The sequence below is a fragment of the Paenibacillus sp. FSL H3-0321 genome (genome assembly GCF_038002865.1).
Lineage (GTDB): Bacteria > Bacillota > Bacilli > Paenibacillales > Paenibacillaceae > Paenibacillus_AQ.
The window spans coordinates 6,861,534-6,976,876 of record NZ_JBBODH010000001.1 but is presented as its reverse complement, the minus strand read 5'-3'; the positions used below and the strand labels follow the sequence as shown (position 1 = coordinate 6,976,876).

Genomic DNA, 115,343 nt, shown 5'->3' with positions numbered 1-115,343 from the left:
CATCATCAAGCCTGCCCATAGGAACAGGTAGATGACTGCTAAAGAAACGTAGGCATGCACCAGCAGCATGGGCAACAGCATCAGCAGGGTGAGTGCACCGTACCTTTTGTACATTGTCCTGCACAAATTCTGCAGCCTCTGCAGTTCCTCGTTGTGCAACGCATGAGCAGGCAGGCTGACTCCAAACCACAGGATTCCATTCGGCTTGCTTGAGCTCCAGTACATCGCAAAGGTGACAACGAAGATGAACAAAGCGATTCCCATCAGAAATACAGTAATCATTGGATACCTCCCCTATTCCGTAAGCATGCCTGGTTTAAACGCCACCGTAGAGAAAATCCCTGCGCATAGCTGCATGAACTCCTCCCGCCCGACTCCCTTCAGACTTGCTTCAGAGATGACCAGACGAAGCTCATTTTCCAGTTTGGCTTTGAATTCAGGCTGTCCGTTTCCGCTTGGCGAGACGGTCGCCCCATGCCTGCGGTCTATGGAAATGAAGCCTTCATTCTTCAGAATGGCGTAAGCCTTGTTTACGGTCATGGCATTTACACCAAGGTCTGCGGCCATCTGCCTGACCGTCGGCAATTTCTCGCCGCATTCCAGCCCGCCGCTGCCAATACCGATCACTATCTCATTGCGCAGCTGGACATAGATCGGAAGTTCGCTTTTGAAATCTAGAGTTATAATCATATAAGCTCTCCGTTTCGGATTATTTGTATTACATATAGTAATACAAATAATACTTAGTGTCAAAGCAGACATCCTCTGTCTCCCCCTCGAAGAGTCCCTGGTTAATCCTCTCTTCATATCTACTAAAAAAGGAGCCTCCCTCAGCCGCTAGCGCGGTTTTCGGAAGACTCCCTTATATGATTGCCCCGCCATTGATTCACTCACCACAGGATTAGACTCTGCTGCCCCCGGCATGCTCTGCTCCAAACAGCCAATGCAGGGCTTGCGGAAGCTGCTGGCTGAAAAATACACTGTCATGTGTTCCTATGGGGTTGGTCTCAAAGCGCAATGTCTCCTCGCTAAAGCCCTGCTCCAGCAGCAGCTCATGCGCGAGGCGCGACTGTGGGACCATTTGCTTTTGCAAGTTTGTCTTGTACAGTCCCTCCAGCTCTCCGACATACATGTAGATCCGCTGTTCCGGCATCATCCTGCTCTGTCCCCGTATGTAATTCACGATTCCTTCATACCAGAACGATGCGGAGATCAGCCCGACCCTGCCAAACACATCGGGATAAAGGAAAGACCCGTAAAGTGAGATCAATCCGCCGAAGGAGCAGCCAAGCAGCCCCGTATGCTCTGGTCCTGGCAAAGTATGATACCTGCTGTCGACATACGGCTTGATCCTCCCGACAAGTTCCTTCAAATATTCTCCGCCGCCACCGCCAAAATCCGGTCTGTCCGGCATCAGGGCCGGCGACGGCCATGGTGTGTATTCATGATTCCGGTCATGCGGGGTAATGCCGACAAAAATCAGTTCCGGCAGAGCTTTGGTTATAAATAAATGCTCCAGGTAATTCAGCGAATGCTCCATCACTTCGCCATCATCCTGCAGATAGACAACCGGAAACCGTCTGCCCTCTTCCCCATAGGACATCGGAGTATAGAGGGTCAGGCTGCGGCCGCCAATCTCTTCCTGTCTATAGGTTCCTTCCATGATGCCAGCCTCCTTCAAGCGCATCTATTTCGTGCGTGTCTTGAACAAAAGTAAAATGAAATACGGCACACCGATGATAGAGATGACAATGCCCACCGGCAGCTGAGCCGGAGCGAACACCGTTTTGCCGATAAAATCGCCGATAACCACCATCAGCATCCCAATCATGCCGCATAAGGGGACGATGTATTTATAGCTGTTGCCGATCAGTCTTCTGGCGATATGCGGTGCGATCAGGCCAACAAACCCGATGCTGCCGGACACGGAGACACAGGCGCTGACCAGACCGACACAGCAGAGCAGCAGGATCTGCCGTTCTCTGCCTACAGCGACACCTAATCCCTTTACACTCACTTCATGCAGCTGCATTAAATCAAGAACAGCTGCACGTCTCCAGATCACTGGAATTAATATCACCAGCCAGGGCAGGGTCGAAAGCACCTGTCTCCAGTTCGCGCTGTACACGCTGCCGGCCAGCCAGACAGCGGCCATCTCAAAGTTTTGCGGGTCCATTTTGAGTGAGACAAACAGGGTAATTGCCCCAAAGCCGGATGCAAGCGCGATGCCCACAAGAATCAGCTGCTGCGGATTAAACTCACCGTTCTGCCTGGCGAAGATATAGAGCAGAACGACGGCAACCAGCCCGCCCACAAATCCGAACATCGGCATGGACAGGACCGCAAACCAGTCCGGGGTCTTCATCGTCCCTGCTGCAAAGAACATGTACAATACGACAAAAGCTCCTGCGGCAGCATGAATGCCGAGAATTCCGGGATCCGCAAGAGAGTTGCGGGTGATGCCCTGCAGTACAGCTCCGGCGATTCCCAGCCCGAACCCGACAAGGGCGCCAAGTACAATGCGCGGCAGACGAAAATCAAAGATAACGAGGTCATGATCTTTGGCGGGATTAATCCGCAGTAAAGTACGGAGCACATCCTTCGCTGAAAGGTCGAAGGTCCCGTTGGTCAGGCTGATGTACATGAAACACAGCGTGAGTGCACACATGATCAGAAACAAGGACCAGAAAGCAAACCGCTTTGGTTTCGGTGATAGTGAGGACTTGCTCAAGTCTGGCCGCCCCCTCTTGTCTTAATTAAATAGAGGAAAAAGGGAACCCCAAACAGAGCGGTGACTACACCGATCGGCGTTTCAAACGGAAAATTCACGAACCTGCTGATGAGATCGCATGCAGCCAGGAACAGCGCGCCTAAAAAAGCGGAAAAAGGAATGATCTTGCGGTAGTCCTGACCGATCAGATAACGCGTAATATGCGGGATTATGAGGCCGACAAAGGCTATTTTCCCGGCAATGGCCACTGAGATCCCCGTCAGAATGACGACACTCAGCATCGTCAAGCCTTTTACCACTGTGACCTTAAGGCCGAGGCCTGCAGCGGTCTCGTCACCAAGCGAGAGCATCGTCACGGAACGGGCCATCATCAGGCCCAGAGCCAAGCCGACCACGGCAAACGGAATTGCCAGCTTGATTAACGCCGGGTCCATCATATGCAGCCGGGCGTTGTACCAAAAGCTGATATTTTGCGAAATTTGAAAATAGGTAGCAAGCGCCTGCGACACCCCTCCAAGAAATGTGCCGATAATAGTACCCAGGACGGCCAGTGACAAAGGCGAGGCACCGCCGGGCAGCAGCTTGGCCGTACCGAAGACCAAAGCTGCCCCCAGCATCGAGCCTGCCAGTGAATAGAGAATCATAGTCATGGATGAAGCGCCGGGCAGGAACACCATACATAGCGTAATGGCAAATACAGATCCGTCGCTAATCCCCATAATTGAAGGAGAGGCCAGATAATTCCGGGTCATCCCCTGCATTAAGGCCCCGGATACGGCCAGGAACGCGCCGATCAGCAGCGCCCCGGCCACCCGCGGAATCCGCGAGGTCCGGATAATCAGATGATCAATATTGTCCCCGTCCAGATGAAACAGCGCATTCCATACCGTGCTATAGCTGATGGATTTAGTGCCATAGAGAACCGACAAGACACCGACGAGTATAATGAGGACGACCCCCAGCACCAGCAGGGAGGTCGTCTTTAGTCCGGCAGATAATTTCATATCATCCCACTCTTTTGTACAATCTCAGATTACTTGTTCAGCTGCTCCAATGCAGCCTGCAGGAAGTGTATGCGGCTCCATGCCGGTCCGCCTTCGGACAACGGATCAATTACATTGACGAAAGACTTGTTATTTTTCATCGCATTAATTTTTTGGATAATCGGATTGCTTTGCAGGTCTTCCAGCGCTGTTGCAGTCTCGGCATTCTCATCAGCAGCAAATTGGATAAACAGGATATCCGGATTCATTGACGCCAGCTGCTCGACCGAAATACCTTCCTGTGCTTTCGCCGCTTCTACCTCTGCCGGAACACTCAGGCCGAGATCGTTATACAAGATAGGGTTAACAAACACCGCCGCAGGGAAAATAAACATTTGTCCCGCACGGATACGTACTGCCACTACCTTCTGATCCTCCAGCTTCGAACCAAGCTCTGCCTTTGCACTTTCCAGCGCTGTCTGATATTTTGCGATTTCCGCCGCAGCCTGCTCCTGCTTGCCAGTCAGCTCTGCCATCAGATTCAGGTTCGCTTCCCAGTTGCTGGCGATATGCGAGACTTGAATGAGCGGAGCGATTTTCTTCAGTTGCTCTACTACTTCAGGCTTGAACTTCGTAGTCCCGAGGATCACATCCGGCTTCAGCTTCAGGATGGTCTCGAAGTTCGGCTCGGTTTTCTCCCCGATCGATTCAGCCTTGTCCGTAATGGCCGCGAAGCGTTCCGGAAATTCACCGCTGAACGTAATTGCGCCGACTGGATGCACATCCAGCACCAGCGCATCCTCCATGGCTTCCATTGCTCCGGTAATAACAATCCGTTCTGCTGATGCAGGTACCGTATATTGCTCCCCTAAATATTCAATCGTGCGCGTGCCTGCTTCAGCTGCTGCCGGTGAGGCTTCTGCCGTTGCCTCTGCCGTTGCCGCCGGAGCTGCTGTTGCGGTTTCCGCAGCATTTGCGGCCCCATTTGCCGGCGTATTGTTGCCGTTGCCTCCGCACGCTGTAAGTACCAGTACAAATAATGCTATCAGTCCTGCTATCCCAAATGATCTTTTCATCTTTCTATAAATCCCCTTCCACTCTGTAAAATGTCCAATCTATATCACAACAAGTGATAATGATTATCATTTTCGATTATAACGAAGGGTCTGCTGCCGTACCATGGACAAAAGGCGGAACATTTATGGACGATTGGCTGCAAGCAGCTGCAGCGTCTGCCGGAGCATCCGCAGCTGCGCATAAGCGGAATGCTCACGCCAGGGATCGGAGCTCATATGATGCACCCGGTGTCTCTGAACCGCAGAAAGCTTCAGCCATAACGGATGATTCTGCAACTTCTGCCACTCGCCCAGCGTATCGTTCTCTCTGCGGATCAGCATGAACAAATGATCTGCCGGCAGATCCGCAAGCTCTTCTAGTGTTAGCGGCACATTATAAATATCTTCACCGGACTTAAAGGCCGGCTTTAATTCCAGCTCCCGGTAGAGCATGTCCAGCATGCCGTAATTGCAGTACAAATACAGCTTGCTGCCAAGCATCCGGATCACAGCAACAGATTCATCGCCCATCGCTTTGTGCAGAAGCTCTTTGGCGCTGCGCACCTCACGGTCATACGCTGACAGCCACTGCTCCCCTTGCCAGCTCTCGCCCAGAACCTGCGCCAGTTCCTGAAACTGCCCACGCCAATCACAGCTGCCGCCATGACTATAATAGACTGGAGCTATCTTCTCCAGCGCGGTTTTCTCCTGCTCCTTCAGCTCATCCCGGGCGATGATCAGGTCAGCCGGATGCTGGCTAAGCAGATCAATGTTAGCCTGCCATTCCTGGTTGTTGCGGTACGCGCTGATATGCACGGGAATATCTCCGCGGTAGTTCAGATAATAATATTCCGTCCATTTCGGATGCAGCGCCGCCGCGTAGGGTGTCAGGTTCAGCGGCAGCAATTGTCCCAGCACCGCCGGGGTATAAGCAACCAGCTTCCGGTGACGGCTTTTCATATAGACTGCAGGCGGCACACCGATCATCTTTTTGAATTTCCGGCTGAAATAGAACTCATCGGCATACCCCACCCGGTGAGCGATATCCCGCAGCTTCAGTCCACTCTCCGCCATCAGTCGTTTCGCCTGCTGCAGCCGCAGTTCGGCGGCGTATTCCACTGCACTTTTGCCGTATTTCCGCTTAAACAGGTCCACAAAATACTTGGGGCTGAGCTCGGCGGCTTGCGCCAGCTCCTGGGTCGTCAGCGGCTCCGTGAAGTGATCCTCTATGTACTGCTTGGCCTGCTCCAGTGCCCTTCCCGTATCTCTCGGTTTCTGCCGGCAGCTCATACGAATCACATACAGCAGCTCCTGAAAATCTATTTGCGCGCGAAAGCTGATGTTCTGTTGTCCGGCCCCGGATATCCGAAAAACTTCACTACAGACGGAAGAGATTTGCTTAGCTGGAAAGTGTGGCAGTATGATATCCGGCGGAAACAGAAGTGCGTCATGGATTGCATGGTCATGAACGTTCTCCGGCTTGCCGTAATGATAGACTTCAAAATAAAAAATATGCATATCCAGGCTGGCGGCCGGTTTGGCCGTTCCGATCGTTTGCTCCGGCAGGCATAAACAGACTGAACCTGCGGACAGCTCCACCAGGCGGTGATCCACATGAATCCGGACTGCTCCGCCTGCCACCAGAATCAGCGCATAGCAGAAATTCAGCTGCTGGGGCAGCCGGACCTCCCCGTCTCCCCTCAGTGCCTGAACCGACAACAGTCTGAAGGACAACTGATCCCAGTCCGGCAGAGTCTCAGCATCCTTTTCAGCGGGAGAAGTTATTTCTGGTTCCATTACTTTTAGGTCCATTGTTATATAACACCACCATTACAGAACTTTTATATTACTTTATTACAAACAAGTATAATTGATAATCGTTCTCAATGGCAATGACGAGAATACTTCATGAGATGCAAAAAATCCCCGAACCCCTTGTTAGGGGCTTCGGGGATCATCCGGTTACAGCGGTACATTACGGTCTTACTGCCCGAATCCGACGCGGGGACGCTCCCGCTCCTTCGTTTCCACGGCTACGGCACGGATAGAGCTGATCGGAATGTACAGTACCTGATATTCCGTACGGTATTTCACGAACCGCTCGTCGATCTCCTCCAGAACACCGCCTCTGACACTGGAACCATCCAGAAAATTAACAGTGACCTCTTGCCCTTGCAATGCTGCCAGCATACCCATCCGCTCCATTCGCTTAAAGTTTGGTAATGATTTTGTCAATAATCCCGTATTCCAGCGCCTCTTCGGACGACAGGAAATAATCCCGGTCCATATCCTTTTCGACCTTCTCCACCGGTTGTCCGGTGCGCTCTGCAGTGATCCGCACAATCTTCTCCCGGATCTGCAGAATACGCTTGGCACTGATTGCGATATCACTAGCCTGGCCTTGTGCGCCGCCATGCGGCTGGTGGATCATAATCTCACTGTTCGGCAGGGCAAACCGTTTGCCTGTAGCCCCGGAGAGCAGCAGCAGCGAAGCGAAAGAAGCCGCAAAACCGGTGCAGATCGTATTTATCTGCGGTTTGATTACCTGCATCGTATCATAAATTCCGAACCCTGCGGTAGTTGAGCCGCCCGGGCTGTTAATGAACATCTGAATATCCTTATCCGGCTCATCCGCCGCCAGAAACAACAGCTGGGCAATGATGCTGTTAGCCAGCTGATCGTCAATGGCCGCACCCACGAATACAATCCGGTCTTTCAGCAGCCGGGAATAAATGTCGTAAGAGCGCTCGCCCCTGCTCGTTTGTTCAATCACATAGGGAATAATACTCATTCTTATAAACCTCCTGTAATGTGCCTTAACTTTATACCCTGTAAACGGATCATGGCGGGCAAAGGATACGGGACATACAGAATTTTTAAATTTACGGATGATGCGTATCTTTTATGATGAGCTATTCGTTTATATAATAGAGGGAACAAATTAAATGGGATAGCCAGAAGGAGATGCGTAAGCGTGATGACCCTTGAAGAGTGCAATACCGTTAACCATACCGGTGAGAAAAGTCTGCAGTCGCTTGGAGCAGTCCTGAACCGCTATTGCCTGACACTTACCCGGTCCAGCATTGAAGCCGAGGATTTGGCTCAGGAGACCTGGGCCAAGGCGCTGGGATACGGCAAATTTCCGGCCAATCCGAATCCCGAAGCCCTGCTGCTGCGGATCGCCAAAAATACATGGATTGATGCTGCACGGCGACGGGCTTCCCTGAGCCGCGCTCTGGAGCGCGGGCATTCACAGGCAGAGCCGTTAACGGGCGGAACGATTTCCGAAATTGAAATGGCCTTTCAGGCCCTAATGAAACACCTGTCTCCGCTGCAGCGGACGGCCTTTCTGATGCGGGATGTGCTGGGCTATTCTGCGGGTGAAACGGCGGAACAACTGGAAACAACCGAAGGTGCGGTGAAGTCGGCGCTGCACCGGGCACGGCTGGCACTCGCAGCCGTTAGAGAGGATCTGTCGGCGGACGGCGGGCCTGCGGTTCCGCTGGATACCGATTACCGGCAACTCTTGTCGGCGCTGGCCGATGCTTATGAGCAGGGTCAAATCCCTGTCATGCTGGAGCTTCTCCGCCAGGAACATTCAGCAGAACTTACGATGGCTGTAAGCACAGGTACCGTGCAGGCGCTGCACTTTGCCGGCAGCAGCCGTTCAACCGCTAGCCGCAGCAGCAGCACTCATGCCGGGCTGCGGATGGCCGCCTAACCCAAGGCTTCAGGCGGGTCAGCTATTTCAATTTATAAAGGAGTGTATTGAATGAGGAACATACTTGTGCTTGGGGGAACCCGATTTTTTGGCAAACGGCTGGTGGAACGGCTGCTCAGGGAGGGAGACAGCAAGGTAACGATTCTGACCAGAGGCCGGGCGGAAGACGACTTCGGGGAACAGGTCTCCAGGCTGAATGTGGACCGTACGGACGCCAAAGCGCTTGCCGAAGCCGTCGGGGATACCCCTTGGGATGTGGTCTATGACAATATCTGCTTTTCACCAGATGAGGCTGATGCTGCAGGCCGTATTTTTGCCGGCACCGTTAAACGGTACATCCTCACCTCAAGCTTGTCGGTTTATGATCCAAGGCCGGAAGCTTTGACTGAAGCTGACTTCGACCCTGAAGTATACCCCTTGCGATTAGGTGCGAAGGAGGACTTCAACTATCAGGAGGGCAAAAGACTGGCCGAAACGGTTTTGCTGAAGCAGGACGCATTCCCCGTGGCTACCGTGCGCATTCCCATGGTGCTGGGCATGGATGATTATACGCGGAGGCTGCATTTTCACATCGAGCATGTCCGCGAAGGCCGGCCGCTCGGCATCCCGAATACCCAGGCGGCCATCTCCTTCATCCGTTCGGATGAGGCAGCGGACTTCTTGTATTGGCTTGGCTTCTCCCAACTGACCGGACCGGTAAATGCATGCTCGGACGGGACTCTTACCATTGGGGAGATCCTCACCATCATTGAAGCAGCCACGGGTAAGCAGGCGGTGATTGAAGCCGAAACTGCAGATGAGGATATGTCTCCCTTCGGCATTACCGAGTCCTGGCATATGGATACAACAAAAGCCCGCTCGGCGGGCTTTCCATTCCTTGCACTCAGTGACTGGTTTCCGGAGCTGGTGACCCAGCTCAATGCTTCACTCGGCAATCGCGAGTAATTTTTCCGTTGGTTCGTTGAGTTCATTCCAGTGTTCTTCCAATACCAGCAGCTGACCGGATGGCGGGGCGTCCCCGGTCTCCTCTTCAATTTTGAAAATATTAATTTCCGTAAACAGCCGCTGCGAAATTTCGTTAATTTCCACTGCCTGCCGGGCAATATCGCGGATCGCCTTGTCCTGCTGCGTGCTGGAAGCATTGACCTCCTGAACGCCCGCGGCTGTCTGCTCAGCTACGGATGCTACAGAGTGAATGGATACGGCAAGCCGGGAATTAATCTTCCGGGTCAGCTCCACCTTATGATGAATTTGTCCAATTTGTCTGCTGATTCCGGTAATCGATCCGTCAATCGCCTCGAAAGATGCAAGGGTTTCCGCTACCTGGTGATCCTGCTGCTCGAGGCTTTTTTTCGTCTCCAGCATGTAGCCCTGAAAGTCGGTCATACTGTTCTGAAGCTCATGAATGATCTCGCTGATATGTATGGAGGAATCTTTGGTCTGGACCGATAAATGCCGGACTTCGTCAGCAATAACGGCAAACCCCTTGCCGGAAGCTCCGGCCCGCGCAGCCTCAATCGCAGCATTCAGCGAGAGGATATTTGTCTGCTTGGAAATTTCGGTAATGGAATTCGTGATCCGGGTAATATCCTGGGATTGCTCCACCAGCTTCTCCAATGCTTGATACACCCTGCCGATGGAATCACGGGAATGCCGGGAAATCTGCTGCAGTGCGGTAACTGTCTCAGACCCTCTGCGGGTATTGTGATTGGCCGTTTCGCTTGTCGTGAGCATGGCACCGGTATGATCTGTAATCTCATCCACTTCCCGCTCCAGCTCTTGCAGCAGGACTGCACTTTGCTCGGACTGAACGGCTTGCTGATCCGCACCCACGGAGATTTCCTGTATCGTTCTGACAATATCCTGATTGGTATCCGCGGTAATGGATGAGGATTGCTGGAAGGAATGCGAATAATCCGCCAGGGAAGAAGCAACGGACAGGGTCTGCCGCAGCATCTCCCGGACCCGGGTAACCATATGGTCAAAATGATAGCTCAAACGTCCCAGTTCATCATTATAAGGAGAGTTGATCTGCTGCCGTAAATCGCCATCGGCAATTTGCCGCAACGCATCCTGGAGCCTGCGCACCGGTCTCAAGAATGAGCGGATCAGCAGCCAGGCCAGCACCAGTGTGAACAGGAAAACTCCACCTGCGGCATAAAGCACAATGGATACCGTTTGATCCAGCAGTGCAAAAGAATGATCCTGTGCCCTCTCGGCGTTCCCCGCGGCAGCGTCATACAGCTTCCCGTTGGTCTCCAGCATCGATTGATTTACAGCCGTTGCCTTCATATGCAGGGCGTCGATTTGTTCCAGCACCGTCAGTGGATCAAGGCTCTCATCCTCCATCGTCTTGACCAGTTCCCCGAATAATCCGGCATATTCTCCAGCCTGGGTCCGGAGCAGTTGCAGTTCTGCGTATGCAGGTGTCTCCTGTTCAAAATCCATACTGGCAATCTCATCGGTGAGCCGCTGCTGCTTGTCCTTAAAAGGTGCGGCAAGCTCCACATCACTGGACCCGGCCAGCGAACTTTCCAGACCGTCCAATTCCTGCAATAGCTGCGTGATCGTTTGAACGGTGATTCTTTTTTCCATCTCCGTCTTCTGCCGTTCCATAGAGAGCTCCACCTGATTAATCTTGTGTCCCTGGTACAGAGCCACCCCCAGGAAGATGAAAGTTATCGCAGAGAATACCAGAATCAGCTTCCATTTCATAGATAGGTGCAGCAAGCTTCTTTTCAAGCGTATCATCCCTTCGTATCACGCCTACTATAGGTATATTTTACTAATAAGGTCATTATAGGAGCTGGATATTAAATACTCTCCAAGGTTTTGTATGCGGATCGTAAAGAATCTGTTGCGAAAATGTTAACAAAACCTGCACTGTGTACTCAAAATCCCCCCATGTCCCCATATCCGCTGAACGTCCGGTCGCTATGCTCCCAGCTATTTCAACCTGCTTACGGACCTCATGGACGTTATTCCCTCCCAAAGAGCCGCCAAAGTTTCCATCCGGACCGGAATGACGCTATTTCACTAAATCATCGTAGTTGGAGCGTTTTTAGGGCAAATAAGTTCTCTGGAGTCCGCAACGTCAGCGATAAAGCTTTTTTTGACAAAATAAGGGCGCTGGGGTCCGAGTCCTGCTGCTCAAACACGCAAGTGGAAACGGCTTTACCGTCCTCAAAAGGACGCTATCCGTTTCAGCGAGAAATAGAAGGATAATTTATAGCGTGAAGCATGTAAATTCTTATTTTTTAAAAGCAAAACAAGCCCCCGGAATTCTCCGGAAGCTTGTTCTTGACCCATTACATATTCTGATTCGTCCGCTTATTGAGCACTTTCTTCCATATACATGACTTCCCACAGATGCCCGTCAATATCCTGGAAGCTCCAGTTGTACATAAAGCCGTGATCTACCGGATTGTTAAAAGGCTTCCCTCCTGCGGCCAGCGCCTTCTGCACCAGCTCGTCCACCTCGGTTTTGCTGGAGGCAGAGATGGCCAGAATTACTTCTGTCTGACCGGATGTGTCGATGATCTTTTTGGAGGTGAAGGTGTTGAAAAACTCCTTGACCAGCAGCATCGCAAAGGTGTTGCCGTTGATGATCATACAGGTTGCGTTCTCATCAGTATACTGCGGGTTGAACTCAAAACCTAAAGCGGTAAAAAAGTTAATCGAATTCTGCAGATTGTCTACCGGCAAATTAACAAAAAGCTGGCCTGCCTGAAATCCCATTCTTCTCATCACCTCGGTAATTATTTGAGTGTAGTCCGCTCGATTATAACATGAATTACCGGAGGATGCCTCTAGTTGCGGGAACCCCGGACACCAGCGCGTTTGCACAATTGCCACACTTTACAGAGTTGATATTGGAGCTATACAAGAGTACCTTAGAATTAAGCGCAAGTTCAAACACATCTGCCAAGGATACCCCAAGGATTACAATCCAAAGAAGCAGAATGCAATCTCTGTTAACATGAAGAGTTTAAGATGGAGCTATCTAAGCGTAAAAGGGGTGGAGCGATGCCTAATATTTGGATGCATTTAGAGTATGGGCAGGTGCTGGCGGAACAATTTGCGGATCAGTTTCCTTTTCTGGGCGGGCTGAAGGAGCGGCCTGAATTGTACCAGCTTGGCTGCCAAGGACCTGATTTACTTCTATACCACAGCTTTCTGCCGTGGAAAAAAGATACCGGTGCCCTCCGGCTGGGCGACCTTATGCACTCTGTACACTGCGGTCCGGTGCTGCTGGAGCTCTGGCAAAAAATCCGCAGCCTCCCTCCTCCTGACCTTGCAGAAACACAGCAATACTTCCTTGGATTTCTGACACATCATCTGCTGGACCGCAATCTTCATCCCTACATTAACTGGAAAGCGGGCTACAAGCACCGCAACCATCAGCGGTTTGAGATCGTCCTCGATACCGTGTTTATGCAACGGCTGAAGCAAATCGATACCTGGCGGATTGAAGCTTGGAAAAAAATTCACGTCGGCTCGCGGCTCCCCCATACCGTTCACACTCTCCTTCATGAAACCGCAGCGGCCTGGTATCCCGAAACAAAGGGCCTCCCGGATGAGATCTGGCAGGAGGCGTACCTGGATATGGTTCTGGCCCATAAATGCTTATATGATCCCAAAGGCTGGAAGAAGTCGCTGCTAAGGGGAAAAGCGCGCCACCATTTCTACCAGCCGCTTTCCCCAAGAGACGAGCAGTTGGATTATTTAAACGAAAAGCATGCCGAATGGCGGCATTCCGCGCTGTACTCCGAAGTCCGGACGGAAAGTGTCTGGGAGCTCTGGGAACAGGCGCTGGCGGAAGGGCGGAGTGTGCTGCAGGCCTTGGCCGATTGGCTGAACAGCAAGGTGCCCGCAGAAGCAGCCCGCGCGCTGGAACAGTTCAAGCGGGTGCTCGGCAACCGGTCTTATGATACCGGCAAGGATTGCAGCAGCAATCTCAAGAATCAGTTCGCCGAACCGATCTGGGATTCCGGTATTAGCTCGTAAGGAGATTTATTATTAGGTCAGCCAGAAACCTCTGGTTGGCCTATTTTTCTTGCCCTGCTCACGAAAAACCCCTGACGCTCAGGAAGCGCCAGGGGTAGTCAAAGAAATCCGTTGCCGATTTCAGTCGGCAAGCTTGAGCAGTGCAGCCAGCATCTGCGCGGTTTCCTCACGCGTAGCTGCAGCCTGCGGCGCAAAGTTAACACCGCCATCCGGGGCGGTTTTGCCCGAAATGATCCCCGCCTGCTGGACAGCTGCAGCAGCTTCCAGCGCAAAAGAACTAATGGACTGCCGATCTGCGAATACGGCAGTGCCGCCGCTCACGGGCAGAGTCCAGTTCCGCTCATCCGCCAGACGGATAATCATAACTGCGAGCTGTTCGCGTGTAACCTTCGCCTTGGGTGCAAACTTCCCGTCTCCGGTGCCGTTTACGATTCCGCTAACGTTCGCCCAAGCGATTGCCGCTGCATAATAGTCATCTGCCTTCACATCTGTGAAGCTGCCGGACACTGCCGTGTTCAGCTCCGCTCCGGCCAGACGGGCCAATAGCAGGGCTGCGTCTCCACGGCTCAGGTTGCTCTTCAACCCAAACTGGCTTTCGTTGATTCCGGAAATAATGCCGCGTGCCGCCAGATACGTGATAGAGTCTTTGGCAAAGCTGGCAGCAGTATCGGTAAAGCCCGGGTTGCTGTAACCAACTGCATAAGCAGAGAAATGAGCGGAACGGAAGGTCAACTGGCCGGTCACCGCATTATAGCGGCTGCCAGGAAGCACAATCAGCTCGCCTGCCGCCGTAACATTGTAGGCCACTACCGCATTGGTATCCTCCGCAGATGACAGTGAATACGGGATACTCACCAACGCTTTCCCTTCCCCAAAGCTGGAAAGGGTACGGCTACCGGTTCGCACTGTAAGGTTGATAACCGGACGGCTGCCGACTGTACTCCGCGCGGCTTCGCTTATACCTCCAGCGGGATTGCCCATAACACTGCCAAGATCGGTTCCACTAATAGATAGTTTTACCGGTTCACCGTTTGCCGCAGTGTTCACTGCAATTACCGAAGTGCGGTCAAGCGAGACGGTTCCTTGACCGGCTGCGAATGTCACACTCTGCACAGCGCTGCCGGAAATCGCAGCCCAGACTGCGGCGGGAACCTCCAAGGTTACGGCTTTGGCCGCACTGCTTGTTGCAGCAACGCGGAAGACCAGCTCTTTGCCGGCAGAAGTTTTCAAGGATTCCAGCGCTGCTGCCACGGCTTCGGCAGTAGCGGACAAAGTTGCCGCTCCATCCGTACCTGCTGCGGCCTTGAGTTCAAGAACAACCTTGGAGCCTTCAACAGTTACCGCCGGGGGTTGAGCTGCAACTGCCGGGGTCTGCCCCAGGGAGCCACCTGAACCCGGATTCGTAATGACCGGATCAGCCGCCGCTACTGTCACCAGCGATTCGGCTACGCCATACCCATCCGCACTATATACGGAAACGGTCACTGTTCCCGCTGCCAGCGGAGTTACCGTCCCCTTCTGATCTACTGCAGCCACTGCAGGATTAGAGGAGCTCCAGCTAAGCGGTGATTTCTCCGGCGTTCCAGCCGCAGGAGTAACCTCAGCTTTGAGCGTTGCCGCTGTTCCTCCGGCTTTTAGAGAGAGTGACTTCTGGTCCAGCGTAACCTTTGTAACGTTTAATTGATATACCGCTACAGTGCCCCCTACCTCATTGGCTACCAGCACCAGCGGAAGTCCGGTCGGACTGTCCGTTGCCGGAATGAACTCGATGCCCTCCGGCCCGGTGTCCGTAGCGATATTATTTTTCGGTGTGAATTCACGGGAATTAATATAGTTGAGAAACTGCGGCTGCTCAGGATTACTGACATCGTAAGTCATCAGGCCGCCAATGCGCTCCAGGCCGATGAAGGCCAGCGCTTTTTGCCCCACCTTGCCTACTTTAACATATTCAGGCTCCGGTCCTTTTTTGGTGCTGCGGCTGTCCAGCGTTGTATTGCTGTTGCTTGCATTGAAGTAATCAGGCAGCCGCTCCGCTGTAATCCGTTCAAAATCACTGCCGCTGTCATACACCTGCTTCAGCGTATTAGCCTCCCATACTGAGAAGGAACGGCCCCCGTACAGGTACATCCCGTCATGACCCATATCCGACATGACCTCTACACCGTCATATTTCGTATTTCCGTTCAGGAACAGTGCAGCCGCAGAGTCAGGTTCAAGCGAACCCTTCATTTTGCCGATCGTGCTGACATTTTCCTTGCTGTCCCATTCCGTGGCATCGCCCTCATTGGCCGTGAACAAGTAGGTCTTGCCGTTAACGGTGTACTGGCTGATCCCATCCGGCATATAAACGCCGTAGAACGGGACATTTTCCAGCCTGCTCTTGCTGTCCTTCACGAGGTCAAGTCCATTTAGCGGATCGCTCAAATCCTTAAATCCAAGCCCCTTGACCCACAGCAGCTTGCGGGAAGCAATATCGACTGCAGCTACTGCATTGTTCTCCTGAAGGGTGATATAAGCGGTCTTCTGATCTTCGGACAGCTCGATAAATTCCGGCTCCAGATCACGGACTGCCGCTTCCTTTGTCCCCTTCCCTGTAATTAGCTTCGTTGCCGGATCAACCGCCCCGCGGATATGCACGAGATCGTCGATCCGCTCAGGGTTGTCGAACTTGACGTAATCTGCTGATTTCGCAGTCGTGTCAATGATCGTCACACTGCCTTCGGGATCACCCTCCAGTGTGCGGGGCTCGGCCTCGTCAGCCGTAAGAATAAAGCGGCCATCCCCGGTGAATTTGATCATATCGGGCTGGACTCCAGCCGCATAGGTATCCAGCAGCTTACCGTCATAATCCAGCACAAGAATTTTGCCGTTCTTCATGGCATCCGCTTCCTGTACGGCTACAGCAATCCGCTTCGTTGCCGGGTTGATGTCCACACTGGTCAGATCGCCATAGCTGAAGCCTCCGGTTTCCGCCAGCTGCTCCACGTTGATGCTCTTTTCCTTTTCCGGATGGATGCCATCCTTCAGATTTACGATATCTACTGTCGCAGGATGCGTCGAACCGTTGACCAGATAGAACTTTCCGTTATCACGGTTATACTTGACAATCTCCGCCACACCGCCGTCTTCATTGGTAACCCCGACGGAATATCCGCCAAGCTTTGTAATGCTGATAACATCCGCCGTTGGCTCTCCCGCCGGTTTATCCACCGTCAGCGGGAGGCTCCCCTCCACCTTCATAGCAGGAACACTGCTGTCGTACACCGAGACGCTGACCGTTGCCGGACCTGACGTCACCGGAGTTCCGCTGATTTTGCCGGATGCAACGTCCAGGCTCAGACCTTCAGGCAGCCCCGCCGCCTCAAAGGTATAAGGCAACGTCCCGCCATATACGGACAGTGTCACCGAATACGGGGACCCGGACGTGGCCGCAGGCAGAGACTGGTCCGCCAGGCCAAGAGGCTGAACAGCCACGCCCCATGCTCCGTCGGCACCGCTATGGGGCTTCATCCGATTCAGCGTTCCCGCATCCAGTGAATCGAAGCTGATTTGCTTAAGATCCGTTTTATTGTTGTCTGTATCGGCAAAATCGCTACGGCGCACCGACTTCTGCTTCGAGGTGCCGCCGGATTTGCCGGTAGGATAGTCGCTTTCATAGCCGTCGATGGTTGAGCCGTTGTCATTGCCGGCCGTGCCGATCATATCCACGTAGGAATCCGGTTTATTCAGGAACGGATTTACCGTTTCCAGCAGCGTGGTACTGTTCAGCAGCACCACTTTCATTCCTTTATTGTAAAAGAGGATATCACTCCATACCTGGTCGCTTTTGCCGCTGATATCGCTTTTATAGTCGGGGTTCACTTTGCCGTCTGTAATCAGATAAGAAGAATGCGCGTTGATCGTGCCGGTCAGCTCCAGCTTGCTCCAGGCACCGTTCATGGTTGGATCTGAGTATTGCACGGACCAGCCGCTCAAATCCACAGCAGAATCCGTAGGATTATAAAGTTCGATATAGCCCTTGGAGAAGTAGCCTCCCGTTGTTTCGACATCCCCGCCGCCATATATCTGGTTCACAACAATATGGGGAACGGTTACATCATAAACGCCGCCAGCGGAATACGGAGTGCCGGACCCGGGTGCTGCTGCAGCTGTTGCCGGACCTGCGTTCCACGCCGGGCCCACTGCCAGTTCTGCGGCAATCAGCAGAGAAAGGATTGTTTTGCCTGTTGAATTCAAGTGATTGTCACTCCAATACTCTATAGATTTTTTTCTACTATAGAGGACGAGTATGTTCTGATTTGCCGATTTGCATAAACGGAGTGTAAACCCCAGAATAAATCGCCACATGATGACGGAAATGAGTTGATTCCCCGATAACCTCACTGAAATATTCGCCTGTTATGATCAAGACAACAAGAGTACCGGGAGGGATTATCCATGCGTATTGCCTTGTTTACGGACACCTATCTTCCTCAAACCAACGGAGTCGCCCGCACGCTTCACCGGCTTGCCGGCCATTTACACCGCCGCGGCATCGAGCATCTGCTCTTCACCCCGAAATCCGCCCCTGAAGAACATTTCGCCGATCCCGTCCGTCCGATTGCCAGCATCCCCTTTTTTCTGTATCCTGAGTGCCGGCTGGCGCTGCCCGGTATGTCCTCCATCCAGCAAGAGCTGCGGTCCTTCCGGCCTGATCTGCTGCATATGGCCACCCCGTTCAACATTGGTCTGTACGGTCTCCGCTATGCCCAGAAGCAGAACCTCCCTCATGTTGCCTCCTATCACACCCACTTCGACCGTTATCTCCAATACTACCGGATGAGAAGAATCATTCCGCTCTACTGGAAATACATGAAATGGTTCCACCGTTCCTGCGATGCCATCCTGGCCCCTTCGCGGGAGACAGAAGCTACGCTGCGTTCCCATGGCTTCACCCGGCTGCGGTTATGGTCGAGGGGAATTGACTGCGGTCTGTTCACACCGGAGAAACGCAGCGGACAGGTACGGGAGCGTTACGGAATTACGGCACCGGTAGTATTGCTTTATGTAGGACGGATTGCTCCGGAAAAAGATATCCCCACTCTCTTAACCGCCATGCGGCAGCTGCCGGAATCCACGGCTGCGGCGGTTCATCTGCTGGTGGTGGGAGACGGCCCGCTGCTGCCGGAGCTGCGGGCGCAGGCGCCGCGCAATGTCACCTTCACCGGGGGCAAGCACGGGGAGGAGCTGGCAGAGCTGTATGCCTCGGCAGATGTATTCGTGTTTCCCTCCAGCACGGAAACCTTCGGGAACGTTGTTCTGGAAGCGATGGCCTCGGGCCTGCCTGTGATCGCTGCCGGGGCAGGCGGCACAACGGATCTGGTCTTGTCCGGTGTGACCGGGTCATTGTTTGAACCGCATCATCCGGGAGAACTGGTGAAGGAAATATGCACTATGGCGGATCAGCCGGAGCAACGGATGGCTATGGGCCGGGAGGGACGGCGGCTCGCGCTCGGCCGCTCCTGGGAGCATATTTTTGACGGCCTGATCCGGGATTACGAAGAGGTGATTGAGAACCGGCGCTTGAAGAACCGAACGGGGATATTTACAGCCTAGCGTTAAGAGGTTGACGGATTTCCCCCGCTGGTGCGGGGAAGGATCACATAATTCTGCCCGCAAAAAACAGCGCGTTTCTTCCCCCTCCGGAAGGGGTGGAGAAACGCGCTGCATTCCTACACTGTACAATCAATAATTACAACATTCTGCTAAACTCTTTTATGTAATAGTAATCGTACGAAAAAACAGCTTTGTTCTTCACTTTTCGGTATCCAGACCTTTGCAGAGCGCCAATTCTTTGGTCTTACCTTCGGCATATTTATTCAGCAGATTACTGGCATGGTCCGCCATTCGCTGGCGCAGTGACAGAGGTTCAAGCACTGTAAGCTGATGGCCGTACAGCAGCAATGTTCCGAACCAGCCGTTCTCCTCTTCCGGGACGGTGAAGCCCATGACCAGTTCCTGATCCCGGACTTCTAACAGCACCGCATTGGGGAGCAGCTCCTCCATCAGCACCCTGAGACCTGCCGGACATGCAAGCTTAACGGTTATGTACGGCCGGTGATCCTGCGCCTCCGCCAGCAGACTTTCCGCATCTCGATGCATTGTTGAAAAGGTCCCGTCCGTGGCCCGAAGCTCCCGGATTCGGGAAAGACGGAACAGCCGGTATCCGCAATGGTCACAGCAATAAGCGAATAAATACCATGCATGCCACTTATAGGTTAAGAGCAATGGCTCGACAATTCTGTCTGCCACCTCATTCCTTGCATTGGTGTATTGAAAGTGAAGCACCTTTTTCTGGCGGATGGCATGCTCTATAACTTGAATCGCCTCTCCCGTGCCCGCACCCTCCCTTAGAACCCCCAAATCAAGCTGAATGGGCTGCGGCACTGCCTCCTTCTCCGGTGTTAAGGACATGATCTTCTCCATGGTATCTTCTGCGCGTCTGCTGCTGTAGCCCGATACCAGCCCCTTCAGGGCGGCCAGAATATAACCGTAATCCTCGGACTGAAGCAGCTGTCTGTTCATTTTGAAGCTGTCGAGTATGTAATAACCTCCGTTAGTGCCTTGCAGCGATCCCACCGGAATCCCGGCGAGCCCAATAGATTCGATGTCACGTTGAATCGTACGCGGTGATACCTCGAATTTCCCGGCCAGTGCACGGGCACTGACCACCTCCCGATTGAGCAGATAGACTACGATTCCCAGCAAACGGTTAATTTTCATCTGATTCACCTGTTTCTTCTCGTCCCGCCTTGAATGCCTGAAAGATGGACATTAGTCCAATACGCTGTTAAAAGATAACAAAGTCATAGTCTGACGAAACTTCTGAAGAGAAGAACTATTAAAATAGACTCCTCGAAAAAGGAGTCTTGTCTAATCATAGTATGTGTCCGAAACTTCATGAACAGTTCGAAAATAAAATGATTTGTACTTGATTATTAGTTTATTTGATAGAAAACTATAAGTCTATATTTTATTTGAAAATACGGTTAGTCTGAGGTTATACCCGGCCGGGAATTGCTGAAGAGATGAGGTTCATTATGGTAAGTAAAGAACTGTTAGGCAGAGCTGCAGAATCCTTTGGGTTTGAAGTTGATACATTGGTTTTCCTTAGCAATTCTTGTAATGAGGTGTACCGGTTTTCCAAAAACAATCAACTCTGCATCTTACGATTATCTGAGAAACCTCCTGCATATGTGGAAAAAATAAAAGCCGAAGTGGATTGGGTATATTATTTGGCGCAGAGCGGCGTGCATGCCTCATTGCCAATCCAAACCTCGGATCAACAATTCGTTGCTGTTTACAGAGAGCAGAATCAATGTTATATTGCTACAGCTTTCCATATGGCATCTGGACGTTTTTTTGATAAAAACAATCTGTGGGGCCCCCCGATATTCAATAAATGGGGAGAAACCATGGGAAGAATGCATCTGCTCACAAAATCCTATAAGGCTGCAGATGATGCTGTACAAAGAGATGACTGGGGAACATGGAATATGGATAACCCTTATTTACAACAAGGCCGATATCATATCCTGCTTAAAAAGTTGAAATCTCTGGAGAATACGATCGCTTCCCTGCCTAAAGATGCTCAATCGTATGGATTGATCCACAACGATTTTCATCCCTATAATTTTCATATCAACAATGATGACATTACGGTTTTTGATTTTGATGACAGTATATACGGCTGGTTTGCGCTGGATATTGCAATTGCGGCAACTCATGCCGTGTGGTGGGGGTCTCCGGCCGAGGACCGAAAATCTAAAAATGAATTTGCAAAACGATTCTTGGATGAATTTTTAACAGGCTACTTCAAGCATAATGACTTAGATACCTATTGGGTTAAGCAGATTCCTATGTTCATGGACTATAGGAATATATGCTCATACTTCTGGTGGCTAAATAGCTGGGACGGAGATGAGAGTCGCCTGTCTGAATTTCAGCAAACTGCAATTACCCAAGCCATAAATCTTATTCAATCTGGTCAGAGATTTGATGGTTGCGATATACAATTATAGGCCACCCTTTGTTCATCCATAGCCTCCGCTATTACTATTGTTGGGTCGTTTAATCCTTTATTTAAGGATCATTTAATGTGGAACATCTAATTCCTTATATAACAAGTGGAAACGGCTTCGCCGTCCTCAAAAGGACGGTATCCGTTTCAGCGAGAAATAGAAGGATAATTTATAGCGTGAAGCATAAAAATTCTTATATTTCAAAAAAGAGGCCGGGCATCTGCCCGGCTTCCACTTCAGCTGTCTATTGCAGCCCCATTCATTGACTTCGGATTTCTACTTCACCGTAGCATTGTACTGGCCGATTTTCTCGGTAATCTGTTTGCCGGCATCCTCCAGCGCCTGTTTAGGCTCTTTTTGTCCGTTCAGCGCTTCTTCAATCGCACCTTCAACAATCTGGCGTGCTTCGGGGAATACGCCCATTACCGCACCCGAGGTCGCCGCTGAAGCACTCGAAGCATGAAGCTGGTCAACAGCAGTCTGGAACTGCGGATATTTCACCATATTATCCTTGAGCACCTGCTGCTCATAAGCAGCCTTGTTAATCGGGAAGTACCCGGTGCTTACACTCCATTTTGCCTGAACCTCCGGCGAGGCCACATATTTGATAAATTCCCATGCCGCCTTCTGCTGCGCTTCCGGTTTGTTGTTCATAATATACAGGCTGGCTCCTCCGACAATCACTCCGCCGTCCTTCGCCGAGGCAGGTTTCGGCAGGAAACCTGTGCCGACTTCGAATTTGCCGCCAGCCGCCTCTACCATATTGCGCAGCGAAGCCGTAGAGTTCAGTGTCATCGCTACCTGACCTGCGGCGAACGCGCTGTCCGTATCATCTGTGTCCCGTCCCAGATTGGCGACTACTTTATCGTCGACCATCTTTTTCCACCATTCCAGTGTGCTTACACCGGCATCCGAAGCCAGCAGCGATTCTGTGGCAGCGGCGTCGCGCCCATTGCCGTTATTAACATAATCAGCGTTCTGATTGGCAAACAGCTGCTCCATGAACCAGCCGTAGATGGCAATTGTCGCTCCGGCTTTACCGTCTTTGCTTAATGCTTTGGCAGCGGCTTCGAATTCCTCAAATGTCTTAGGCGGGTTCTCTGGATCAAGTCCTGCTGCTTTGAAAGCATCTTTATTATAATAAAGAATCGGATTGGACGTATTGAACGGCATCGCATTTAACTTATCGTCAATCGTATAGTATCGGATAATGTTGGGTTCCAGACCTGACAGATCAAAACCGTCCTGGTCGATAAACTGCTGCACCGGTGTGATCATCTTCGAATCAATCATAAACTTGCTGCCGATTTCATAGACCTGGATCAGATCCGGTCCGCTGTTCGAGCCGATGGAGGCTTTCAGCTTGTTCAAGCTTTCATCATATTTACCCTGGTACACCGCTTCCACCTCGATGCCGGTCTGGCTGGCATTGAAGTCGGAGACAATCTGATTAATCGCTTTTTCACCCGCACCGGACATAGAATGCCACCAGCTGAGTTTTACCGGAGCGGCAGCGGCACTGACTTCCCCATCGCTGCCTGAGGAGGTGCTGCCGGCTGCATTATTGTTCTCATCTGCATTTGAATTGTTGCCGCAGGCAGCAAGAACCAGCATCAGGCTCGCAAGCAATGGAACCATACCTTGTTTGAATCGTTTCATTCTAAGTATCTCTCCCTTTTCCCCTATAATTTGGATTGAAGAAGCTATATACGTATTCATCATCTGCAATAAGCAGCTGACTAGCTTTTAGCTCTGCGCATCCTATCACTTATCCCTTCAGTGCACCGGCCGCCATGCCCCGGACAAGCTGCTTCAGCCCGAATACCAGCAGCAGCAGCGAAGGCAGAATGGCCAGTGTGATTCCGGCAAATACCAGATTCCACGAGGTCGATTCCTGAAATTCAAGCATGGAGATTCCGATCTGCACCGTCCGCATCGGTTTGCTGTTCGTAACAAGCAGCGGCCAGAGATAGGAATTGTACATGTTCAGAAAAGAGTAGACAGCCAAGGTGCCCAGTGCCGGTCTGGAGAGCGGCAGCATATGAAACAGAAAGTAGCGAATATGTCCGCAGCCGTCGATTTTGGCTGCCTCAAACAGCTCTTTGGGCAGCTGCATAAAGAACTGCCGCAGCAGGAAGGTGCCAAAGGCCGTCGCCAGAAAAGGTATGGTCAGGCCCTGGTAGGTATCCAGCCAATTCAGGCTGCGTACAGTCAAATAATTGGGAATCATCGTCACTTCCCAAGGAACCATCATCGTGGCCACGAACAGGCTGAACATCAGTGATTTCCCTTTGAAATTCATTTGAGCGAAGGCATATGCTGCGAGACTAGCGGTGATCAATTGGCCGATCATGACAATGCCGGATACCAGAAAGGTATTGCCAATAAAGGTGGCGATCGGAATAATATCGAACACTTCGCTAAAGTTCTCCGGATGAAAGGAATGCGGAACGATGGACGGCGGATAAGCGCTGGCCTCTTCCGGGGCCATAACGGCCATGAAGAAGCTGTAGAATACGGGATACAATACCAGTGCCGCCACCACAGTGAGCACACAGTAGGTAAGTACTTGTCCTGCTTTTGGCTTTTTCATTGATAGTGCACTTTCCTTTCCACCCATTTGAACTGGATCAGCGTCAGCAGCATAATAACCAAAAACAGCATCAGTGCTTGGGCGCTGCCCGTTCCGAAGCGGAAGTTGACAAAGGCCTCACGGTAGATGGAGTATACAAACACGTTGGTACTGTTCATCGGTCCGCCGGCGGTTAAAATATTGATCTGGCCAAACGCCTGGAAGGCACTAATGATCGAAACCACGAGTACGAAAAACAAGGTCGGGGATAGCAGAGGCAGGGTGATCTTGCGAAATACCGTGACTGCTCCCGCTCCGTCAATTCTGGCACTCTCATAGATTTCGTCCGAAATGCCCTGCATTCCGCTCGACAGGATGATGTAATTGAACCCGAGATTCATCCATACCGTCATTAATGAGATAGACAGCAGCGCGGTATCCGGATTCACCAGCCACGCCACCGGCGTCATTCCGGCAAGCTCCAGCAAATAATTCAGCATACCCAGCGTGGGATGAAACAGAAATTTCCAGATCACTGCCGCCGATCCAACAGACAGCACCATGGGCAAAGAGAAGGCGAACTGGAACAGCCGTTTGCCGCGCAGCTGATTGTGGGTAAGCGCCGCGAGCACAAGTGCAAGCAGCAGGCCGGTCGGGACCGTCAGGAGGGCAAACAGCGCCGTCACCCGGATACCGTCCAGAAATAGTCCTGAAGTGAAAAGGGCATTGAAATTATCAAAGCCGACATACGCTGCGATTCGTCCCGCCGGGTCCGTACTATGCAGACTTAAATATACGGATTTCAGCAACGGATAGAATAAAAACACACCGAACAGCAGCAACGAAGGAGCCAGGAACAGGTAGGCAAGCATATTCTCCTGAACCTTCAGCTTGCTTAAATATGCCGGCCGTAAGGGAATTCCAGCCGATGCCGCTTTTTCTCTTGCAGGCAGGGTTAATGAATTCTCTAGTTCACTCAAAATGGAAGCCTCCTAATGACCTAACAGTCCGCTTTTATCTTCTTACTACCTCTGCAAGTGTAAAGCTTGGATGTCAACGCAGCATCAGGAGGATGGCAAGCCAGCGTTAAAATTATATAAATTTTGTAAACGGAGAGATAAATTATCTCAACTATTTATACAAAAAAAGACCTCCTCGATTTCTCAAGAAGGTCTTTGCTTACACTTGTTGTTCCGCCGCTTTCTCCTGATTCAGATTCAGCCATTCCTTACCTAGCACACCATAGGCAAAAGTATCATGCCATTTCGGCATACCTTGTTCATCGGTTTTAAAATAGCCCGTCTGGAGAAAGTGCCCCTCCCGCCGCAGCTTCAGCCGTTCGAGCAGCCGCCAGGATGGTGTATTCCGCGGATCGCAATGGGCGGTTACCCGTCTAATTCCTAGAGTATTGAAGCCGTACTCCAGCAATGTGCGGCAGGCTTCAGCCGCATAGCCGCAGCCCTGATACTCACGGTTGAACACGTAGCCGATCTCCCAAGTCTGAAACTCCTGCGGTTGCTGCTCCTGAAAGTATAAGTTGCCAATTACTTTGCCTGAATCCTTGAGGCACACAGCCCAAAATGCCTGATCCGTGGAACGTCTCACCGCCTCAGCATGGCTGTCTTCTTCATTGTAAACACCATAAGGCTCATATTCTACAACCTCTTCACAGGAAAGATATTCATGCAGGTCCTGCCCATCTTCCGCTCTGAATCTCCTAAGCACTAAACGCAACGTTTCCAAAACTTCCATTAACCCTCACCCTTTGCTGCTTTGATTATGAAGAGACCTTCATCTGCAATTGCTGCTCGATAATACCTCTGATGTTATCGACTACATTTGTGATACTAAATTTATTAACCGATTCTTTGACGAATTGCGGATCGGGCAGGTGTTCCGGCTGATCTACGATAAGCTGCATAATCCCGGCCATCCCTTCCACATCCCCGACAGAAACCAGCCAGCCGTTGCCCTCAGGAATAACAATTTCCGCAGGTCCATGCTGGCAATCCGTACTCAGACATGGAATGCCCCGGGCCATAGCCTCCAGCAGCACCAGCGGGAACCCTTCGAAGTTGGAGGTCAGAACCAGCGCTGAAGCTCGGGGAATTTCCGCCCAAGGATTCTTCTTCCAGCCGAGCCATTCCAGACGATCGTTGATACCATATGATTGCGCCAGGTTGTATACTTCATCCCGGTCCGGTCCATCTCCAACAATGATCGCCTTCCATTCTCCCTCCAGTTTGGCAAGGGAATCAATTAAATCTCTCACACGTTTTTGCCTATTCTCCAGCCTGCCGATGTACAGAAAGGTTGGAACCTCCGGCCGTGCGACCTCCAGCACTTCTACATCAACCGGGTTGTGGGTGACGAAGATCTTACCCTGGGCTTCACTGCCAACCACCGCTTGAATCTGCTCGGCAATCCCATTGCTGATCGACAGATGGAAATCGGCGTATTTCAGCAGCTGCACCTTCCAGATCGTAGACAGTTCATTATGCACCCAACTGCCAACAGGAATCTTCCGGTTCAATATTCTCGTCATCCATTTGCAATAGCAGACCACATTGGGATCACATCCGATAATCACATCCGGCTGATACTGACTAATTTCCCAGAATAGCGGAAGTGTGAAGCTATACCGCCGTCTTAAGGCATTGTCCGTACGCTGATCTCCGATCTCCACACAATCCAAATCACGCAGCCAATTCTTGTCCAGCGATCCGCCCATAAGAAACATCTTGACCTCATCCTGATTTCGGACAAGCTCCTGCATCACGGTTCTAAATACCGCCTCCATTCCGCCTAATCCGGAACGTTTATTGCTGACAATAGCGATTCTCATTTGGCAACCTCCTAGTGGTTGGGTTAATGTGACTTCATGAAACAGAAGCTTACAAAACCGGCATCAAAGCAAGGAGAAACATGGAGAACCACTTACAAGCCATGACCAAGCTGCACCATTATCAAACCAATCCAAAATCTTCCTTCATAATATATCAAAAATTATACAGTATTATCAATATATTCTGATTACATCTGTAAATCAAAAAACTGCCCTCCCTGCAAGGGAAGGACAGTTCTCGAACAATCTGCCGGATACTCAGAGGTTATGTAGGCTCAAAAAATAGAAGAGATATTAAAGACGGGTACTCGAATTCAACAGTTCCAAGGGAAGTGACAGCCTGATTATGCTCCTCCAACTTGATCATTAAGGATTACAAAATGAGACGGATTTGAAGGCAACACCGGCAAAATTGAATCTCCACCACTTAGCTGACGCTTGAAGGGGTGGATTCTTGCGAACAGAGGAGCAACCTCCTCTTTTGGGCAAGCGATCCCTGCTTTCTCGCAGTTCTACGTTTTATTTTTATAGGTAATTGCTATACCGCTACCTGTTTGATATTATGAGCCGCATTTTCATCCCGATCATGGTGTGTTCCGCAAGCTACACATGTCCATTCTCGAATCGAGAGGTTCTTCACTTCGGGATGGATTGTGCCGCATACGTGGCACTGCTGACTGGTCGGCTCGAAGGTGTCAGCAACCCGGAGGGTTCGTCCATACCAGGATGCTTTATACGTCAGTTGTCGCACCCATTCGCCCCAGGACGCATCAGCGATGGACTTGGAAAGTTTGGGATTTTGAATCATATTCGCCACATGCAGATGTTCGATACTGATCGTTTGGCACTCACGGATCAGCTTCGTTGTCATCTTGTGGAGAAAATCGTTCCGGGAATTTGCAATGTGTTCGTGAATACGAGCAATGTGTTGCTTGGCTTTCTTCCAGTTGGAGCCCCCTGGTGTGCGTCTTGCCAAACGCCGCTGCCACAGCGCAAGCTTTTTCTCGTATTGACGGTAAAACCTGGGGTTGGCAAAATGCTCGCCGCTTGAGCACACAGCATATTCCTTAAGCCCCAAGTCAATGCCGATATGTGCATCTGCTTGTGGGAGTGGGGTCTTTTCGACCTCGCAAACCAGGGAGACAAAATACTTATCGCTGGCGTTTTGCCGTACCGTAGCGGACAGTATACGACCCTCCAGCTTCCGGGAGTTGGCGAAACGCATCCAGCCGAGCTTGGGAAGCTTCAATCGGTTGCCTTCAATGGCGATATTTCCGTTCGTGAATTTCGTGGTGTAGCTTTGTACTGGATGCTTCCGGCTTTTGAAGCGAGGCGCTTGATTTTGCTTTTTGAAAAAGCGGTCAAAGCTATCTGCCACATGCCGAACGGCGGACTGTAAAGCAATACTATCGACTTCTTTGAGCCAGTCATATTGGGTTTTTAGGACAGGGAGCTGTGTCGCACAGGTCTGATATGACAACCCTTTGCCTGTCTCGGCATAGGTTTGGTTCCACTCTTCCAGGAAATGATTGAACACAAAGCGGCAGCAGCCAAACATTCGACGAATGAGTTGCTGTTGCCCGGTATTCGGGTAGATGCGGTATTTATACGCTTGATGAACGATCATGTTCGACACCCCCTTTTATAGTATTTTCTTACAGTATAGCACATACGTTCGTTGAATAGTTGAAAACCGCCGATTCATCTCCGCCTATAGAGGTCGGAGTCTTTTCGGCTTTTGAAGATAAATTTATGATACTGTGTCAGTGATTCAGGCAACGCAGAATCCTTAAAACTCCTTAATAAGCCTGCTCGATTAGTTAATCATAAATTTTTATTTATAGTATATTTTTACAAATAAAAACCGTCCAACCCTGATATGGGAAGAACGGCTTTCAATTTCATCCGGTGATGGCTAAGACGAATATGTAGACTGAAATATGAAAGAGAACTTTAAAGATACGTGCTTGAAAGAATCAATAGCTGCAAGGGAAGTGCAATGAAAATGACGACTATTGGATCGAATCAAATTGCTCAAAACTGTGATATAGCAGCTTGATTAACATCCGCCAATCTGTTCACCAAGCACTACAATCCGTGAATGGTTAGAGGACACAATCGGTAAGAACAAAATTGCTAAAAAGCTAGTAGCTACCAATATAGAGATCAGCTTCTTTTTCATTTTTTTCCCACACCCTTTGAATAAATTTTTGATACTGAGTCAATGTTTCAGGCAGCGCATATTCTTTAAAACTCTCAAATAAGCCTACACAATTTATTATAGCATTATTATTGTTTTTTGTAGTATATTTTTCCAAAGATTCAAAAAGATAATCAAATCCTTGTGAATACATTCCTTTATTAAAATAGTATTTTGACATCTGATAGTACAACCTGGCAATTTGTTCAGGAATGACTTGTTGCGTGTACAAATCAGAATTCAGGTCATATTCATAGAAGAGAATCTGGGACTCAAATTTCTCCAAAATATAATCAACATTAATATCGTAGCAGTTAGCCGCTTCCATGATATTCAGAAGTTCTGCGAAAATTTCTTTTTTTCCTTCAATGAGTGCAACATAATCGGGAAGCACACTCTGGTCCCCAGCCATCAGCTTGTTAACATAAGAATTTGCCTGTGCCCAATGCTGGAATAATTCAATCCAATGTAACGTCTCAGGGTCCGTCTCTTTGACCCAACTAAGATCGGCATAAGCATAGGTGCATTCCAAGGCTTGCTGAAAATCCCCTCTGGCGTCCCATACACTTGCAAGAAGCAGGTTCGAATAGGCTATGTATACAAAGAGCGGTAGGCTGGTTGCCAAGTCCTCTTGCATTCTTTCTTCTTTGCGGTGTTTGCTAAAATACTGTATCCGGGCCTTCCGGCCCATCTCCTGGGCAAGCTCCTCAACCTTGTCCCACCGCCGTAAAGAACGGTAGATATTCGCTAAATCTTTAAGTGCATCCAGCTGATCCTTCTCATCCAAACGTTCGACAAAAGGTTCAAACTGACAGGCCGCCTTAAAGTTCTGAATTTGGTCATCTCCAATGCTAAGCGTGAAGAGACGGTATTGACAGAAGGCCAAACGTTCGGAATGCTGGCGGATTTCACATCTGGCTACATTATCATACAGAATCGCGGCAGAGTCATTCCAGTTTCTCTTGAAAAAATCATTGGCAACATCAAAGAGTAAGGGTGCGTAGGTTAATTCCTCCAGAAGAATAGTAACCGTCTTCAGAACACAATCCAGTTTATTTAGTTCTGCGCAGCGGTAAAGAAACGGGCCAATTCTTCGCCAATTAGGCGTCGCTTCTATCATGCTTTCCTGAATATAGTTTTCGTAAAAATAACCCGCAGGCAACGAAAGCACCGCGGTCACCCTGTCAACCTGATCCACGCTCATTACCTTATTGCCCTTTAATATGGAGCTTATAGATCCTACATTTATACCGATGGTTCTACCCAGATTACTCATATTCCAGCCTTTTTGTTTCATGAGGTTATCCAACTCGCTGCGGATCGTGGTTGTAGCTATCAAGTAAACCACTCCTTAAGAATCAACTCGTAGCAACATATGAGAGAAATTTTATTATATTACAAATATAACCATAGTTTTACCGTTGGTCAATTGAAATATATATTTCATAGTTTTGGCATCATCGTGTATAATGGTAATCTGTTTTTTTTGGCAATTCGGTTTCCATTGTATTGCAATAAAGCAAGACGGGGGATCTCTCCCCCGCATCCATTCCTTCTTATGCAGATATGTCAGCAACCAAATTTTTCATCCATTTTCTGGAGTATATTCGTATCAGTCCAATGCTAAGTCTAACCACTTCTTCCATGGACAATATCATGTACACCAGAAATACAGGTTGTTTCCAGACAAATGACATTAATAATCCGGAAGGGACACCGATCAGCCATGTCGCAGTGGATTCCATCGCGAATACAAACTTGCTGTCACCGCCGCTGTTGAGAATGCCGCCCGCCAATATCATGTTGGCAACCTTTACCCACAGGAATGCAGCGAATACCCAAACCAGGCGGGTTCCCATGAGATGCGCTTCCTCTGACACCTGAAAGATAGATACATACAAAGGCGCAAATACGGCAATCAACACGCCGATTCCAAGGGAAACCAGGATACCCAGCTTAATGAACCGCTTGGAAAAATCCAGTGCCGCATCTTGCTCGTCGGCCCCCAGCTTATTCCCAATCATGATGCCGGCCGCGCTAGAGAGCCCGGATAATAAACCGATACTTAAGCTCTGAAGCGGATAGGTTATCGTCATCGCGGTTATTTCAGAAGTTCCCATCCGGCTGTAAATAATGGCGTACACAGTTTCACCCAGCACCCAAATCAGCTCGGTCAATACGATCGGATACGTAGTGCGAAGGAACTTCCCAAGAAGCGTCCCGGATGCCCCGAACCAGTCACGGATATGGGTTGCTCCGGGAAGACGAAGCTTATAGGCAGCTGCGATGATAAAGCAGCATTCAAACAAGCGGGCGATAAGTGTAGCAATGGCTGCTCCTTTTAACCCCCATTCCGGAAAGCCGAATTTCCCGAAAATTAGCAGATAGTTAAGTATAATATTAATACACACTGCAGCTATGCTGGTTATCATAGGGAGCTTCACATGTCCTGTAGCACGCAATATAGCGGAATAGATCATCGTCAGCATGACCGGAATATAACTCAGAGAGATCACTTTCAGAAAACCGGACCCCTCTGTGATCAGCCGCTGGTCCTTAGTAAATAAGCTGAGACTGAATTGCGGGAAGAAATGAATGGGCAACGTGAAAATAATCGAGATGCCCATCCCTAGAAGCAGTCCTAATCCCAGCAGCTGCGCTGTGCTTCTCTCATCCTTCTTCCCCCAGAACTGTGCGGCATAAATGGATACTCCTGTCGCCAGTCCGGCCAATACTACAGTTATAATCCCGTATATTTTTATGGAGATGCCTACAGAAGCAACGGCCACATCGCCGAGTTGTCCGACCATCAGCTGATCGGTTAAGGTTAGCAGTGCCATAATCAGGCTTTGCAGAGTTACAGGAATTGCTATTTTATAGATATTGCTATAAAAATCCGCCTTTGAATCTTTTAACATTACCGGGCCCTCCCATCGTCGTCATACAGCCTTCTGATAACGAAGCAGTGTATAGTTTTTTTGCGGGAGAACTTCGACAACCTTGAACTTCTTTGCAAAGCTCAGGTCATTATATCCCTTGCCGTCAACAAGCGTTATATTGGTCTCGCCTCCGATAATAATCGGCAGCTGCATTAAGATGATTTCATCTACTAAACCCTGGTCAAATACATTCCAGTTTAGAAAACCGCCGCCCTCTATCATAATGCTGTGCACGTTGTAGCTCTCCTCCAATTCACGGAACAAATTCACAAAATCTACTTTGTCCTCTCCGCAGATTAACACCTCTTTGTTCCTGTCCTTCAAAATACTTATCTTCTCAGGATCCTGGCCATTTTCAGTGGTAACGATCAGCGTTCTGCCGTTGTCGGCAAAAACATGGCTGTCCAGCGAAATATCCATATGTGAGGTGGGGATAATCCTCAGCGGGTTATTATTCTCCTCATACCGGTTTGTCAGCATCGGATCATCATTTTGTATGGTATTTTTCCCTACCATGATAGCGTCAACTAAACCCCTGAATTTATGAATGTATTGAATATCAGGTTCCTCGAACATACTGAACAACTGTTTGCTGGACTGCCCCGCACCTAAAGTAAGCTTTCCGTCGATTGACACTTGGCTAAAAATAGTTGTTTTCATGGTTTTCCCTCTTCTCAATAGAGTTTATTGATTGCTGCTGCTGCTCACATGCTCTTCCATTAACACCAATAATCTCGCGGCGTCTTCTTGTGATAAATGTTTTAAACCTGCGGAGATGGCATCCCAGACATCCCTCATAACCGGCTCAATCGGCATGTTACGCGCACTTTCAAGGCAGGAAATTAATTTAGCCCTGACCGGCGAGGCGGTAACCCTGATGTCCTCCAACACCCCGGTATGCACTGGAATCCGCTGTACCCGCTCCGCCCATTCCCGTTGACTGCTTTCACTCAGCAGATAAGCGGCAAATGATAGAAGCTCGTCCGCTTGCTCCGATTCCAACGAATTCTGCGGAAATACCAGACCGATGGACGAAGCCATCGAGACTGCCGGGTTGCCAATAATAGTCGGCAGCGCACCTACAAGCAATCTGTCTCTCATATGAAGGTCTAAATAATTGTAAATCCATTCCCCGCAAATGATGGCACCAATCTCTCCGGCGATAAAACGGTCCAGAAGTTCAGTTGAACCGTGAAAACTGCCAAGCACCCCTTGGGCCGTTTGCCGCTGAACAAACCGCAGGGCCGCTTCCATTTCCGGAGTTGACAAATCGGGTTTCCCATCCTTCAGCGGCCAGCCTCCAAATGCAGTCAGGAATGGGATAAAGCAATACGGGTCCGCCAGATCAGAAGCGACCGGAACAATTCCTTTAGCCATGAGCTCCTCCGCCTGTTGTTCAATCGCTTCCCACGAAGCTGGAGCCTCCGGATAGATTTCCGAGTTGCAATAAAGCACCAGATGATTGCCTTTCAGAATAGGAATACCATACTGTCTGTCGCTCGACCGCATGGAGTAACGGATATCCTTATCAGTGGAACCGGACATGGACCAGAATTTCTCTGGAATCTCCGAGTACATGGCTGCTTCCCCATAGCCGGCCATATCTGCTGGAACCAGCGCCATTTGCGGACCAGCCCCGGCAGTTTTTACCTGCTGCAAGCCAGCGGTCAGTATGGAGATATTCATGACTTTCGGAATAACGGGAACGCCGAATTCAGAGCTATACTGACGGCAGAGCTGCTCCAACACCTCTATGGAGGTATCTCCCTTCCCATCGAATTCATGCCAGATATTCAGTTGCTGTTGCTGCACGGTTTGTTTGTCCATAGCAGTCCTTCCTCCTTGGTCATTTGATCAGTTCCATTAAAAGTACGAGCGCCTGATAAGGCCGCATCTCATAGGTTTCTTCACTGCCAGGCTTGTTCCATCCGCCCTGTTCGCTTTCTATCAGCAGATTTGTCTTTTTAGCCCCCGGATAGATAAGTTCAGTCTTTAATGTCTGCTCTTTTTCCGGGTTCAAATTAAAACAAACACTGAACAGCTCATCTTTCAAATAGTAAGAGTAGATCATGATATCGCCTTGTGAATCGGAAAGATAAAAGTTCGTTGGCTTCAGCAGATTAGAGTATTGTCTCTTTATCTGCTTTAATTGCTCCAGGAGCGGCAGCAATGTGGATTCATTAGTCCAATTGATCGTCATGGTATTGAAAAAAGCTTTTGGAATATCTGCACCGCCGGTATTGTCCCCGAGACCGCAATTGAGCGGCTGCTCCTCATATACTTCCATTCCTGTAGTCAGATAGGGGATTCCGTTCGGAAGGAAATAATTGAACACCGTCATGAGACGGGCCAGCTCCACCCCGCCCCGGCTTGTAATTCTTGGAGTATCCGCCGTTTCCGAGCAGGCAAATACGTGGATCTGCAACTCCGGAAGTTCCCGCAGGTACTCCTCCAAACGTTCGACACGGATATCGGTCATGATGTTCCACCCGCTGCCTAACATCACATTGTATCCGGTTCTTGCCGCTTCACGGTGGTTTCGATTGAATAAATCCTCACTGATCAGAATCGCTGTTGGCTTAATATCTTTAATCACCTTGAACATAGATTCCTGTAAGGGAACCGGGAGCGTGTGTCCAATATCCATCCGGAAACCATCAATGTTATAAGTGTTCAGTTGGAAAGAAGCAGCCTCTATCAGCGTGTTCCACAATTCCCGGTTCGGCTCCTCTCCCGGGTATACATTACACTTGATCGTATCAAAGAGTACGTATGGCGGCTGTCCTTCAGGTAAATAAGAGCGGACCAATGGAGAGGCATCATTGTACAGGCGAAAGAAGGCAACATCTGTCCAGATTGGCTGAACATCATTAATCCAATCCGAATGTGCGGGGGCCGGGGTAATCCCCATCTCACGTTCGATCATCGGCAATATGGATTCTCCTGACTCAAGCGCGCGCCGTTTGAGGTCACTCCAAAGGGCTGCATCCAGTTCATTCGGCGGCAGACGGAATTGATTCAGAAAAACCAAGGTTTCTTCGCTGCGGTAAATGGTTTCCAGCTTATCAGGTGTGCATTCGGCGAAGAACTCCAATTCGGCGATTTTCGGCGGCTGGAATCCCGGCAGCACATTAAGATCAATCCAGTAAAACCATTCCGGGTGTTCTGCCAAAAAAACATTATCTCTTGCACTCACCCGCGGAATTAAATCAAGGACTACTTTGATATCCAGCAAATGGCAGGCCTCAACCAAGGTCGCCAGCTCATCATGGATGGTCAGGTTCTCCATACCGTCCAGCAACGAATCATGTAAATTCTCATCTAAATCAAACAGGCTGTACACGGCATACGGCGAACCAATATCTCCCTTGAGATTCAAATGGCTGTACTGGGTTACAGGCAGCAAGTACAGGATATTGACATTCATTTTTTTTAGCATTGGCAACAGAATCATAAATTTCAGAAACGTTCCGGATTGGATATTTCCGGTATGGTTATAATCCCAGGCTGAGGTATAACGGAGCAAGGAGCAATAGATGACACTATTATCTAAATCTGTCTGGTCGATATTGACATAACCCGAAGACAACTCAAGCAAGTACTGCAGATGCTTAACCATAAACCCTGCCGGATCAACGAGAATTTCGCCATCCTTGTTATCCAAGGCTGACAAATAGCCGCACTCGTTCCACAAAGCGGGTATCCAGATGGGTTCCACTTTTTTAAATTGGCAGCCAGCAAAATATTCAAGCATCCGGTTTATTCTTTCGTCCTGTCTGATCATTGAGCGCATCTCCCTATGAAAGTTCATTTCAGAAAACGAACACCGTTTTTAGAACCGGCTTGTCCGAAGAAGCTGCATGATCCGGCATATGCCCCAGCAACTCCTGAATGGCGGTCCCGGATTGATTCAAACTGTACTTGCGTGTAATCAGGGAGGATACTTCCGGTACATCCTTCACAAACTGAAATGCATCTCCAAAGGTGTTCAGATATTCACCGGCTCCCAGGAGCCGTACTGCATTCTGGGTATAAAAAGTTGGTGAGATTGTATACTGATATTTTCCATTGATGCCGAAGGGGATTATCGTACCGCCGCGCTCCACCCACTGCTCCGCCATCTCCATCTGTGTGCCCACCGTATCCATTACGATGTTAAATTTCTTCTCTCCCAGTAGGCTGGACACCAGCTCCGGGGTCAGCTCCTCCGGCGGGCAGGCATAGTCAGAGATTTGCTTCGCCTTTGCAAGCCGGCCTGCATTGATTTCCGTGGAAATAGTGGTGCATCCCATACGTTTAGCAACTATTTGACATAAAAGTCCCATCGGACCGGAACCAAGAATTAACACCGAGTCAACTGCGCGGATCCCGCTCTCACGGAAGTTATGCAGAACACAGGCGAGTGGTTCAACGGCCACTGCCGCTTCCCAACTCATTTGTTCAGGTAATTTATACAAATACTTTTCTTCAGTAACGAACCAGGGAGCAAAAGTGCCATTTTTGTTCAATCCGGCAATTGGCATACCCCGTCCATCCGTTCCTATACAGAGATGTTCCTTGCCTTGACGGCAAAATCTGCACTCGCCGCAGCTTTGATTGGGATCAATGACTACTCTGTCGCCTATTTTCAGGCCTGTCACATTCGCCCCGGTTTCAACGACAGTCCCTACAGCTTCATGACCGCGTATCACTCCAGAAATACCAGGTTCTTTTCCTGTGATGACAGCCAGATCGGTTCCGCAGATCCCCGTCATATGAATTTTTACTTTGACATCAGTTAATAGCGTGATCGCCGGGATGTCCAGTTCAGACAGATTCAGTCCCTCGGAACACCATACCAGTGCCGGCATCTTCTCCGATACTGCATATTCTGCTTGTTCTGATTTCATTGCCTAATCCCCTTTCCTCTCCCTTACATTCACTTTCTTTTCTTTTCACATAATTTCAAATATTTTCACACCAACTCAGTACGCCCCCTTTATCTCTCGAAAAAGCATAAATCAGAAGTTGTGCAAACGTTTGTACTATTGCATTTTTTATCCTAACATATTTTATTTGAAATGTAAGGAATTTTTTGTCGAATATTACATCATTATTATTTTTTTCTATTTCATATCATTAATAATCACCAAAATATGACTGCATTCGTTTATGGGGTCCATCCATCTCAGCCCGGGAATCCGGAATAAATTTCGGTTCAACTGGCTCGCTCAGCGATAGAAAGCCAGGCTAGGCCTGGCCTTCTTGGTCTAATTCACTTATAAGTTGTCTCTCGCCGATCTATTATTTTCACTCTTAGCGTTTCTTCTATCCGTATCATTTGGCAATCTGTCCTGCCTGTATATTGCATTAAAATTTTTTCTGCAGACCACTCCCTGCCGCGCAGGTTACGGCTTTGATCCAGCAATGTTACCTATTTGCGCACGGAATTCGCGAAAATATGACAAAAACTGATTTCCGAAAAAGCGCGACTTTGAGCCGACATAAAAAACCGCAGCGACATTTGCTGCGGTTTTCCGTTCCAATATACTATTTTCTCCAAACTCCCCGCCAAGGGAATAACCTGCAGTTTTATTTACGCAGGCCTCCCAGGATGGCTCCCTTTGCAAAAAGCCGCTCAATATGACGCTCCACCTCAGGATCCGGGATTAACGGCGGGGCCTGATGCGGTTTCGTACGGGCGTCTATAATGACATTGTCGCAGGACCAGTGCTTATTCTCCACTACACTGTTCACGCCATATATATCATGCGAAGGGTTGCTGCGGGTGAAGGTCGCCCATAGGAAATTGTTCAGGGTCCCGCTCATAAACCCGCTGTCATCACACAGAATAATCATCGGCAAGGAAGGGAGCGGACCTTGTTCCTCAATGGCAGTGCACAAAGACCTTAGCTGCTGCTGCGCTTCCTTGTAATTAATGAATGCCGGACCTTGCAGGGCAACAACGCCCGGCATCACCATTCTGGCCTCACCGAAGCCCTGCAGCCGGGACAGAACCTCCGGCACTTCTGTGCACAAGTTTCGCTTCTGCTCTCCCACTGCTGCAAAAATCACCTTGCTGCCGCTGTTCATCCCTGTGCCGGAATAATCAAGCGTATCAATCGTCGTATTCGTCTGAAAATGAATGTCGCGGTGAAGGTCAATCCGCTCCAGAATATAGGTCAGGAAATCAACCACATTATGAGTACTTATGGCCCGGTCCTCCTCGGCCGTAATGAACAGATACTTAGCCAGGCTAAGCTGGCCGGTTCCCAGGATCCGGTTGGCGATGGTAAGAATCTCCGCCGGCTGCTTCAACTGCTGATAAGGCGTGTACCGTTCGCTGCCAATGGCAAACAGCAGGGGATGTACACCCGAAGCATCGACCGCGTGTACTTCTTTCACTCCCGGGATCTCCTGCTTCACAGCGCCTCCGGTCAGTTCATGAATCAATTCCCCAAAGGCGGTATCCTCCTGCGGCGGCCGTCCCACTACGGTGAACGGGAAGATTGCCCCTTTCTTGGCATACACCTTATGTACTTTCATGACCGGGAAAGGATGCACCAGGCTGTAGTACCCCAAGTGGTCGCCAAAGGGACCTTCCGGTTTGGTCTCACCGGGATGAATTTCCCCGGTAATTACAAAATCCGCATCAGCGCTGATGCAGAAGCCGTCTACATAGCTGTAGCGGAAATGGCGTCCGGCCAGCAGGCCGGCAAAGGTCATTTCGCTTAAGCCCTCCGGCAGCGGCATGACAGCAGACAATGTGTGTGCGGGAGGACCGCCGATGAAGCAGCTCACTTTAAGCGGTTCGCCCCGCTTGTTCGCTTGGGACTGGTGGATTCCGATGCCGCGGTGGATCTGGTAATGAACCCCCACTTCCTTATTCACTTCATACTCGTTGCCGCTGAGCTGAATACGGTACATACCCAGGTTGGAATTCATTATACCCGGCTTGTCCGGGTCCTCCGAGTACACCTGCGGCAAGGTTACAAAAGCCCCACCGTCTCCCTGCCAGTGCTTAATCTGCGGAAGGTCGGAGATTTGAATTTCCTCGAAGCCGGCCGGAACACCCCCGAGTGTCTTAAGCGGCAGAGCCTTTCTCGCGGCAAGCCCTGTACCTATATATTTAAAGGGCTGCTTGAGCGCCTTCATCGGATCATTGCGCAGCGCGATGACATTCTGCGAAGAATCCCAGGTATCCCGGAATATAAACTTGCTGCGCTCGATGGTCCCGAAGAGGTTCGACACCGCACGGTACTTCGAGCCTTTGACATTTTCAAATAATAATGCAGGGCCGCCGGCCTCATAAACCTTTAAGTGGATCGCTGCCATCTCCAGCAGGGGATCCACTTCCTCATGAATACGGATCAAATGCCCGTGCTTCTCCAAATCTATAATGCACTCTTCCAAATTGCGATAGGTCATGGTCTTACTCCAATCTGCAGAAGAAATATGAACCTCTTTATTATAGCAAAAAGCCCTCTTGATTTCTCAAGAGAGCTTTCCCTTACAAATCTCCGGTAAATTCAATTTCATTATAGGAGTAAAAAGATTGCAGAATCCTCTCACGGTCATCCCCGAAGAGCTGATCGGCCACCCCGGTTACAAGCTTGGGTATGGCGTTCCGGATGCCTGAAATCGCCGAAGCGGACAACCCGCAGCTGGCTAAAGCGGAATAGTTAAATACAAACAAACCATGCAGCAGCTTCTTCCCGTCTTCCCCACGGCTTTGCAGCGCAAACCCCGGGCTGAGATAAGGATGGTCATCAAGCAGCAGATTCGCCTTATCTTCCGGAGCTTGATAGCGGTCGCTCCAGCGGGCGATATAGCGCTCAACCAGCCGCAGCTCGGGACGCAGGCCGGGATCACTGAGCAGGCCGGTGCTGACCACAATATAATCAAAGGCAAACTCTCCCTTGGGAGTTGTTACTACCGCTCCTCCCGGAGCAGCCTGCACATCAAGCCACGGGGAGCCGAGATGCAGCGTGAAGCCGGGCCAAGCCGCGGCACGGGCAAAGGTATCATTGGTCGGTGGCTGATTGTACTTGAAGAAATGGGAGATCACCGCATATTTATCGTCATCCTCCAATGTATGAAACCTTTCAATCATCCCCGACATTTCCATCTGGCGAATCGGGTTGACGCTCGGCAGCTTCTCCCGCCGTACAAAGACATGGGCTTCGGCTGCACCTTCGGAGAGCATGTAATTAGCATTATCGAAGGCTGAGGCCCCACCGCCCAGAATGGCGATTTTTTTGCCCTTCAATGCGCTGAAATCAATGGCCTCCGAAGTATGTGCGTACAGATGCTCCGGCAGATTCCCGGCAATGAGCGGCGGCACATGCCACTCACCGCCACCCTGAATGCCGGTTGCCAGCACCACCTTCCGGGCCAGCAGCAACCCGGAGGGTGCTCCCGGGCCGGCAATGTGCAGGCGGTGCAGCCCCTCTTCTCCAGGCTCAATCAGCTTCAGCTTCACCTCATTGATGACAGGAAGTCTGAGCACCTGCCGGTACCAGCGCAGATAGTTCATCCATTCACCGCGCGGGATTTTGTCCATGGCCGCCCAGCCCTCGGGACCAGCCTGCGCTTCCCACCAGGAGCGGAAGGTCAGGGATGGAATCCCCAAATCAATGGAGGTCAAATGCTTGGGTGTGCGCAGTGTAACCATCCGGGCATAGGTCTCCCAAGGCCCTTCTGACCCTTCACTGTTCTCGTCAATGACCAGAATGTTGGATATCCGTTCACGCAGCAGTCCAAAAGCCGCTCCCAAACCGCTTTGACCGCCTCCGACAATAACAACATCGTAGACATGCCCTTCCAGATGCTCCAGAGGACGTACCCAGTCCGTACCGCCATAGGCCAAATAGGAAAGGTCCGTTTGTACTCGTTCATTTAAAGTTTCCAGGTTCATCATACCTCAGACCTTTCAATGGCATCTTTAGGATATCAAAGTGCATGGCTATCCGCCGCCAACCTTCACGCTGATACTGATGGCCACATTATATCTTGAATGCTGCGCCTTTTAAATATAAATGTTAGGTTTATTGTCATTATAGCTAAATTCCTGCCAACCGATTGTACATAATCACTAATATTTAAGTTTATTAGCTAATCGTATATTGACAAACTAAGCTATTGCACTCCACACCTTCTTATTCATGGAATAAAACATGCCACTCATTCCAATTCCAGAAGAGATTCTCCGCTAATGATCGTTCCGTGATTGATCCCTTCACAAATGTCTTTCATGGAACCCGGCTGGTCAAAGTTGAACACATGCATCGGGAGATGATAATCCCTGGCCAGGATGAATGCTGACTGATCCATGACCTTCAAATTATGCTGAAGCACATCGTTGTAATGCAGGGATTTGAACTTTCTGGCCGCCCTGTCATGTTTAGGATCTGCACTAAGTACACCATCCACCCCTTGTTTGGCAACCAGCAGGGCATCACAATTCACCTCGATCGCTCGTTGAACCGAAGGATAGTCTGTTGTCACATAGGGCTGACCGTTCCCTCCGGCAAAAATCACGATATACCCTTTTTCCAAATGGTGAATTGCCCTTAGACGGATATACGGTTCAGCAACGGATGTAGTCGGTATTGCTGTCATTACGCGCACTTCTCTGTCAGATTTGGCCTTGAGTACTCCACGCAGCATCAAGCTGTTGATGACGGTCGCGAGCGTGCCGATATTGTCAGCCTCCGCTCTTTCTATGCCCCAGCTCTCCGCCATGTTACCACGGAATATGTTGCCTCCTCCGATCACGAGTGAAACCTCAACGCCCAGTTCCACCACGGACATAATTTCACTCGCGATATGCTCCATTTTTTCCGGTTCAAAACCAAATTCCGTCTTTCCTGCCACTGCCCCGCCGCTTAGTTTAATAAGAACTCTTTTGTACCTTACCAATCTCTACACCTCCGTATAATAAAAAAACACTAAAGCATAAAATGCTTTAGTGTTTCAATAAAATGAAAATATGAAGATTTGAAAATGAAAGTGCTGTTCGATCGCCGCTCTTCCGTTCCCGCTTCATATTTCCACCTCTTCCAGTATTTTAATTCAATCTATTGTATACTCATCGAGAAGAAAATAGCAACTGCTAATATCTTAATCTGATTTCTTGAAGAAATAACGCCAGACCGCTATTCACAGCTCATTCCCTCTTTTTCTCTCAGGAGCAGAGTTTCATACATCTCCCTGACCATGATTATTGCCTCGTCAATCTCCAGATTCTTCGTACTTGAGTGGATCAGGGTTCCCAGCCCGATTAAATAGATCGCGAGATTTAGAAAAACCCGCTTAAGCCTGTGTTCTGAGGCTGAATTGAGCCGTTTGCTATGACGCATATAGGCCATGCTTATGGCTTCGCCTATAAATTCTTCTTGATCCAGATCATAGCTCTTATAACCGGAGAGATACACAGATCTGAACAAATGCTGTTCTTTCTTGGCAAAATGCAAAAATCCGATAGCCAAATTGAGAGCAGGTGAATAGTACCCATCCTCATAAGTTGTCATGCTGTAACGCACATGATCTACAACCCTCTGATATGCCAGACTTTTGATCTCCTCCATATTTCCGTACAAGCTGTAAATCGGCTGGGTGGAGCAATTCAGCTTCTGCGCGATATTTCGGGCTGACAACATTTCAAGCCCTTGCTCCTGCACAATGGCAAATGCCGCCTGAATAATTTGCTCTTTCGTAATATCTGATTTCGGCGGCACGATCTGCACCTCCCCTATGAATAACGCTTGTGCTATAACGAAGATTATTAAATAATAATAGGCTTGTCAATCCTTCCCACTATTCCTGCATGGAATAATTTTCAAATAAATGGTACATTCAAAATATAAAATAACCAGCCAATATTGTAGGCATGGTTAACTTAGAATGGAGGAAATAACCTTGGATGAGACTCCTGGCTCTAACCTTTTTTATTTATCCGAGAACGGTTTTTTGATCATTAATGCTTTATTAGGAATTACAATCATTATAGGCATCCTATTGGCATTATCGTTTTTTCGCAAAAATCTGACTGGAAAGAAACTAATGTTATTTGGCGCCGAACTGATTTTTTTAGGACTCATTTTTAATGCTATCGTTGATTACAAGGTCAGATATCCCAGCTTGAGTTTTCTGACTATTTTACTAGGAGCAATAATAAGTGTTATTGGTCTTCTCAGTAAGGATTAAGTTTACCGATTTCTGTAATTCAGCTATCGTTGATCAAAATATTGCCGGGTGAAATAGACTCCATCATTTTCCTCCCAAGGCATTAAAAAGCCGCAATTCCCGGTTAACCGCCTCAACCATCGCTTTCGCGAAATCCGAATCAAAAAAAAGTCCTATGCCCTCAGGAATCGGCGCTGCAGTCTCATGATCAAAATCTGCAAAGTCACTGTCCTCCGGCAAATAATAACCCTGTTTCTCCCGGATATCTTTCCAATCCTCCACCGCTGGCTGCCCGGCCAAATCAACCACAAAGACCAATCCAATGCCCATATCCAGATATAAAAAATTATTGTGTCTGCGCGGCGGCTGCGGCTTAGCTGAATTCAATTGAAGCGTATGTGATAATTCATTTTCGCCCATCCGCAGCACTACTACTTCGTTGCTGTCTGCATCCACGAGCATCGTAACATATGGGACAAATCCGGCAAGAAACCGCAGCAGGGCAGAATCCCGTAAGGAATCCTCAAACACCCAGCCGACCGGCATCAGACTGGATTCTCCCCCGGATTTGAAATAGAACTTCCTCAGCAGCGTTTGCAGTTCTTGCACATCTGGCGCATCATAGGGCGTAAGCAGCTTCAAATTCACAGGATAATGAATCAGTTGTCTCTTGCCTCTATGGTAATGGCTGCTCATATCCTTGTGACGGTACAAATCCTGTATTACGGGCACTATCCCGGTCTTCGTCTCCTCGAACAATATCTTCGATTCCGGTCTGAGCTGCTCCAGAAAAAGTGATTCTATTACACCTTCATGGCCGGCTTCCCTTACTACTGTAAAATGTGGCGCCACCTGCTCCATCAATATGGCTCTAAACTCTTCGTCCTGTACCGGGATTACCTGGGCGAAGGATTCGTCGTCCAACACACTCGAAGCAATGAAATATTGCCCGAGCACCGTCATCCCGGAAGGTGGCTTGTCCATCGTCAGTCTTTTCTTATAAAAACCAGTTAACCTGTCCAATTCAAACCGCTCCTGCTTGGCGCTATATTCCAGCAAGCAATGGTCTTTGATCCACTCGTACATAGAACACTCCTCCAGTCTGAATACCAAGCTGATGCGGCTACAGGAAAAACATTACAATTCCAGTTTACTCTAATTTGCTTCCAACTCATAACAAACAGCGCACACCGTCTTGCATCGGCGCACGCTGTTTAGACTATGTCACATCCATGGATCACCCCAGATTAGAATCTGGCGATGAAAAATTCACGGTCTGCAGGAACATTTCGGCTGACTACCGGATTTCCGTTGGCATCTCTTATTCTCAAAAGATACGGTACCGTTGTTAACGTAGTGATTGTGGGGAATCTGGCCACACCAAAATCATCAAAATCGGCTGTTGTTGTTATGCCTGCGTTGGTTAAGCTGGCTGTCCATCCACTTGTATCTCTTGGTGCATTAGACAGATTCGTAGCAATTACGATAAATCTGTCGAGGCTTTGTCTAATTCTGCGTTTCTTTTTCACTGCGGATGCCTTTGCCTTGCGGGCCATAAGCGCTTTTTTTGCCATAAGTGCCCGTTTTGCCATAAGAGTCTTCTTGTCCACTGGCTTCATTTACTCTTCACCACTTTCTTATAGGATACACTATTAGATTCATTTCCCGTGCTCTCTGAAACTACAATGGCCTACTTGTATTAAAATGTGGTAGTGTCCTAGGTTCATAGATACGTACCCACCGTATCTTACTGTGCATACACTGACTGAAGAGGTGATCACTGAGCAATGAACGCACAGTTATGGCTGCAGCAGCATGCCACCAAATTAAATCGGCCCCTGAAACACAAAGTCCGGCAAACCTATGCCTCCGGCTACAAACCGGTGGCCGTTCCGGTAATTATTCAGTTTAAACGCCCTATCACATCCTCCCGTCTTCTTGCTTTACACAGACATATCGGCCCGCAGCCATTTATCGTAAGCCGCCGTCTGCCTCTGCTCAATGCGGTATCCTCACAGGTATCATTGAAATGTCTGGAACGCATATGCTGCTGGCATGGAGTTCACAAGGTCTATTTGGACGCAATCAAAACGACTTCATTAAATATAGCCACCCCGTCAATCGGAGCTTCAGCCGTTCGGCAAGCGGATGGGCTTACGGGCAAAGGAATCCATATCGCCATTCTCGATACCGGAGTATTCCCGCATCCGGATCTGACCCGGCCGGTGAACCGGATTATAGCCTTCAAGGATTTTATAAATCACCGGAAACAGCCCTATGATGACAATGGTCATGGCACGCATATCGCCGGCGATGCCGCAGGCAACGGCTGGGCAAGCCGGGGGAAATACAGAGGCCCGGCACCGGAAGCCGGAATTGTGGGCATTAAAGTATTGGATAAGAATGGTGATGGCTATGATTCCACGATTATTAAGGGGATTGAATGGTGTATTAAGCACCGGAAGCGGTTGAAGCTGCGCATTCTTTCACTGTCCTTCGGCGGACCGGTGAATACTTCATGTGAGGACGACCTGCTCTGCCAAGCTGTAGAAAAAGCAGTCAAAGCCGGGCTCACCGTCGTGATTGCTGCCGGGAACAGCGGTCCAGGCCGCAGAACAATTGAGTCACCGGGCGTTAGCCCTTCGTCTATTACAGTAGGGGCTGTGGATGACCGCCGGACGCTGCCGCAAGGCGATGACCAAATCACCGATTTCTCCAGCCGCGGGCCGGCACCGGGAGGAAGGAGGAAGCCTGACATTGTAGCTCCTGGCGAAACGATCATCTCTCTGCGCTCTCCCGGCTCACAGTTAGCCCGCCAATATCCGTATTTGAGAATAGATAAACAATATTTTGTCTTGTCCGGCACCAGCGTCTCGACACCCATCGTCTCCGGCGCAGCCGCGTTGCTGCTGCAGCGTTCCCCCTCCCTCTCCCCCTCGCAGGTCAAAACGGCACTGAAACGGAATGCTTTCCGTCTGGGTCTCCGTCCAAATACCGCAGGTAGCGGAGAAGTGAATGTCAGGTTTCTGCGGCGGTACGCAAAGGGCACGAGCTGAGCTCGTGCCCTTTTAATGCCTAGTTTTTCTTTTTCCACAGTGGCCTTAACCTTTTATACGTAATTCATGGTATATTCTGTTTTATTAATGTGTAGGGGAGTTGTGCTTGGTAATGACTGAAATGCTGCATCTGCATGGCTTTGATCATCAATTTGTAGATTACTCCGGGGTTACCCTCGATGAGCGCTACGCTGTCTTTTATGTCAGTGACGTTATGGATGAAGAAGCGCTCACCGAATCCGGGCCTTTTGCCGGAGTGCTCCGTTATGATCTTATCAACCATACCACGGACTTTGTCAGCTATGGCCATAAGCCCTATATCCTTAATTATTCGGACGCCGGGCGTTGGATTTATTACACCTATTTGAGCTGGGAAGGCCGGACGGCCGTCTTGGCGATTCATCAGCTGGATTGCCGCAGCATGCAGGCCAAGGAGGTCTATATTCTTCGTTTGACGGATGAGCTGGCGGAAAGCACGGAGGTTTCGGTAATAAGCCGAATGGGATTATATGGTCTGAACGAGCGTTATCTATTGGTTAGCCTGCCTGATCTGGACCCCTTCTCCAAAAAACGAAACTCCGGATTTACCGGATATCTGCTGATCGACGTCGAGCTTGGGCAGAGCTTCCCCGTTCCCGAGAGGATCGGGCCGAATGACCGGATCGTACACTTATCATACACCTCAGTCTTTGAACAGGATCATATCGAACAGCTTATGATTGTGACGGGCCGGATTGGAGTCTCTGAGAAAAGGGCGGCATGGGATTACAGCCAATACGATATGCTCGAAGGTACAGCCATACAAAGTGTGGTCATTATTCCGCTGGAACAGTTCGTTCAGAATGTCCGCAATCACCTGCCAATCGACGAGACTTTTATTATTGACCAATGTGATCCGGCCCATGGGTATGCCGGCATCAGCCGGAGAGGATCTTCTCTTTTCCTATGCAAACAGCATTTTAGCGAGAATTCTTCAGAACTATGTACATACGGTCTAAAGGACAGGCAGATGGAAAGACGCGGACTTGATGAGTGTTATGACAATATTTATATCGGGGAAGATCTGAAAAAGTTTGGAATCAGAACATCAGAGCCTCTGGATCAGATTTATGATCTTGACAGCGGTGAGTTGTTGTACACGGCCAGCGATCAATATACGATGGCACGGATGATTAATTCCCGCTGTATGCGTACCCGCAAGTTCATCGCAGAACAGAATGGCCTATTGCTGCAGCTGATCGACATTTATACCTTACAAGTCATTGGAACCGTTACCGGCCGCTGGGCATCCATCAGCTATATTCCTGAGGCCGGGGTATACCTTTGTTCTGAAAGGATATGACTCTGCAGAAATGCACAAGTATTTCATCCGGGGATCAGCATTAATTACAATTCCGGTAGAAGACTTGCTTGCGGTCTATCGTTTTCCTACAGGTCGAGAATAGGTACATTGCCATCCACCCAATTCAACTGGCTGTCAATCATGAACTGAATCGACCAATGCTTGTCGGATGGGTACCATTCATGAAATGCAACAATAGATGCATATAGAGCTTCGATAGAATCTGCAGTTTTGAGCTCGATCACATTACTCATCAGGAGCATGAATTGATCCGGTTTATGCTCGGCCGCCTCCAGCTCCTTCAGTAACCACTTGTAGGAAGGGAACAGCTTCTCATTAAAGGCAAGGATCAGTCTTCCGGCAAACAGGACAACATTCGTCCGGGAATAATCCATCAGCAGCTGGTTATTCCTTTTCAAACCCTCGTAGTAATACCATTTCCAGGTTTCAAATTGTGCGTAGAATTTTTTGATATGGTCCTCCTTCTTCTCTATGGGATATCTGGAGGCCGCCTGTATCCATTCTTCCAAACCCTCAACCTTGGAGTAGGAGAGGAACGTATCCTTGAAAGCAAATTTCGCAGGCTCGCTTCCGTATTCGGCAACCTTGCGGATATAATCTACCGATACAACTTTCCCGTCCACATAGCCCCCTTCATAGGGACAGGACTCCGTTTCAAAAAAACCGAGTTCATTGGCTGCATATGCCTCTTGATAGTCTTCTTCAGAAAGCACAATCATAATATCAAGATCAGAGGTTTCGTTCGCGTATCCATGCGCGATGGAGCCTCCGATAATGATTCCCAGAATCTCCTCCCTGACCTTTAGCTTGGCAGTAATGGCATCAATGGCTTTTTGGTGATGTGTGTACATTTTGCGCGCACCCCTTTAGTTAATATAAATACAAATTAATTAATAATAATATTACTATTAATCCAAAAAAAATCATAGCACACTCCTTACATATTGCAACATTTTTTTGTATACATAGGAAAACAATGTGAACAGCAGAAAAAAGCCCGCCTGACACTTCACACAAGTGTTGGCGGGCAATAGAAGGATAATTTATAGCGTGAAGCATATGAATTTTCACAAATCCCGAGCCACTTCCCGGGCCCAGGCCAGCAGCCATTCATCCTCGCCAAAGCTTCCGATGCACTGAAAACCGAGCGGCAATCCCTCAAGGCTTGCTGACGGAAGGCTGAGGGTCGGGCATCCGGCAAACCCCCATATGGCGGGCATTCCCGACCATCCGGTATTATTGTCCGCTACCTTCGGAGCGGTTCCGCCTTGGGCTGGAGACACCCAAATATCTATCCCTTCTTTCACCATCAGCGATTTCAGCTCTTCCCGCAGCACCCATTGCTTCCTGCGGTACCCGCCCAGTTCATCTTTCGGGATGGCTTTGCCTCTAAGAATAGCCTCTCTCACCGGAGGACCATAGAGCTCAGCATAATGCTCAAACCAGGATGCATGCCCGCACGCCATCTCCCCTTCAATGAACCGCAGCATGCTGTCCCCGTAAATAAACTCATCTTCCCATGGCATGTCTGCATAACGGACCTGGTAGCCCAACTGCTCAAGATGTTCGATTTGCGCAGTAAAGGCGGCTTTGACCTCCGGGCTCATCAGCTCCACGTACACTCCCCGCGGGATACCGAGTACAGGCTTCCGATCTACCCGGCGGGGGGTCCAGTCCGGAACAAGATGGGCTGCAGCCACTTCCATGCTTGGCAGATCCTGCGTGAATAAGCCTATCGTGTCAAAAGAAGGCGACAGCAGAATCACTCCATCCAGCGGGACTCTTCCATAGCTGGGTTTGAACCCGGTCACCCCGCAAAAGGAAGCCGGTGCGATCACAGAACGCAAGGTCTGGGTGCCTACTGCGAGGGGGCATAGACCAGCGGCTACCGCTGCCGCAGATCCTGCGCTTGATCCGCCGGGCGTGTGTTCCGTGTTATGCGGATTCCGTGTAGCAATAGGCCCGTTGTAGGCAAATTCTTCGGTCACTGTCTTTCCTGCAATTAGCACACCTAAGTCGCGAAGACGTCTTACCAATGAGCCCTCCTTATCAGTCAATACTTCTGGAGGAAGCGCGGAACCGGCACGAGTGGGTAAACCCTCGACATGCAACAGATCCTTAATGGCAACCGGGATTCCCCATAAAGCCGGTTTGTCTGCCATTGCAGCGGATGAAGCCAGTAAGCGCTCCGCTTCAAAGGCCAACCGCCCCTCCAGATGCTCTTCCGGAACAAAGGCATGGATCTGTGGTTCAAGCTGGCGGACCCTTTGCAGATAAAGCTTTACCGCTTGCTGCAAAATAATATCCGGGTTTTCTTCATTACTGGGCAGGTCGGTTAAGGAGGAGCGGGCAAGTTGCACGGTATCATCTCCAAGGTCATTTTTATAATCTCGAATGATATACGGTGCCAAGTCCTATAAGTTACATAAATTCCCTATCCATCAACTGTCACTCTTTCCCCCATCGCCATATTCACTCAGCTTCTCATTCAGCCGTTTGGCTTCTTTCAGTCCATCAATATGCATCATGGCATACACCATTCCTTTGACCACAAGAATCACAAGGACGAAAGCAACCAGAATCTCTCTATCCATCACCTGACTGGAGCTGAAAAACCACAGCCATGCGATGACAAAAACATCCGCTAGCACAAAACATATATAGAAGCTGATCCTTTGCGCTCTTTTCCCCAGTTCAGGGGTATCAATCAATGCGTATTTAAAGGAAGTAAAGGCTGAAGCGGCTAATATAATTTGCCAGAGCAGGGAGGGTTTCATCATTTCTGTAGAAGATAAGGTCAACACTAACGCGGTTAAGACAAATAAACAGCCGCAGGCGATTAGAAAATCCTTTGCGATGCGTGAGACATAGCTGCTGACTTTCATCGAAAAGCCTCCTTAGAGTCCTAATTTTTTCTTGAGTACAGGCACATATTGCCTAGAAATGTACACCTTTTCGCCATTCTGCAGCAGCGCCTCAAATTTCCCGTACAGGATCGGGCTGACCGATTTGATTTTGGCAATATTAAGAATGGTTGACTTGGATGCCCGAAAAAAATCGCCCTGCTCATAATCGGCCTCAAGCTCATACAGTTTAAGACGAGACTCATACACCTTCTCCCGGCAATAAATAAATACCTTGTTGTCCACCGCCTCGAAATAAAACACATCCCCCGGACTTATCACATGCATTTGCATACCGGTCAGGCCAATCAGCTTTTTGGAGCTTGATTTAATGGAGTAAATAAGCCTTAACAACGCGTCGTCAGGTTCATTGCACCTGAGGATAATTTCCGGCTCGCTGCCTTCCGGAATATCCTCAATCGTAATCTTCACCTTGCATCGCCCCTCCCGCACTTCTGCTTACAGTCACAGTATATTTTTCCGGCACTCTTTATTCAATGGGTGTGAAGCAAGCTGCGAATTTAGAACGATAAGCTGCACAAACAGCTGTTTAAGTCGGAGGAGATTAGCTTGCGAATACTGCGTGAATTCCATCAAACAGTTTGTTCATTGCAGAAGAAAGATGATATTATGACCCTGAACCCCCAATGAAATGAATTGGAGTGAAATCATGATCAACATACTGGTGGTAGAAGATGAAAAGCATGTAAGAAGACTTCTTGAAGCTGTTCTAAAACGCGAAGGATATTCTGTTGTTACTGCCGAAGACGGAGTTAAAGCTTTGGAGGTCCTTGATTCACAGCATATTGATCTAATCCTTCTGGACATCATGATGCCTAATATGGATGGTTATGAATTCGCAAAGGAAGTAAGAGATGGCAATAGCTTGATCCCCATTCTTATGGCTACAGCCAAACAGCTCCCTGAAGATAAGAAGAAGGGGTTCCGGCTTGGAACCGATGATTATATGACCAAGCCCATTGATACCGAAGAAATGCTTCTCAGAATCCAAGCTCTGCTCCGCCGTTCCCAAATTGCAACTGCCCGTAAACTGGAAGTGGGTAAAGTCATACTTGATTATGACGCCTTGACGGTAACCCGGGAGGATGAGAAGCAGACCCTTCCGCAAAAAGAATTTTATTTGTTGTATAAGCTATTATCCTATCCGGAGCGGATTTTCACCCGAATCCAGCTCATGGACGAAATATGGGGCATGGAAAATGAAAGTACGGATACAACCGTTAATGTACACATCAATCGTCTACGGAAACGGTTTGAAGCTTATCCGGAGTTTGAACTGGTTTCTGTTCGGGGTCTGGGATACAAGGCGGTGAGAACACTATGAGCAAAATGAGTAACAAACTCAGCAGCAGAATCTCTCTGCCCCTCTATTTCTCTCTTGCCGTATTCGTCATCTTTCTCATTACTGTTATGATTACAGGGCTGCTCTTCTATCTTGCGAATGTTTTTGGTCTGTTAAATGAAGAAATTTCCCAAGATGGCACCTTGCTTCCCGTAATGACATTAATCGCCTGCACAATTATCGGTACATCGATCTCGGCTGTCACAAGCCGGAAAATGGTAAAATCCATCCGGATGTTTATAGAAGCCACGGACCGGCTTGCCAAAGGTGACTTTTCCATGCGTCTTCAGCTCAAAAGTCCTCCGGAATTTAAAATTCTTTCGGAGAACTTTAACCGGATGGCCGAAGAGCTTGGGGGAATCGAAATTCTGCGAACCGATTTTATCAATAATTTCTCCCATGAATTCAAAACCCCCATTGTCTCGATCAAAGGATTTGCCGAAGTACTCAAGCATGATGATCTTAGCAAAGAGGAACGGGATGAATATCTAGACATTGTTATTGAGGAATCAGCTAGACTCGCCTCCCTCGCCTCGAATGTTCTTGAGCTTTCAAAAATTGCGGCGCAGACGATTTTAACGAACAAAGTACGGTTTAATGTTGGAGAGCAGATCCGCCAATCTGTGCTGCTGCTTGCTGCCAAATTGGAGAAGAAGAATATGTTACTGAATGTTAACGTTCAGGATTACAATATCTCTGGAAACAAAGAGCTGTTGAATCAAGTCTGGCTGAATTTGTTGGATAACGTGATCAAGTTCACACCTGACAATGGCCTAATTGAAGTTGACATGAAGCAAAATGAAAATACCATTGTCATTCTGTTCCGCGACAACGGTTCCGGGATTAGCCCGGAAGGTCTTCCCAAGATCTTCGATAAATTTTATCAGCAGGATACTTCCCACTCGACTGCTGGCAATGGTCTTGGATTGGCGATCGTGAACCAAATCATTCATCTGCATGAAGGAACGATTGCCTGCAGCAGCACCCCGTCACAAGGTACCACGTTTACAATTACAATACCGGATGGACTTTGACTCTAGTCTTGAAAGAACTGAATGGTTCTTTCAGGGCTTTTTATTTTTTTCAGAAAAGTTAATTTTCAGTTTATCTTGTTTCGTTATCATGGATGCAACACCACATAAAGGAGTCAGAGATATGGTCACTATACTTAAATACTTGAAACCGAAGGAATGGGCTCTAGTCGGGTTTAGCCTCCTCTTCATTGTTGCACAGGTATGGCTGGATTTGGAATTGCCCGGTTATATGAGCGATATTACCCGTCTTATACAGACACCGGGAAGTGAAATGAGCGAAATTATTACAGCCGGAGTCTGGATGCTGCTCTGTGCCCTCGGCAGCTTAGCCACCTCCATTATTGTGGCAGGCATTGCCGCCAGAACCGCGGCTAACTTCTCTTCAAGATTACGCTCCAAATTGTTCAATAAGGTACAGTCCTTCTCCATGGAAGAAATCAACAACTTTTCTACAGCCAGTCTAATTACCCGGTCAACGAATGACATAACGCAAGTGCAGATGCTGATTGTCATTGGTCTGCAGCTGCTGTTGAAGGCTCCTATCCTGGCAGTCTGGGCGATGCTCAAGATCACGGGCAAAAGTTGGCAGTGGTCGCTCTCTACCGGTGTCGCTATTGGCGTGTTAATCCTGATTGTCGGCATATGTATCGTGCTCGTGCTTCCGAAATTCCAAAGATTGCAGCAACTGACGGACAACCTTAATCGTGTTGCAAGAGAGAACCTTACCGGACTGCGTGTTATTCGCGCGTATAATGCGGAAAGCTATCAGGAAGATAAATTTGGAGCAGCCAATAACGAGCTTACCCGGACGAATCTCTTCGCTAACAATGTATTGTCCATGCTGATGCCAAGTATTTCTCTCATTATGAGCGGTTTAAGTCTCTCTATCTATTGGGTAGGTGCTGTATTGATTCAGAATGCCGATGGTGCCGCGAAGATGGGCTTATTCTCCGATATGATTGTCTTCTCATCCTATGCGATGCAGGTGGTTATGGCATTCATGATGTTGATCATGATTTTTATATTAATGCCCCGCGCCCATGTCTCTGCCAAACGAATCAACGAAGTGCTGGATACTAAACCAAGCTTACAGAACGGATCGCTTACTTCCTCCAAGGCGGATCGGGTTGGCGAAGTCGAATTTAGAAATGTCAGCTTCAAATATCCTGATGCAGAGGATTATGTTGTAGAGGACATCAGTTTTACGGCAAAAAAAGGAGAAACCGTGGCATTTATCGGTTCAACCGGATGCGGAAAAAGTACCGTTGTTAACCTGATCCCCCGCTTTTATGATGCTACAGCAGGTGAGGTGCTGGTGGATGGTATCAATGTCAACCAATACGAGCAAAGTGCGCTGCGAAACAAAATAGGATATGTATCCCAAAAAGCGATTTTGTTTGGCGGCACGGTAAGCTCCAACGTTGCTTTTGGTGATAACGGAAGTAATCTTGCATCTGATGTCGTTGATGCCGTTTATACCTCTCAAGCTTCGGATTTTGTGGAAAAGATGGACGGCAGCTACGAGGCCCATGTCGCCCAAGGCGGTTCGAACCTGTCCGGCGGGCAAAAACAGCGTCTGTCCATTGCCCGGGCCATTGCGCGCCGTCCTGAAATATTGATCTTCGACGATTCCTTCTCAGCCCTTGATTATAAGACAGACCGCAAATTGCGCAGTGAGCTGAAGAAAGAAGCCCGCGGCACTACGATGCTGATTGTTGCCCAAAGAATCGGCACAATTAAAGACGCGGACAAAATTATTGTACTGGAAGCTGGACGTATGGCAGGCATGGGGACACATGATGAATTAATGCAGTCCTGCAGTATCTACCAAGAAATTGCCTACTCACAACTTTCCAAGGAGGAGCTGGCCTAATGAACAAGAGCAAAGAGCAACTCAACACCTGGAGCAAACTTCTCCGCTATGGCAGAAAATATATTCCCGTAGTTCTTATTGCAATTATCAGCGCAGCAATCGGCACGGTACTGACTTTGCTCGGGCCGGATAAGCTTTCAGAGATAACAGACTTGATCACCGAGGGCATCGTCACCGGTATTGATATGGAAGCCGTAACTTCCATAGGACTCTTCCTTGTATTTATCTATCTTCTTAGCTCTGTATTGTCTTTGGCACAAGGATTAATTATGTCCGTAGTTACACAAAAGGTTTCCAAAAGCTTAAGAACCGATCTCTCCCGCAAAATGAACAGGCTTCCGATCTCTTATTATAATAAGTCTACAACCGGTGACATCCTGTCCCGGGTGACTAACGACGTGGATACCATCGGGCAAGCCTTAAATCAAAGTGTCGGCACACTGGTCACCGCCCTCGCCCTGTTTGTCGGGTCTCTCATCATGATGTTTAAAACAAATGTGATCATGACCATTACAGCGATTGTTGCCACCGTAATTGGCTTTGGCCTCATGGCGGTAATTATGAAAAAATCTCAAAAGTATTTTCAAAGCCAGCAAGAATATTTAGGAAAAATCAATGGCCATGTGGAGGAAGTCTATTCTGGACATACTGTAGTGAAGGCCTACAATGGCGAATCACAAATGCGCAGTACATTTGAATCCTTGAATATGAATCTTAAAGATAGCGCATTTAAAGCACAGTTCCTCTCCGGTCTCATGATGCCGATTATGATGTTTATAGGCAATCTGGGGTTTGTGGCCGTTTGTGTCGCAGGTGCTATACTTGCTATGAACGGAACGATATCCTTTGGGGTTATTGTGGCCTTCATCCTGTATGTCCGTTATTTTACACAGCCGCTGTCACAGATTGCGCAAGCCGCACAAAGTCTGCAATCGGCGTCTGCCGCAAGCAAACGTGTCTTTGAATTCCTGGATGCCGAGGAAATGGACAATGAGAGTCACAAGGAAGGACATCTTGAAACCGCTGCGGGCAAAGTGAAATTTGAGCATGTGCAATTTGCTTATGACAATTCAGACAAGCTTGTTATTAAAGATTTCTCTGCAGAGGTTAAGCCTGGACAAAAAGTCGCTATAGTCGGTCCTACCGGCGCAGGTAAAACAACGCTTGTAAACCTTCTAATCCGGTTTAATGAATTAATGGGCGGGGAAATTTATATTGATGATACCCCGATCAGCAGTTTAACCAGAGAAAACATCCATGATTTATTCTGTATGGTTCTGCAGGATACCTGGCTTTTTGAGGGCACTATCAGGGAAAACCTAGTGTACAACAAAACGGGCGTAACCGATAAAGAAATCGAAGAGGCTTGTAAGTCAGTGGGCTTGCACCATTTCATACAGACCTTGAGTGCCGGATATGATACCGTGCTAAACGACAAAGTCAATTTATCTACCGGGCAAAAGCAACAGCTTACGATCGCCCGCGCGATGCTTAAGGACGCGCCGATGCTCATCCTCGATGAAGCAACAAGCTCGGTCGATACAAGAACAGAGCTGTTGATTCAGCAGGCGATGGATAAGCTCATGGAAGGAAGAACCTCCTTCGTGATTGCACACAGGCTCTCAACAATTAAGAATGCCGATGTGATTCTGGTTCTGAAGGATGGCGATATCTTGGAAAGCGGCAGCCATCATGAACTGCTTGCCAAAAATGGCTTCTATGCGGAGCTTTACAATAGCCAATTCGAACAAGCATCTTAATCCGGTTACAAAGAACAAAATGACACTAACCTCTAATAAGCTTGCTAATTTGAAGTTAGTGTTATGCAATAAAGCCGCATACCCCACAGATCGCGGGGTATGCGGCTTTGATTGTTGTGCCAAGTTTCATTTTTCACTCTTGATCGTAAAGCTGCGGACCTTCATCCATTTCCCTGCAACGAATTCATCAATGGTCCCTGTTTTTGTTCTGACACAAAATTTGTGCTGTGTTCCTTTGTCAAAGCCCGTGGCCTCAAAGAGCAAATCATCGCCTGCCGGACCTTTATGATAGACCTGCTTCAGGCCAAGCCTGCTGAGCAGTTCCAGCTTTACATGCTCAATATACGAACGTGAAATCTCAGTTGACATCCATGTTCCTCCTGCGGTATTCTCTACTTTTCTTTGGATCTGACCAGCTCCGGGAAAGCTGTGTCTTCTTAGAGGATAACGCAAAAACGCCTCAATTACACTTTAAATTTCAAAAAATGCTGTAATAAGCAAGACGACTACTTATTCAGGAGAGTGTCCCTTCCTTTAATACTGCTTAGCTAAGATTTCATCAATTCGGGCCGCCTCCTGCGCGTCCGCTGCAATCAGCAGATCATGAACCGCCTGGTCCTGGCCTCCATTCTTTTTCAGTGCAGCCAGATACCAGCGGGCGATCTCGCGGTTAGTAACATCCGCATAATCTGCACTTAAGGCCTGCTTTAAGATGTCCGAAGCTTCCTGTACTTCACCCATCATAAACTTTATCTTACCCGCGTTCAGGGCGATGAGCGGGGTTACAGAGAATGGATTTCCTTGCAGCTGTTCGGGTGGCAGTGTTTTCAGATGCTCCACACCGGCAGTCACATGATCGTAGGCTTGAAGTCCAATTGTGAAATATTCTTGTTTAGCTGCATCGTCCTTTAAGTTAAGGGCTTGCTCTCCCTGCATAAGGGAGCGGCTGATCAGCGTACTGTACCAATCAATATCCCAATTATACTTGGTGGCATTATCGTGGTAGACCTTGAGGGCAAGGTCGCTTTGATTTTTAAGATCATAATAAGAAACCAACTGTTTCAGTAATTCTTTATCGTAAGGCTCTCTCTTTAGCGCAGTCGTCAGCAAGGTGTGCGACTCCTCCAGAAATTGTTCGTTCTGCGTCTGGGAATACACCTGCTGATCCAGTGAAGACAGATAGATCGTCGACTCCGGATGGCCTGGGCGTATCTTCAGCGCCTTGACCAGCGGAGCTTTGAGCTCATCATAGGATTGGCTCACACTGAACAACTGCCGGGCTTTATTGCCGGCATTGTTGGAGCTGATATAGTTAATGGACAGAACCAGCATGAACACCGCCCCTGCCGTAAGGATTGCAAGGTACCCGTAACGCACCCCTGCCTTGTTCCAGTTCCGGCGCAGCGGTTTGCTGTCCATCACCACTGCCATTCCGGCCAGGCCCAGAAAGACCAGAATTCCCATAAACGCATAGCTCATATTGAAATCCAACAGGCTGTGAACAAGAATGGATAATGCAATAATCAGATAAAAGAAGCCGTTGCTGAATTCATCCTGCTTCCTTGCCGCATACCCGCGAATATACTTATAAAAAATAAAGAGAATGAAACTCATAAACACAACAAATCCGACTATCCCCACCTCAATCAGATACTGCAGGAAAAAATTATGCACTTGGTGGCTGACATAGGGATTATTCTGATATTGCCCGAACACTGCCTGCCAGCCGTCACCTCCGATCCCAAGAACCGGATTATCCTTAATAACCTTCACAGCATCCTTATAAAAGGTAATCCGCTCCAAAACACTATGCTGCTTGAAGTTAATATTCTCCAGCCGGACTTCAATGTGATCCGGAAGAATACTCCGTACGCCTGTACCGATCAGCAGAAAGGCAATAATACCGACAAGCGCTACCGAACTCAGCGGAATCCACATTCCGTTCAGTTTCCGGGAGTTCTCGCCGTCCAGCTTGCCCCGGAGCCATGGAGCCAGGTAACGCTGCACTGCCCAGCTTAATCCGGCTGTGAGGAGCGAAGCCCCGAGCAAGTAGCTCCAGCCCTTTAATGCCGATGATGACGTGAAATTCGTATTGAGGCTGATTCCCAGATTAGTGACGGGTGACGCAATAATTAAAGATGCCAATCCAGAAATTCCAAGATGAATGATCCATAGAATCTGCTGCACAGACTTCAGGAATAACAACAGCAATATAAATACTACCGGCATCATGACAAGCCCGCCGCGTGACAGCGTGAGCAGCATGGAAACGATAATCGGGACGAGCATGAAGCCGTGTATCAGCCAGCCGTACCCCATTTTGGAGCGGACGAGTGCAAACAGAGCAACAAACAGAAAGGCCATTAAGAAGGCTGCATACGTATTGGCATACTGAAATATCGAGGTCAAGCGCAAACCGTTGGAATCGGTTATCAGTGCACCATTGTAAGTTCCATTGACCACTTCATTCGTGAACCAGCCTACCAGACTGCCCGCTAACTTCCCGCTCCCCAACCAATTGAGCAGGCCAAACCATACAATGATATAAGCAATACTCAAGATGGCCTGCTGTACCGCTAAGTTCACCTGCTTTTGCTTTAACAGGTAGAAAGAGATTATAAAGACGGCAGCGTACATAGTCTGAATAAACAGCATGTTCATCGCTGAGAAATGCGAAACAGCTACAAACAGTGTGAGCGCGTAAATGATCGGCAACATAAATGCAGCCAGGACAAGCAAGTCACTTTGCTCCTGCAGCTTGAATTTTTTATAATTCAAACCTACCCAGCCAAACAGCATAAGACAGCATAATAGAGCAGACACAAAGAGAGGTTTCTCGAATATGAGCTGCTGACTGTTAAACAATCCCCTCTGAAATGGCGCCCACCCCAGAAAAAGGATAAAAGCGGCAGCCAGCAGCCATACCACTCCTGTTGATCTGTCGTTATGCTTCAGCTGCACAGCGTTTTTTCCATACACAGGTTTCGACACAAGTTATAACCTCCACACTTACTAGATTCATAAATTTATAATGTTTAATAAATCTCACAAGGCTCAATGAGCCCTTTTCCCATATTTCAGCAGATGGTAGAGCCCCAGTGGTTTCTCTTCGCCATGCGCCAACCGGACAAGGTTCGGCCAGTGCGCGATAACCGCCAGCAGCAAATATACAGTGACAAACGCAGGTACCCACCACTCCCCTATGGGAACTACCATCCAGGCATAAATCGTCTCCACGGCAAAAAAAGTTAAGGCAAACACCGACATTCTATCAACGATCAGCAGCATAAGAAGCCCGCAGACTAGTAGAATCAATGTAAACAGCGGCTGGAGCGCCATAAACACACCTATTCCTGAGGCAAATCCCTTACCTCCTTTTAGACCCAGCAATAAGGGATAATTATGGCCTACTATTACAGCACAACCCGACAAGTAACCTGCTAGCCTCCCGGCTTCGGCTCCTCCAATTGAAGTCATAATCACCTTGGCAATAAGCACACAGATCAGCGCCTTAAGTAAGTCTATCAATAAGGTCGCTACTCCGTATTTCACGCCAAATACCCGGGCCATGTTCGTCGTTCCGGCATTTTTACTTCCTAGCCCCCTGATATCCTTGTGCATAAACTTGTTTGAGACTATCACCGCTCCGCAGATATTCCCCAGGAAATAGCTGACTACTCCAATTAAAGACAGTTGCCACCAATACTGCATTAAGATAATTTGATCCACTCCTTAGCGTATGTATAACGCAAGCATTTTCAATTGATGACTGTAATAATATGTAACTTATATTGTACAGGAAACTCGGAAAATGTAAAATAATGAACAGGCAGGAAGATTACTCTGAATAAGTGAAAGTATCTTACCTCCGTTAAAAGTCATCATTTATCATTGTCTGCTTTCAGCAAGGACGCCAGAAGTTTCCTCCCGTTTGCTATAACTTTGGGCATGTTATTTTGAGTGCCCCAATAGAGATCTCCCAAAGCCAGCTTAATGCAACAAATTCGAATATGGATCTGCTTTTTAAGTCAGGGTCTCTTCTCCGTAGCCTTCAAAAAATGCTAACTTGGCGCGCTCATCCTTAATAAAACATTTCTCAAACAGTACCGAAAAATGGTCCACATCTACGCCCCATAACATGTTCTCGAAATCAATCAGCCCGGTGAAAATCCCGTTAGAATCTACCAGCCAGTTGCCCGGGGTTGAATCCCAGCTTATAGGGACAGGCTTGCTGCCTTCAAAAACACCGGCATTCTGTAGAGCCCACTCCAGCAGTTCAAGCTCAGCAGGCTGAAGAAGCTTTAGTTCCATACATTTACTGGCCATATTTTATGATGGATATCTGCGCAGGACAAATTTCTGATGGGGATAATCAAATTCCTCTGTCAGCTCATCCTCAACAAATCCAAATTTCTTATATAACGGACGCGGGGCTGCCCCCAGCGGATCATTTGCTCTAAACGTAGTTACGGAAAGCTCCGTATCCTCCGGAAACAAAGATAACATTTGATCGATCATCGCTGTGGCGATTCCTTGTCTGCGGTGATCCGGGTGTACAGCCATGCAGGAAAGACATTTGGCATTATAGGAGAAGAGCATCAGCCCGGCAACCTCGCCAGCATAGACCGCACAGATAGCCGTCCGCCTGTTAATGTTCTTAATTACGGTCTGTTTATACCCCTCCAGTAATTCTTCGCTGTGGAGACCCGGAAAATTACTGCGGACAGCTTCAATCATTGACATCCATGAATCAACATCCTGCATTTCCGCAAATTTCACTTTGTATTGTCCGTTCATTACTTTCGCTCCTTCACTCCGTGATTAACGGGGTATGCCTTGCAGATTAAACTACCCAATTCGGGATGTGATGTTTGAAATATGCTGCTACCTTCTGCATTTCGTTCATCACACATTTTATCGAAGAACATAAACTCAGTGATGCAATCAAAAGGAAAAGACATCAGGCTCTAACCTCTCTTGGTTCAAGCACACTGCGCAGGTATCTTCCGGTATGGGAAGCTTCCACTTGCGCCACCTGCTCTGGAGTTCCTTCCGCGACAACATATCCGCCCTCGTTGCCGCCTTCCGGTCCCATATCAATGATATAGTCTGCCGACTTCATCACATCCAGATGATGTTCAATGACGATGACAGAATGCCCGCTGTCCATCAGCTTATTCAGTGCAAGCAGCAGCTTCTGTATATCCGCCAGATGCAATCCCGTTGTAGGCTCATCTAGAATATACAGGTTGTGGGCGCCTTTCTTGATCTTGCCCAATTCGTAAGCCAGCTTCACTCTTTGCGCTTCTCCGCCGGACAAGGTGGTTGAACTCTGGCCAAGGGTCATATATCCCAGTCCAAGCTCATTCATAATCCCCAGTTTATGCTTAAGGTACTTATGGTCCTCGAAGAAGATACTGGCTTCTTCCACGGTCATTTGCAGAACATCGGCTATGCTTTTATCCCGGATCTTGATTTCAAGACCTTCTTCAGAGAACCGGTTGCCTTTGCACACCGGGCAGATGGATTCAATGTCAGCCATAAACTGCAGGCTTGTGACGATAATCCCGTCGCCCGCACAGTGTTCGCATCGTGTCCCGTTGGCATGGGTAAGGCTGAAGTCGATTGGCTGATACCCGCGCGCTACGGCATCAGGCTGCATGGCGAACAGGTCACGGATTTTATCGTATATCCCGATATAAGTGGCCGGATTGGATTTGCTGTTTCTCCCGATCGGTGTCTGATCAATATTGATCACATGGTTTAGCAGCTCTGAACCGAACAAATAATCATGCTCCCCGGCGACAATCCGTGCACCCGTTTTATCTATTCTCAGCTGCTTGGACAGAATCTCGTTGATCAGCGAGCTTTTCCCAGAGCCGGATACCCCGGTCACGCAGATAAAAACACCCAGCGGAATGTCCAGGTCCACATTCTTGAGATTATTCTCCCGGGCTCCCTGAATGGATAAGAAGTGATCTCCCAGATTCCGCCGCTGCTTGGGAATGGGGATGCTTGCGCTTCCGGATAAGTATTGGCCCGTAACCGACTCCGGTTCGTCCATAATATCCTTCATCGTTCCGCTCGCAACAATCTCCCCGCCATGAATACCGGGTCCTGGACCAATTTCGATGATATGGTCGGCAGACTGTATCGTATCCAGATCATGTTCAACCACAATGATCGTATTGCCGATATCACACAGCTTTCTCATCGTATCAATCACCTTGCTCGAATCGCGCGGGTGAAGTCCGATGCTCGGCTCATCCATAATATAGAGCATGCCCATCAGCTCACTGCTGATCTGCGTCGACATTTTGATCCGCTGCATTTCGCCTCCGGACATGCTGTCGCTTCTTCTGCCCAGGTTGATGTAATAAAGCCCGATTTCGATCAGCAGGGAGATTCTCGTGTGCAGCTCGCGGATAATGGTCTCCCCTACATCCCGTACCTCTTCCTCAAAGGTCAAGCCATCCAGAAATCCCAGCAGCTCATGCAGCTGCATGCGGGTGAGCTGGTCAAAATTCCGGTCCCCGACCGTAATCTGTAGCCGTTGTTTCTTCAGCCTCGCTCCACCGCATGCCGGGCATATTTTTTCGATCATGCACTCCTTGATAAAGTTCGGTTCAAACGCCTCCGAGGTGGATGACTTACGGATATATTGCTTGTACCAGTGTTCCATCTCATGCACAAATCCCGCAAACGGCCGGTCCCGGCCGGTAATCCAGTTCTTCTTTTGTGAGGTAGGCGGGTGCAGCATGGGGACGAGTTCGCCTTTGGTGCCGAAGAAGAGCAGCTCGTGAACCGATGTAGGAAGTTCATGGAATGGTGTATCCAGGCTGAAGCCATATTTTTGGGACAAGCTGTACATCATCACCGAGCGGTAGCTGTCTTTGCCCGATGTGTTGAACACCGTGTTCTTCAGCGCTCCTTTATTAATGCTTTTCTCCGGTGCAACCACCAGAAAGCGCGGCTCCACGACATAAGACATGCCCACACCCATACAGGTATGGCAGGCGCTTGCCGGTGTATTGAAGGAGAAATGGAACGGCTGCATATCGCAGAGGAAGAAATGATGCTCCCGGCAGCCAAAATGGTCGTAGAACCCGTCGTCCACTCCCCCGATTACTTCTACCTTGATCAATATATCCTCATCCAGCGCCAGCATTGCCGCTTCGATGGTCTTGGTCAGCTGTATGTAGGTGTCATGCTTTAAAGTAAACCGGTCAATAACCATCTCGATCCGGTACGTTGCGGATTCATCCAGCTCAATTTCTTCCGACAATGACACCGGAGCTTCGTCAATAAGCAAATGCTTAAAGCCTTTGGCCCGCAGCTGCTGGAAAGTATAGCTGTAGTCTTCCCCGTAGATTTTGTATACAGGGGCCCGCAGCTCAACGACCGTACCTTTAGGCAGTGCCGAGATATGCTCGGCGATCTGGGCCGCAGACAACTGCTTGAGCGGATGACTGCATTCCGGACAATGTCCGATGCCCGCTGTCGCGAACAACAGCCGCAAATAATCATTGGTATCCGTCACAGTCCCTACGGTGGAACGGGGATTATTGTTACCCTTTTTCTGTTCTATGGCAATGACCGGGGACAAGCCCCGTACAGAATCAACCTTTGCTTTCTTCACCTGGCTGATCCGGCTTTTGGCAAAATTCGAGATCGAATCAAGAAATCTCCGCTGGCCCTCCCCATAGATGACATCAAACGCGAGTGAGGATTTGCCGGAGCCGGAAACCCCGGTGATGACCGTTAACTTATCCCGCGGGATCTCTACCGAGATATTCTTGAGATTGTTCTGCTTGGCCCCCGATATTTCAATTGTCGTGCGTACGGACATATGCGAATTCCCCCTTCTTTTTATGGAATATACAAGAAACCAATTTCCTCGACGGCCGGTTTGCTCTTGGAGGTGATGCGGATCGTTTGTGACACCTTCTCGATGACACCCTTCCCGGCCATATACTCCAGGATGTTGATCAGGAAATGACTTTGCATATGAAAATGCTTCGCCAGCAAGGTTACGGTCTTCATCTCCTGATCTGCCATAAATTCAATGACCGGGCGCTTAATCATGTCGAGATGACGGTCCAGGACTTGTCCTATCGTGTCAATGGCGTTCTGAATTTCATCCTCACTTAAGCGCCTGGACATTGGGTTCTGATAAAAGGGGGCCATACGTTCCGGACTGTGTTCGAGGATCTTCAGGACCGACTCCCGGATCGGCGGCTCACCTTGTGAGCACAGCTCCATGTTGGCTATCAGATTGCCTGCCTTAAGCAAAAAATACTGGGCATAAAGCAGATCTTTGCGCACCGTCAGCCATTTTTGGCATTTGTGGTACACATCAATCAACTCACAGGCATTCCAAAGCAGGGACAACGCAATATCATAGCTTCCCAGCTGCTTGAATTCTTCGAAGTAGTCATAGAGACTGTCATCAGAAGTATAGATCATCCGCCCCTTCGCAAAAAAAGACTGCGGCATCGAGCCGCCGATCATCCGTTCAAAGCCCCGCTTAAAGGTACTTCTCTCAAACAGCTGGACATTTATAGTAATGCCATCCTCCACGAGACAATAAGCGTTCTGTTGCAGGGTTTGATCGCGGACGACCAGGCCCATGTCGATATCGCTTTTCTCCCAGACTGAATCATAAGCAAGACTTCCGCACACAATGACGGCAATAACGTTCGGATCTTCCCTCACCCTGTCCACGAAGCTTTCGGTCGCGGCCAGATAGCGGTCTTTTAACTCCAGCAGTACTCTATCATCCATATCCAATGATCCTCCACCCGCTCCATATGATTGAAATCGCTTGCCGATTCTGGAGCTTGTGGTAAAATTATACTTCACGTTTTCCATGAAAACCGGACAGAAATTGCTGGAAGGGAGACCCCTATGGATCATTATTTACTGGAAACTATCAACCGGACAACGGAATATATTGAAGAGCATCTGCTGGAAACGCTCTGTCTTGATGATATCTCCGGGCATGTCAATGTCTCCAAATTCCACCTGCTGCGCATCTGGAAAGGGGCTACAGCCACTGGCCTAATGGAGTATGTGCGCAGAAGGCGGATTGCCCTGTCGCTTGGCGATCTGCTGAATCAGCGGAGCAGCATTGAATATATTTCCGCCAAATACGGCTTCAGCTGTGAACGGACCTACAACAGGGCTTTTAAGGAAGAATATCATGTCACTCCGGCCAAATGGCGCAGATCGCCTTCGCCGCTGAATATCCTGGACCGGTTCAATGCCGACTTCATGAGCCGCGCCGGAGATGGCCTCGTTTTTTTCCGCTCCATCTCGGTATTGCCCCCTTTTTCAATAGCAGGGCCCACCTATACTATTCATGCAGAGGACAACCAGTTGTCCCAGGCTGCGGCCCGTTATGGTGTCGAATTCTTCACGCTTTCCCGTTCCAGGATTATGAATCCGGTAGAGAAGGATGTCTATATCGGCTTCACTTCCATTCCCGAGCCCTTTACCGGGTCTATGATCTACCAGCCCTCCCTGCAAATCAACCACAGCAGCATCATCCCGCCTGACCTGAATATCAAATATATTAAACCGCATAAATACGGTGTGTTTACCTATATCGGGCTGCATCGGCCTGAGGAGATTACGCCGCACTCTCTGAGTGAAATCTGGGAATACATCACCTCAACCTGGATGCCGACTGTACCTTTTCAATTAGAGGAGAAGTTCAGCTTTGAATATATTAATTACGCCAAGGGCAACAAGCATTATTGCGAATGTGATCTGTATTTTCCGATATCGGGATTATGAATTACATACAACAAACCAAGCCCCTGTACCTCAGAGCTTGGTTATTTTGCGCGCTATAAAGGGAACTACGTTCTAAATAGAACACTATATTTCTTTCTTCCACACGGTCAGCTCCACGTCCAGCTCAAAACCGATACGCTCATAAAAAGGCTGCATGGGACCCGTATATGCCTTGACCATCCCCATTGCCCGCAGCCGGTTTAGAGCTTCATAAATAATCGTTCGCCCCAGCCCATGCAACCTGTAATCCCTATGAGTACCCACCGGTTCAAGTATGCCCATCTTGTTCTCCTCATCCAGAAAAGCATTGCAGAAAGACACGACCTCCCCTTGCCCATTAACAAGTGACAGATCAAGCTCAGGCCGATAACCGGGAGCTTCAGCAATCCCACCGTAGTATTGAAGCATCTGCTCCGCATATGGAGTTCCCGGATAATTGAACGCCATAATATGCCCCTGCGCCTTAGCTCTATTAGAGACATCCGCTCCAGAGCAAAGAGTGAACCCCGATGGAATCTCCACAGGAAAAATCCGGTCCAGCGCGATAGAAACGAAATTATCGCTTTCGTTCGGAAGAAGCTCATATCCGCGACTTAGCGCCATCTTTTCCAGCTGTGGCATAAAGGCCGGAATAGCCAGTTTGCAATAACCGGCTGTTCCCTGGCGGGACTTCTCTTCAATGAATTCGAACATTTCCCTGAGCAGGCTTTCCTGCGGCTGTTCTGTATCGAGCTGGAAATAGAAATCGCCATCCTTGCAGGCGACGGCAACCAGCTCGCCGTTCTCTTCTTCCCATAACCCTATATTCTGCTCCCATTCGGGAAGCCAGCCGGCACTCTTTTGCAGGAAAAAAATCTCGAATTCAAAGCGTGCAATCAGCCAACTATTCGGCCGCCCAAGTTTACTATAAACATGTGAAATAAATTGGCGTACTTTCAGCATATCTTCCGGAGTGTAGGCTTTGAACCGTACTGTCATCGTTAATCATCCCCTTAGTCTTCTGTATGACCTTATTGTAAGGAAATTGCAGGCTGGGATGATATACCGAGATCTCTTATTAAAAGTTGTAAACCAGGCCGCATCTAATTATTTTGGTGTATCGTCCCCCACTCACATAAACCTTCCAAAACAGGTAATAACGTTTCGGCTTTATCTGTGAGACTGTACTCGACTTTAGGGGGAACTTGTGGATACTCTTTCCGTATCACCATACCGTCAGCTTCCAATTCTTTCAGTTGTGAACTCAATGTTTTATACGTAATAACTCCTATCTGTCTTTTCAGATCATTAAAGCGAACCGGTTGGTTTTCTGCCAGCAGGTACATAATCACCATCTTCCATTTACCGCCAATAACGGACAAGGTATAACCAAATGGTGTATCTTGAATGTTTTTAACCTTACCTTTATATTCAGCCATACTCATATTTACACTATCCTTTCTGGTAGTACCTATCAAAAAAGTGCGTACTATATTTTTATTTACGTTCACTTTATACTGACCTTACTTTGAAGTAAAGGAGAGAAAAAAATGGCTACTGTCAAAACCTACAATCACGATCTTTGGGATCACGGCATCACCCAGGGCTATAGCGTCAACGGCACCATCTACATTTCGGGACAATTTTCCCATGATATGGAGGGCGCGTTCGTTGGCGAGGGCGATATCGAGGCACAGACCCGGCAGACGCTGGAGAATCTCGATCGCGTGCTGGCGGGATTTGGTGTCACGAGGTCGAACCTCGCTTATGTGGAGATCTATCTGACAAACGCGCAAGAGCACTTTGAGACATGCGTCGGACTGTTCAAGGAATACATGGGAGAACACCGGCCAGCCGGCAGTCTCGTCGGTGTGGCCTTCCTGGCTTACCCTGAGCAACTGCTCGAAATCAGTGCCGTCGCACACACCAACTAACTCCATCATCGCACCCTGAAATCCAGCGCCTTACGCTGTCGCAACACTAAGCTGCTCACGGTCACTCACAAAGTTAAAAACCCGCAGATTCATCTGCGGGTCAATATTATCTCTTCGAATATACGATTTTCTTAATACTCTCTACCGACAATCCGAACTGGTCAGATAATTGATCGATGGTCACACCCTCGCGAAAACTCTGGCGGATCTTTTCATTACGGGCAACATAATAGTTAGCCGCACCTGAATTCTCGCCCCATTTTCTCCGCTCGCTTGAACGGGTTGGAATATAGATCAATTCCCCCTGAATATACCGCTGGATCTCTTGGAGTAGTCGTTCCGGGAATACATCCGTCGCTCTTATATAATCCATAATGGGCTCGCTCCTTAAAATAGAATAGATATTCTAAGGGCAAAGCCTGCTTTAATAAACACAACTTTTAAGTTACTACAGGCGAATTTATTCCTTCGCTCCATGCCAAGCTTCGCCCTGTTTATTCCGCAGGCTTTGCATGGAGCTTGTTGAGTACGAAATCAATAATCTGGTACAAGGTTTACACCCCCTAATCAGCGCCTTATTCACCAGGCAAAGTTACAGATCATGGTATTCACAAATCTTACTGTAAAATATAAATCCAAACAAGGCAACGACTAAAGTAACACCTTCCCGGAGTTTTGAAAGAATAAAAAGCCGCCCAACACCCGAAGGTGTTCAGCGGCTTCTTAGGCTGATTTTATTTATTGGCCAGCATGATATTCACGATAGAATCCAGCTGTAGCTCCAGAGAATAAGGGTCCTCCATATATTCAGGCAGCATCTCCAGGGAAATATTCTCCGTTGGCGGAAGCTTCAGCATTTGATAGATCGTGGGACTGCCGTAATTCCCGCAAAAGAAAACCGCCCCCCCCAATTTCTCCAGTGACGTTAATATACTAGGATTGCTGATATACCGTAGCTGTGATCTTATCTTTCGGACAAATAAACATATAATAGATGCCCTCTCCGTAAGGGCCAAGCTGCGACCAATCCAACTGGGCTATAAACATCATATTTTCAGAGCAGCAGGGACATACCGGATATTCCGCATCTTGAATCCAGGTCGGCTGTCCGCCAACCTGCGAGGCTGCGGGTTCCAGTGTCCACTCCACGGCATGATATGCATTTCGCGGTTGGGCAGCGAGATGCAGGCGGGGTGCAGCGGCTAAATATTCGTCATTATCGTCCACAAGATTAAGATCCGGCAAAGGTTGCGGTGCTTGATTGTATAAGCTCCAGCGGGGTTCTCCTTGAGCTCCAGTTTCCATATAGATCACACTGTAACTGCCGCAGGACAGGCATGTATCCACCTTAAGCCACTCATCTGCCAGAGCCAAATCACGAACCGACGGATGATTATTCCGCAGCTCCATCAGCCGCGTAAACCCGTTGCCGCACCACGGGCATTCCTCCGGACCCGCTCCCAGAAACCGTGCCGGTTCATTCGCAGCAAGGTCAGCATTCAGCGGTTCTGCCGCCCGTTCAATCGCAAATCCGGTGTGAGAAAACAAATCCCGCCGCACTCCGGCTTCTGTAAGCTCCCAGCCGGCCTCAAGTGAGTATTGATCAGGTGAAACAAAAAGCTCTTTCGCCCACTGGGGCGGTTGCTCCCGCCACTGCTGAAACTGCTGAACAACCCGTCCGTCTCCTATCCAGGCTAAGGCCAGCAGCAGATGATTGCGGTTCTCATTATCCTGTTCCACCTGTTCCAGCAGCTGATCCCGGACCTCTGCAGAAGCATCTTTATACAAAATCCCCGGGTAATACAGCTCATGGCAGATAAGCGCAGGGATACAGTCCGTAAGCCGCACGTTGTTGTAACAGAGCAGCGACAAAAGAATATCCACGCTGGTCTCCTCGTCACCGGCACCGAGCAGTTCTAACGCATATACCTTCATCCTCTCCGCATCCTCACCCGACAAGGCAGAATACACCTGCTCGCGGTTTAAGGGATATGGCAGATAGCGGATCAAAGGGTCGTAGGCTTGTTTTGCATGCATAATCTTAAGCACTTCCACCGGATCAGCGATTCCTTTATATAGATCCACATCCCTGCGGTGCTGTTCAATATAAGCCTGGCGTTTGCGGCGTTCCTGTTCCTGATAACACGGCATGCAGAATCCGCCCGTTTTGTGGGCAGTAGCCGGTAAAATGGTTGCCGCACAGTTTTGGCTTTGGCAGGGAATCCGTTCCGTCACTATTTTCCACCTCACTTACAGGTTCGCCCTGAGTTATTTCTCCTGCTTCTGCAGCTTCTTCTTTTTCGCTTTGTCCGCTGCTTGTTGAAGATTCTCAGCCACTCTAAATTCGACGATCCGGCTGATTAAATCATAGGGCATCGGCTTATCTAAAGGGAATTGAACGGAACCTTTGGCTCCCTTATATTCCGCCAGCTCCTCTTTGAAGGCTTCAACCCCGCTCGGTGCCGGATACAATCCAATATGTTTCTTAAATGCCGCAAAATGGACCAGATTGCCATGCAGCTCGAAAGTAGGCATCTGATAACTTATCTTTTCTTTCGCCTCAGGGGCCGATTCTTGAATGACCTTTCTCAACGTTTGGAGGATCTCCTGAACTTCAGGAGCAGATCTCGAAATATAATCATCCACAGATTCATAAGTAATTTTGTTGTCCATAACGTTTCTCTCCTTTAGCCTGCCAGCGGGGAATCCCCCAGCATGAATTATTTTTTTCTGATCTTTTCTGTTTCCCGCTCGTAGATTTCAATGTACTCCTGCACCGCAATCTTGCGGCTCAGTTCGGCAATAAGCCCGTATGGAATGTTGTTTTTTTTTTTGAACCGGATACATGATTTGCCCATATCAAGCTTTGTCTGAACACGCTTCGGATACTCCTCGCGGAACCACGCCAGTAGCTCAGGGTGCATATACACTCCCATATGATACAGTGCGATAAAATTCTTTTGTGAGGCTATGCTTATAAACGGAAGAGGCTGCTCAGCATTCACGTGATAACCCGGCGCATACAAGTGATGTGGAACAACATAGGTAATCATGCCATAGGACATCGTTTCCTCGAAGCCGCTTGGAAGATTCCCCTTGATTGTGCTCCGTAGCTGCGCAATGGCTTCCTGACGATCTTCCGGCAGTTGGCTGATATAGTTTTCCGGACTTTCCGACTCGTATTTCATGCTGACCCTCCTCGAAGAAAACACTTTTATTTATCTCAATATTAAATTGAATCCGGAAACTAGACAAGTTTAAGTCAACGCCGCCTGTTTCTTTCCATCCGGCAGCCCGTTGAAAATGGGTGAATGGAATAGGCATATCGCCTGATCCATGTATCCATGGCAAACGTATACTATGGTACATTCACACAATAAAGTTGAGAGAGGAATTAGCATATGATCGAACTTGCGTTAGCTTTACAGGATCAGGATGGACACTATGCCGAGCATGCCGGAGTTGTTTTAGCCTCGGTTTTCCACAATACCGCTTCCCGTGTTAATGTTCATATTTTGCATGATCAGACTTTAACGGAAGAGAACAAGTCAAAGCTCATGAGACTAACAAGCCGATATAAACACACCATTACCTTCTATCCCATTACTCTTCCTGAAAACATGCTTCAGGTAATGGAAAATGTAGGCTCGATTAATGTGTGGACACAGGCATGTATGTACCGCTTGCTTCTTCCCGCACTTATTCCGGTTGAAAAAATCATCTATCTGGACTGCGATGTGCTGGTCAATATGGACCTTGAAGAGCTGTGGCGAATTGATCTGGGACAGTATTATTTAGGCGCGGTTTGGGATCAGGGCATTATGGAAGTTGCACATGTTATCAATTCCAAAGGTTTGGTTCCCGAGCGTTATTTCAATTCCGGAGTGGTTCTGTTTGCCCTGAATACTATCCGGTGCCACCAGGAATGGTACGAAGAAACACTGCACTTTTTACGCAGTTTCCCGGATTCCACGATGCCTGATCAGGATGCATTGAATGCAGTTTTCGGAGGGAATTACCTTCAGCTGGATCGACGCTTCAATTTCTTCAACCAGTCTATACCCAATCATGACTTCCATAATAAAATTGTCCATTTTACCGGAACGGAAAAGTTTTGGGATCAAAACTCTCCGGGGGCAGGGCTGCATCATAAATACCTCAGCCTGACGCCGTGGAGAAAATTCAGAACGTATTTGAAACGGAGAAAGCGGAAAGTCACCCACCTTAAACTTCGTTACAAAAAAAGCAGAAGACTTCACCTGAAAATGAAACGGTCGAAGACTCTCCGCCTCTCCTTAACCGAACTAAGCATCATCAGACAGCTCAGAAGCCGTAGAGCGAATCTTCTCAAAGCCAAAAGAAAAAGCCGTTATACTAGACATTAGCTTGGAGCAAACAGCCATATTCAATGATATGGCTGTTTGCTTTTAATTTAATAAGGACTATATAAACTAAACGAGCGTAAAATATGGAGGACTGTAAAGAAAGTAAAAAGGAGCTAACACGATGGAGGATTCTTACATACAGGCAGCGGCAAAACTTAGCACTCTCTTGTTCATGATCATTGCTTTGATCCAATTGCTGCTGACGTTCGGTTTGCCCTGGGGCGAAATCACAATGGGCGGCAGATATAAAGGCAAATTGCCTGGAAAGCTGCGTTTGTTCAGTCTGCTGTCGGTTTTCATTCTCTTATTCTTTTCAGCAGTTTCGCTGCAACACGCCGGAGTCCTTGCCTCAGGATTCAGCTTTCATTTCACATCTATTTTTATCTGGATCATTGCTGTTTATTTGGGCCTGAATACGTTCGCCAACCTTTTCTCCAAGAGTCCAAAAGAAAAATGTATCATGACCCCTTTAGCGGGGATCGCCTTCTTGTCCGTGTTAACAGTGGCCATTTACGCATAAATACCGGTCAACAAATTCACCCATCTTATCGAAAGATAGGATCAACTCTCCATTTCCTCCAGCCACTCAATGCAAACCGGTATAAAATCAGCATAATCCGCAATAGCTTGTATTGTCGGTATGACTTGACTTGTTCCCAGCTCTTGTTCCGCAGCGTCTGTGCTTTCCAGTCCTAGTGAGCGTTTGATGCTATAGCTGAGCCAGTCCAGCTTCCCTTGAAATCCGCAATTCAGCACATCATGCCAGTTATCGCCGATCTTGCCTCCATGCTTGCGGTATGTGCTGATCATTGTACGGAAAGCGTCTTTGTTAACATTCCCCGTCTCAGAGCCCGACCAATACAAAGCTACTTCGATCAGCTCCTGCATGGGGTTAACCGCCCCGGCGGCTTCCCAGTCAATGATAACCGGAACATGATTGTTATCCCATAACACATTTTTCGGATCTAAATCTCTGTGACTGATCACCTTGTTATTCATCAAAGCAGCCCCTGCTGCGTTCGCCTGCTGCTCCCACTGTTGCAGCTTATTCAAGTATTCTGTCAGCATGGACGACCATTCCAAGTGAGCTTGCTCTCCCTTGAGGGCGTAACTCTGCCAATCCACGGTTGACGGTACATAATCTTCCTTGGCTGAATCAGCTTCATCTGTAAGTTGAGAGAAATCTATGCGATGTATGCCCGCGAGAATTCCGGCAATTTTCTCGCAGGCATCTATATCAATGGTCCCGGAGGATAGCGGCTTACCGTCCACCCAAGGAAACAGCAGCACATATCGACCCTCTACTTCATGCATAAAGTTCCCCTTCGATACGATAGCCGGAAGAGCGTTTATACCTTGCTCACGGGCCAGAGTTGCCACCTTTTCCGCAAAAACATAGTTCTCCATCGCTGTGCTCCGCTTCAAAATTTGCGGATTCAGCACTTTTACGGCATATTCAGCCCGGTCCGTAGTTAAGCGGTACATTTTATGAAGGAACCCGCCGAAAATTTGTTCCGGCTGTGTTGTTAATTGCCCCAAATCGTAAGCTGCGCACAGCTTGTTGAAATCGAATTGCTGATGCAAAGTTTCCATAGTCCTATAATCCTTCCACATAATTTAATTGGCCCGGCCTTCGGCCTCATTCTAATCTATCATAGAATTGGTTATTTCTGGTGTGAAGAACATGGTTTTGAAATGGAGGGTTATCTACTTTCATTGTTGAGTTGGAATTTTCAAGGTATAATTTAATTTATAGGTCGTGAAGAACACGCCGCTTCCACACTATTCATCTCTTGTATGTTAATCCGGGATGAGTGGTGAGAAAGCGGCTTTTCTTTTTGTTCGTAACAATTCTTAAACGGTATGAAATGACCATAGTCCTAGGGAGGGAACGCAATGGCTCGATTTGAGCAGCAGTACATGGAATGGTTAGAAAAGAATCTCACGAATGAGCTTAATCCTAGACGGAGGGAGCTGCTGGCCAAAGGTTTGGGACATGGAACGGTTGAATTTTTAAGGAGAGTCTGGTTCCCGGCAGTCGGGAATTTTGACCATCTGTTTCCTGAATGGGAGGTTCGGGATTTCAATAATGGCTACCGGTATTTGGATTTGGCCTATATGCCCGGAGGTGCCAGAGGCGGAATTGAAATTCAGGGCTATGGTCCGCATGCCAGAGATCTTGATGTCAGGAGGTTCAAGGATCTGTGCATGCGCCATTGTTTGTTATCGCTGGACAGCTGGACTTTTCTTCCGATTGCCTATCTATCAGTTATAGAAGAACCGAAACAATGCCAGCAGCTTGTGCTCGCTTTTATCGGCAAATTCATCGCAACCGATGTTCCCTCCACATTAACCTGGCTTGAAGCTGAGACTCTTCGTTATGCGAGACGGTTACTGCGTCCGTTCACACCAGTAGAACTGACTGCACATCTGAAGGTAACCAATCGCCATACCAGAAGAATCCTGCAAAACTTGGTTGAACAGCAGCTGATTGACATTGAGAGCGGCAAGCAGCGTATACGTACCTACCGGCTTCGGTTATAACAAGTTAATCGTTTGGGACTATGAATGGACAGGCTGAGGAGGACAGGCTGAGGAAACACGCAGCATTGCAATAATGTGCATCGAATAACCTCAAGCGGACCGGGGAGACCTTATTTGCAAAAATTCGGATCCTATACCCGACTTTCGGACTCAGATGCAGCTATTTGCTCAACTCTCTCCTATTTAGGAGTAATTGAAGGCGAATAAAGGCTATACGGTCCGCGAACCTGGTAAAAAGAGCTATCCAGCATAAATAGAGGCTATACAGTCCGCAGCTTGCGGGGATAATCTGCTAGGTACGTATTCTGGTACTTCTTCAGGCGCGTACTCTGGTACTTCTTCGGTACGTACTCCGGTACTTCTTCGGTACGTATTCTGGTACTTCTTCGGGTACGTACTCTGGTACTTCTTCGGGTACGTACTCTGGTACTTCTTCGGTACGTATTCTGGTACTTCTTCGGGTACGTATTCTGGTACGTATGGTACGTATTGCCCGGCAGCTAAAGTCCGATCGAGCACACCAAGGAATTGCGCCAGCAACCTATTAGTAATTACTTAATGAGTATTTAGTAAGTACTTACAGAGTACTGGCCCTCTGGTGTTTATAACAACTCAAAGAAACGGCATTTCTGCCGTTTCTTTGGATGCATTGCCAGAGAGTTACCCTCTCCCCTCTATTCAAAACTCTGCAGCAGACGCTCCACATACTCCGCGGAAACCTCCGCATGCTTACGCAAATTGCTCTCCCGCCCCAGCTTCGAATAAGAGGATAGCAGCTCTTTCATAGCAGTGCCTTCGTCAATAAAGCTGCGGATATACCCCTGCGGCTGTGCCAAGTGCAACGCGGTTCCCAATTTAACAAGGGCCGTCTCCGTTTGCCCCATACCCTGATAAAGCACACTCTGCAGGATCAGCACCTGAATCTGGCCCCGCTCACGGTCCTCCTTGCATAATAACTGATACATCCGCTCCAACAGCTGCAGTGCGTTATCTGATTGTTCGCAAGCCGCAAGCACTCTCGCCAAGATCAGATGCTCGGCAACAAGGTTCAGAGACACCTCGTCCGTATAGGCTACATCGCAGCTCTGCAGCCAGGCGCGGGCTACTTCCACCCGGCCCTGCTCCAGTGCCAAGAAGGCTTGCTCCGCTTCAACTCTTTTCATAAATAGCAAATGATCCGGAGAATCAATCTGTGAGCCCAGACCGGAAAGCAGCTCCGAAGCACCTTCAGGATCCCCCTGGGCAGTATGAATTCTCACGGCGCTGACGGTAAGGTGAATCAATATCCGTGCATAAGGCTTAATATCCTCACGCCTGAGCGCCTTATGAATAGAAACAGCAGCTTCCTCCAGGCGGTTCCACTCGTAGAGCAGCTTGGTATAGGAGACAAACAGGAAACCTACAAAAGGATATTCCCGCTTACTCTCCCAGACAGTTATCCACTTCACCAGTGTCTCTTCTGCATAATGAAGATCGTTAATATAGACCAAATGATCGTCGAAGGCATCATATCCCTGGTGTCTGTTGCGCCCCATCGTTTGAAAAAAGCTGCCCTCCGGGATATGCTGCTCCATCTCTTCGAAGTATTTCGACATGGTTACCAAGTCTTTGCGCAGATAGGCAGAGACCGAACACATGAAGTAGATGTTGCCCATCGCCTGATGATATGCTTGTTCGCTTAAAGTGGCTTGCAGGGTTTGGAATGAAACCTCAGCCTGCTGAATTCTTTTAAAAGCTGCTTCCCATTTCCCCACTCCGAGCAGCACAGAGATATAGAAGACTTCCACCATTGGTTTCCCAGCAAAATAATGCTCAGGAATGACGGATAACCATCGGTTGAGCACAACACTTCTGGATTGCAAAAGGTGAAGGATATTCTTCTCAATCAACCGGACAGCGTCCTCATATTGCTTGCCCTCCAAGTAATGTTCCACCGCTTCCGCTTCAAATCCATAATGCTCCCACCAATGCGCCACATGGATATGGGCCTCAGTTATTTTTGCCGGATCTTCGGCTGTCAGCTGTTCCTGCAAGAAATCAGACAGCAAATGATGATACCGGTACCAGTTTCTCTGATCATCCAAAGGGATAATGAACAAATTCAGCTGTTCCAGGCTCTCCAATTGCTCCTGGCAATCCGGCTGGCCGGTTACCACTTCACAGATGGAATGGTTCATCCGGCTCAGGATCGAGGTTTCCAATAGAAATACGCGTATGGACTCAGGCAAATGAGAGAACATTTCCTCCAGCAAATAGCGGGATATGTCCTGATGCTGGCCTCTAATGCCATCAATGGAGCGGGGGATGTTATCGCTGCTCTTTAGAGCAATTGCGGCCAGCTGCAGTCCGCTAATCCAGCCTTCGGTCTGGTGGTAGAGCTGTGTCACCTGTTTCTTCGTCAACCTTAAATCCGTTGTCTCCCGGAAGAAGATCATCCCTTCATCCAGTTGGAAGCTCAAATCCTGCATAGTAATTTTATGTACAGTGACTGCTTCCGTTATACTGCTGGCCAGTATGGCCAGGTCGGTACGGCCAGCGATAAAAAAGTGAATATGAGGCGGCAAATGCTGGAGTAGATAGACCAGCGAATCATGTATTTCCGGGAGACTGATGAAATGATAATCATCGAGTATAATGACCAGGTCGGCAGCAGTTTCTCTGAATTCATTCAGCATAACGTCCAGTGCAGGCTCTGAGAAGATTGAGGAACCTTTCTTAAGCAAAGGCCGGATTCTGGCACCAAACCCAGGAAACTGCTCCTCGACCGCAGCTGCCACATAGCTCCAAAACGTGATCCAGTCGTTATCCTGCTTATCCAGGGATACCCAGGCGGCACGCGATCCGCTGTATTTGACCCATTCACTTAACGCTGTTGACTTCCCGTAACCGGCGGGTGCTGATACAACAGTCAGCCTTGCAGTCATTCCTTCATTGATCTTGTTCATCAGACTTGGCCGGGGTACCAGGGAGTTGCGGCCATGGGGGATGTGAAGTTTTGTGCTTTCAATCATTATGTATTTCCTCCAAATTGCAGCAAGCAACCCTATGTTTTAAATTTGTATAGTTAAGCCTATTATATCAGACGATACTTCCGATAATAAAGCTATGTTCTGCCCGAAACCATAGAGAATATAAGGAGTTATAGTGAATCTCAGGAATGCCCTATATAATGGAAGCAGAATAAACAAGTAGGAGTGTAAACGATGCAGCAACGCAAACGGATTCTCATCATTGAAGATGAACAGGACATTTCCCGTATTCTGAAGGATTATATTACATTGCAGGGTTTTGACGTACATATTGCAGACAATGGCGTGGACGGTCTTCGGCTGCTGGAAGCAGTACAGCCCGATTTCATTATTTTGGATATCATGCTGCCAGATGCAAACGGGATTGAGCTGTGCAGACAAATCCGCGATAAAACCCGGACGCCAATTCTCATTCTAAGCGCCCGTAGCAGCGATACCGATAAAGTGCTGGGGCTGGGATTCGGTGCGGATGATTATATGACCAAGCCCTTTTCCCTCAGCGAGCTGGTGGCAAGAATTCAGGCTCATCTGCGCAGAATGGAGAGCCTCGGAAATCCGTTGCCGCAGGACGAACTGATTTCTATCGGTACCCTGACCATCGACAAAAAAGCCTATAAAGTAACGCAAGGCGGTCGTGAGATTTCGTTGTCTGCCAAGGAATTTGAGCTGCTGTTCTTTTTGGCCGAGCACAGAAACCAGGTATTTTCCAAGAGCCAGCTGCTCGATCAAATCTGGGGCTACACCTCCTTTGGAGATGAAAGCACTATAACCGTGTACATACGCCGGCTGCGTGAGAAGCTTGAAGCGGACCCCTCCAATCCTGAGTATCTCAAAACCGTATGGGGAGTCGGCTATAAATTCAACCAGGATTAAATCAAAGAATGGAGCCGCTGAACTATGTATTGGAAAAATTGGTTTAAACCGTGGTTCGCCTCAGCCATCGCTTGTATTGTAATTATGGGGAGCTGCGGGGCGTTCATTCAGTATAGACTTTCGACTACGGAACAGGATGTTCTTCCGGACGAAGTGGTGAATCAGGCGCGTATTGAGATAAGCGGCATTATGTTGGTTCTGGAGCAGCATCACACCGAAGTCTCCAGTCAGAACAGGATACGGGAAGAACTGCGTAAGTGGAGTGAAGAGAAGCAGCTCCACCTGCAATACACTGGCCTTGACGGTACCATTCTTTTCGACTCCTCTGCTCCACATTCCATGAATAAGAACAAGCTGAATCTTAAAAGTGATCTGCATTATGATCTATACAGCTCCAAAACAGCACATGAAATGTTCAAACTGGCCTTCCCGGTTGTTGATCCTGATTCTGGAGTGCAGGCTGGGAATGCGATCTTCACCTTGCCCGGCTCACTCCTCGCTTACAGGCAAACTGCGTCTTTTCCTGCCATGTTCACTCTGCTGATGATAGCCTTGCTCCTCATGCTGCTGCTTCTATTCCGGCTCCGGCACAAAATCAATCACGACCTCCTTCATCCGGTTAACGGTCTAAAGGATCATGCCGAGGCCATTCTCAAGGGGAACTACGGGCAGAAAGCCGAATATGCAAAGCAGGATGAAATCGGTGAGGTCTACGCCGTATTTGATCAAATGCGGAGTGAAATTATGACGCTGAGCATGCAGAAAGAAGCGCAGAGCAAGGCCCAGAAGGAGCTTATCTCCAATATTTCACATGATTTAAAAACACCGCTAACCATCGTCAAAGCCTATATTGAGGCGATCCGCGAAGGGGTCTGCTCCGACCTGCCGGCGGTTATGGCGTATATGGAGATTATGCAGGCGCAAGCCAACAAGATGGCCATGCTGGTCGAGGATTTGCTGGTGCATGCTTTAAGAGATTTGGACCAAATTTCTGTACATCCCGCGGAGCATTACAGCAAGGAGATTTTCGAGTCCATCCTCAGGCCGATGGGCCCTTATATCCGTACGGCAGGCGTGGAATTTACTGAGCCTTCCGAAATCCCAAACGTGCTAATCCGCATAGATCCTGTCCGAATCGAACAGCTTCTATCCAATCTTATCGCCAATGCGCTGAAGCATACTTCTGCCGGAGATACGATCCGGGTAGCCATCGTTCAGGAACAGCATCAGCTTACGGTGACCGTATCCGATACAGGCGAGGGAATTCTGCCGCAGGACATGCCCTTTATATTTGAACGTTATTTCCAGGGACATGCGCCTTCACAATTTGAGAAGCGGTTCAATGAGGGGTCCGGACTGGGTCTGTCGATCTGCAAACATATTATTGAAGCCCATCATGGCACCATTTCCTTTAAAAGCGCCAAACATCAGGGGACCGAATTTTATTTCACCCTGCCTATCTCCTGACAGCTCCTTGCCTTGTAATACTTTATTAAGAACCTGATAAGCTTATTGCAAGATTCCCCCTCTACAATGAAGGAAAATGATAACTGGAGGGATTTATGCATGCCGAAAACCGCGATACTTCATACCAAAAACCTGTGTAAAACCTATTCCACCGGCAGCGAGCAATTCCACGCCATCCGAAATATTGATTTGGACATCTACCAAGGGGATTTCACCGTAATTATGGGAGATTCCGGGTCGGGAAAATCAACGCTGCTCTACTTGCTTAGCGGTTTGGACACGGTCACCGCAGGTGAAGTCCATTTCAGCCAGCAGCGTATGGACAGCTTCTCCGAGAAGGAGCTTTCCGGGCTGAGAGCTGGGAAAATCGGATATATCTATCAGAGCAGCAATCTTGTGCCCGATCTGACACTGCTGGAAAATATCGCTTTACCCGGCTATGTTGCAGCAAGACCACGGCGTGAAGTGAAGCAGAAAGCCTTGTCGCTGATGAAGGCCATGAGCATTGAAGAGCAGCAGCACCGGCTACCAGCTGAGGTGTCCGGGGGCCAGCAGCAAAGAGCTGCTATTGCGAGGGCATTAATCAATACGCCTGAGATCATTTTTGCAGATGAGCCGACAGGAAGCCTGAATTATGATCAGGGCGTTGCGGTACTCGATATTTTGACAAGCATGAATACCGAGGGACAATCCATCGTCATGGTCACTCATGATATCAAGTCGGCCTGCCGTGCGAACCGGCTGATCTTTATCCGCGATGGTCAGGTTGGCGGCGTGCTGGAGCTTGGTGCTTTTACCCCTGATCAGCTGCAGGACAGAGAGTCCCTCATCTTCTCCTACATCTCCCGTGAAGGGAGCCTTACGTAATGCATGCAATAATGACGATTTGCTGGGGGAATCTGAGGAAACGCAAAGTGCAGAACAGTCTGATTGCGCTGCTTATTCTGCTGTCCACGCTGCTGACGAACACCGCGATAACCGTTATTTCGAACTCGGAAGATCTTTACGAAAGCCTGCATCGCGACACTAAAGGCTCCCATGAACTATTAATGTTCAGCAGAGGTCTTCACAATCCGCAGAAGTCAGCCCAGTGGTGGTCCCAGCAGGATGGCGTAACGGCATCCGTGCTGCTGCCTTACAAGCCTTTGGCAGGAGTCAAACACCGCGGAGAAGATATCCCCAACCTGTATTTGTATATGATGAATACACCGGACCGGCCCTTTGGCACAGATGAGCTTGTATTTGCCCAAGGACCGGAGACTGCTCATCCTGAACAGGGTACGATTTGGATTCCAACCTCGCTCGCCTATAAATATAATGTTTCCATTGGTGACGAACTTCAGTTTAAGACAGGTAATACTCCTCTTAGCTTAACTGTATCTGCTGTCGTGATCGACCTTCCGCTGGGAGGACCCTTTTCCACAACAGCGCGGATCTGGATGAACAGCAGCGACTACCAGCAGGATCTAAGCTCTGTTCAAGACACAGATTCATATATTCTGGGACTCCGTTTCGCTGACTACAGCCAGCGTGCTGATTATTGGGAGCGGTTTGAGAAATTTCTGGGCACGCCATTTATGGAAGAGATGAACAGCTATGAGCAAATTTCAGCTTTCTACTTTATCATGAACAAAATCATCGGTTTTGTCATGAGCTTCCTTGGCATTGTAATGATGCTGGTTGCCTTGTTTACGATCAGCTTTACGATTTCGGATGCAATTCTGGCCAATTACAAAACCATCGGGATTTTTAAATCCATGGGTCTGACTTCAAGGCAGATTATTGGCACCTACGTTGCCCAGTACAGTTTTCTTGCACTGCTGTCCATCCTGCCCGGGCTATGGATCAGCCGCTTTTTATCGGGAGTGATTATTGAACAGTCTCTATCCTTCTTAAAGACTGATTATTCCTCGATTCGGCTCCAAGGAGCTTGGACTGATTGGATGGTCGGAGCAGGGATGCTGCTGCTGATTCTTGTATGCGTGTGGATTTATGCCAGCAAAACCCGTTCCATCCAGCCGATGCAGGCCATTCGTTATGGCATGTCTGAAGCTTCGCACAGCAGCCTTGGCAAACGTTCGAAAGGCCGGGGAAAACGGGGCCGTGAGTTTGAACGCTGGCCGGTTCCTGCTGTCATCGGGCTGAGAAATGTAACCAAAAATCTTAAGGGCTCTATCCTGATGCTTATTCTGACCACCGTTACAACGTCAGTGCTGGTCTTCGGCTTCGTCCTCTTGAACAGCATCTATCAAATGCAGAAAACCTCACCGCTGTGGGGTTATGATGCCTCTGATATTGTTGTCATGGTCGTGAACGAAGCGAATTTCGACCGTGAAGCTCTGAATGCCGAGGTTAAGGCCGATCCCGCTATCCTGAACCTTAACTGGGCGGGCCAATCCATCGGCGTTGTGTCTGCGGAAACCATGCGAAGCTCCGGGAAGGTGGACGATGCAGCACAATCCCTCAGCATTCCGCTTAATGCCGTAGAAGGAAGTCTGGATGAGGTGGGCTTCGCCTCCTTAAACGGCAGAAATCCGGCCAACCGGAATGAAATATCCATCGGCATCAACATCTCCAGGCAGCTCGGGAAAGAGCTCGGAGATGTTATAGAGCTGTATGTTGAAGGAGAGCGGCACACCTTCACAGTGACCGGCATTTATCAATCCATTGCCAATATGTCCAATCAAGCCAGAATAACCTCGGATGCGCTCACCCAGTTTCACCCTGATACAGCTTACTTGAATTTAATAAACGACGATGATGCAGATAAGATAGTGCAGCAGCTGAATGACAAATATGGCCCTGGAATTCAGGCCATCAAACAGCAAACCCTGCTCGATTCGGTATTCAAGGAAGCTACGGCGGTCCTGATCATTCCGATGAGCATTCTGAGCCTGCTGTTTCTGCTGGTCACCTGCCTCATTATTTACAGCACCTGCCGGATTCATATCCGCAAGGAAACCAAGACCTATGGCATCTACAAATCCATCGGGCTGACTTCGAATAACATCCGGGGTGCAGTAACCTGGAGCATTGTAGCGCTGTCCGCGGCCGGGGCCGCTCTCGGCATCGGCTGCGGGGTATTCCTCCTCCCCGGCATATTAAGAGGGCTGCTCTCCTCCTATGGTATTGTCAAGCTGCCGCTCCTAATGCAGTGGGCTGGCATCTCCTTCCTCGCTTTGCTTAGTATAACCGTGGCCGGTCTCGGCTGCTGGATCGCCTCCAGCGTTATCCGCAGCACTTCACCACGGGTTCTGGTCACGGAATAACAGCAGCTATTTGAATAATCCATTGAACCGCCCTTTTGCGGACCGCTGGGTTTAGTAGATAACAGCAAACAGACAGCAAGCCAGCTCAAATGTCGAGCTGGCTTGCTGTCTAAAAGAGGGTATTCGGGTGCATCAGAAGGAGATACTGTCCCCGGGAAGCAGAGAATACAGTCCCGTAAATCCTTCTTCCTCCAGGATGGAAAGCACCTGATCCGTCTGCTTCTTAGGGGCATGAACCAGCACTGTGCGGCGGCTTGGAACAGCCCGCAGCATCCGGCGGATGTCAGGAAGGCCTTGATGCACCTTGTAGCGGATCAGTGAAACCTTACAGCCGCCGCTGCCTTGCTGCCCAAGCAGGTTGCGGCCAAAGCTGCCTTCAGGCAAATGGCCTGTAAAAATCACATGGCTGCCGGGAACATCAAGCTGCTGCCGGTAATACCACTGGGCTGTAGGAGACTGGAGCAGTGCGTCGTTCGTGAAGATTATCTTATTCTTCCGCTGCCTCAGTGCCTCCTTCCGTTCGGAAGGAACAGAGACTGCTTTCAAGTTCCTGCTGTTCAGGAGCCGGTCAATGCTGCCGGGAGCCTCATCTCTCAGCCAACCTGAACGGGTTCGCAGCGCTCTGAGCGGAGCCAGCAGAGCTTCCTCCACCACAAGCTGCGCTTGTGGAAACCGCTCAGCAGCCCAGATGAGCAGCTCCTGGCCCCGGCCTTGCAGCGGCATGGGCAGCAGCACACAGCCGCCGCCTTCTAAAGTATCCCGGACCGCAGTCTCCAGCTGCAGCAGTTTCACTTGCTGCTCTGCGGGATCCGCTCCGTAGGCGGCGTCGATGATGGCCAGATCGGCTTCTCCTTGCTCCCTGCCTGCCTCAGGCCCGGACAAGAACAGCGCCTGTGGCCGGTCCACAGCCAGCAGCTGCGACTCCTCGGTGTAATCACCGGAGAAGTAGACCGTCTTCCCCTCCCATTCCAGGGCAAGCCATACTGCACCAGCCAAATGTCCGGTTCGCCCCCACTGCACACGCAGGCCGGGTGCAACGTTCAGCCAGGTGCGGGGTCCGGCCTGCTCGTCCAGAAACATAAATTCCATCGCCTGCTTGTCTTCATCTCCATAAGGCAGCCCGGCTGACTCAGCGGCCGTATATCTGCTCCACGCCTCGAAATAGCCGGGCAGCTGCCTGAAGGTATCGCGTGTTGTCCATACTTTCCCTTTATAGCCATATTTATAAAGCAGCGGAAGGGCCATCGAATGGTCCTCATGGGCATGGGATAGAAAGACCGCTTGAAGCTGCGGAATAACCGCGGCATCCAGCAGCGGATACTCTCCTTTCCCTTCCTTCTTCACACCACAATCGAGCAAAATACAGGATTCCTTACCCTGTAAAAGGTAGGAGGAGCGCCCATGCTCCCCGGCGCCCCCCCATATGGTCAGCTTGGTCATAGTTGTCTCCGCTTTCTGTCTGGACTTAAGTATTGAATTACAAGCAGCAATGCAGTTGTAACGCCTACAGAGATTACGGCCATTGCCATGCCCATCGCCACTGCGCCCTGTTCAAACTGGGCAAAGATATAAGTCGCCGACGTCTGCATCGACGGCGGCAAAATCAGCAGCGAGGCCACCAATTCACGGCCGGAAATGGTGAAGGTCATCATCCAGCCAGCCGCCATTCCGGGAAGAATGAGCGGCAGCAGGATACGGCGGAACACGTAAGCCTTACTTCCGCCAAATACCTGCCCCGCCTGCATCAGGGAGGAATCAATCTGCCCGTAGCTGGCCTTGACATACTGCACGGTGTAGGGAAGGAACAGCACGACATAGGTCAGCACGACCATCCCGTAAGTGTTATAGAGCGGGACCGGCATCCAGCGGGCATTCCATAGGAGGATCAGCCCAACGACAAGGACAATGCCCGGAACTGTGTTCGGCAGCAGGCTGAACAGATCGGTCCATTTTTGCCGCCATGCTGTGCCCTTGCCAATAATCAGCGCGAGCCATGTGCCAAGAATTACTGCGATGCTCGAAGCAACAATCGCCAGGCTGAAGCTGTTGATCAGTGCCTGAAGGCCTGGTGAGCTTGGAGAGAGCAGCTCAGCATAATGGCTTAACGTCAGATTCCCCCACGACAGCCCCTCCCCGCGCAGCTTCAATAATGATGCGGTAATAATGGAGAAATACGGGACTCCGACGGAAGCGAGCAGCAGCAGCACAATATACCCCCAGCTGAAGAAGCCCAAGGCTCCCTTTGCGGCGTAATGCTTGCTGCGTATCCCTTTCCCGCCCACCAGGCGGTAAGAATAGCGGCTGCTGATGATCGTCTGGATATACCAGAGGATCAGGCAGACTCCGAGCAACAGGCTGGCCAGTGAAGTCGCTTTGCCGAAATCAATCGGCCAGCTGGAAATATACTTATGAATTTCCGAGGTCAGAACATAAAACCCGATTTTGCGCCCGAAGGTCGCAGGTGTCCCGAATTCAGCAATCGTCTTAACAAAGATCAACAGCACACCAAGCCCGTAGCTCGATAACAGCAAGGGTACAATAACTCTTCTAACCTTGTAAAAGAATGGAGCGCCATGAACCGAAGCCGCCTCCTCCAACCCGCCCCCGATCTGCAGCAGTGCATTGCGCAGCAGCAGATAGAGGAAAGGAAACAGATGCAGGCTCATAATCAGCACCATCCCCCCATAGCTGAAGAAATAAGGGGTCAGCGCTGCAGAAGACGGAAGAACCTGCTCCATATAGCCACCAGTTTGCATAAATAACATCCACCCCATGGAACCGATGTAAGGCGGTGTCATGAACGGAATCAGCAGGACAACATCCAGCCAGGCGTGGCGCCCGATGTCACTCTTGGCCATAATCCAGGCCAGCGGCAAGGCGAACACTGTAGTCAAGGCGACTACGCTTGCTCCAAGACCCAGAGAATTCAGCAGCACCTTCATTAGCCCGCTGTTTCCGGTAATGGTCCTGAGCGGCGCGGTGATATCCAGTTTTTGACCAGAATAAATGCTAGTCCAGAAGATCAGAAGCAGCGGCAGCAGCACCAGAATAACCAGTATACACAAAGCAAGGCTGCTGCTCACCCACTTAAATGAGCGTAAAGCGTTAATTTTCATTCCGCTTATTTGAACAGATCCGTGAATGTTGTAGACACTTCATCGCCATGTTCGTTCATCCAATCCCATTTCACGTCAAAGGTTTTGATCTCATCCAGATTGGCGCGGTTCTCCGCCTTCACATCGCTTCTTCCCGGCAGCAGGTACGCCTTGGCTACGAGTGCCTGGGCTTCATCGGAAAGCAGATAATCAATAAATGCTTTGGCGTTGTCCACATTTGCACTCGTCTTAATAATGGCCGCCGGACGCGGGCTGATCACTGTGCCTTCAGCCGGATACACGATATCCACCGGTTCTCCATCCGCTTTGGCTTTGTAGGCCATGTAATCAACTCCTGCGGCAACCACGGATTTGGCACCGGTAATTACCGGATCCAGCGCTTCCTGATTCGCGCCTGCCATCGCCACCCCATTTGCTTTATATTGCTTGAACAGATCCCAGCCGCTGTCTCCTTGAGCACTCAGGTAACCGGTCATGAAATCCAGTGCCGAGCCGGAGAGCGAAGGATCGGGGATGTTGACCAGGCCCTTCCATTCCGGCTGGCCCAGGTCAGACCAGGAAGCCGGCGGTGTGGTTACTTTCTTGGTGTTATAGACAATTCCCAGTGCGGACGCACTGTAGCTGAAGTAATTCCCTTCCGCATCCGACCAGTCACTGACAAGTTTGCCGGCATTCACCGCTTCTTGATAAGGAAGCAATAATCCGTCGTTTTTCATGCCCTGCATGGAAGGCAGGGAGGCAAGAACCACCACATCGACCACCGGGTTGGATTTCTCCGCCTCCATCCGAGCAAGAATCTTGCCTGTGGTGCCCTGGAACATTTCCACTTTGACTCCAGTCTTCGCTTCGAACCCTACTTTGATTTTATTCGCCAGTCCCTCAGGTCCAGCGCTGTATACCACAAGACTGCCGCTAAGCGTATTCTCTGCCGGTGGTGAGGCTTGTTCAGTAGCAGAAGGAGTATTATTGTTTTTGGTCTTGCTGTCGTTCGCTTTAGCGTTAGCCTCAGGTGTATTGGAGGAACCGCAGCCAGCCAGGCTGATGCTTAGTACGGCAGTCAAAAGAACGGAACCTAGTTTGCTTTTTTTAATGAAATTCAAGGGAAGACCTCCTAATAATAATTGTGATTAGTTCAGATGGTGAATGTGCTCCTGTGAGGCGTAGACCTGAATGCTCTCACCCACCGTTAAACGGTGTGAATGATAAGCCGTCCAGGTGCCCATTCCCTGCATCTCCAGAATGACCTCATAGCGGTCACCCATATAGCTGACATGCCGGATGATTCCGGTAAATGCCTGAGAGGTTCCCTCCCTGTCGATCCAGCGTAGTTGCTCCGGCCGAAGCATTTGCTTCCCGGGGACAATCCAGTTTGACCTGCCGATAAAGCGGGCCACAAAGGGCTCTGCCGGCTTCTTGTAAATTTCCTCGGGGGCACCAGTCTGCAGGATGCTTCCGCCATGCATGACAACCACCTCATCCGACATGGACATCGCTTCGGTCTGGTCATGTGTCACGTACAGTGCGGTGATGCCCATGTCCTTCACCAGTGAGAGCAGCTCCAGCCGCATCTCATCCCGGAGGACGGCATCCAGCGCACTGAGTGGTTCATCGAACAACACCAGCCTGGGCCGGGTCACCACCGCTCTGGCAAAAGCGACCCGCTGCTGCTGACCGCCGGACAGCTGATGGGGAAACCGCAGCTCCAGTCCTTCCAGTCTTACGCTGCGTAGCGCTTCCTGCACCCGGCTGCGCAGCTCCTTCTTCTGCCGCGATGCCCGCAGCCCAAACGCTACATTCTCAAAGACACTCAGATGCGGCCAAAGCGCAAAATCTTGAAAGACCATGCCGAAATTCCGGCGGTGAATCGGCTGGCTGATCTTCCGGCTGCTGGAGAAAATAAGTTCCCCGTCAGCCACAATTTCTCCGGCATCCGGTGTTTCCAGTCCTGCAAGCAGACGAAGCAGGGTGGTTTTACCGCAGCCCGAAGGCCCAAGCAACGTGGTAAAGCTTCCTGCCGCAATGGTCAGATCGGCAGGCTTCAGGGCATGCACGTCACCGAATTTCTTTTCCAGTCCGCTAATGATAAGCTGCTTCATTCTCATGTACCTGCCTGTTCTTAACTTATAAAAAGATAATGACTGCACTAAAGTAAGGTTGCTATGAACATGTCCTTAGTTTATAGGCAAACAATTCCCGCAATATTTGCCGGGTGTAACGCCGATATTAACTTTTTCACCGATTTATTTTAACATTCATAGAATTTTTCTATGTTATCGTTTAGCTAGCAGACGAGGGAGTGAATAGAAATGAACCTGAATTTGATTAAGCTGCAGATCGTAGAACTGCTCCATAAACACAGGAAAATCACGACAGTAGCCGAAGAACTGGGACTGAAGCAGCCTACAGTGACTTATCATTTGAAGAATTTGGAGCAGCAGCTCGGGGAGAAGCTTTTTGAGTCGAGAATGGATAAAATGATCCTGACGGAAAGCGGCAAGGCGTTTCTTCATTATGCCGTCAAAATCAATGCACTGGCCGCAGAGGCCGAGCGGGTAGTGAAGGAGTTCAATAATGCAGGCCGCGGCACGCTCAAAATCGGCGCAAGTTATGTGCCGGCCACGTATATTCTCCCCCAAATCCTGGGCCAGTTCGGAGAGCAGCATCCGGGAACAACGATTTCGTTATCGGTTAAGCCCTCCCCTGTAATTAAAGAGATGCTGGTGAATCATGAAATTGATCTGGGCATATTGTCCACCGAATCCTTTTATGTGCCCACTCTGCACAGCCAATCCTTATGCGAAGATGAGCTTGTACTGGTGTTCGCCCCCACGCATGAATTTGCAGCTCAGACCAGGCTTAGTCCGTCCGAGATCGCGTCTGCCCATTTTATTCTGCATGATATGGAATCGAGCACACGCCAATTGACCAACAAATGGTTTGAACGGTCCGGCGTAACGCCAAGAGCCCATATCCTGCTCGATTCACTGGAGGCGATCAAGCAATCGCTTATGGGCGGCAGACATGTGTCTTTTATTTCACGGCTTGCCGTGGAGGATGAGGTGGCGAGGGGAAAATTAATGATGCGTACTATTCCGGACTACAATTTTCAGCGGCATATCTTCTATTCCTACAATCGCGACCGCCACTACTCGCCGCTGATCGGGTTGTTCATCGATTTGATCCGCACGATCCGCATCTGAAGGCGAGACAAGCAGAAAGCGACTCGAACATCGTGATAGGAGATAGAGTTATTGAGGGCAGAGTGATTTGGGCAGAGTGATTCGGGCAGAGTGATTCGGGCAGAGTGATTCGGGCAGAGTGTTGGGGGCAGAGGTTGAGTGCGGAGGAAACGTTGCGGACCGAGGCGCCCTTATTCACATGAATCCGCCTCATTAAGCCACCTTGCGGACTGGAATGCAGCTATTTGCACAAATCACCTCTATAAACATGATGCTGAAGCATAATAACGGCCATACGGTCCGCGAACCCGCTGAAATGAACAGATACGCATAAATAAGAGCTATACAGTCCGCAGCCTACGTGGGGGATTTGGTTTGGGCGGATTGGCCTGTGCTGGATTGGCTTGGGCGGAGCTTATCCTGCTATGCCAATTGGTTTACGCTGGGGATTTGGCTTGCTCGCGGCTTGACCTGCTCAGAGGCTTGGTTTGGGCGGGATTGGCCTGCCCAGGGGTTGTTTACGCAGGGGATTTAACTTGCGCGCGGCTTGACCTGCTCAGGGGCTTGGCCTGCTCAGAAATCCCCCTGCACACAAGGGATTGCCCCCTCCCGCGTCACGACCTTCACCAGCTGTAAAATGCGTGCTTATCCGGGGACGCGGGCAATCAGGACCACCCGTCCAACGGGTGGTTTGCTCTAGGGGTATAACCCCTCGTTGCCAAACTGCGCCTAAAGACGCTAGCCTGACCACACATTTGTTCAGGCTCAGTGTAATTTGTCATCTTCACTTACCCGTTAAACGGGCTTATTTCTTTTTGTTCTTTTTGTCACTGAATGGGTCTTCGTATTCTTTTACACTCAATTTATCTATGGCTTGGTCATGTGCTTCTTGTTCACGGATTTATTTGGCTACCGTGGCTTCATTTAAACCCACGGTGCTCACGTAGTATCCTTCCGCCCAAAATTTTCGATTCCCATACTTATACTTTAGTCCAGCATGCTTCTCAAAGATCATGAGCGAACTTTTTCCCTTCAGATATCCCATGAACGTGGACACGGCGATCTTCGGCGGTATCGCGACCAACATGTGCACGTGATCTGGCATCATGTGTCCCTCTATGATCTCGACTCCTTTGTATTTACATAAACGCTTGAAGATTTCGATTAAATCTTTCCTTACTTGATTATATATTTCTTTCCGTCTATACTTCGGGGTGAACACGATATGGTATTTGCACATCCACTTCGTGTGAGCTAGACTATAGCTCTTGTTTGCCATCTTTGACCATTCCTTTCCATTGAGCCTGAACATCTCAATTCTATCGGAATGGTCTTGGTGGTCAAACCCTCGTTCCCTCCACCCGCATAGCGGGTGGTTTTTTGTTTCGCGCGTTTCACGCACTCAACTGGCTAAAGCCATAACAAAAAAACGGCATTTCTGCCGTTTTGGAATAGCTGTTCAAGGTTCAGCTTACTTACGAAGCTTTCTTGCCGTATGCATACACCTTATTCCCCCATACATATATCGTTCCGTCCTTGCCAATGATGATTGGAGACCGTGCGTCTGTGTTAATGGGCAAGCTCCAGTTGATCTTTTTAGTCTTCATATTGATGGAGCTAATGTAAGCGCCACCGTATAGACTATCATATCCGCTAAATACAATATTCTGGCTGCTGTCAAGGATGAGCCCAGGTACGGAATACGGATAAAAGCGGTAGACCTTGCCTTTGACAGTCGGCTGAAAACTCCAGAGCAGCTTGCCGGCAGGACTGTACACATGCTGTGCAAAAACAATATGCCCATCCTTGCTGATGGAAGCTGGAATCTGGTTGCCGATATGGCCCGCTTCTACGCTGATGGTCTTGGTGATCTTCCCGGCGGTATTGATTATATACAAGTTGTTGTCCCCGCCATAGGGTTCACCGCTCACATAGAAATTGTTGTTGTAATAGACAGGAGCATACGGATTAATGCCTTTATACTTTGTGCTGGACAACAATACTCCCTGCTTGCTGATCTTTAAAAATTGGGCATCCGTGAATTCGGCCATCATCGCTCTTGAACTATAAGGTCTCATGAATCCCTTGGATATCGACAAGTATACGTTGTCCTTCACAATTAGAGGAGCAGAGAAATTTACAGGGACCGTCTCCGTGTCCGAAACCATTGTGTTGTTGAACTTGGTTTCACCACTCGCATTCATGCCGATCAGCTTCACATTTTCCGTATATCTCTTCGATCCGCTTGCTTGAGTAAAGTACGATAGCGCAAGCGCCACATAGCCGTCATCGCCTACGGTGATATTGCCGAGTCTCATTACATATTCGTATGTATTTTCCCAAAGCAGCTCTCCGGCGATAGTGTATTTGGATACAATCGCCGTTCTGTCGTTCAGCCTAGAAGAATCCGTCAGCTCCCGGCCGTCGAGCGAGCTTGATACGATCAGAAACTTATCGTTGGACAGGTTGAGTGTATTCGCCTCTACGCCCTTTATTTCCTTGGACCAGAGGATCTCGCCGCTTGCCCGGAGTGACGTTAATTTCACTACCCGCACTCCTTCGGACAGAACATACAAAATACCTGCTGAATCAATAACCACCTGCTTAATTTCTCCTGTGAACGGAACCGCCCACTTCAACTCCGGCTTGGCTAACGGTGCAGCATAACTGGATTGCCGGGGCCCATTATCACTCGGATAGACAGAATTCGCAGCTGCTCCCACTCCAGGAACCAAGCTCCCCATTACAAGCACGAACAATATTGAACATAAAACAGCCTTCTTCAATCCCATTTCCCCCATAACACATTAGATCTCTATGCGAAAACTACTTCATCTGTCAAACTCTGGTTGCATAGGAAGTTGTAATAATAGGCTCAGTATACCAAATTGTAACAGGGTTGCCAGCCTTCCTGCAGAAATCCCCCCGGAGTACACCGCCACAGCCATGCGCTCCGAAAGCTGGTTAGAAAGTTCCCTGTCAGTGATCAGAGGCTGGATGCTACACTGGCTTCTATTCGAATATAGCTATAATCCCTTCCGCCACTGGCTTCCACAGGCGCGGGTACTCCTGATTAATCAGTCCCCTCACCTGCTCTGCCTGAATGCTGCTGAAATGATCCTGTTCGACCAAGATCGTGTACGCCCCCTTGGTCACGTCGCCGATCGCAATATGTCCGCTTGCATAACCCCCGATGGCGATCCGCGAGGCAATCGCACAGCCGCCGAGCGAGAACATTCCGATGGACAGCCCGCCGATGGCGAAGATCCCAACGGCAAGACCCCCAATAGCGATAATTCCTGCGGCCAGCCCGCCAATGGCCAGAAGCAAGCCGAGAGCCAGCCCGGCAATGCTGATCATTCCCCCTGCAAGTGCGCCGAAGCATAGGCCTCCAAGCGAGAGGATTCCGACTGACAAACCGCCAACGGCAATATTCCCAATAGCCAGAACTCCCTTGGCGACATGAATTCCGCGTCCTACATTAATATGCACCAGCGGAATCCCGAACAACGTTCGTTTGCTCTTGTATTCATAATGATACTTTGCAGTTACATCAGCGTGGAAATTCCCAGTAACGAGTGGCGGGACTGCTTCCTGATTGCCCGAAACTTCTTTGACCATATGGTCCATACTTACACCAAAGAACTCGCTTAAGGCAATCATCTTATCCATTTCCGGATTCGACTGACCCGATTCCCACTTAGATACGGCTTGCCGCGACACACCGATGACCTCCGCCAAATTTTCTTGGGACATCCCCCTTTGTTTTCTGTAGCCTTGCAATTCATCCGCAAAATCCATCATCATCACCTCAAGCTTATCGTATTAAACCGGCATGTTCCTGACTACCAAGCGACGTTAACAATCTGTCAACCACAGGTTGCATATGTTCGGAAACACGGTTTTTAAAGCATTTGACGGATTCCTTGAGCTACGACATCGGGTCGTTCGATATGAATATTATGTCCGCTGTCTTCCACAACGACCAGTTCGCCCTGGTCAGACAAATGGGACATTTCTTCAGCTACATCCAATAAACAGCTTGTTATTTTATCGGCTATCCCTACCTTCACTTTCTCTAAATGCTCCACTTTTCCACTTTTTAGTACAAGCAAGGGCATTCCTGGCGGAAGAGCTTTTTTTCGGACTGCATCATAGCCAAGCTGTAAATTTTTGAATTCCTGATATACTGCCAATCCTGTCGCTCTCTGCGGGGTCATTAGTCTCATCCGTCGCGCTATAGACTCAGGGAACTGCTTCAACAGAGCTTCAAACTCCTTCAGCTTGTTCCGCTGCAGTAGCCATTTCAGAATACCTGCTCTAGTCAACCAATATAGCATCCGAAACATCAATATTCCCGACTTTTGGCCCTTCACATGTTCTCTTGGGAACCGGTCTGTCAGCTCATCTTCGTGACTCGCATCAACAAGCACGATGCCAGCCAGATTTTCCGGATACCGCTCCGCATAAAGACGCGCATTTACACCACCATAGGAATGGCCCACATAGATAAAAGGCTGCCGAACGCCTGCTGCCTGAAGCAGCTCGTGCAAGTCTTCAACAGCTTCCTCATTGTTTCTAAGAACGGATCCCTTCTCACTCCAACCATACCCCGCCCGATCGTAAACAACAGTCTGTGCAAATGGCGCTACTTTCTCCTCAACTAGTGACCATGTATCCGAATAAGATCCGTAGCCGCAGCCATGATCGAAAACAACGGTCTTACCTCCTGGTAACCCACTTATTCTGATATGCATCTGTTTGCCTTTAACCCTAATTAACTTTCCTGGTGGTGGGATCAACTTCGTCTTCAACATCAGCACTCCTTTGCTGAACCGATGATAACATGGATGCATTTGGATTTCCGTGACAAAAAAATAGTCTTGTACCTTATCACCAAAAACCGCCAAACACTTAAACGTGCTTGGCGGTATAACAGTGCGTACAGCTCTGCTGTCTGTTTGGAATTCACTCTACTGCGCTTGCGCTGCAAAATAATCAGCTGCCGCAGACAGATAATAAGCAAGCCCGGTCTGCTGGCCTTCAAGCATCTGCAAATGAAAGTCATCCCCGAGGAAGAATCGGTTCTGCAGTGCAAAATCCTGTGCTGAAACCAGATGCCCCTGACCCTTCAAAAACCCGAGATGGCTTTCGATTAACTGTGTGATGGCCGCATCACTGTGCTTCACTCCTGAACGCAGAGCTTCCGCCATCGCCTTCATAAAAGCTGCTGCCTCCGCCGCCATCTCATTCATCCTCTGAAGATCAACGGGAGCCGTACCGAGCAATTCAAAATCATATGTTTCTTTCAAATGCTCATGCTGTGGCTTCATGGCCTCCGCCCACTCTTCCTCACTCTCAAAACCTGTAAACAGCTCTTTATCCTCCATTTGTTCTCCCTTCTTTCTGCTCATAATAGATTTCTTTAATGTTTCAAGCATACTTTCCAGCCTTTGCTTGCGGAGAAGCAGCAGCTTCTCCTGCTCCACAAGAATCGTTAGTCTATCCGGCTCATCTTCCAGCAGCTGCTTGATTTGCTCCAGGGTAAGATCTAATTCCCTGTATAAAAGAATCTGCTGCAGCCGTTCCAGCTCCTCCGTCCCATACAAACGGTACCCCGCTTCACTGATCTCACACGGCATCAGCAAGCCGGTTTTGTGATAGTGATGCAGAGTTTTGACGGTTACCTTGGATAGTGCGGCTGTCTCCTTTACGCCATAAAGCAACTGAACCCGCTCCTTTCAAAACATAGTTTAGGGCCTCCTCTAAGGGGAGAGTCAATACCACCCGTCCAAATTAATTAAAGGTCTCCGAATATTAATTTTTTTTGTTTTTTTGAGGCTCCAGCGTATATAATATAGTGCATATGGTAGAGAAAGGATGTTGATGGTTTCATGAAATTTACAGAATACCCTTATGAACGCCCCGACGCAAACAAGTTTAAGCTGGAGTTCACGGCGCTGCTAAAAGGTCTCGAAGCGGATAACTGGGAGGAACAAAAGGCAGCAATCCTTGCGCTGAACAAACTCCGCAGTTCTTTTGAAACCATGACAAGCCTCGTCTACATCCGGCATTCCATCAACACTGAGGATGAATTCTACAAGGCAGAACAGGATTACGTAGATGAGATCAGCCCCATTGTCCAGGAATACATAACTGAATACTACAAAGCGCTCGTAAACTCCAAATTCAGAGCTGAAATTGAAAAGGAATGGAGCCCGCAGCTGCTCCAGCTGGCTGAAATTTCGCTCCGGATCTTCAGCCCGGAAATTATTGAGGATCTGCAGCTGGAGAACAAGCTCTCCACCGAATACTCTCAGGTGATCGCTTCCGCCAAGATCCAGTTCGATGGGGAAGAACGCACCTTGTCCCAATTGACACCATTTGAAACGGCAACAGACCGCGATACGCGCAAACGTGCTTATCTGGCCAAAAATGAATTTATGGCCGCACATGAAGCCGAATTCGACCGTATTTACGACGAACTCGTTAAGGTTCGTGCCCGCATAGCCAAGAAGCTGGGTTACGCCAGCTTTGTAGAACTCGGTTATGACCGGATGATGCGTACCGACTATAACGCCGGGATGGTGGCCAATTTCCGTAAGCAGGTGCTGGAGCATATCGTTCCCGTCTCCCTGAAGCTGAAGCAGCGCCAAGCCGAGCGTCTGGGTCTGGATGCCCTGAAGTATTACGATGAAGGCTTTAACTTCAATACAGGTAATGCTGAACCCAAAGGCGATCCCGAGTGGATTGTGGCAAATGGTGCAAAGATGTATAAAGAGCTCTCTCCGGAAACGGATGAATTTTTCACTTTTATGAAGAACAACGAGCTTATGGATCTGACAAGCAAAAAAGGGAAACAATTCGGCGGATACTGTACCTATCTGAGCCAGTATCAGGCCCCGTTCATTTTCTCCAATTTCAACGGAACAGCAGGAGATATTGATGTGCTGACCCATGAAGTGGGCCATGCCTTCCAGGTCTATTCAAGCCGTAATATGCTGTTACCTGAATATGAGTTCCCGACTTCGGAAGCGGCGGAAATTCACTCGATGAGCATGGAGTTTTTTGCCTGGCCGTGGATGGACCTGTTCTTCGAGCAGGATGCCGACAAATACCGCTTCAACCATCTGGCATCCGGATTGGAGTTCATTCCTTACGGTGTTTCTGTAGATGAATTCCAGCATTTTGTCTATGAGAATCCAGAGGCCACACCGCTTGAGCGCAAGCAGGCTTGGCGGGAAATTGAGAAGAAATATTTGCCGCACCGCGATTATGACGGCAACACTTATCTGGAACAAGGCGGGTTCTGGCATAAGCAAGGACATATCTTCCGCTCACCGTTCTATTATATCGACTATACGCTGGCCCAGCTCTGCGCTTTCCAGTTCTGGAAACGTTCAAATGAAGATTTCAAATCTGCCTGGAGCGATTATTTGCGCCTCTGTGAGGCCGGGGGAAGCCAATCTTTTGTCCAGCTGGTCCAGCTTGCCGGTCTGATCTCACCATTCAAGGATGGTTGTGTCAGCTCCGTCATCGGAGAGATTGAAGGCTGGTTAAATTCCATTGACGATAAAGCACTGTAACCGATAAGCTGCAACACAAAAAGCAATTCCTGCCGGGTAGGAGGAGTTGCTTTTTTGTCATGCTTATCCAATGAGAAAGTAAGGCCTGTTACTTCCCGGCATAAAACAACAAATAATTATCGAGATTTGACTTCCAGTACTCTGCTTCATGCGCCCCTTGGCCTAAGTGATATTGTACGGAGACTTTTTTGCTCTCCAGAAGCTTGGTTAACTGTTCGGCTCCATCATAGAACTTATAGTGGTCCTGATCTCCACAATCCAGATACACCTCCAGCTCCGACAGATCGAGATCCTCTGCAAAAATAAGCGGATCGCGGGTTTGCCGGTCTTCATCAGTTGGATAGAGGAACCGTTTCACACCATTTTCGCCGCCTGCCTGGGACCAATCGTCCTGGAACAAAGCCGGGCTGTGGCCGCCCACCTTGCTGAACAGATCGGTATGAAGAAAGGTAGTATGCAAGCTTATAAATCCGCCCATGGACACCCCTCCGATAAAGCGCCCATCCCGGCTTGTTATGGTGCTGAAATGCTGATCTACATATCCTACAACATCCTTATACAGGTAATCTTCATACATGCCGCTGTACGTAGTCATCGGATCTCCCGGATAGTCAACTGCATAGTTCAGTGATGTATTAAGTCCATAGCTATTGTCCATCTGCGGAAAGACCATGATCAACGGCTCAATCTTCCCGGCTTCGATTAAGCGGTCTGCGTTCTGATCTACTTCAAGGCCGGATAACAGATCTGTCTCATTGCCTCCATAGCCATGGATGAGATACAGCACAGGATAACGCTGCTCCGGGCTGTAGCCTTTCGGGAGATACACGTTCAGCTTCATCACTTGGTCAAGCGATTCACTCTGAAAAGAAACCTTTTGAATTTCCGAGCTTTGCAGCGGACTTGTCCCCTCCTTCTCCTTTGAAGCGGGTGAAGATGCCTGAGCAGTTATGGGATTATTGTCCGATGAACATCCCCCGATAAACATCATTAACAGTAACAAGAAGGTTATGCCGATACTTTGTCCGGAACACTTCATACCATCCTCCGTTTCAACTGGTTTCTATTTCAAGTAGAACCAATTCATATTTAATCAACTCTATCATAAAATCATATAGCTACAATGTGATATACAGCGCTTTCAATCTGCTGCCCGGAAAAGGGGATTCAGTTTCTCTCCAACTTGACGGACTGCCATAAAATAGTAAGAATAGAATGACTGCGGAGTTTCGCTTCCCCCTGCTTCAATATTCCGTAAATTTAACTCGTGAGGTGAAAGCCATGATGGTCGGGCCGGATAAAAACAAGCTTTACCCCAATGAGAATATTAAAACTGTATGTTATATCCGCAATCTTCCAGCCAGGGCAAATGTGGAAATCGGTGACTATACCTACTACAGTGACAATAGCGACAACCCGGAGCATTTCTACGAACACATTCTGCACCATTATGAATTTTTGGGCGACAAACTGATCATTGGCAAATTCTGCGCCATTGCAGAAGGTGTTACGTTCATTATGAACGGTGCCAATCACCGCATGGATGGACTGACAAGCTATCCCTTTAATATTTTTGGTGGCGGCTGGGAAAAGGTGACACCTACGCTGGACCAGCTGCCTTTTAAAGGAAATACCGTAATTGGCAATGATGTCTGGATTGGCCAGCAGGTTACAATTATGCCGGGGATCACGATTGGGGACGGTGCCATTATCGCTTCAAATTCAACCGTAACAAAAAATGTAGAGCCTTATTCCATTGTCGGCGGTAATCCCGCCCGTTTAATTCGAAAACGCTTCAGTGATAAGCTGATCGGGCTACTGTCCAAAGTGCAGTGGTGGAACTGGGATGAGCACAAGCTGTTTCAACATCTAGAACTGCTGGTATCAGGCTGTGACGAAGAAGAACTTCAAAGGCTGCTACAGGAAGATTAATTGGGAAAAGGGGGATCAGAATGCACAAGGAGTCGGTTTCGCTGGATTCTTATGAAGAAATGGCAGAATACTATCTCAACTATGTGGACAAAAAACCTTATAATGCTTACTATGAACGGCCAGCTACCTTATCCCTGCTGCCGGATGTGGAGGGCAAAAGCGTAGTGGATGCAGGATGCGCGGCTGGCTGGTATAGTGATTGGCTGCTTGGCAAAGGTGCTTCCGTTACCGCGCTCGATTTCAGCCCCAAAATGATCGAATGACCCGGAGAAGAGTTGGCAACCGGGCCAAACTTGTCTGTGCGGACCTGAATGAGCCCCTTGATTTTATCGGGGATGACTCCACTGACCTGGTGATTTCCTCGTTGGCACTGCATTATCTGAAAGACTGGACACTCGTTATGCGTGAATTCCACAGAATCCTGAAACCGGGCGGGTTCCTCGTTTTTTCTGTTCATCATCCGTTTATGGATTATACCGTATTTCAACGGGAGAATTACTTCCTGACTGAATTACTGGAAGATGATTGGGATGTCAATCACGTCAAAGTGAAGGTTCAGTTCTACAGACGGCCTCTAAATGCGATTATGTCCGCTGTACTTCACGCTGGCTTTATACTCGAAGAGCTGCTGGAGCCTATGCCGACGGAAGAATTCAAACAAGCGCTGCCTCAGTCATATGAGAAGCTGCTGCGCAAACCGCAATTTTTATTTATCCGGGCAAGAAAAGCCTCCGAATACTGATGCCATTATTGTCTGTGAAAGGCTTGGGGATTAACCACCTGTGGTTGTCCCCCCTCAACTCCACTTCTACACTTTCCGTTTTGCGATTGCCCGGTAGTTGTCGGTCACGGCGACAGGTATACTTCCTTTGAGATAAAAGCGGTCTCCCACTTTCCACGTGTGGCTGCCCTTGTTTTCTCTGCGCATATAGACATAGTTATACGGGGATGTGGCATAGGTACGATACCCTTTGGCGCTGCATCTGCGTAAAAAAGCAACATCTTCCCCCAGCGAACGATCCGAAAAACGCACCTGCCTCGTCACTTGTCTGCTGAACAGCAGCGTTCCCCCCTGCACAAAATCCGCAGCTTTATTCTTTTCTCTGGGCGATCTGATAATGAGCCGTTTGGTGCCTGACAGATACACAAGACAAGCATGTTTTCCGACGATATCACTTTTGGTACGCTTGAGCGCATTCATCTGCTCCTTCAAATAGTACGGGGAGTAGTAATCATCATCATCAAACTTGGCGATATACGGGAAACGGGCTTTGGCAATCCCACAGTTTAGACATTGTCCGAGCGAAGTTTTTTCGGGTACCTTATACACCGAGATATTGGGATAGGCGCGTATTTTACTTTGATACTGCTTCAGATTCATGCTGTTTCTGTTAAGTATAATGATTAATTCTTTCGTTTTGTATTGCTGGCTTCTAAAGCTGCCTAACAGATTATCAAAAAATTGCGGGCGGTTGGTGCACACGATGATTGAAACGCCGTATGGATCGGCTGCTTTTCCCAAGGCCGTTCTCCCCTCTCCTGTCGTCCATTCAACATATGAGCAGGAACAAACAGCGGTTCGGGCTTATGGTTTGTGATTTTATTCGCTACACTAAAATGATTATAATGATATACCAATATATGTAATATGAATTCATTGATTCACAACATATATTAAACAAATGGATGGGAGACTCTGAATAATGTTACCTATGGCAGAGTTAGAAGATAAACGGCCTTATCCGATCAATCTGTTGATTGTTCTGCTCACAGCCGCTTACCTTGCTTATGCGTTTCTTACTTCCAATAATTACGGTAATCTCACCGTCTCGCTGGAACATGATTTCTCCAATATCCTCTATCAAAATAAAGATACGACAACGCTCTATTTATATTATTATGACGATGGGCTGGAAAAGCCGGTGATCGTGTATTCCCTATTGATTATCGTGACATCGCTCCTATTGCTAGTCAGTTTCCTGACCCGCAGAACGCTCAGTACCTTTCTGCTCTTATGCTTTTATGTATTCAGCTTCTTCCTGATGGCCTATCCTTATTACCATCTAAGAATGACTGGAGATTACATGTTCTTAACGAGCCTGCACTTTTTATTCCTGACCAGCTACGTGAATGAATACAGCTTGTATTACTTCATACCTTACTATGCAGTCTTAATTGGACTGACCTTATATTTTATAGTCAGCCAATTGCCTCTGCGGCAACTACGCTCTTCCCGGTCCCGCTAAAGGCTCTGAAGTATGTACTGTAAAATACAAAAGCAACCCCGCCTGGTGGCAGGGTTGCTTTTGTATGGTTTCTTGCTTTTCACATTTTAGTCCAATCCATGCTCTTTACGGATATTGTACATGCCTGTAATCAGCAGCTCGGACGGATCACGGTTCAGCTGCAAATGGGTTAGCAAGAAATGAAGCGGAATCGCGCATACGTTAGGGCCATCAGTAATGGCCGGGAATCCGGCTTCCAGGACCGGGCCATGCTCCGGGTTCAAGGCAAGCCCCGCGTGAATTTGCTCAGGAGCAAATTCTTCACGAATAGCTTCGATGCATTGCGGAACCAACACGTTGTCGATGACTGCTTTTGCTTCTTCCTCGTTTGCAGGCGGTTTGGGAAGATCCTTGCCTCCTGGAGTCTTCATCAGCTCGTGGAAGAAAGAAGCCATCCAGATTGCAGGATCATTACCCGACTGAAATCTTGCGATCAGCTCGCGAAGGAAAAACCCGCAGAAATAGTCATTGTTCGACGCATCCTTAACACGGTACACAAACACCGCACCGTAAGCCTCCAGCTGCGACACTTGTCCTTCCACTTCATTAAAGCTCATTTTCAAAGCTACGAGGCCGTTATGATGAACAGCGTTCAGAAGCTCGGACCAATTCTCGGCAGACATATTCTCTTGATTGCCTTCTACTTCCTCGTTTGTTGGTTCATTCGTTGTCTCATTATTCATTGTCCAATTCACCCCACTTCCTATCATACCATTCAGCAGCTTGGGAGACTATCTGTACCGATTAAGAGCACGCGTGTTTTGAAAATTGTCACTTATAAGCGCCCCCGTCCTCCTGCTGCTAAAGGTCCTGTTTATTCTGTTATTTTCTTCAGTTTCGAAGGGTTGTTGATCTTATACTTTACAGGATGCTGGGTGAGCTTCTTGGCAACCACCTTTGCTTCAAAAGAAACTTTATCCCCGACCGCAAGTTCAAGTTTCTTCAATGTGGCGCTGTGGCTGGACCAAACTTCCCCGAGCTCCAGCTCGTGGCCTTCTATAGCTACCTCATCGTAGATGATGACTTCATCATCATTATCTGAAAAGTGGTTGGGCACGGTGGTAAACTCTTTGACTGTAGCGGACATTTGCAGTTTCTCTTCAGGCAGTTCAAGCGCTGCTTTCTTTTTCGCTTTCTCCTGTTTCTTCAAGGGTTCTTGCGGTTGTTCCTCTGTCTTCACACCGGCAGCCGGCGGAAGTGGTGTTGGTTCGATTACTGCTGGTTCAATTACGGTTTCTTCACTTACCGCTTCATTGCCAGCTTCATCCGCTCCCTCTGTCACCTCAACTTCAGCAGCTGCTGCTGATTTTTGTCCAAAACCGGAGGTCTGCATCTCCTTTAAATAAGCAGGGTGAATGCAGTGCTGCTGCTTATTCTCAAACTGTATCACTACAGTCATACTATCGACGTACCCCACAATTTCACAAGGCAGCGTGATACCGTTTCTCTTGTACTGATAGGTCTTCACCCGTGTTGCTGTACTCGACAAGAGATTCCATTCCTTGCATTTGTTTATCAATTCATCTTCACTGTCAAATTCCTGCAGCTCTATAGGTCCAATTGCGAACGAATAGGTCATCTAAATTCTCACCTCTCCAATCATTGTAACTTATTATCCCACATTTCCAGGGTCAGCTCAAAACGGATGGCTCGGCGATAGCCGATTCCCCCCGCAACACAGGTATCAGAAAACGATAATTAATTCATTGACGGGTGGTAAAATATAACTTATTATCACCGGGTAAACTGGCATCAGCTTTCTTCAAACTTTTACCCGTTTAGTATAAATCCCTTAAAGGAGAGAATGTATGCTGAATCCACAATTATATTTGAATGGTGATTGCTGCAAAGCTATCGAACTTTATCAAAAGGCTTTTAACGCCACTACAGATTCCATCATGTATGATCCCGACAAGGAGCCCCAGAAATTTGTCATTCACGCGGAAATGCATATTCTCGGCCAAAGGGTTATGTTCAGCGACTACGGCGGCAACAAAGAACATTCATCCGATTCTATCTTAGAGCTGGTCGCTACCTTTGATAACGAAAAAGTTCTGCGGGAGGCCTATCAGATCATGAAGGATGGAAGCACCACAATTACGCCTATAGGTCCGGTATTCTTTAGTCCAAGTATGGTCCAATTTGTGGACAAATTTGGCGTTCGATGGTGTTTTATGGTGTAAGCTCCAAAACTCTCTCTATTCTTCCTTGATAATAACATTAAAGTTGACGATAAGAATAAGGTACTATAAATTAAAAAGAGAGGAAAATTAAACCTCATTTAAAGTACATAGTCAAAATAAACCAAGCGATGAATTAGGAGGATTTAATATTTATGCACATTTCAAAAAAAGCATTCGTTTCTACCATTCTGGCAAGCGGATTGTTGTTCGGGGCTGCCGGTGTCTATGCTGCTGACGGGATTTCTTTAGTCAAAGCTTACCTGAATAGCACAATTAAGTTTACTGTAGATGGAGCTTCCTGGACTCCTAAAGATGCCAGCGGAAACAAAATCTCCCCTCTGGTCTACAACGGATCTACTTATCTTCCTGCCAAAGCCGTCGGTGAAGCGCTGAATGCGGAAGTCCTCTGGAACAGCGGCAGCAACACCGTTGTCATTTCAACCACTGGTGGCGCCAATGCCGGTATCCCTTATAATGATGCTGCTCCTAGCACACCATCAGCGAGTGCTCCAGCAGCCAATGCTCCAGCAGCCAGCACTCCAGCAGCCAGTGCTCCGGCAGCCAGCGCTCCTGCAACTCAGACGGCCAGCACACCGGCTGGTTTGATTACACTGCCTGTGAATCATGATCTCAATGCCTCAGGTGACAAATACAAATCCGTAGGATTGGCATTTATCCAATCCTACGGCAAGGCCGTTAGCTCCGGTTCAACTGCCGATTACGATGCCCTGGTGGATAAATATGTGATCGATGATTTAAATGACTATGACATGGGCTACAAAAAAAGAGCGAAGGAAAACTTCGCCAAAACTGTCCAAGCCTTTGTCAAAGTCAATGAAAAAGATATTCTTACGAAATATGCAGCTATTCTAAAAAATGCAACTATCGACGGTGTAACGTTAGACAAGACATACTCTGATAAAGGGGCTACTTATACTACTTTGGCCTATGAAGTTGACTTGCCCGGTTTCTTCATCTCTAAGTTCAGTGTCTTTATGGAATTTGAACTAGACAAGAAGACCAACATGTATTACCTCAAAGCCGTCAATATGTAATTTCACATTATAGTCCATTGAGCGGGGATCCCCTCTAGCAAATAATTGGAGACACTATGGTTGATCCGATGTATTTCTAGGGGGGGTTCCCGCCTTTTTATTGGGATCTGGCAACACGAAATCCGAGATCGTCAATGGAAAATGTAGGGTGACTGCGGCGGCGGCAGGTTGCTCCACAACCTCTGGCTTCTTCCGCCCAGCTCCCACCACGGAACACCCTGTAGGAACCGTATATTTTCGCATCATATTGATCCCAGCACCACTCCCACACATTTCCCAACATATCATGGAGCCCCCATGCATTCGGCTTTTTCCCGCCTACCTCACGGACCCTCCCTTCTGAATTCCCTTCATACCAGGCAACCTCATCAAGCTCACCGTATTGATACCCGGAAGTTCCTGCTTTACACGCATACTGCCATTCCGCTTCTGTAGGCAGACGGTACCCATTTGCTCCCCAGTTACAGACAACACTCTCGCCGTCATTACTAACTGAGTAACATTCTTTTAGACCTGCTGAGGCAGCAAATTACAAAAGAGGATCGCATCATGCCAGGAGACATTCACTACCGGAGTCTGAAGATCGTCAATAGGTCCGGATGCACCCGGCAATATCGAGACATATAGCTCTTTCGTAACAGGAACCGGCGCAAGCCAAAATGATTTCACCTCTACAGCCCATGAGGTCTTTATCCGATCATCCCTTAATGTAATTTCTCCTGCAGGAATTTCCACCATAGGAAAACCGGTATGATTGTGCTGCGCTTTTGACAACTGAGTCCCTCTCCCTCCCGGTCTATTTTCACTTCAGCATGCTTAACTTTTCAATCGCTTGTTGTTCGGTTGGCATGAATAAGAAGTCATTCCCACGGTTACATTCATAGATGAAATCTTTAAGGCTTTGACTGGTATATATAGAAAAATCACCAACCAGCGCAAGCTTCACTTGATAATTAATGAACTTCTGCAGGATCTCGCCAGCCAGGCGTGTTTTCAAGTCGAAAAAGCTGTCGCTTACATTGGATTGGTTCAGAACGATACGGTCACAGTCCGTTTCATATCGTACGGTAGCTATAAAATCCAGCGCTGACTGCACATCCCCAATTAATACTTCGCTGCTGCTCACAACAGCAATATCTACACCACCTGCTTCTACCTTCGCTACATTCATAATTGTCCTCCTAATATTGCATATTCAATGCTTGGTGAACCTTCTGACATAATCCTCGCAAATGTACCGGTTGTCTTCGCTGCGGCTTGGCGGTATGTCCGCTACTCTGAAGAAGCTTAGTCCTACTACCATAGCCAGCAGCCCATAGGCAGCGCTTTGCGCATCCTCTACAGTCATTTGTCCCGCCTTGTTGCCGTAATCAAAGATCTTTGCGATGCCATGGACATCAGCCAGATAACTGCTGGACACAACTTCCTGTAAATTACGGTCCAAGACAGCTTTCGAAAAAAACTGAATAAACAGCCTGCCTTGAGCTGAATAAGGAATATTCATCTTTTCAATTCCATCCAGCTGCGATACATTAATCTGCTCTCCCGTGTCATTACGTGCTGGCGGTAAGATATGCTTCAGTGTAACGTCGAGCATATCCCCGGCTGTCATGGTGTTTGCAATTTCCGCTTCAATCTTTAGGCCATAATAGGCCAAAAACGACTTAAACGCTTCGATCGTCAGGTTATCCTTGTTCTTAAAATAATAGGTGACCACTCCCTTTGAGCAGTCTGCAAGCTCGGCAACCTTATCCAGAGTCATGCCATCCATTCCATAAATGCTGATACAGGTTAACGTGGCGTTGATAACCTCAGCCCGGCGAGTGGGTTCCATTCCTAGTTTGGGCATATGTTCTCCTTGCTTGTTTTATTTATACTGAACAGTCGGAATAAATAAATTGTACTTAATGATTTAGCATTTTGTCAAATCCTGGGGTATCATTAGTTAAATATTCAGCTGGACAAATAGAAAGAGACCGCAATCTCAAGGAATGTGGTCTCTTTCCTAAGCCTGGGGTCATTGATCGATTATTTTTTTATCGCATGGAGATAATGAATCGTCTCAAAAGCAGACAAATAATCCGTCCGGTGACTGAAGAAACGGTCATTGATCTCAGCCGGTGATAGATGCTCGTAGATTAGTAAGCCTGCGCTCTCCAGCAGCTTCTCGATTTCCGAATACGTGAAGCCTGATTTCATCGGTTCTCCACCGGCTGAAGCCATTTTCACCATATTATCAACTCTATTAGACATCCCTTTTTCCTCAAACAGTCTGTCGTCTGCATAGTCAAGGACTATTGAGCTGCCTGACGGGACGTTGGCAAATAAATGATGGATCAAGTTCGAAATTTCTTCTTTCGTTAAATAATAAGAAACTCCCAACAGGCTAAAGAACGTTTTTGTGCTGTCAAATCCCGCCTCTATCAGATGCTGATAAGAAAACTGTTTGGTAAAGTCCATAGGAACAAAATGAAGATTTCTCGGGATTGTTAAATTAGCCTCATCCAACCTGTTCTTCTTCAATTCCTGTGTAGCCGGATGATCAACCTCGAAAATTCCCACGCTGTTCTCCAATTCCGGATGCCTGAAACAAAAAGTATCTAGCCCGGCTCCAAGGATAACATACTGCTTTAGTCCGAGCATCGCTTCATTTAGGAATACATGTTCACAATAGGCAGCCCGTGCCAAAGGCGTTGGAGAAAGCTGGACTTGTGTAATCCATTTTAAAATTTCATCCGGGTCTTCTTGATATTTTTGAGCAATCTCTTGGTTAAAAAAGGATATGCCTTGGATCATATTCTCGCTGATGTCTGTAAATTCTTTTGCCGTAATTAAATCTTTAGCAATAAAATCATCGAAAATTTTGGGTGCGTCATATTTACTATGATAGGCTCGACCAAATGCTGAGATTAAGGAAGTTAAACTGGACTCATTTGTCTTCATACAATCATCCTCCGCATAAACAAAAATAAGACTCCCCCTGGCCAGGAGAATCTTATTATAAACGGTAAAATTAGTTATGTAAATTATAGCATAAATAAAATATTTTGTCAATGATAAATCTGATCACCATTACTTCAGCCGATGGTATTGTGCAATTAATTTCTCTTCAGACTTTGCGAAAGATGTTCCCATTGCACCGCTCCTTTCCCTTCTCTCAAGTTTTAAGTTCAATCTATCTAGCAAATTTGATTATTGATAAAGAGCATCACTAAATACGGCAACAATGCCCATGTATAACTCCGTAAGTATAGTACTATCTGGATCCTTGTTATGAGCAGCTTGACTTACACCTGTTGTGTAAAGGTAGAACAATTGATACGCCAAAGGTTTAGATATTTCATGTCTTCCTTTAGTGAATTTTCTTAGTGCCTCTAAAAAACCCAGTAGTTCTCTTATACTTTCTTCCGGCAATTCCCTATTCGTTCTTATATACAGAAGAATATTTAATATGAGAGTTGATATTTCCTTTTCTAATTGAATTTCATTACTCATGGAATCCACCCCACTTTCCAGGAACTGGAATCAGGTCATCACCATTCAACGTGGAGTTGATCATTCTTTGGTTTACCAAGTCATAAACAGTCACAAGAACACCGTTCAGGAAAACCGCGGATCTCATGCCGTCATCACTCCAAAGAATTTCAATAGCCTCACTATCTAATTGGAGATGGCCAGAATAACTGAATAAAACATCATTACACTGCTGTACCAAAGTAATCTCATTCTCAACTGAAGACAATACAGTCCTCACCTCGGAACAGGTGTCTTCGACCTCGATAGCCCATATCTCACCAGGAGACATCTCCATCTTAAGTATTCGTCCAGGTAAAACCGATGTATTCAAATCCAGCCTCATATTTGACATCATAATGTTCATCAAAATTTCCATGGCGTTTATAGCTCTGTCGTTCACAAATATCTCATTGTTCTCTATCCTGATCCTTTTAGACCCGGTTACTTGGACATCTCCACTCAAGCAGTAACCTTTTGGCCCAAAGACTTTTTGAACCAAATAAACCAGCCATTCCACAATATTTACCGTTTGTTCACTGGAGGTCCATATGATTTGCTTACGATCTTTGGTTGGTTTCCAATGCAACCAGAGGTCCGGTTGGCAACTGGGCGGAGTGTTATAATCAACAATGGATAGATCTACGCTCTGTCCAGACTCTGGAAAATCTAATGGATTATAATAAAATTCGCCGTCAACCCCCATATCTTTACCCGGAACCATACTAGAAAGTATCTTGACATCTCTTTTCATTCTTCTTGTTTTCGCAAGGCCTTCCACTAAATGATAGGTCTCTTCATCCAGTTGTCGGTCAAAGTTTATAGCTATCTTCACCATACTTCCCCTCCCAATCGAACAGAACAGCACCCTGAATTCATTTGTGGCTATAAAAAAAATTCAATGTACTGAAACATTTCGTCCTACGCCTACTGCTTTGTTTTGAATTTGGTGCAATAGACTGCTAAGGCTCTATTCACAGTCAAGGGATTCTGACTAAAGATTCATTGAATAAATTCTTGTTCTCACTTAATATAATTCGACACATGATCAATTTTCCCATTTTTCTAATAAAAACAAGTCTCCCTCTTGGTCCAATATAAGTTCTCCCTTATCAGTGTAATAAGTAATATTACCATCACCATAATAAAAGTTCACATATTGATTATCTTCATATAGGCTTATTTCCTTAAGGGTTTGAGGGTTTAAATCTGTGCTCATGGTACTTTCTTCTATCCAATCAATATCAGATAAAAAGCTTTCATCTGAACTTTTGCTCAGCTTATAGAAAACAGGCTTCTCTTCAGCTTCATCACCAAATTTAATGGAACTTGAAGTGAAAACAATTTCTGTTCCAATTAACTCTTTGATATCTTGCGCATCATTTTTCGAACCACCCACTCCATATGCATAAATACGGTCAATTTTCCACTTTCCCATTAATTTTTCTATTAGTTCAGAATTGGATTTATCGGGAATAGCAGAGGAAGAACTAGCGATATTTGTATCTGGAGTTGCTATACGTGAAATATTGCCTTTCTCTGTTCCGCATGCTGTGATTAAAACTAAAATTATAATCAAAACCACAATCATTGATAAATATCTCATACTTTCCGCCCTTTATTTGGTTTAGCAACCACTTGCGATTACTTTATTGTAATTCCTCGAATAATCTCTGTTTATAAATAGAGGTCATTAATCATATCTGCGCAAATATAGTCCTGGTAATTTCCTTACACTTGCTTTCACCCACAATGTTATGGTATAAGCCGTGACTACTTTGTATTACAACAATAAGGAGAATCCTATTATGTCAGTACGACTTAGCTTAAAAGAAATTCTAGTCGCAAAGGAATCTCACAGAGGGAGCTAGCCTGACTCATGAATGTCAGACCAAACACTCATCTCTGCTCTGATAAAGTCAATGCCGCATATTTTAAGACCATGGAACAGATTTGCAAAATGCTCAACATCAGCTTACATGCTATTGATGGAAGTGTTTGTGTTTTTTAATGCTTAAATTATCAGTGGATTGTATTTTTCATCCATAACATATTCAGGTGGCCCATCAAGATGTAATAATCCATTTTTTTAGTAGAACTGGTAATTCATTATAAGCAGGATCTTCTTGATCCACTCCCCACCAATTCAATAACACATGCGTCTGCATCACGAACATCATCAATTTAAAATGTTCTTATCTCACGGTCTTTAATGTGACCAATCAATACACGATCTGTAGCAGGATCGTGCTTAACAAAAAACTACCAATAACAGCCTTGTTAAAAGCTACCACCATTGTATCATTACCTTGCCACCCGTTTAGGTAAAGCGGTTAGAGGATTATGATAAAAGATTATAATTTCTAATATTTGCATGTGCGTACAGGCATATTAAGGGAATTTCATACGAAAATGATGAGGATTAAGTCCCTTCAGGACTTACCGCCCGATTCAATCGGCACTGTGTGGCAAAAGTATGAAAAGACCTTAGGATAAATTTCCCAAGGCCTCACGTTTATCACATTATTTCTAAATCAATCCCTATATCCTGAAATCTATCTATAACCTTTCGTTCTTTACTTCCTGTACTATGAAATATAATCTTAAACGGTGTTGGAGATGTCTTCATAGCTCCGAAGTCCCTTCCCTTTTCCCATTCATAAGTTGTATTCTTCAATATATTTAAGAATGTATCTAGATTTTCATTGGTTAACTCTAAAAGAGCCTCTGAATTACTAATGAATAATACATAAGCCTCAGCATTTAACCAACTAAGATCGTTTATACACTCTTCAAAAGCATCCCAATTCTCTCCGAAGTACCAAGGAAACTGAAACACTGCAGAAAACTCATCAAATAGTTTTTCAACCGTAGTACATTTTGTTCCCCGCACCAGTTTGGCTATTAATTTTTTATTATTAACCTTTGTACAATCCCATAGTAAGTTTGTAAAATCTGATGGGTCTCCTGTTTTAATGTAGAAGTGAGGTTGACCTAAAGTCACATCTAAATTGTTATCAATCATATACTCAATGACCTCGTCCCTACTTAATTTTAACAAATGCTTTATAATGATCATTTGTATAGTATACTGTGCCGTCATCACCTGTCACGAGCCGCTCTGCTCCTCTATTGTTCCATAAAAAACATTCAATTGCTTTACATAATTATGAATTGAAAAGTATATATTGAGAAATACCTTCTACAAAAACAAAAAAAACACATTGAGCTTTCCACACTCAAATGAGGTCTAATTGGGGGAAGCATCTAAAGCTATCCTCTTAAACTGCTTACCTTTGATTTCACTACAGATCTGCCCAATTAAGACTCTTATCTCACGTAATCGCGATGTTCAAGTCAATTATTTATTGCCATATTGCTTTTATTACTTTTCTCAAGTCATGATGATTTTGGGGATCATATGTAAGGAGTAACTTGTATAGTTAGGGTATAATCGTCAATACTTGAACGAGTATGTACATTCATATTTAGAGGAATTTCATATGAATCTAATGAGAGTAAACTTCCATTTGAGACTGCCGCCCTATTCATTCGGCACTGGGTGGGGAGTAAAAAGAAGGCCTTGAGAATTTCGTCCCTCAAGGTCTTTAAATATCGCTTATTATTTCGGCTACCATAAGTCATCTAAATATATAAAAAATATTAAGCCTAGGTAGCCTGATACAGTTTAAGTCCTTGTCATTAATCTAGGTCTACCCTTGTTTGTTCCTCCTCACTCGACAAGTATTGAATGTTATCGTATTCCCATCTCAAATGTCGGTTAATAGCCTTCCCCACTTCATCCTAAGTAGGACGGATACAATCCTTTAAAATCTTATTTACTTCTAGTTCCAACAAAGCTAGGTCAAATTTATTAACAATGAATGTTTCCCTTCCATTAAAAAGATTATTTCCACTTAAAAATTTCGCCAGATATTCTGGTGAAATCACTTGGAAATGAAAGCAGTCCGCACCCTTATCATTTTCTTCTGAAACATAAGCTGTTACTCTCACATTAAAATCAGTCTGCTTTTCTGGGTTTCCAGCAAAATCAATACCTTTAAGCACAGGTATTATCACACGAATTCCACCTTTCAAATCATTTAACTTTTATGTGGAAATTTCCACCAATATTATTTTCTTCAATTCTAGTGATCCATCTTTCTTATAGCCATATCTAGCAACAAAGTTTCCATCTTTGCTAATATATGTTGTATACCCATTTTTGGCAACGCCTGTAGAATAGCCGCCACAACAATGGTCATAGATTATATGTGTGCGTACAGTCATATCAGGGATATATCATACTGAGGTAATGAGGGTTAACTTCACTCTGGTTCTGCCGCCCGACTCACTCAGCTCTGGGTGGGGATAAAAGAAAGACCTTGAGGATTGCAGCCCCCAAGGTCAAAGTCTTTGTTTATATCGACTCGTCATAGTAGAATCTGCGATGACTTTTATTAGTCAATGCAGATTCTTTTAGGTTCTTTCTATTCGTTTATTATTTTTAAATCAAACAGTATACTATGTTTTGATAACTGGACTAATACATATTCTCTACAACTTTATATTGCACACTTATCAAAAGTCGACGTTGTTCAAATTCCTCTTTAATCTTCTACGAACTTTGCATGATACCAGTGATCTGATATCTTCTTTAACTTAAAGTACCCTTTTGTATAAGATAACTTGTTTAAAAATTTAGGCTTATGTTCATCTTTTCTGTATATCAATGAATACTGACCATTTTCGATTTCAAATTCTACTTGGTCTTTATAAACTCTGATAACAGATAAATAAGCCATATCACCTTGACGAAAAGCTTTTGCCACAATTTTCTCCAGAGATCTTTTCTCTTTTTGGCTCATCGGTACTTCAACGATATCTTCACTGTTGACACTTTCATAACTTAAATTGACTGTTCCATCAGGATTCTCATTTACAAATATATAAGAGCGCATCATTTGACCCTTGCTAAACTCACGATAAGCCAAATCCGCTATAGTCTGGAAATCGCTTTTATAGGTATCAAAATCTTTTACTTTGTACTCCCAAGTTGACCACAGGAGAGTCCCTAGTAAAAATTTACAACCACCTAATAATAGACTAATTGAAATGATGGCTATCAATACCGATTTAATTAACGATTTAATTTTTTTTATTTTTGTTAATTTCATTCATTCAATCAATCCTTTCTTAAATAGTTTCTGGGAATATTACTGTTAAAACTTTTCATCAAACTCAACAATAGTTTGAAAAGGTTTATGTCTTCCATTTAATGCTGAATAATGCTGCAAAATATACCATGACCGTAAACCTACCCATTTTCTTTGTTGAGTTACGTCCTCTTCATCCAAACCGAAATTATCCCAAAGCTTAAAATGTAATGTCCCACTGTAAGTAGATCCATTTGTATTAACTGATGATAATTCAATACTATTCCCCTCAAAACCATGAATTGTAATTCCAAAACCGTTTATTTTATCTAAGGTTCCGTTAAAAGAAGGTTGATTAATAGTACCCTTCATTTCACGTACCATTAAACTATTATTTCTATCTGCTGCATCATATTTTAATTTGGATGTATCACCATTATACTTCTTCAACAACTTCTTGACCGTCTTCTTGATTTCGCTAACATACTTCTTTATAACCCCTTTATTGTGCACTTTATTTGTTAGCGTGTTGTTTCTATATGGAGTGCCTGTTCCAGACATGAAATGGTCAACCATATCCAATGCGATATCTTCCATATCCCCTGTAGAAGTGCTTCTAACTAAAGTTTCAAAATCGCTTCGCCAATGATCTTCATCCTTATTCTTGAAATTACTTTGATAATACCAGGCACTTAATATATCCTCTAGTTGATTTTTAGACTTATCATTGTATTGCATGTCCTCAGGGTTCTTTCTTATTTGCGTTTGATAGATTAGCAATGGCACTTCACCGCCAAAACCTCCACCCCAAGCAGCATAATGTCCACTTGGATCAGTATATATCAACGGATTATTACTAACATATGCATAAAGATTCAAACTAAGCGGATTATTAATATCCCCTTCATACGTATCCTCATTTATAAACCGCCCAATACTAGAGTCAAAATCCCGCGCCTGCGCATGGGAGTAGCCACTGTAGTAATCATAGCCCAGGCTGGTGTAGCCGAACAAGTTGTCTGGACCGGACCAGTTCAGGTCGAATTTCTCCGGGTTTTCGGCTATGCCGAATTCGTCGTAACGGTATCGTGCTGACATGCTGCCGTCTTGGCCTTCCAGTCCGATCACGCTTCCCTGTGCATCACTCAGATAATAGAGTGTCTTCGGCGCTACAGCCGCCACTCCTGCACCACTGGCTCCATCAGCTGGTTCCCAATCATTACTCTCGTCTCCGCTGACCAGATAACTCATGCTGATCCGCTCTTCACCGGCTCCGTAGACGTAGGATTGCTTCCAGTTCTGGCCGTCAGCTCCGGTTGCCATAAGAGGCTGTGGAATGCTCATGGTGATGTCATTGGTAAAATAAATGTCAATCTGCCGCTTCTTATATTGCGGCTCCCAGCCATCCCGGTTCCCGGCAGGATTGCTT

The 115,343-nt window shown here is 47.9% G+C and carries 101 protein-coding genes and 3 pseudogenes (2 of these 104 cut by a window edge); 28 read left to right on the top strand and 76 right to left on the bottom strand.

From position 1 onward, the window contains the following. The 9 genes from MHI45_RS30685 to clpP all read right to left on the bottom strand — a co-directional run. Nucleotides 1-282: the 5' end (the start) of a DUF5808 domain-containing protein gene (locus tag MHI45_RS30685; RefSeq protein WP_076112217.1), read on the bottom strand. The gene continues 1,107 nt to the left of window position 1, outside the view; only the first 282 of its 1,389 coding nucleotides appear in the window; the start codon lies at nucleotides 280-282; its stop codon lies off the left edge, out of view. 12 nt (nucleotides 283-294) lie between these two features. Further along, on the bottom strand, nucleotides 295-690 hold the full coding sequence (locus MHI45_RS30680) for a GntR family transcriptional regulator (RefSeq protein ID WP_076112215.1): 396 nt from the start codon (nucleotides 688-690) through the stop codon (nucleotides 295-297). Between the two features lie 211 nt (nucleotides 691-901). Then, nucleotides 902-1,663, bottom strand: coding sequence for an alpha/beta hydrolase (locus tag MHI45_RS30675; protein ID WP_076112214.1), 762 nt, complete (start codon nucleotides 1,661-1,663; stop codon nucleotides 902-904). Between the two features lie 24 nt (nucleotides 1,664-1,687). Then, complete coding sequence (locus MHI45_RS30670) at nucleotides 1,688-2,668, bottom strand: FecCD family ABC transporter permease (RefSeq protein ID WP_076112301.1); 981 nt, start codon at nucleotides 2,666-2,668, stop codon at nucleotides 1,688-1,690. Nucleotides 2,669-2,727: 59 nt separating this feature from the next. Beyond that, complete coding sequence (locus tag MHI45_RS30665) at nucleotides 2,728-3,735, bottom strand: FecCD family ABC transporter permease (protein WP_076112212.1); 1,008 nt, start codon at nucleotides 3,733-3,735, stop codon at nucleotides 2,728-2,730. A 29-nt stretch (nucleotides 3,736-3,764) separates the two neighbouring features. After that, nucleotides 3,765-4,790, bottom strand: a complete 1,026-nt coding sequence (locus MHI45_RS30660) for an ABC transporter substrate-binding protein (protein WP_076112211.1) — start codon at nucleotides 4,788-4,790, stop codon at nucleotides 3,765-3,767. Between the two features lie 123 nt (nucleotides 4,791-4,913). Further along, nucleotides 4,914-6,566: an AraC family transcriptional regulator gene (locus MHI45_RS30655; RefSeq protein WP_083675753.1), complete on the bottom strand. Its 1,653-nt coding sequence runs from the start codon at nucleotides 6,564-6,566 to the stop codon at nucleotides 4,914-4,916. Between the two features lie 186 nt (nucleotides 6,567-6,752). Continuing rightward, nucleotides 6,753-6,959 carry a hypothetical protein gene (locus tag MHI45_RS30650; RefSeq protein ID WP_038589412.1) on the bottom strand — a complete coding sequence of 69 codons (207 nt, stop codon included), beginning with the start codon at nucleotides 6,957-6,959 and terminating at the stop codon, nucleotides 6,753-6,755. A 19-nt stretch (nucleotides 6,960-6,978) separates the two neighbouring features. Further along, nucleotides 6,979-7,560 (bottom strand): ATP-dependent Clp endopeptidase proteolytic subunit ClpP, encoded by a 582-nt coding sequence (clpP, locus tag MHI45_RS30645; protein WP_076112209.1) that lies wholly within the window; start codon nucleotides 7,558-7,560, stop codon nucleotides 6,979-6,981. Nucleotides 7,561-7,746: 186 nt separating this feature from the next. Between clpP and MHI45_RS30640 the strand changes: the two genes are divergently transcribed. Both MHI45_RS30640 and MHI45_RS30635 read left to right on the top strand, forming a co-directional pair. Then, nucleotides 7,747-8,490 (top strand): sigma-70 family RNA polymerase sigma factor, encoded by a 744-nt coding sequence (locus tag MHI45_RS30640; RefSeq protein ID WP_076112208.1) that lies wholly within the window; start codon nucleotides 7,747-7,749, stop codon nucleotides 8,488-8,490. Nucleotides 8,491-8,541: 51 nt separating this feature from the next. After that, the gene (locus MHI45_RS30635; protein ID WP_076112206.1) at nucleotides 8,542-9,435 is read left to right on the top strand and encodes an NAD-dependent epimerase/dehydratase family protein; all 894 of its coding nucleotides are present in this window, start codon (nucleotides 8,542-8,544) and stop codon (nucleotides 9,433-9,435) included. On the opposite strand, the gene MHI45_RS30630 is transcribed toward MHI45_RS30635, so the two are convergent. Continuing rightward, on the bottom strand, nucleotides 9,415-11,232 hold the full coding sequence (locus MHI45_RS30630) for a methyl-accepting chemotaxis protein (protein ID WP_076112205.1): 1,818 nt from the start codon (nucleotides 11,230-11,232) through the stop codon (nucleotides 9,415-9,417). The genes MHI45_RS30635 and MHI45_RS30630 overlap by 21 nt on opposite strands. 588 nt (nucleotides 11,233-11,820) lie before the next feature. Next, nucleotides 11,821-12,228: a VOC family protein gene (locus MHI45_RS30625; RefSeq protein ID WP_038589401.1), complete on the bottom strand. Its 408-nt coding sequence runs from the start codon at nucleotides 12,226-12,228 to the stop codon at nucleotides 11,821-11,823. A gap of 288 nt (nucleotides 12,229-12,516) precedes the next feature. On the opposite strand from MHI45_RS30625, the gene MHI45_RS30620 reads away from it, so the two are divergent. Continuing rightward, the gene (locus MHI45_RS30620) at nucleotides 12,517-13,497 is read left to right on the top strand and encodes a zinc dependent phospholipase C family protein (RefSeq protein ID WP_076112203.1); all 981 of its coding nucleotides are present in this window, start codon (nucleotides 12,517-12,519) and stop codon (nucleotides 13,495-13,497) included. 120 nt (nucleotides 13,498-13,617) lie between these two features. Here the strand turns inward: MHI45_RS30620 and MHI45_RS30615 are convergent, their stop codons facing one another. Further along, nucleotides 13,618-17,733 carry a choice-of-anchor I family protein gene (locus MHI45_RS30615; protein ID WP_076112201.1) on the bottom strand — a complete coding sequence of 1,372 codons (4,116 nt, stop codon included), beginning with the start codon at nucleotides 17,731-17,733 and terminating at the stop codon, nucleotides 13,618-13,620. A gap of 201 nt (nucleotides 17,734-17,934) precedes the next feature. Between MHI45_RS30615 and MHI45_RS30610 the strand changes: the two genes are divergently transcribed. Further along, nucleotides 17,935-19,092, top strand: coding sequence for a glycosyltransferase family 4 protein (locus MHI45_RS30610; RefSeq protein ID WP_076112200.1), 1,158 nt, complete (start codon nucleotides 17,935-17,937; stop codon nucleotides 19,090-19,092). 198 nt (nucleotides 19,093-19,290) lie between these two features. Here the strand turns inward: MHI45_RS30610 and MHI45_RS30605 are convergent, their stop codons facing one another. Further along, nucleotides 19,291-20,259, bottom strand: a complete 969-nt coding sequence (locus tag MHI45_RS30605) for a helix-turn-helix transcriptional regulator (protein ID WP_076112199.1) — start codon at nucleotides 20,257-20,259, stop codon at nucleotides 19,291-19,293. Between the two features lie 317 nt (nucleotides 20,260-20,576). Here MHI45_RS30605 and MHI45_RS30600 point away from each other — a divergent pair, with 317 nt between their 5' ends. Continuing rightward, nucleotides 20,577-21,557 (top strand): phosphotransferase enzyme family protein, encoded by a 981-nt coding sequence (locus MHI45_RS30600; protein ID WP_076112197.1) that lies wholly within the window; start codon nucleotides 20,577-20,579, stop codon nucleotides 21,555-21,557. A 276-nt stretch (nucleotides 21,558-21,833) separates the two neighbouring features. Here the strand turns inward: MHI45_RS30600 and MHI45_RS30595 are convergent, their stop codons facing one another. The 16 genes from MHI45_RS30595 to MHI45_RS30520 form a co-directional block, all read right to left on the bottom strand. Next, a complete protein-coding gene (locus MHI45_RS30595) occupies nucleotides 21,834-23,216 on the bottom strand; it encodes an ABC transporter substrate-binding protein (RefSeq protein ID WP_076112195.1) in 1,383 nt (460 codons plus the stop codon). Between the two features lie 109 nt (nucleotides 23,217-23,325). After that, the gene (locus MHI45_RS30590; RefSeq protein ID WP_076112193.1) at nucleotides 23,326-24,150 is read right to left on the bottom strand and encodes a carbohydrate ABC transporter permease; all 825 of its coding nucleotides are present in this window, start codon (nucleotides 24,148-24,150) and stop codon (nucleotides 23,326-23,328) included. Then, nucleotides 24,147-25,001, bottom strand: a complete 855-nt coding sequence (locus tag MHI45_RS30585) for a carbohydrate ABC transporter permease (RefSeq protein ID WP_438496546.1) — start codon at nucleotides 24,999-25,001, stop codon at nucleotides 24,147-24,149. Before MHI45_RS30585 ends, MHI45_RS30590 begins: the two co-directional genes overlap by 4 nt. Before the next feature lie 307 nt (nucleotides 25,002-25,308). Then, nucleotides 25,309-25,881 carry a GNAT family N-acetyltransferase gene (locus tag MHI45_RS30580; protein ID WP_076112192.1) on the bottom strand — a complete coding sequence of 191 codons (573 nt, stop codon included), beginning with the start codon at nucleotides 25,879-25,881 and terminating at the stop codon, nucleotides 25,309-25,311. 25 nt (nucleotides 25,882-25,906) lie between these two features. After that, nucleotides 25,907-26,974 carry a glycosyltransferase gene (locus tag MHI45_RS30575; protein WP_076112190.1) on the bottom strand — a complete coding sequence of 356 codons (1,068 nt, stop codon included), beginning with the start codon at nucleotides 26,972-26,974 and terminating at the stop codon, nucleotides 25,907-25,909. 538 nt (nucleotides 26,975-27,512) lie between these two features. Beyond that, nucleotides 27,513-28,601: an IS200/IS605 family element RNA-guided endonuclease TnpB gene (tnpB, locus tag MHI45_RS30570; RefSeq protein ID WP_341118528.1), complete on the bottom strand. Its 1,089-nt coding sequence runs from the start codon at nucleotides 28,599-28,601 to the stop codon at nucleotides 27,513-27,515. Between the two features lie 517 nt (nucleotides 28,602-29,118). After that, nucleotides 29,119-30,522, bottom strand: a complete 1,404-nt coding sequence (locus tag MHI45_RS30565; protein ID WP_439823186.1) for a helix-turn-helix domain-containing protein — start codon at nucleotides 30,520-30,522, stop codon at nucleotides 29,119-29,121. A gap of 208 nt (nucleotides 30,523-30,730) precedes the next feature. Then, nucleotides 30,731-32,092, bottom strand: coding sequence for an MATE family efflux transporter (locus MHI45_RS30560; protein ID WP_076113165.1), 1,362 nt, complete (start codon nucleotides 32,090-32,092; stop codon nucleotides 30,731-30,733). 21 nt (nucleotides 32,093-32,113) lie between these two features. Continuing rightward, nucleotides 32,114-32,773, bottom strand: coding sequence for a RibD family protein (locus MHI45_RS30555; RefSeq protein WP_076113164.1), 660 nt, complete (start codon nucleotides 32,771-32,773; stop codon nucleotides 32,114-32,116). 24 nt (nucleotides 32,774-32,797) lie between these two features. Next, on the bottom strand, nucleotides 32,798-33,940 hold the full coding sequence (locus MHI45_RS30550) for a sugar ABC transporter substrate-binding protein (protein ID WP_076113163.1): 1,143 nt from the start codon (nucleotides 33,938-33,940) through the stop codon (nucleotides 32,798-32,800). A gap of 19 nt (nucleotides 33,941-33,959) precedes the next feature. Continuing rightward, on the bottom strand, nucleotides 33,960-35,897 hold the full coding sequence (locus MHI45_RS30545; protein ID WP_076113162.1) for an alpha-amylase: 1,938 nt from the start codon (nucleotides 35,895-35,897) through the stop codon (nucleotides 33,960-33,962). 28 nt (nucleotides 35,898-35,925) lie between these two features. Next, complete coding sequence (locus tag MHI45_RS30540) at nucleotides 35,926-37,002, bottom strand: zinc-dependent alcohol dehydrogenase (RefSeq protein ID WP_256718221.1); 1,077 nt, start codon at nucleotides 37,000-37,002, stop codon at nucleotides 35,926-35,928. A 682-nt stretch (nucleotides 37,003-37,684) separates the two neighbouring features. Next, entirely contained in the window at nucleotides 37,685-39,520 is a 1,836-nt protein-coding gene (locus MHI45_RS30535; protein WP_076113161.1) for a UbiD family decarboxylase, read from the bottom strand. 82 nt (nucleotides 39,521-39,602) lie between these two features. Beyond that, a complete protein-coding gene (locus tag MHI45_RS30530; protein ID WP_076113170.1) occupies nucleotides 39,603-41,009 on the bottom strand; it encodes a flavin-containing monooxygenase in 1,407 nt (468 codons plus the stop codon). A 266-nt stretch (nucleotides 41,010-41,275) separates the two neighbouring features. After that, nucleotides 41,276-42,013 carry a UMP kinase gene (gene pyrH, locus MHI45_RS30525; RefSeq protein WP_076113160.1) on the bottom strand — a complete coding sequence of 246 codons (738 nt, stop codon included), beginning with the start codon at nucleotides 42,011-42,013 and terminating at the stop codon, nucleotides 41,276-41,278. 236 nt (nucleotides 42,014-42,249) lie between these two features. Continuing rightward, nucleotides 42,250-42,831: a TetR/AcrR family transcriptional regulator gene (locus MHI45_RS30520; protein ID WP_340899299.1), complete on the bottom strand. Its 582-nt coding sequence runs from the start codon at nucleotides 42,829-42,831 to the stop codon at nucleotides 42,250-42,252. Nucleotides 42,832-43,012: 181 nt separating this feature from the next. Here MHI45_RS30520 and MHI45_RS30515 point away from each other — a divergent pair, with 181 nt between their 5' ends. Further along, a complete protein-coding gene (locus MHI45_RS30515; protein WP_340899300.1) occupies nucleotides 43,013-43,300 on the top strand; it encodes a hypothetical protein in 288 nt (95 codons plus the stop codon). Nucleotides 43,301-43,363: 63 nt separating this feature from the next. On the opposite strand, the gene MHI45_RS30510 is transcribed toward MHI45_RS30515, so the two are convergent. After that, entirely contained in the window at nucleotides 43,364-44,365 is a 1,002-nt protein-coding gene (locus MHI45_RS30510) for a hypothetical protein (RefSeq protein ID WP_340899301.1), read from the bottom strand. Between the two features lie 161 nt (nucleotides 44,366-44,526). After that, nucleotides 44,527-44,898 carry a hypothetical protein gene (locus MHI45_RS30505; protein ID WP_076113156.1) on the bottom strand — a complete coding sequence of 124 codons (372 nt, stop codon included), beginning with the start codon at nucleotides 44,896-44,898 and terminating at the stop codon, nucleotides 44,527-44,529. A gap of 168 nt (nucleotides 44,899-45,066) precedes the next feature. On the opposite strand from MHI45_RS30505, the gene MHI45_RS30500 reads away from it, so the two are divergent. Together MHI45_RS30500 and MHI45_RS30495 are read left to right on the top strand one after the other, a co-directional pair. Beyond that, nucleotides 45,067-46,335 carry a S8 family peptidase gene (locus tag MHI45_RS30500; RefSeq protein WP_341118526.1) on the top strand — a complete coding sequence of 423 codons (1,269 nt, stop codon included), beginning with the start codon at nucleotides 45,067-45,069 and terminating at the stop codon, nucleotides 46,333-46,335. A gap of 112 nt (nucleotides 46,336-46,447) precedes the next feature. Then, nucleotides 46,448-47,677 (top strand): hypothetical protein, encoded by a 1,230-nt coding sequence (locus MHI45_RS30495; protein ID WP_144024435.1) that lies wholly within the window; start codon nucleotides 46,448-46,450, stop codon nucleotides 47,675-47,677. 86 nt (nucleotides 47,678-47,763) lie between these two features. On the opposite strand, the gene MHI45_RS30490 is transcribed toward MHI45_RS30495, so the two are convergent. The 4 genes from MHI45_RS30490 to MHI45_RS30475 form a co-directional block, all read right to left on the bottom strand. Then, nucleotides 47,764-48,549, bottom strand: coding sequence for a nucleotidyltransferase domain-containing protein (locus tag MHI45_RS30490; protein WP_076113153.1), 786 nt, complete (start codon nucleotides 48,547-48,549; stop codon nucleotides 47,764-47,766). A 216-nt stretch (nucleotides 48,550-48,765) separates the two neighbouring features. After that, complete coding sequence (locus MHI45_RS30485; protein WP_179091828.1) at nucleotides 48,766-50,058, bottom strand: amidase; 1,293 nt, start codon at nucleotides 50,056-50,058, stop codon at nucleotides 48,766-48,768. Between the two features lie 81 nt (nucleotides 50,059-50,139). Then, complete coding sequence (locus MHI45_RS30480; RefSeq protein WP_076113152.1) at nucleotides 50,140-50,583, bottom strand: hypothetical protein; 444 nt, start codon at nucleotides 50,581-50,583, stop codon at nucleotides 50,140-50,142. Nucleotides 50,584-50,595: 12 nt separating this feature from the next. Continuing rightward, a complete protein-coding gene (locus MHI45_RS30475) occupies nucleotides 50,596-51,033 on the bottom strand; it encodes a LytTR family DNA-binding domain-containing protein (protein ID WP_076113151.1) in 438 nt (145 codons plus the stop codon). Nucleotides 51,034-51,271: 238 nt separating this feature from the next. On the opposite strand from MHI45_RS30475, the gene MHI45_RS30470 reads away from it, so the two are divergent. The 4 genes from MHI45_RS30470 (at nucleotide 51,272) to MHI45_RS30455 (ending at nucleotide 56,631) form a co-directional block, all read left to right on the top strand. Next, a complete protein-coding gene (locus MHI45_RS30470) occupies nucleotides 51,272-51,946 on the top strand; it encodes a response regulator transcription factor (protein WP_076113150.1) in 675 nt (224 codons plus the stop codon). Next, nucleotides 51,943-52,998: a HAMP domain-containing sensor histidine kinase gene (locus MHI45_RS30465; RefSeq protein WP_076113149.1), complete on the top strand. Its 1,056-nt coding sequence runs from the start codon at nucleotides 51,943-51,945 to the stop codon at nucleotides 52,996-52,998. The genes MHI45_RS30470 and MHI45_RS30465 overlap by 4 nt, the downstream gene beginning before the upstream one ends. 121 nt (nucleotides 52,999-53,119) lie before the next feature. Continuing rightward, nucleotides 53,120-54,871: an ABC transporter ATP-binding protein gene (locus tag MHI45_RS30460; protein ID WP_076113148.1), complete on the top strand. Its 1,752-nt coding sequence runs from the start codon at nucleotides 53,120-53,122 to the stop codon at nucleotides 54,869-54,871. After that, nucleotides 54,871-56,631: an ABC transporter ATP-binding protein gene (locus tag MHI45_RS30455; RefSeq protein WP_076113147.1), complete on the top strand. Its 1,761-nt coding sequence runs from the start codon at nucleotides 54,871-54,873 to the stop codon at nucleotides 56,629-56,631. Before MHI45_RS30460 ends, MHI45_RS30455 begins: the two co-directional genes overlap by 1 nt. Nucleotides 56,632-56,757: 126 nt before the next feature. Here the strand turns inward: MHI45_RS30455 and MHI45_RS30450 are convergent, their stop codons facing one another. The 7 genes from MHI45_RS30450 to MHI45_RS30420 form a co-directional block, all read right to left on the bottom strand. After that, on the bottom strand, nucleotides 56,758-57,000 hold the full coding sequence (locus tag MHI45_RS30450) for a hypothetical protein (RefSeq protein ID WP_076113146.1): 243 nt from the start codon (nucleotides 56,998-57,000) through the stop codon (nucleotides 56,758-56,760). Between the two features lie 165 nt (nucleotides 57,001-57,165). Next, nucleotides 57,166-59,622, bottom strand: a complete 2,457-nt coding sequence (locus MHI45_RS30445) for an O-antigen ligase family protein (RefSeq protein ID WP_076113145.1) — start codon at nucleotides 59,620-59,622, stop codon at nucleotides 57,166-57,168. Nucleotides 59,623-59,685: 63 nt separating this feature from the next. Further along, a complete protein-coding gene (locus MHI45_RS30440; protein WP_218642544.1) occupies nucleotides 59,686-60,342 on the bottom strand; it encodes a glycerol-3-phosphate acyltransferase in 657 nt (218 codons plus the stop codon). A 312-nt stretch (nucleotides 60,343-60,654) separates the two neighbouring features. Beyond that, nucleotides 60,655-60,942 (bottom strand): phosphotransferase, encoded by a 288-nt coding sequence (locus MHI45_RS30435; protein WP_076113144.1) that lies wholly within the window; start codon nucleotides 60,940-60,942, stop codon nucleotides 60,655-60,657. Nucleotides 60,943-60,960: 18 nt separating this feature from the next. Then, nucleotides 60,961-61,428, bottom strand: a complete 468-nt coding sequence (locus tag MHI45_RS30430; protein WP_076113143.1) for a GNAT family N-acetyltransferase — start codon at nucleotides 61,426-61,428, stop codon at nucleotides 60,961-60,963. Nucleotides 61,429-61,591: 163 nt separating this feature from the next. Then, complete coding sequence (uvrA, locus tag MHI45_RS30425; protein WP_076113142.1) at nucleotides 61,592-64,480, bottom strand: excinuclease ABC subunit UvrA; 2,889 nt, start codon at nucleotides 64,478-64,480, stop codon at nucleotides 61,592-61,594. A gap of 20 nt (nucleotides 64,481-64,500) precedes the next feature. Continuing rightward, on the bottom strand, nucleotides 64,501-65,415 hold the full coding sequence (locus tag MHI45_RS30420) for a nucleotidyltransferase (protein WP_076113141.1): 915 nt from the start codon (nucleotides 65,413-65,415) through the stop codon (nucleotides 64,501-64,503). Between the two features lie 123 nt (nucleotides 65,416-65,538). On the opposite strand from MHI45_RS30420, the gene MHI45_RS30415 reads away from it, so the two are divergent. Further along, nucleotides 65,539-66,429: an AraC family transcriptional regulator gene (locus MHI45_RS30415; protein WP_076113140.1), complete on the top strand. Its 891-nt coding sequence runs from the start codon at nucleotides 65,539-65,541 to the stop codon at nucleotides 66,427-66,429. 84 nt (nucleotides 66,430-66,513) lie between these two features. Here the strand turns inward: MHI45_RS30415 and MHI45_RS30410 are convergent, their stop codons facing one another. Together MHI45_RS30410 and MHI45_RS30405 are read right to left on the bottom strand one after the other, a co-directional pair. Then, on the bottom strand, nucleotides 66,514-67,407 hold the full coding sequence (locus tag MHI45_RS30410; protein WP_076113139.1) for a GNAT family N-acetyltransferase: 894 nt from the start codon (nucleotides 67,405-67,407) through the stop codon (nucleotides 66,514-66,516). Nucleotides 67,408-67,511: 104 nt separating this feature from the next. Beyond that, the gene (locus tag MHI45_RS30405) at nucleotides 67,512-67,853 is read right to left on the bottom strand and encodes a winged helix-turn-helix transcriptional regulator (protein WP_076113138.1); all 342 of its coding nucleotides are present in this window, start codon (nucleotides 67,851-67,853) and stop codon (nucleotides 67,512-67,514) included. Nucleotides 67,854-67,958: 105 nt separating this feature from the next. Between MHI45_RS30405 and MHI45_RS30400 the strand changes: the two genes are divergently transcribed. Further along, entirely contained in the window at nucleotides 67,959-68,342 is a 384-nt protein-coding gene (locus MHI45_RS30400; RefSeq protein WP_076113137.1) for a RidA family protein, read from the top strand. A 106-nt stretch (nucleotides 68,343-68,448) separates the two neighbouring features. Here the strand turns inward: MHI45_RS30400 and MHI45_RS30395 are convergent, their stop codons facing one another. The 5 genes from MHI45_RS30395 to MHI45_RS30375 all read right to left on the bottom strand — a co-directional run bounded on the left by MHI45_RS30395 (nucleotide 68,449) and on the right by MHI45_RS30375 (nucleotide 71,530). Beyond that, on the bottom strand, nucleotides 68,449-68,715 hold the full coding sequence (locus MHI45_RS30395) for a CD3324 family protein (protein WP_038589292.1): 267 nt from the start codon (nucleotides 68,713-68,715) through the stop codon (nucleotides 68,449-68,451). 361 nt (nucleotides 68,716-69,076) lie between these two features. Beyond that, a complete protein-coding gene (locus MHI45_RS30390; RefSeq protein ID WP_179091827.1) occupies nucleotides 69,077-69,253 on the bottom strand; it encodes a hypothetical protein in 177 nt (58 codons plus the stop codon). 22 nt (nucleotides 69,254-69,275) lie between these two features. Next, nucleotides 69,276-70,577 carry a DUF1963 domain-containing protein gene (locus MHI45_RS30385; protein ID WP_076113136.1) on the bottom strand — a complete coding sequence of 434 codons (1,302 nt, stop codon included), beginning with the start codon at nucleotides 70,575-70,577 and terminating at the stop codon, nucleotides 69,276-69,278. 33 nt (nucleotides 70,578-70,610) lie between these two features. Further along, nucleotides 70,611-71,015 carry an iron chaperone gene (locus MHI45_RS30380; protein WP_076113135.1) on the bottom strand — a complete coding sequence of 135 codons (405 nt, stop codon included), beginning with the start codon at nucleotides 71,013-71,015 and terminating at the stop codon, nucleotides 70,611-70,613. 47 nt (nucleotides 71,016-71,062) lie between these two features. After that, on the bottom strand, nucleotides 71,063-71,530 hold the full coding sequence (locus MHI45_RS30375; RefSeq protein WP_076113134.1) for a DUF1801 domain-containing protein: 468 nt from the start codon (nucleotides 71,528-71,530) through the stop codon (nucleotides 71,063-71,065). A 213-nt stretch (nucleotides 71,531-71,743) separates the two neighbouring features. Between MHI45_RS30375 and MHI45_RS30370 the strand changes: the two genes are divergently transcribed. Next, nucleotides 71,744-72,727: a glycosyltransferase family 8 protein gene (locus MHI45_RS30370; protein WP_076113133.1), complete on the top strand. Its 984-nt coding sequence runs from the start codon at nucleotides 71,744-71,746 to the stop codon at nucleotides 72,725-72,727. A 121-nt stretch (nucleotides 72,728-72,848) separates the two neighbouring features. After that, nucleotides 72,849-73,247 carry a hypothetical protein gene (locus tag MHI45_RS30365; RefSeq protein WP_076113132.1) on the top strand — a complete coding sequence of 133 codons (399 nt, stop codon included), beginning with the start codon at nucleotides 72,849-72,851 and terminating at the stop codon, nucleotides 73,245-73,247. Nucleotides 73,248-73,288: 41 nt separating this feature from the next. Here the strand turns inward: MHI45_RS30365 and MHI45_RS30360 are convergent, their stop codons facing one another. Continuing rightward, complete coding sequence (locus MHI45_RS30360; RefSeq protein WP_076113131.1) at nucleotides 73,289-74,320, bottom strand: phosphotransferase; 1,032 nt, start codon at nucleotides 74,318-74,320, stop codon at nucleotides 73,289-73,291. 303 nt (nucleotides 74,321-74,623) lie between these two features. On the opposite strand from MHI45_RS30360, the gene MHI45_RS30355 reads away from it, so the two are divergent. Then, complete coding sequence (locus tag MHI45_RS30355; RefSeq protein WP_076113130.1) at nucleotides 74,624-75,271, top strand: transcriptional regulator; 648 nt, start codon at nucleotides 74,624-74,626, stop codon at nucleotides 75,269-75,271. Nucleotides 75,272-75,945: 674 nt separating this feature from the next. Here MHI45_RS30355 and MHI45_RS30350 read toward each other — a convergent pair. Further along, on the bottom strand, nucleotides 75,946-78,282 hold the full coding sequence (locus tag MHI45_RS30350; protein ID WP_076113129.1) for a hypothetical protein: 2,337 nt from the start codon (nucleotides 78,280-78,282) through the stop codon (nucleotides 75,946-75,948). A gap of 192 nt (nucleotides 78,283-78,474) precedes the next feature. Between MHI45_RS30350 and MHI45_RS30345 the strand changes: the two genes are divergently transcribed. The 4 genes from MHI45_RS30345 to MHI45_RS30330 all read left to right on the top strand — a co-directional run bounded on the left by MHI45_RS30345 (nucleotide 78,475) and on the right by MHI45_RS30330 (nucleotide 83,909). After that, complete coding sequence (locus MHI45_RS30345; RefSeq protein ID WP_076113128.1) at nucleotides 78,475-79,173, top strand: response regulator transcription factor; 699 nt, start codon at nucleotides 78,475-78,477, stop codon at nucleotides 79,171-79,173. A 24-nt stretch (nucleotides 79,174-79,197) separates the two neighbouring features. Continuing rightward, nucleotides 79,198-80,640, top strand: a complete 1,443-nt coding sequence (locus MHI45_RS30340; RefSeq protein ID WP_341118521.1) for a HAMP domain-containing sensor histidine kinase — start codon at nucleotides 79,198-79,200, stop codon at nucleotides 80,638-80,640. A 99-nt stretch (nucleotides 80,641-80,739) separates the two neighbouring features. Then, nucleotides 80,740-81,507 (top strand): ABC transporter ATP-binding protein, encoded by a 768-nt coding sequence (locus MHI45_RS30335; protein WP_341118520.1) that lies wholly within the window; start codon nucleotides 80,740-80,742, stop codon nucleotides 81,505-81,507. Then, nucleotides 81,507-83,909: an ABC transporter permease gene (locus MHI45_RS30330; RefSeq protein ID WP_341118519.1), complete on the top strand. Its 2,403-nt coding sequence runs from the start codon at nucleotides 81,507-81,509 to the stop codon at nucleotides 83,907-83,909. Before MHI45_RS30335 ends, MHI45_RS30330 begins: the two co-directional genes overlap by 1 nt. 132 nt (nucleotides 83,910-84,041) lie before the next feature. Here the strand turns inward: MHI45_RS30330 and MHI45_RS30325 are convergent, their stop codons facing one another. The 4 genes from MHI45_RS30325 to MHI45_RS30310 are packed head-to-tail and all read right to left on the bottom strand — an operon-like array spanning nucleotide 84,042 to nucleotide 89,121. Then, nucleotides 84,042-85,349 carry an MBL fold metallo-hydrolase gene (locus tag MHI45_RS30325; protein ID WP_076113124.1) on the bottom strand — a complete coding sequence of 436 codons (1,308 nt, stop codon included), beginning with the start codon at nucleotides 85,347-85,349 and terminating at the stop codon, nucleotides 84,042-84,044. Next, complete coding sequence (locus MHI45_RS30320; protein WP_341118518.1) at nucleotides 85,346-87,025, bottom strand: ABC transporter permease; 1,680 nt, start codon at nucleotides 87,023-87,025, stop codon at nucleotides 85,346-85,348. The genes MHI45_RS30325 and MHI45_RS30320 overlap by 4 nt, the downstream gene beginning before the upstream one ends. A 5-nt stretch (nucleotides 87,026-87,030) precedes the next feature. Then, on the bottom strand, nucleotides 87,031-88,125 hold the full coding sequence (locus tag MHI45_RS30315; protein WP_341118516.1) for an ABC transporter substrate-binding protein: 1,095 nt from the start codon (nucleotides 88,123-88,125) through the stop codon (nucleotides 87,031-87,033). A 27-nt stretch (nucleotides 88,126-88,152) separates the two neighbouring features. Beyond that, on the bottom strand, nucleotides 88,153-89,121 hold the full coding sequence (locus MHI45_RS30310) for an ABC transporter ATP-binding protein (protein ID WP_038589253.1): 969 nt from the start codon (nucleotides 89,119-89,121) through the stop codon (nucleotides 88,153-88,155). Between the two features lie 210 nt (nucleotides 89,122-89,331). On the opposite strand from MHI45_RS30310, the gene MHI45_RS30305 reads away from it, so the two are divergent. Then, on the top strand, nucleotides 89,332-90,225 hold the full coding sequence (locus MHI45_RS30305; RefSeq protein ID WP_076113121.1) for a LysR family transcriptional regulator: 894 nt from the start codon (nucleotides 89,332-89,334) through the stop codon (nucleotides 90,223-90,225). Between the two features lie 784 nt (nucleotides 90,226-91,009). On the opposite strand, the pseudogene tnpA reads toward MHI45_RS30305, so the two are convergent. The 5 genes and pseudogenes from tnpA to MHI45_RS30280 all read right to left on the bottom strand — a co-directional run bounded on the left by tnpA (nucleotide 91,010) and on the right by MHI45_RS30280 (nucleotide 95,930). After that, a pseudogene (gene tnpA, locus MHI45_RS30300) lies at nucleotides 91,010-91,483 on the bottom strand (IS200/IS605 family transposase). 196 nt (nucleotides 91,484-91,679) lie between these two features. Next, nucleotides 91,680-92,990: a hypothetical protein gene (locus MHI45_RS30295; RefSeq protein ID WP_144024434.1), complete on the bottom strand. Its 1,311-nt coding sequence runs from the start codon at nucleotides 92,988-92,990 to the stop codon at nucleotides 91,680-91,682. Between the two features lie 226 nt (nucleotides 92,991-93,216). Further along, nucleotides 93,217-94,005, bottom strand: a complete 789-nt coding sequence (locus MHI45_RS30290) for a helix-turn-helix domain-containing protein (protein ID WP_076113119.1) — start codon at nucleotides 94,003-94,005, stop codon at nucleotides 93,217-93,219. A 104-nt stretch (nucleotides 94,006-94,109) separates the two neighbouring features. After that, complete coding sequence (locus tag MHI45_RS30285) at nucleotides 94,110-95,021, bottom strand: alpha/beta fold hydrolase (RefSeq protein ID WP_076113118.1); 912 nt, start codon at nucleotides 95,019-95,021, stop codon at nucleotides 94,110-94,112. Nucleotides 95,022-95,177: 156 nt separating this feature from the next. After that, nucleotides 95,178-95,930: a MerR family transcriptional regulator gene (locus MHI45_RS30280; RefSeq protein ID WP_076113117.1), complete on the bottom strand. Its 753-nt coding sequence runs from the start codon at nucleotides 95,928-95,930 to the stop codon at nucleotides 95,178-95,180. 168 nt (nucleotides 95,931-96,098) lie between these two features. On the opposite strand from MHI45_RS30280, the gene MHI45_RS30275 reads away from it, so the two are divergent. Then, the gene (locus MHI45_RS30275; protein ID WP_076113116.1) at nucleotides 96,099-97,790 is read left to right on the top strand and encodes a M3 family oligoendopeptidase; all 1,692 of its coding nucleotides are present in this window, start codon (nucleotides 96,099-96,101) and stop codon (nucleotides 97,788-97,790) included. Nucleotides 97,791-97,878: 88 nt separating this feature from the next. Here MHI45_RS30275 and MHI45_RS30270 read toward each other — a convergent pair whose 3' ends face one another. Further along, on the bottom strand, nucleotides 97,879-98,829 hold the full coding sequence (locus MHI45_RS30270; RefSeq protein WP_256718220.1) for an alpha/beta hydrolase: 951 nt from the start codon (nucleotides 98,827-98,829) through the stop codon (nucleotides 97,879-97,881). Between the two features lie 242 nt (nucleotides 98,830-99,071). Here MHI45_RS30270 and MHI45_RS30265 point away from each other — a divergent pair, with 242 nt between their 5' ends. Beyond that, entirely contained in the window at nucleotides 99,072-99,722 is a 651-nt protein-coding gene (locus MHI45_RS30265) for a Vat family streptogramin A O-acetyltransferase (RefSeq protein WP_218642542.1), read from the top strand. Between the two features lie 20 nt (nucleotides 99,723-99,742). Next, nucleotides 99,743-100,464, top strand: a pseudogene (locus MHI45_RS30260) (class I SAM-dependent methyltransferase). Between the two features lie 66 nt (nucleotides 100,465-100,530). Here the strand turns inward: MHI45_RS30260 and MHI45_RS30255 are convergent. Beyond that, nucleotides 100,531-101,244, bottom strand: coding sequence for a glycosyltransferase family 2 protein (locus tag MHI45_RS30255; RefSeq protein ID WP_076113114.1), 714 nt, complete (start codon nucleotides 101,242-101,244; stop codon nucleotides 100,531-100,533). A gap of 181 nt (nucleotides 101,245-101,425) precedes the next feature. Here MHI45_RS30255 and MHI45_RS30250 point away from each other — a divergent pair, with 181 nt between their 5' ends. After that, the gene (locus MHI45_RS30250; protein ID WP_076113113.1) at nucleotides 101,426-101,968 is read left to right on the top strand and encodes a hypothetical protein; all 543 of its coding nucleotides are present in this window, start codon (nucleotides 101,426-101,428) and stop codon (nucleotides 101,966-101,968) included. Nucleotides 101,969-102,054: 86 nt separating this feature from the next. Here MHI45_RS30250 and MHI45_RS30245 read toward each other — a convergent pair whose 3' ends face one another. Together MHI45_RS30245 and MHI45_RS30240 are read right to left on the bottom strand one after the other, a co-directional pair. Further along, on the bottom strand, nucleotides 102,055-102,690 hold the full coding sequence (locus tag MHI45_RS30245; protein WP_038589222.1) for a hypothetical protein: 636 nt from the start codon (nucleotides 102,688-102,690) through the stop codon (nucleotides 102,055-102,057). A gap of 131 nt (nucleotides 102,691-102,821) precedes the next feature. Continuing rightward, a complete protein-coding gene (locus tag MHI45_RS30240; RefSeq protein ID WP_341118513.1) occupies nucleotides 102,822-103,586 on the bottom strand; it encodes a hypothetical protein in 765 nt (254 codons plus the stop codon). A 229-nt stretch (nucleotides 103,587-103,815) separates the two neighbouring features. On the opposite strand from MHI45_RS30240, the gene MHI45_RS30235 reads away from it, so the two are divergent. Together MHI45_RS30235 and MHI45_RS30230 are read left to right on the top strand one after the other, a co-directional pair. Continuing rightward, nucleotides 103,816-104,190: a VOC family protein gene (locus MHI45_RS30235; protein ID WP_076113111.1), complete on the top strand. Its 375-nt coding sequence runs from the start codon at nucleotides 103,816-103,818 to the stop codon at nucleotides 104,188-104,190. Between the two features lie 152 nt (nucleotides 104,191-104,342). Then, a complete protein-coding gene (locus MHI45_RS30230) occupies nucleotides 104,343-105,245 on the top strand; it encodes a stalk domain-containing protein (protein ID WP_341118511.1) in 903 nt (300 codons plus the stop codon). A gap of 97 nt (nucleotides 105,246-105,342) precedes the next feature. Here the strand turns inward: MHI45_RS30230 and MHI45_RS30225 are convergent. The 12 genes and pseudogenes from MHI45_RS30225 to MHI45_RS30175 form a co-directional block, all read right to left on the bottom strand. Continuing rightward, nucleotides 105,343-105,983: pseudogene (locus MHI45_RS30225) on the bottom strand (formylglycine-generating enzyme family protein). A 64-nt stretch (nucleotides 105,984-106,047) separates the two neighbouring features. Beyond that, the gene (locus MHI45_RS30220; protein ID WP_341118510.1) at nucleotides 106,048-106,416 is read right to left on the bottom strand and encodes a DUF4180 domain-containing protein; all 369 of its coding nucleotides are present in this window, start codon (nucleotides 106,414-106,416) and stop codon (nucleotides 106,048-106,050) included. Between the two features lie 24 nt (nucleotides 106,417-106,440). Continuing rightward, nucleotides 106,441-107,094, bottom strand: coding sequence for a TetR/AcrR family transcriptional regulator (locus MHI45_RS30215; protein ID WP_341118509.1), 654 nt, complete (start codon nucleotides 107,092-107,094; stop codon nucleotides 106,441-106,443). A gap of 179 nt (nucleotides 107,095-107,273) precedes the next feature. Beyond that, nucleotides 107,274-108,188 carry a class I SAM-dependent methyltransferase gene (locus MHI45_RS30210; RefSeq protein WP_076113108.1) on the bottom strand — a complete coding sequence of 305 codons (915 nt, stop codon included), beginning with the start codon at nucleotides 108,186-108,188 and terminating at the stop codon, nucleotides 107,274-107,276. 249 nt (nucleotides 108,189-108,437) lie between these two features. Beyond that, on the bottom strand, nucleotides 108,438-108,740 hold the full coding sequence (locus MHI45_RS30205; protein WP_076113107.1) for a hypothetical protein: 303 nt from the start codon (nucleotides 108,738-108,740) through the stop codon (nucleotides 108,438-108,440). Continuing rightward, nucleotides 108,733-109,596 (bottom strand): hypothetical protein, encoded by an 864-nt coding sequence (locus tag MHI45_RS30200; protein WP_341118507.1) that lies wholly within the window; start codon nucleotides 109,594-109,596, stop codon nucleotides 108,733-108,735. Before MHI45_RS30200 ends, MHI45_RS30205 begins: the two co-directional genes overlap by 8 nt. Nucleotides 109,597-109,806: 210 nt before the next feature. Then, on the bottom strand, nucleotides 109,807-110,364 hold the full coding sequence (locus tag MHI45_RS30195) for a hypothetical protein (RefSeq protein ID WP_341159868.1): 558 nt from the start codon (nucleotides 110,362-110,364) through the stop codon (nucleotides 109,807-109,809). 912 nt (nucleotides 110,365-111,276) lie between these two features. After that, entirely contained in the window at nucleotides 111,277-111,783 is a 507-nt protein-coding gene (locus MHI45_RS30190; protein WP_340899367.1) for a barstar family protein, read from the bottom strand. A 19-nt stretch (nucleotides 111,784-111,802) separates the two neighbouring features. Then, nucleotides 111,803-111,913 carry a ribonuclease domain-containing protein gene (locus MHI45_RS35285; RefSeq protein ID WP_445322230.1) on the bottom strand — a complete coding sequence of 37 codons (111 nt, stop codon included), beginning with the start codon at nucleotides 111,911-111,913 and terminating at the stop codon, nucleotides 111,803-111,805. A gap of 649 nt (nucleotides 111,914-112,562) precedes the next feature. Then, a complete protein-coding gene (locus tag MHI45_RS30185) occupies nucleotides 112,563-112,838 on the bottom strand; it encodes an Imm8 family immunity protein (protein ID WP_340899368.1) in 276 nt (91 codons plus the stop codon). A 530-nt stretch (nucleotides 112,839-113,368) separates the two neighbouring features. Continuing rightward, nucleotides 113,369-113,935, bottom strand: a complete 567-nt coding sequence (locus tag MHI45_RS30180; protein ID WP_340899369.1) for a hypothetical protein — start codon at nucleotides 113,933-113,935, stop codon at nucleotides 113,369-113,371. A 45-nt stretch (nucleotides 113,936-113,980) separates the two neighbouring features. Beyond that, on the bottom strand, nucleotides 113,981-115,343 hold the 3' end of the coding sequence (locus MHI45_RS30175; protein ID WP_340899370.1) for a DUF3289 family protein. It continues 5,720 nt past the right edge of the window; only the last 1,363 of its 7,083 coding nucleotides appear in the window; the start codon falls outside the window, past its right edge; it ends in the stop codon at nucleotides 113,981-113,983.

Coding starts and splice junctions, on each gene's coding strand:
- MHI45_RS30370 (WP_076113133.1), top strand. CDS start 71,744: ATGATCGAACTTGCGTTAGCTTTACAGGATCAGGATGGACACTATGCC.
- MHI45_RS30650 (WP_038589412.1), bottom strand. CDS start 6,959: ATGCTGGCAGCATTGCAAGGGCAAGAGGTCACTGTTAATTTTCTGGAT.
- MHI45_RS30230 (WP_341118511.1), top strand. CDS start 104,343: ATGCACATTTCAAAAAAAGCATTCGTTTCTACCATTCTGGCAAGCGGA.
- MHI45_RS30530 (WP_076113170.1), bottom strand. CDS start 41,009: ATGAACCTGGAAACTTTAAATGAACGAGTACAAACGGACCTTTCCTAT.
- MHI45_RS30360 (WP_076113131.1), bottom strand. CDS start 74,320: ATGGAAACTTTGCATCAGCAATTCGATTTCAACAAGCTGTGCGCAGCT.
- MHI45_RS30250 (WP_076113113.1), top strand. CDS start 101,426: ATGTTACCTATGGCAGAGTTAGAAGATAAACGGCCTTATCCGATCAAT.
- MHI45_RS30680 (WP_076112215.1), bottom strand. CDS start 690: ATGATTATAACTCTAGATTTCAAAAGCGAACTTCCGATCTATGTCCAG.
- MHI45_RS30665 (WP_076112212.1), bottom strand. CDS start 3,735: ATGAAATTATCTGCCGGACTAAAGACGACCTCCCTGCTGGTGCTGGGG.
- MHI45_RS30560 (WP_076113165.1), bottom strand. CDS start 32,092: ATGTTAAAAGATTCAAAGGCGGATTTTTATAGCAATATCTATAAAATA.
- MHI45_RS30470 (WP_076113150.1), top strand. CDS start 51,272: ATGATCAACATACTGGTGGTAGAAGATGAAAAGCATGTAAGAAGACTT.
- MHI45_RS30450 (WP_076113146.1), bottom strand. CDS start 57,000: ATGTCAACTGAGATTTCACGTTCGTATATTGAGCATGTAAAGCTGGAA.
- MHI45_RS30420 (WP_076113141.1), bottom strand. CDS start 65,415: ATGGATGATAGAGTACTGCTGGAGTTAAAAGACCGCTATCTGGCCGCG.
- MHI45_RS30365 (WP_076113132.1), top strand. CDS start 72,849: ATGGAGGATTCTTACATACAGGCAGCGGCAAAACTTAGCACTCTCTTG.
- MHI45_RS30290 (WP_076113119.1), bottom strand. CDS start 94,005: ATGGATTTTGCGGATGAATTGCAAGGCTACAGAAAACAAAGGGGGATG.
- MHI45_RS30605 (WP_076112199.1), bottom strand. CDS start 20,259: ATGAAAATTAACCGTTTGCTGGGAATCGTAGTCTATCTGCTCAATCGG.
- MHI45_RS30585 (WP_438496546.1), bottom strand. CDS start 25,001: ATGCTTGCCTACCTGTTCCTGGCTCCTTCGTTGCTGCTGTTCGGTGTG.
- MHI45_RS30675 (WP_076112214.1), bottom strand. CDS start 1,663: ATGGAAGGAACCTATAGACAGGAAGAGATTGGCGGCCGCAGCCTGACC.
- MHI45_RS30265 (WP_218642542.1), top strand. CDS start 99,072: ATGATGGTCGGGCCGGATAAAAACAAGCTTTACCCCAATGAGAATATT.
- MHI45_RS30610 (WP_076112200.1), top strand. CDS start 17,935: ATGCGTATTGCCTTGTTTACGGACACCTATCTTCCTCAAACCAACGGA.
- MHI45_RS30270 (WP_256718220.1), bottom strand. CDS start 98,829: ATGAAGTGTTCCGGACAAAGTATCGGCATAACCTTCTTGTTACTGTTA.
- MHI45_RS30625 (WP_038589401.1), bottom strand. CDS start 12,228: ATGGGATTTCAGGCAGGCCAGCTTTTTGTTAATTTGCCGGTAGACAAT.
- clpP (WP_076112209.1), bottom strand. CDS start 7,560: ATGAGTATTATTCCCTATGTGATTGAACAAACGAGCAGGGGCGAGCGC.
- MHI45_RS30210 (WP_076113108.1), bottom strand. CDS start 108,188: ATGAAGACAAATGAGTCCAGTTTAACTTCCTTAATCTCAGCATTTGGT.
- MHI45_RS30275 (WP_076113116.1), top strand. CDS start 96,099: ATGAAATTTACAGAATACCCTTATGAACGCCCCGACGCAAACAAGTTT.
- MHI45_RS30465 (WP_076113149.1), top strand. CDS start 51,943: ATGAGCAAAATGAGTAACAAACTCAGCAGCAGAATCTCTCTGCCCCTC.
- MHI45_RS30215 (WP_341118509.1), bottom strand. CDS start 107,094: ATGCCCAAACTAGGAATGGAACCCACTCGCCGGGCTGAGGTTATCAAC.
- MHI45_RS30245 (WP_038589222.1), bottom strand. CDS start 102,690: ATGAATAATGAGACAACGAATGAACCAACAAACGAGGAAGTAGAAGGC.
- MHI45_RS30500 (WP_341118526.1), top strand. CDS start 45,067: ATGAACGCACAGTTATGGCTGCAGCAGCATGCCACCAAATTAAATCGG.
- MHI45_RS30540 (WP_256718221.1), bottom strand. CDS start 37,002: ATGAAATCAGAACAAGCAGAATATGCAGTATCGGAGAAGATGCCGGCA.
- MHI45_RS30405 (WP_076113138.1), bottom strand. CDS start 67,853: ATGAGTATGGCTGAATATAAAGGTAAGGTTAAAAACATTCAAGATACA.
- MHI45_RS30375 (WP_076113134.1), bottom strand. CDS start 71,530: ATGAAATACGAGTCGGAAAGTCCGGAAAACTATATCAGCCAACTGCCG.
- MHI45_RS30235 (WP_076113111.1), top strand. CDS start 103,816: ATGCTGAATCCACAATTATATTTGAATGGTGATTGCTGCAAAGCTATC.
- MHI45_RS30480 (WP_076113152.1), bottom strand. CDS start 50,583: ATGAAAGTCAGCAGCTATGTCTCACGCATCGCAAAGGATTTTCTAATC.
- MHI45_RS30240 (WP_341118513.1), bottom strand. CDS start 103,586: ATGACCTATTCGTTCGCAATTGGACCTATAGAGCTGCAGGAATTTGAC.
- MHI45_RS30200 (WP_341118507.1), bottom strand. CDS start 109,596: ATGGTGAAGATAGCTATAAACTTTGACCGACAACTGGATGAAGAGACC.
- MHI45_RS30350 (WP_076113129.1), bottom strand. CDS start 78,282: ATGATTGAAAGCACAAAACTTCACATCCCCCATGGCCGCAACTCCCTG.
- MHI45_RS30460 (WP_076113148.1), top strand. CDS start 53,120: ATGGTCACTATACTTAAATACTTGAAACCGAAGGAATGGGCTCTAGTC.
- MHI45_RS30305 (WP_076113121.1), top strand. CDS start 89,332: ATGAACCTGAATTTGATTAAGCTGCAGATCGTAGAACTGCTCCATAAA.
- MHI45_RS30590 (WP_076112193.1), bottom strand. CDS start 24,150: ATGAAAAAGCCAAAAGCAGGACAAGTACTTACCTACTGTGTGCTCACT.
- MHI45_RS30555 (WP_076113164.1), bottom strand. CDS start 32,773: ATGAAAACAACTATTTTTAGCCAAGTGTCAATCGACGGAAAGCTTACT.
- MHI45_RS30180 (WP_340899369.1), bottom strand. CDS start 113,935: ATGAAATTAACAAAAATAAAAAAAATTAAATCGTTAATTAAATCGGTA.
- MHI45_RS30545 (WP_076113162.1), bottom strand. CDS start 35,897: ATGATCAGACAGGACGAAAGAATAAACCGGATGCTTGAATATTTTGCT.
- MHI45_RS30340 (WP_341118521.1), top strand. CDS start 79,198: ATGTATTGGAAAAATTGGTTTAAACCGTGGTTCGCCTCAGCCATCGCT.
- MHI45_RS30635 (WP_076112206.1), top strand. CDS start 8,542: ATGAGGAACATACTTGTGCTTGGGGGAACCCGATTTTTTGGCAAACGG.
- MHI45_RS30190 (WP_340899367.1), bottom strand. CDS start 111,783: ATGATTGATAACAATTTAGATGTGACTTTAGGTCAACCTCACTTCTAC.
- MHI45_RS30395 (WP_038589292.1), bottom strand. CDS start 68,715: ATGGATTATATAAGAGCGACGGATGTATTCCCGGAACGACTACTCCAA.
- MHI45_RS30285 (WP_076113118.1), bottom strand. CDS start 95,021: ATGTTGAAGACGAAGTTGATCCCACCACCAGGAAAGTTAATTAGGGTT.
- MHI45_RS30455 (WP_076113147.1), top strand. CDS start 54,871: ATGAACAAGAGCAAAGAGCAACTCAACACCTGGAGCAAACTTCTCCGC.
- MHI45_RS30325 (WP_076113124.1), bottom strand. CDS start 85,349: ATGACCAAGCTGACCATATGGGGGGGCGCCGGGGAGCATGGGCGCTCC.
- MHI45_RS30670 (WP_076112301.1), bottom strand. CDS start 2,668: ATGTGTGCACTCACGCTGTGTTTCATGTACATCAGCCTGACCAACGGG.
- MHI45_RS30535 (WP_076113161.1), bottom strand. CDS start 39,520: ATGACCTATCGCAATTTGGAAGAGTGCATTATAGATTTGGAGAAGCAC.
- MHI45_RS30575 (WP_076112190.1), bottom strand. CDS start 26,974: ATGAGAATCGCTATTGTCAGCAATAAACGTTCCGGATTAGGCGGAATG.
- MHI45_RS30345 (WP_076113128.1), top strand. CDS start 78,475: ATGCAGCAACGCAAACGGATTCTCATCATTGAAGATGAACAGGACATT.
- MHI45_RS30220 (WP_341118510.1), bottom strand. CDS start 106,416: ATGAATGTAGCGAAGGTAGAAGCAGGTGGTGTAGATATTGCTGTTGTG.
- MHI45_RS30435 (WP_076113144.1), bottom strand. CDS start 60,942: ATGGAACTAAAGCTTCTTCAGCCTGCTGAGCTTGAACTGCTGGAGTGG.
- MHI45_RS30495 (WP_144024435.1), top strand. CDS start 46,448: ATGACTGAAATGCTGCATCTGCATGGCTTTGATCATCAATTTGTAGAT.
- MHI45_RS30380 (WP_076113135.1), bottom strand. CDS start 71,015: ATGGACAACAAAATTACTTATGAATCTGTGGATGATTATATTTCGAGA.
- MHI45_RS30660 (WP_076112211.1), bottom strand. CDS start 4,790: ATGAAAAGATCATTTGGGATAGCAGGACTGATAGCATTATTTGTACTG.
- MHI45_RS30205 (WP_076113107.1), bottom strand. CDS start 108,740: ATGAGTAATGAAATTCAATTAGAAAAGGAAATATCAACTCTCATATTA.
- MHI45_RS30410 (WP_076113139.1), bottom strand. CDS start 67,407: ATGACAGTACGGTTCAAAGCCTACACTCCGGAAGATATGCTGAAAGTA.
- MHI45_RS30490 (WP_076113153.1), bottom strand. CDS start 48,549: ATGTACACACATCACCAAAAAGCCATTGATGCCATTACTGCCAAGCTA.
- MHI45_RS30430 (WP_076113143.1), bottom strand. CDS start 61,428: ATGAACGGACAATACAAAGTGAAATTTGCGGAAATGCAGGATGTTGAT.
- MHI45_RS30510 (WP_340899301.1), bottom strand. CDS start 44,365: ATGTACGAGTGGATCAAAGACCATTGCTTGCTGGAATATAGCGCCAAG.
- MHI45_RS30335 (WP_341118520.1), top strand. CDS start 80,740: ATGCCGAAAACCGCGATACTTCATACCAAAAACCTGTGTAAAACCTAT.
- MHI45_RS30580 (WP_076112192.1), bottom strand. CDS start 25,881: ATGGAAGTTTTGGAAACGTTGCGTTTAGTGCTTAGGAGATTCAGAGCG.
- MHI45_RS30595 (WP_076112195.1), bottom strand. CDS start 23,216: ATGAAACGATTCAAACAAGGTATGGTTCCATTGCTTGCGAGCCTGATG.
- MHI45_RS30655 (WP_083675753.1), bottom strand. CDS start 6,566: ATGGAACCAGAAATAACTTCTCCCGCTGAAAAGGATGCTGAGACTCTG.
- MHI45_RS30310 (WP_038589253.1), bottom strand. CDS start 89,121: ATGAAGCAGCTTATCATTAGCGGACTGGAAAAGAAATTCGGTGACGTG.
- MHI45_RS30505 (WP_076113156.1), bottom strand. CDS start 44,898: ATGAAGCCAGTGGACAAGAAGACTCTTATGGCAAAACGGGCACTTATG.
- MHI45_RS30600 (WP_076112197.1), top strand. CDS start 20,577: ATGGTAAGTAAAGAACTGTTAGGCAGAGCTGCAGAATCCTTTGGGTTT.
- MHI45_RS30640 (WP_076112208.1), top strand. CDS start 7,747: ATGACCCTTGAAGAGTGCAATACCGTTAACCATACCGGTGAGAAAAGT.
- MHI45_RS30440 (WP_218642544.1), bottom strand. CDS start 60,342: ATGCAGTATTGGTGGCAACTGTCTTTAATTGGAGTAGTCAGCTATTTC.
- MHI45_RS30400 (WP_076113137.1), top strand. CDS start 67,959: ATGGCTACTGTCAAAACCTACAATCACGATCTTTGGGATCACGGCATC.
- MHI45_RS30195 (WP_341159868.1), bottom strand. CDS start 110,364: ATGAGATATTTATCAATGATTGTGGTTTTGATTATAATTTTAGTTTTA.
- MHI45_RS30550 (WP_076113163.1), bottom strand. CDS start 33,940: ATGGACAAACAAACCGTGCAGCAACAGCAACTGAATATCTGGCATGAA.
- MHI45_RS30620 (WP_076112203.1), top strand. CDS start 12,517: ATGCCTAATATTTGGATGCATTTAGAGTATGGGCAGGTGCTGGCGGAA.
- MHI45_RS30330 (WP_341118519.1), top strand. CDS start 81,507: ATGCATGCAATAATGACGATTTGCTGGGGGAATCTGAGGAAACGCAAA.
- MHI45_RS30415 (WP_076113140.1), top strand. CDS start 65,539: ATGGATCATTATTTACTGGAAACTATCAACCGGACAACGGAATATATT.
- tnpB (WP_341118528.1), bottom strand. CDS start 28,601: ATGATCGTTCATCAAGCGTATAAATACCGCATCTACCCGAATACCGGG.
- MHI45_RS30355 (WP_076113130.1), top strand. CDS start 74,624: ATGGCTCGATTTGAGCAGCAGTACATGGAATGGTTAGAAAAGAATCTC.
- MHI45_RS30320 (WP_341118518.1), bottom strand. CDS start 87,025: ATGAAAATTAACGCTTTACGCTCATTTAAGTGGGTGAGCAGCAGCCTT.
- uvrA (WP_076113142.1), bottom strand. CDS start 64,480: ATGTCCGTACGCACGACAATTGAAATATCGGGGGCCAAGCAGAACAAT.